The organism is Chitinibacter sp. FCG-7 (genome assembly GCF_040047665.1).
GTDB classification, from domain to species: domain Bacteria; phylum Pseudomonadota; class Gammaproteobacteria; order Burkholderiales; family Chitinibacteraceae; genus Chitinibacter; species Chitinibacter mangrovi.
Map to the genome: position 1 here is coordinate 3,203,838 of NZ_CP157355.1, position 115,343 is coordinate 3,319,180.

The window sequence follows — 115,343 nt, forward strand, 5'->3', positions numbered from 1 at the left end:
AATCCCATGCAACTCTGCGGGATGTAATAAAAAATCGCCGAGGAAATTGCCCTTGTTTTTCAAGCTCAAAAATTGTTCTGGCCGAGAGTGGTCTTAGCCTAAGTAACTGTTTTTTATCAATTAAAATTGGCTGTTTTTGTATCAGTTCGGCAATGTTGATGTTGCGCTGAGGGTCTGTTTGCGTGGCCATTTTTATCCCTTTTGACAAGATGATCACATCATCGTCGTTCGTTCAAAAAAAAGCATGTCAAAATTTCGGTGAATTTTTTTGCTGTGTGGTCAGCAGAGTTTTCATTGGGTTGACTGTTTTTTAATCAAGAGTCCGTGCCCTTTATTGTTGTTTTATATAGTTGTAAAGATTTAACTACTTGGTACTCGGTAGATTTGTTGATTTTTCTTATATAAATCATGTGGTTGTAGTCTATTTCTCGATCTTAAATCTGAGCGTTTATGCGTGAATAACTTTTTGTGATTTTAATTTTATATTTGAAATCAAACAGATAGTCTGTGTGTAATTTAATTCTTTCTTTTTTTGTAAAAATGCCAGATTTTGGCTTTTTATACACAGGATATTAACAGCTTATGCACAGGTTGCTCTTTTGTGGTTCTGGTGTGATTTTTTGATGTTGTTATCTTTTTGATAACCATGGACATCGGTTCACGATTCGCATAAACTGGCATCATTCACCTTTCAAAGAATGAAATGCACACGCCCGAACGCCTTCTTACCTTTTCCCAAACCCAGCGAGATCGCCTCGCTTTTATTGAGCTGCGACTGCAGTTCATGGGGGAGTTGCGTCGGCAGGATTTAGTGTCACGTTTCGGTATTCAGACGGCTGCCGCGTCTCGGGATTTCGCCCTGTATAAAGAGCTTGCGGCGAGCAACATTGACTACGACACCAAAGCCAAAGCCTATGTTTTGCTCGATAGTTTTGTGCCACTGTTTGAAAATTATCCTGAACGTGTGCTGGCGTGCCTCACTCAAGGTTTCGGCGATGGTGAGCCATCTGCGCTGAATGCTTGGATTCCTGCAGATTTCCCGGTGAATATTAGCCAGCCTCAGCTCGCCATACTGGCAGCAGTAACACGGGCAATTCATTCAAAGTCACCTCTTTCAATTGAATACCACTCCATATCCAGCGGGCGTAGTCGTCGTGAAATCGTGCCATTTGCGCTGATTGATAATGGCTTGCGCTGGCATGTTCGTGCTTTTGATCGCAAGAGTTCGGAGTTTCGTGATTTTGTGATTACACGCATTACCCGTGCGCAAGTGATGAAAGGTGCGCCAGTTGCTTCGCATGAACTCAATACGCAAGACATCCAATGGACTCGTATCGTTGAGCTTGAACTAATCCCTCATCCTGACCAACCGCGCCCTGAAATAACGGCGCTGGACTATGGCTTGACGGCGGGTGTGTTGCGGATGAATTTGCGAGCAGCAACGGCGGGTTATACATTGCGCCGCTGGAGTGTGGATTGCTCGCCAGATCATTCTTTGCGTGGCCCTGAGTATCGTTTATGGCTCAAAGATCACCTTGTTCTGTACGGCGTTGAAAGCGCCAGTCTGGCCCCTGGCTATGTTGCGAAGGCGGGGTCATGAGTATGTACAACGCCCAACTCACCGCTGGTTCTGTTGATGATCAACGAAAGCCGCCGCATAGCCGAGTTGCTACTGCAAAAACCAGATGACGCAGCTTGGAGTCAAGCCATCAAGCTTGACAATATTTTGCAAAAAAATAACCCAGCGACCGCTATTCGCCAAGCGCGTTTAATTCGGTCGCGCTTAGAGTTGCTGGATGGCGAGGGGATTGAGCTCTGTTGCCAATGAAGGTCTTGAAGTCTGCACGCAAATATTGCTACTCGCGACAATTCGACAAAGTCGGCTCTTGGGCGATTTTTTAATTGATGTATATCGAGGCCAGCTGCGCCGTCTTGAGAGCACACTCAACATTCGTGATTGGGATGTATTTCTGCATGAATGTGAACAGCGCGACCCAACAGTGCAAAATTGGACGGCAAACACCCGCGCCAAAATGTTGCAGGTGATCTTACGCATTCTCACCGAAGCGGCCTATTTAGAATCTGGCCGCTCGCTCAAAATGACGCCTCCATTATTGCACCCGCGAGTGCGCGCCTACCTCGCCAATCACAAAGATCACTACGCCCGTGAAGCTATGGAACACAAACAATGATTGAAAGTAAATACATGACGCTTCATGAGCGATTAAACCTGATTGTGCCGCGCATTACCTCGCCTGAGTTTTTGAATAACAAGGGCCTCGGTAATGAAATCGGCTTTCATGTTTTTGACTATCCGGCAGATCAAGAAGAGATCGTTCGCGACTTTATCAAAACAGCAATCGAGCCCGCGCTGGCCAAACCGCCACATGGATTGCGTACGCATACGGTGAATCTGTTCGAGCTCGTCATCGAGCTACTGAAAGATCGCAATCTGCATGACAAAGTAATCGAGATGCAGGCGAGCAAAGGCAACAATGCCGCGCTACCAGGGCTACGCTCGGTCTTAAAAGAAGACAAGCTCGCCAAGTATCTCACCGACAAAATCGATGTCAGTCAGCTCGATGTGCTGCTGATGACGGGCGTTGGTGCAGCCTATCCAATGGTGCGCGTGCATACACTGCTCAATGGTTTGCATGCCTATATGAAAGACACGCCGCTGGTGGTGTTTTACCCCGGTAAATACGACGGTGCTTCGTTGCGATTGTTTGGTCTGTCTACGGATAGAAATGATGCCAATGCCCCGTATTACCGTGCATTCCAATTGCTGAAATAAGCATACCTACAAATTTAGGCAGGAGCCTTGCTGTGAATATTCGTCAACTGTTCAAAAAAGACATTGCTCGCCCTATCAATGGGGTCATTAAAGCGGATCAGCGTGATCTCGATAGCATCTGGCAAGAGCTCGATGAGTACGTGGTCACCAATCAGTTAAACGAATATTTCCGGCGTTTTTTTGATACCTACCTTGCGGGCTATGATCGCCCGAATGATGCGGTGATTGCCTCACGGATGGGCGCATGGGTGTCTGGATTTTTTGGCTCAGGTAAATCCCACTTCATCAAAATTTTGTCCTACTTGCTGGAAAACATCGAAGCACAGGACTCAAGCACTGGCCAGCGTAAACGCGCCGTTGATTTCTTTGATGAGCATAAAGTGCCCGATTCGATGCTGCGGGCGGATTTCCAGCGTGCTGCGCAGTTTTCGACAGACGTCATTCTATTCAACATCGATGCTAAAGCTGATAGCAAATCAGATCGTGATGTGATCTTGCAGGTCTTCCTGCGCGTCTTTAACGAAAAACTCGGGCTTTCAGGCGATGCACCACACATCGCGCACATGGAGCGTTACCTGACTGGCAAGGGCGCATACGAGGCCTTTAAAACAGCATTTGCGGCCAGCAATGGCAGCAGCTGGGAAAACGAGCGCGATGCGGTCGACTTTCTGCGTGATGACGTGGTGAACGCGCTTTCAGTTGCCTTGGGGATGAGTGAAGACTCTGCAGCCGCTTGGTTTGATAATGCGCGCGAGACCTACCGCATCAACATCGAAAGTTTTGCCGAGTTGGTGAATGAATACCTCAAAACCAAGCCTAAAAACCATCGAGTGGTCTTCTTGGTCGACGAAGTGGGGCAGTTTATTGGCGACAACACGCAGTTGATGCTCAATTTACAAACGATTACCGAGCAACTTGGCACGCTATGCAATGGTCAATCTTGGGTCGTCGTGACCAGTCAGGAAGACATTGATGCGGCGCTAGGCGAAGCCAATAAAGCCAAATCACAAGACTTCTCCAAAATTCAGGGGCGCTTTCATACGCGTTTGTCACTGGCTAGCTCCAATACCGATGACGTCATCGGTGCGCGTCTATTGGCCAAGACTGAAGAAGCACACAACGAGCTGCGCGATGTGTTTGCCGCCAAAGGCGACATCATCAACAATCAGCTCGCCTTTAGCTCCGAAGGGATTACGCTGCGCAGCTACAAAGATGCCGCTGAATACGTCAAATACTACCCATTCGCGCCGTATCAGTTCACTTTACTCTCGAAAATCTTTGAAGCGATTCGTCGTCACGGCGCAACGGGCAAGCACCTATCCAAAGGTGAACGCTCTTTGCTCGATGCCTTCCAAACGGCAGCAACATCCAAAGATGTAATCGACGAAAGCATCGATTGCATGGTGCCCTTATACGAATTTTATCCTTCAATTGAAAGCTTCCTCGACACCACCATCAAGCACTCGATGGACAAAGCAGAAGCCGAGATTGGGGGCTTGTTCCAAGCCTTCGATATTAAGCTGCTCAAAACGCTGTTCCTGATTAAGTACATCCCCGAAATCGTCAAAGGCACGGTCGATAATCTAGCGACCTTGTGCGTTGATGAGATCGATGCCGATAAGCTCGCGCTCAAGCGCCAAATTCAGGAAAGCCTTGCTCGCCTCGAAAAAGAAAATCTGGTGAATCGTAACGGCGACGATTGGATGTTCCTCACCCACGAAGAGCAAGATATCGCGCGCGAGATCGGCCACGAAACCATTTCAGCCGATGAACAAACGCGCAAATTGGCGAGCCTAGTGTTTGAAGACGTATTCAAATCTGCCAGCAAAGTGCGCCACCGTGATAGCAAAGGCGATTACGAATTCAACCGTCTGCTCGACGGCAAGCCCTATAAGCAATCCAGCCATGAGCTCAGCCTTGAAATCATCACCGAGCTACACGACGAATTTGGCGCTTACACCGATCAGAAATGCAGCATGGTCACCGCCAGCTCGCCACGCGCGATTTTGAAACTCGATGCGGGTGAGCGTTTGTATGAAGAATTGCTCGCCTATTTGAAAGTCGATCAGTACATCGCCAGCAAATACGACAACGCCAGCCAAGCCGGTAAAAAAATCCTCACCTTTATCAAGGATGAAAACCGCGAGCGCGAAGATCGCTTGCGCCTGCAAATGAGCAATCTGCTTGCTGCCGCCAAACTGTACGTGGTGGGCGAATTGGTCGAACTGAAAGTCAGCTCGGCCTCATCGGTACTCGACGAAGCGATCAATTACTTGGTGTCCAACACCTATAACAAGCTGAGTTACCTCAAACCCAGCGGCAATCCATTTGAAGAAATCCGCGCCGTATTAACTGCTGCTAGCACGCTGCAAACTAGCTTCCTGACTGGCGATGACGTGCCAAACGCACTAGCGCTCAAAGAAGTAGGAGACTTCTTGCACCTCAAAACCGGCATGGGCGGCGTTACGCTGGAAGACACCGTTGCCTATTTCAGCCGTATTCCCTTTGGCTGGAAGCCCGATTGGGAAATCGTTCACCTGGTGGCGCGCTTGTTTATGGCCGGAGAAATCACGCTGATGATGAATGGCGGCGCATTGAGCGCCAGCGATGCTTTAGATCCGTTGACCAAAGCCGCACGCTTCAAACAAGTCACCATTCTGAAACGCAAAAAAACCGGCGCAGTCGAGCTGAAAAAAGCGCGTGATCTTTTCAAAGACCTGTTTGCTGGCCTAGGTAATGAAGACGAAGATAAATTGGTTGTCGAATATCGCCAGCAATGGCGTGGCTGGCAAGAGCAACTAGCGGGCTATCACTCGTTAGCCAATCAAGCCAATTACCCCGGCAAAGCTGACATCGAAACTATTCAGGCACTGATCAAAAAACAAACCGCTATCAGCGATAGCGCCGCGTTTATTGAGTCCTTACTCAAATCCAGTGATGACTGGCTCGATGCCGAAGAAGATCGCCAAGATTTGGCTGGCTTTTACGACACCAGCAAAGGCCAGATCATCACTTGGCGCCGTATGCTGAGCAGCTTGCAAGCCCTCAAAGACAATCGCGACAAGCTGTTGGACGACACAAAAGCTGCGCCCGCCTTACGTGAACTAGAAGGTTTGCAGAGCAACCCGCGCCCGTACAAACAAATCAGCAAAATTGAAACACTGCTTGGCATCGTCGAGCAAGTCAACGAAGCGCTGGCTGCCGAAAAACGTAGCCATGCGCTGCAGCAGATCGACAAGAAAATCGCCGAAGTCACCAGCGGCCTCGATCAGCTTGCCGCGCCGCCAGAGCTGAGCAACAAAGCACTGAGCAAGCTGCAGCAGCTTCGCCAAACTGTCGAGAATGAAACCAGCATTCCGCAAATTTTTTACCTGCAAAATCAAGCGGGCAATCTTCTTGATATCGCAATGGATGTATTGGCCGAATATCAAGCCAAGCTAGCAGCAATCAAACCTGCGCCAGCGCAGACACCCAAGCCAGCACCGCAACCTGTATTGGTTGACGGTGGGAAGCCAACACCAGTTGCTGCTGTAGTTCAAACGGTGGCCGACTCAGCTGCGCCAGTTTATGCCCTGATTAAACCGAGCAAAACCGTCAAAGCAGCAAACTTTGCTGGTAGCAAACTCTATCTGGAAAGCGAAGCCGATGTGGAAGCCTATCTCGCCAAATTGCGTAGCGAGTTGCTTGGCATCGTGAATGCAGGTCAACGGGCGCGGATCGAATAATGAAAGGCGGCCTTTGCAACTCAGTTCGTGCAATAAATGCACGAACTGCCCAATGGGGGTTCTCGGCTATAACCGATCAGAGCAATGTGCAAGTTTTGCACATTGCTGTTTGGTCTGAAAGTGGCGTTGTACTAAAGGAAATTGGGAGTGCATTCGATGTCTGAACAGCCATCAAAGCAGCTTGTCGTCGTTGGTGGCCCCAATGGTAGTGGTAAATCGACTTTTGCCGATGAATATGTCGCTTTGTACCAGCTGCGTTATCTAGGTGCCGATGCCATCGCCGCCGAGTTAGCCCCGAACGACCCATTTAGCGTGCGGGTCGAAGCGGGAAAGCAATTCGTTCGCCGCTTAAAAGCGGCGTTGCAGGCGGGTGAATCCTTGGTGATTGAGTCCACACTCGCGGGTAAAGGCTTGGATAAACACCTATTGCAAGCGAAAACGTTTGGCTATCAAATCAGTCTTGTTTTTGTCACGCTGGATTCGCCAGATTTATCGATTGCCCGTATCCGCGAACGAGTAGCCAATGGTGGGCATCATGTGCCCGATGAAGATGTCATTCGCCGTTTTGACCGTGCGCGCAACCAGTTCTGGCATACCTTCCGCCATTTGGCGGATGACTGGCAGCTCTTTAGCAATACCGGCGAAGGCTTTACTTTGATTGCGCTCGGTCAGAGCGACGATTACGAAGTAACGGATATCACAGAACTTAACGAATTCACTGCCAGTTTGGAGCAAACCCATGAGCACTAAATCTAACCTCAAGCCCAGCGCCTACCAGCGCGCGCTGGAAATGCAGCGCATTGGCAATGCCGCCACCCATAAAGCACAGGCCAATAATCGTGCTAAAGGCATCCCTAATTTCTATTCTGTGGGCGTACCGGATTGTCAGCGATGTCGCGGGTGCAGAAAGTGTAGTTCCGTCTTCGGTAAACCAGCCAATTCGCCAGCGTAAACCTAAGTAGCCTGATGCGTTCGGCGGTCATTCGTCCTTGCAGAAGAACGAATTGAATCCTGTGAATTTTATTTGATGGGTATGTTCATAAATGCCTTTTTTTATCAATGCCTACACGCAGATACATGACACATCTATGATGAGGCGATGAAACCTAAGGCAACTTGTGCAAAAAATTCACAAGTTTAAATCAAAGGTCGTGACCGTTGAATTTACTTTCTGAATCGCCGAATGCCTATTTTTTCGAAAGTATTTCACAAAAGGTGATGAATGACTAAACCAACTCCAGAGCCCTTTCTTGTCGATCCACTGAGTGATAGCGCTAAAAGCGAACGAAAGAATCTACTGATTTCATCTTTTTTTGGGTTGGTTGTTGCGCTCACTGGTTTGGTGCCAACGAAAATATCTTCGCTTGGCATTGAGTTCAGTCTGGTTGATCAGGCGAATTTCTTGAAAATCATGGCCGTTCTAGTCGCTTACTTCCTCATTGGTTTTGTGGTCGTTGCAACTGCAGACGCATTCATTCTTCGGAAAAAATATCAAGATTATTTAGAGCATGTGCAGTCGTATCTGGACAGTTGGACTGAGGATGATCAAGTTGCACACGACAATTTTTACCATTCATTGCCGACAATAAGTTGGTTTTATCAGAAATCAAAATGGGTGCTTTTAGCGAGGTTTGTCTTTGATTTCATCTTGCCTATCGCATTGGGTGTGACTTCCTGCGCTTATTTGCTCAATAAAGTCGCCTGAGTTTCCTGAAAAATATCGAGTCTAATAAATGAACAAATCCAAACTCAAATCCTACGCCCCCGAGGCGCGCAAAGACTTTATCGCCATGGTGCAAAGCCGTGCCGCGCAGTTGGGTATTGCTGAATCTAAAGGCCAGCTCCAAGTCGAGCCGTGCGAGGTGCAGGGCCAAGTAGCCATTATCGCTGGCCAAGCCTTCCCTGCCAAAATCGCCAATCAGCGCAATGTGCTCATCGCCCGCATGCAGCGCGATGGCTTTGCCGCTACCATCGAGGCCATTGCCTACACCTGGTTCAACCGTTTTGCCGCTCTGCGCTTTATGGAGTTGAAAAACTACCTCAGCCACGGCCAGCGGGTGCTCTCAAGCGTGACTGAAGGCGGCTTGCCGGACATCCTTACTCACGCGCTCGAACTCGTCGAAAGCGGCGATCTGCCCGGCATCAGCGTCGCGGACGTCTCTGAGCTCAAGCTCGCCAGCAAAGATGGCGAGCTGTACAAACGCCTGCTCGTCGCCCAGTGCAACCAGCTCGCCGCGCACATGGGTTTTCTGTTTGAACGCATCGACGACGACAGCGAGCTGCTGCTGCCCGACAACCTGCTGCGCACCGACTCGGTCATCCGCAAGCTGGTCGACAGCATCGACGAGGCCGACTGGGATCAGGTCGAAATCATCGGCTGGCTCTACCAGTTCTACATCAGCGAGAAAAAAGACCAGGTCATCGGCAAGGTGGTGAAGTCCGAAGACATCCCCGCCGCCACGCAATTGTTCACGCCCAACTGGATCGTCAAATACCTGGTGCAAAACAGCGTTGGCCGCCTCTGGTTGCAAGCCAACCCCAGCTCCACGCTCGCCAGCCAGATGCAGTATTACATCGCCCCCGCCGAGCAAACGCCGGAAGTCAACGCCCAGCTCGACGCGCTGATCAGCGCCCGCATTAGCGAGGACGGCGACACGCTCAACCCCGAATCGATCACCGTGCTCGACCTCGCCTGCGGCTCAGGCCACATTCTGGTCGAAGCCTACGATCTGTTAAAAGCCATCTATCAAGAGCGCGGCTACCGCGAGCGCGACATTCCGCGCCTGATTCTGGAAAAGAACCTCTACGGCCTCGACATCGACGACCGTGCCGCCCAGCTCGCCGCCTTTGCTTTATTGATGCGCGCCCGCGCCGACGACCGCCGCCTGTTTAGCGACCCGGTCCAGCTCAACGTCTTGTCACTACAGGAAAGCGCCGGGCTCGACGCTGCGCAACTGGCGCAAGATCTGGGGTTGAATGATGCGGCGGAACGCAACGCGCTCAATACCCTGCTTAGTATCTTTACGCAGGCCAAGACCTTCGGGAGCTTGTTGCAGATACCCCATGCGCTCGCGCAAACCTTGCCGCAACTCGCCAACCGCATCGCCGCCGCGCAAAACAGCGGCGATCTCTACGCCCAATCCGCCGCCGCCACGCTGCAACCTTTGCTGCAACAAGCGCAAGTGCTGGCGCGGCAGTACGATGCGGTGGTCGCTAACCCGCCGTATATGGGCGACAAAGGGCAGTCACCTGAATTAAAAGGGTTCATAAAAAAATATTATCCAATTTGTCGTGCGGATCTATTTGCACCCTTTATGATGCAAAGTTCTTTCTTGACTAGGAAGGAAGGTTTTTTCGCTCTCGTAACAATGCAATCCTGGATGTTTTTGACTTCATTTGGCGATTTGCGCGCTCAATTGCTTGAATTAAAAACAATATCCAGTATGGTTCACATAGGTTTTAATAGCTTTCCAGAGCTAAATTCCAAGGTGGCTTTGGCTTGTGCTTCAGTTTTTAGGAATACTCATCTTTCTGGGTTTGATGGTGTCTATGTTGATTTAAATAATGCGCCGCATGCAGCTGACAAAGAGTTGTTGTTTAATGTCGAGCATGAACGTAGGCGCTATATGGCAAAGCATGAGGATTTTTATTTGATTCCGTCAAGCCCAATCGCATACTGGGTTTCTTCCTCTATTCGAGAGTTGTTCAAGAAAAACCCAAGGATGGCGACTTGCGCTGATGCACGGCAAGGCATGGCGACAACAGATAATAAAACCTTCCTAAGGTTTTGGTTTGAGATATCAAGCAAAGAAATTGAACAAGGCGGTGAGAATTATCATGGGAAATGGTTTCCCTATAACAAAGGTGGCGAGTACAGGAAGTGGGCTGGTAACAATTTAAATGTTGTTAGGTATGAGAGAAATGGTGAGGTCTTGCTGGATTTGGTTAAAGGGAAGTATCCAAAAATTAGCGATCCTGAGTTTGTAATTAAGAATAGGCGATATTATTTTAGGTCAGGAATTACTTGGACTGATATTTCTCTCGATATTTCGGCGAGACTGGTGCCAGTAGGGTATATATTTGACACTGCCGGCCCTATGGCTTTCTTTGAGGCGGAGGATGATCAAATGTGTTGCATGGCTTTGTTGAATAGCAAGCTATGTGGTTTGTTGTCGAGTATTTTGAATCCTACGCTGCATTTTACTTTGGGAGACTTTCAAAATCTGCCGTTTCTTAAGGTTAATAATCTGGCAGAGCTAAGAGCGCTGATAGATCATGCTGTGGACGTAGCCCAAGCCGACTGGGATGCAAGTGAAATATCTCCTGATTTTCAGAAATTAGAATTTATCTTTAAAGGAGCATTAGTTAAAGAATCATGGTCTAACTGGGAGGCGGATTCTTTGGGGCGAGCTTCACGCTTGGCTGAAATTGAAACTTCTATTAATCAAATATTCAGAACTGAATTCCATTTGGAGCACGAGTTCGATCCATTTGTGTCCCAGCAAGAGGTGACCTGCTTACGAGCCGACCGCGAAAAAGACATGCAACGGCTGGTGTCCTACGCCATCGGCTGCATGATGGGGCGCTACAGTCTCGATGAGCCGGGGCTGGTGTATGCGCACGCAGGCAATGTAGGCTTTGACCCACAGCGCTATACCCGCTTTGCCGCTGATGCCGACGGTATCGTGCCGGTGAACGATCTGCCGTGGTTTGCCGATGATGCCACCAACCGCGTCAAAGAATTCCTCGTCGCCGTATGGGGGCAGGACACGCTGGCGGAAAACCTCGCCTGGCTGGCCGATAGCCTTGGCCGCAAGGCGGACGAAACGGCGGAAGACGCGCTGCGCCGCTATATCTCCGGCAGCTTTTTCAAAGATCACTGCCAAACCTACAAAAAGCGCCCGATCTACTGGCTGTTCTCCAGCGGCAAGCAAAAAGCCTTCGAAGCGCTGGTCTACCTGCACCGCTACAACGACAGCACGCTCGCCCGCATGCGCGCCGAATACGTCGTCCCGCTCACCTAGCTGCATGGCAGAACGCATCAAACTGCTGGAAGACGACTCCCTCAAAGCCAGCACCGGCGCAACCAAAAAAGCCATCGACAAACAGATCGACAAGCTGAAAAAGAAACTAGAAGAACTGCGCCTCTACGACGAAAAACTCCGCCACTTCGCCGACCAACGCATCACGCTGGATCTGGATGACGGCGTGAAAGTCAATTATGGTAAATTCGGTGATCTGCTGGCGGATGTGAAAGCGATTTCCGGCGGATCAGACGATTAAGTACGGCCAATCAAGGAAAAACCATGCATTTAAAATCACTGCATATCAAAAATTTTCGCGCGCTGGAAGACTTCCAAGTCAGCAAGCTGGGCCGTGTCAATTTGATCGTCGGCAAGAATAATTCCGGCAAAAGCTCGGTACTGGAAGCGCTGCGGATTTATGCGGGGAATGCGCATCCACATTTATTGGAAGATCTTGCCATAAGTCACAATGAGAAATGGCGACTTAATACTAAAGAGTTTGAGTTACAGGATGATTTGCCTTTTAGATCTTTCTTTGCAAACCGGAGTTTTCCTAAAACTGATGGCGTTGGAATTGATATCGGAGATGGTACCGGTGAAAATTCCGTGAAGATTGAACATGTTTTTTATTTTGAGGAAGAATACGCTGAATCTGATGCCGAAGGTGAAGGTAGAACACGTCTTCGAAGAATGCAAGTTTTAAAAAGTGAGTTGGCTAAATTTGAAGGTGAGGATATTAATGAATCACTTGCGATTCAAATCGACGATAGTAACCTTGTGATCCTGCGTTTTAGTGGCCCTAATGGCAGACTTAGGCCTCTCCTGAGAATGCATAAAAGGATGCCATGCTCTTATATTTCTACCCAGTTCACTTCTGAAGATGATTTAGCTGATATGTGGGATAGAGTCGGTCTCACGGAAGCACAGGAATTTGTTAAAAGTGCACTTCGTATTGTTAGTCCTGATTTCGAAGAAATTCTATTTGTTCGAGATGATGAAAGTGATGAGAGTGATTCTGGTTCATTGTCTAGAAGTGCAATCGTTAAGTTGAAGAATGTGAATATACCAGTACCTTTGAATAGTATGGGCGATGGTATTTTTCGGATTCTTCAACTATTTCTTAAGCTGTTTGCTGCCAAGGGCGGTTTTTTGCTAATTGATGAATTCGAAAATGGCCTGCATTACTCAGTTCAAGAGGAAGTCTGGCGACTTATTTTTGATCTGGCTGACGTGCTTGATATTCAGGTCTTTGCAACGACTCACAGCTGGGACTGCATCGAGAGCTTTGCCAAAGTCGCCGTTGAAAAAACGGCAACAGAAGGCGTGCTATTCCGCGTTGGCCGCAGTGTGAGAACCAGCGATCAGGGCCGAGTGATTGCAACGGTGTTTGACGAGCAGAAGCTATTCAATATCACCCAATCAGATGTTGAGGTGCGCTGATGGCTGATCGTTTATTACTGGTTGAGGGTGAGGCAGATCGTGCTTTTTTTGAGCTGCTTTGCAGGTCACAAACCATTCTGGCTGGCATTAATGTCGCGCCGCCTGTTGAGGTCGGAGGGCGTAAAAATACCAAGCAGGGTGTTTTAAATCTGCTGGCTACGCTGATTGGTGATTTAAACGATGGTCGATTGCAGGCTCTGGCGATTGTAGTGGATGCGGATTGGGTGGCTAATGGTGGTGGTTTTGCCAATACAGTTAGTCAAGTCACTCGTGAGGTAGCTGCACAGGGTTATGACACGCTGCCCATAGCCCTTGCTGCTGGTGGTTTGATCTACAAACACAACGATGGTTTGCCCGATCTTGGCGTTTGGGTAATGCCAGATAATGCATCCGAGGGCATGCTGGAAGACTGGATCAAGCAATCGGTATTGCCCGCTGAACGCGGCATTTTGGCGCAAGCCGAAATGACCGTGGCCTGTCTAGTTGTCCCAAAATTCAATGCAAATCGCTTGAGTAAAGCTGAAGTGGCAACTTGGCTGGCTTGGCAAAAGAGGCCTGGTGAAGGTCTTTATTATGCAGTCGAAGGCAATCTGCTTGACTCCACTGCGGCATTACATATTGGTTTGGTTCAGTGGTTGAAAACTGTGTTTCCGTAATGGTTTGTGCCTTTTTCAATCCTCTCATTTAGCCATCCAATTGGTCTGCACACATGAATTTCCCAAGTGAAGCCGTCGATACCGCTACGGCAAATTCAGTATCAAACCCTAGCTTTCAGCTCAAAAAACTCATCCTGATTGATTCGCTCAGTATCGGCCGGATTATTGAGTTTCCGGTGGATGGCGGGGCGGTTTTGACTGGGCGTAATGGCCGTGGCAAAACGTCGATGCTGCAATTGTTGCTGCTGTTTTACGGTGAAAGCCCCAATCGGATTGTGACCACCGAAGCGGGGAAACACACCTTTACTGGCTACTATCTACCGCGTACTACTTCCTATATTGCTTTCGAATATCAGCGCCCCGATGGTGGGCTGCGGATGGTGGTGGCATATGCCGATAAGCATGGCGAGAAAGTGTGTTTCCGCTTGCTGCGAGAAGGCTTTGATCCCAGGCAGTTCGTGACCGCTGATGGGGCTTTCGTGCCTGCGCCACAGTTTGTGCGCCATTTAAAGCTGGCTGGCTTTCGCTGCCATGAACAGCAAATTGAATCTTTGGCTGAATACCGCGCCATCATGCTGGCAACGCACAGCACTAGTGGTGATCGCAAACGCTTGCGCGAGATTCGTGAGCTTTCGTCAGATTACGGTTTTACGCTGCCCAATAAACCACTGCATCAGATTGAAAAAATCATCACCGGTATGTTCCGCCGCAAGACTAATTTTGAAGACTTGCAGAGCATGGTGGTGGAATGTACCAGCGATACGCAGCAAACGCTGAGTATGACGGCAGATCGTAAAAAGCTGGAAGATTGGCCGCGCCACTATGCCGCCTACACGTCGGTGATGACGCTTGAGCCGGTGATGGAGCAAGCCGATCAAGCGGCACAGCGGCTGGAAGCGACGCGTGCCAGCTTGGGCGAAGTCAAAGGCAAGCTCGCGTCCTTGCTTTTGCATTTAGAAGACCAATGGCATGGCTTCGCTGAGCAAAAATCTAAGCTCGACACCGAGCATCAGCAGGCACGTAATCGATATACCGATGCGCGTGGGCAGTTACAAAGCAAAAAAATTGAAGCAGAAAAAAATGCGCAGTATGCCGAGGGCAAAGCCACCGAGCTTCAGCAGGCGTGGGATCGCTACGAGCAGCAAGGGATTCGGTCAAGCGATGAGCTGGTGAAGCGAGCCCCTGATTTGCGCGATGAAAAACAGCAGCTTGAGAAACGGCAGGAAACGCTGCTGGGTGAGCAAAGCGAAATTGCACAACGTTATGAAACCTTAAAGCAAAAGCAGCAAGCACGGTTTTATTCCGAGAAAGAAGATCTTGACCAACAGGCGGATCAGGAACGGCAGCGATTTGAAACACTCGAACACCAGCTAGAGCAGAAAATTGCAGGGGAGCGACTTGATTTAGATGCCACGCAAAAAACGCAGCGCGAGCCTTATGCCTTGTCCTTAGCACAAGCGCAGGAAGCTGTTGGTTCTTGGCGTACTCAGCTTAATAACCCTCAAGTACCTCCAGAAAGTCAGGCCCTGGTCGATGCCAAGCAGCAAGCGTTGACCGACGCGCTAGAAAAGAAAAATCAGCGTTCTAACGTCCAGCAAGAAAAAACGACTGCATTTAGTACAGCAAAAATCAATTTCGAACGGCAAGAGCGCAAAGTTGAAGAAAAGAAAAAAGAGCTAGCCAAATTTGAGTCTGCACTGCTAGAGAAGCAGCGCTTTGCCATGCCCGAGCCGGGCTCCTTGCTGCATTTTTTGCGTTCTGAATGCCCTGACTGGACGCAAGATATTGCACGCGTAATTGATGGCGAACTGTTAACGCGCACTGATTTAAGCCCGCAGTTTATTGAGCGACTAGATTCGCTGTATGGGCTCAATCTTGATTTATCTAAGCTGGCTCCGCATGCGCTGGCCGACGAATCAACGGCACAATTTGAAATTACGCAGCAGCAACGCCAAGTCGCCCTGTCTCGTACAGAGTTGGAGGCTGAGCAAGCGACACTCGGCCAATGCAGCAGTGTCTGTGCGCAAACTGAAACGGCCATGCGGCAACATGAGCAAGTATTGTTGCAAGCCATGGCTCACGTGGAAACTGCCAAGGCTGAATTGGCATCAGCGAAACAGCAGCTAAACGAGCAACGAAATCTCGCCAAAGCGAATGCGGAAGCGGGCTTGGCCAAGGCCAAACTGGTATTGGAGCATTGTCAGCGCGAGATCGACCAACTTGATCGTGCTGGTCGAGATGCTCGCGATGAGCTGGAGCAAAAGGCACTGCAGGAGAAAAAAGCTTTAACCGAGCAGAAACGCGGAGCGATTGATGCACTGAATACCAAAGAAAAAGCAGCGAGAGCCGAGCTAGCACAAACGCTGCTGCAATTGGATGTCGAATGTCGTTCTGCGCTGCAGGCGAAGGGTATTGATACTGAACGTTTGCAAGAAATTGCTGATCGTTTGCGGCTTATTGATCGTGATCTTGGTCAAATCAAATTGGTCATTGAATCGGTGCAGAGTTGGCGTCTCTGGCTGCGCGATGAATGGCCTAAGCGTGAAAATTGGCTACAAGATGCTCGCCAACATCGCGCGCAGGAAGAGGCATTCAACCAGAAGCTCAAAACGCTAGATCGTGAGTGGAAAGAGGGTGACGTCCGATATCAAACTCAGTTTGAACAACTCAAGCAACAGCTCGAAAAACTCGACCAACAGCAAAAATTGACGCGTACTCGACTTGAAAAGATGGTGGCATACACCGCGATCGAGGTCCGTACGTTTGATCCTAGCTGGACTTTAGATCTGCTCGTTGGCTTAGCCAATAAAGCGTATGACGATGAGCAGCAGAGTAAAGCCGAAGTGCGTCGCTTAGTGAACGAACTTCGGCGGGGCTTCGCGAAAACGCAGGGGGCGAAACCGAGTGAATTTATCGAGTTAAATCACCTTGCCCTGATTGATGCACCCGATGAAGCATGGGTGCCGCTATTTAGAAGCTGGTTTACCGAAGAGCATCGTACTGTGCAGCGCATTTTGCTGATGGACGCGCGTTTGATCGCGGGTACGGTGATTCAATTTCATCGCACCATGGATGAGTTCCATAAAAAAGTGCTGCAATTTAATCGCGAATTGCAAAATCATCTGGATCAAAATATTTCATTTGAAAGCATTAGCCAGGTGAAGGTTGAGGTGGTTTCGACGATCCGTGAATTGGCGTATTGGCAGTCGATTTGCGAGATGGCCGAGGCGAATCATCATTGGGTTAATGGCATGAGCAATGAATTACCGCCTGCGCCGTTTGCAAAAACGCTGGATGATTTGCTGAGCCATTGGGAAACCAAGTCTGGGATTCAGGCTGATTTAAAGCAGCTGATCCGGATTCAGGGTGAAGTGGTTGAAAATGGTAATACGCGCCAATTCAGGAAAGCTTCGGATTTGGAAGCGGTGTCATCCAATGGCTTGTCCTACCTAGTGTTGGTCAGTATTTTTGTGGCCTTTATTAACCGGATTCGCCGAGATGCCAATGTGAATATTGTCTGGGCTTTGGATGAGCTTAAAGATCTCGATAGCGGCAATGTGGTGCATCTGATCGAGCTATTAAAGTGCAATCACATCACGCTGGTGTCGGCGTTTCCAGATCCAGACCCAGAGACTTTGGCGTTATTTAATCATTGCTTCACGGTGGAACCAGACCGACGCTTGATGCAAGTGAGAGTCGCTGACCCATATTTGCTGGAGGAGGAGGCCGCTCATGTTTGAACGTACGGTTCGGCTCTTACTGGAAGGTACATTTGTTTGCGAGATTACGCATCGTGAAGCGTTTTCCTTTTTGAATAACCCAGCCAATCAGCAGAGCGTGAATGATTATTTGGGCAAAATTGGTCTGAAACTATCCAGAACTCAGCATGGTGGAGCATTTTTTGCTGCGCATATCGAAACGGGTGGGCCAGAGAAAAAAGCCGCGAAAGAAGTATTCATCAAGATCAAACATGAGTTGCGCCCCTTGGTGGCTTTCCTTGAATTGGTAATGCGTGTCTCGCAAAAGGATGATGTGATTTGCGCTGGCTTTGTGATTGAGACGGCAAGCTTGATGTTATCGATTGATAGTAATCCAACGCTGCGCAACGATTTGCAGTCGCTAGCTAACTTGGTGAAAGGGCAAGCTGCCGATAGCTCGGATCGTGCCCGATTTAATAAAGTGCTGAATCGCTTTAAGGACGAAGGTTATTTGTTTCTCGCCAATAGTGAGCGCGAAATTTATCAAGTGACTGGCAAGATCGAATTCATTATGGAGGCCATTGCTTTCTTGTCCGAACATGAAAAGATCGGGCTTGATGACGAAGAAACCGAAGTCACCAGCCAAGGATCATTGCTGTGACCACGGGCGTTGCACATATTGCAGCCTATCTTGAGGTGCTGCATAAACATCGTGATCTAGTTGCCGATGCCTATATCAATGGCGGTATCACGCTGACTGATGAAACTCAGCGCGCCTTGTATTTGCTCAAGCAGCACCGTGCGCTGGTGCCTGCGGTGCAGGATGAGTTTCGCCTCAATTCAAGTTTAAGCCGTCACTTGGATGAAGTTTTTCTTCGGCAGCGCAATTACGCCGTCAGTGCCAACTTTGCCGAGCAAATTGATCGTTTGCCACAATTGATTGATGAGTATCTGAAGGCATGCCTTGATAACCGTGCTGAAGATCGAGATACCTACTCGGATGACTTTAAATCGGGTGTGTTTGAGTTGGCCGAAGGACTCGATTCATTCTTAGCCCTGATGCGCTCCTTGGCGGATAACCGTTTTGCCAATGTCAGCACCCTAGAGCAGAAAAAACGCCAGAATGAGTTTTATCTGGGCAAGTGCGAACAAATTGGCATTGCTTTAGGTGCATTACAAGATGCGGCATTATTGGAGCAATTAAGTGGTTCATCGTTATTACAGCCCTTGCAGCAAATCTACCAGAGTCAAATTTTAGAGCGCTTGCCGCAATGGCGTGCCTCGTTGATGGATATTTCAACGGTCTTAAAAGAATATCTATACCGCCTGCGCCAGGTCGAGCCACAAGCTCAGCGTTTACGTGCATTTGCCCAGTTTCTACGAAAGAATCCAGATTACATCCCGCCTGATGTGGATGAACTCAATCATTTGCCTGATTGGTGCTCAACGTTCGAAGGTTTCAAAATCTCAGCCCATGCTGATTTATCGGATAATCTGACTCGCGATGCTTTAGTTGAAGTCGCGCAATCCATACCTGCTCCAACATTGCGCTTTGCGGTAGAGCGCCAAGCTGGCCAGATGATTACGGATGACGCGCAAGGCCGAGTCAACATTATCGCCGCATCACCAGTTCAGCGGGCATTTGCATTGTATTTGAAGGCAGTAAGACAATCTCAAGAACCGATTTCAGCCATTGAGTGGCTACGAAAAATGCCCGACTATCAGTCCATTGATGAGGCTGCATGGCTGGTTTATTTACTGCATGCTTGGCAGATTCTAGAAGCCAAGAAAAAGATATCTGGGTTAGCGATGCGCCGTGTGGAAAACACTGTCGCCTACCCGGGTCTGAGTGAAGCGATGTCTGGCAACCTGATTGTGAGCGATGTGGAAATATGGAAAAAAGCTTAATCAAAACCTTGCTGCGTATTGTTCAGAATGATGACGAGAAAACTTCGTCTTCGCGTGGATTAGAACAATTTGCCAATATGCATCAAATCGGTCACTTGCAGGGTAGAAGCTATGTATTTAATGCTGCCGATAAGCAAATCATTAAAGACCTACTCAAGGTTGAAGCGGGGATTGATGCTGATTCAACACGCCCCGAGGCATGGGATGGATTAAGTCGTACGGAAAGCTTGGCATTAGCTAGTAATGAAAAACTCAGTCAAAGTAATGTGAGATTGAACCGCGTTGCAGTTAAAGCTTTAGCCGGAAGCGTGGTTTGCCTTGGTGATGAGGCGCTGAAACTTCCTGATGGAAGCCATTTGGAACTGGATTGGCAGCAAGTTGCAATACTAAATCGGCACGATGGCGTGATGTTGGTTGAAAACTGGGAGGCATTTGAAAATATCCATCAGTTGCAGTTTGAGCCCAACATGGCATCTCGCAATCCACTCGTCGTGTTTCGGGGTATGCCGCAGGTGTATCGTCAAGACTATGTAGTCGCGCTTTTGGATTCTCTCAAACTTCCGGTTTATGCATTTGTCGACTTTGATCCTTCCGGTCTCGTGATCGCGCTGAGTACACCTTATTTCGTGAGTTTAATTGCACCACCCAATGACATGCTGCAAGCGGCCTTTAAAGCGTGCACCAACGGCGCAAGATTTCAAAGCCAACTGCCAGAAACGCAAGCTGTACTAGAACAGTGTAATCATTCTGAAATTAGTCAATATTGGCAATTGTTTAAAAATGCTGGAGTAGCCTTACCTCAAGAATATTTCTTGTCAGGCATTTCATTAGAAATAACAAACGAATTAACTCAATACTAAATTGGCCATGACAAAAATCCAGCAATCTCTTTTTTCTCAATTTGAGCAACATCGTTTTGTCTTTTGGCACGACATCGAAGCCAATTTTGCCTCTGAACTAACGGGCTTAGGCGATATCACCATTGTTCAGCTTGATAGCACCCCAGCATTAGCCGTGAAGCTAGATATTGAACGCGCACCTGCAGATAGCAAATGGCTGTTTTATAGCCAGCAAGCGCAGCCTGCGCCTGAGGATGATTGGCTGCTGGATGTGCGTATGCGCGCCAAGCCTTTTCATGCGGATGAAGCATCGATTCAGTTAGAAGATCTGGGCTTGCACACGGTTTCTGTGCGTGCGCATTTGAAAGAGAGAAGTGCATTTTTACGCGCCAAAGAGCGTTTTGAGAAACTCAAGCGACTAACCTTGTCGACCGATCAGGCGGCGGATCTGGATCGAAAAATGATTGCGGTGCTGATTCGGGCTGAGCAAGCCGATTTGTTCAGTATGCTGACCAAGCTGTTTACGGCTATGGATGCAGAAGGCGAGGTTAATTTGGCGGTCGAGCCTAAGGGCTGGGCTGAGTTATTGACCTACGGTTTACGCGCTGCATTTTGGGATTTGGTCGAGGCGGAGTTGGGTTATCGTGATACGAACCCGTCTTTGCGTGATTTGTTGTTCCATTTGATGGTGACCGATTTAGCGCAAGGTTTGGTCGGCGATTTGCCAAGCCAGTTATCCCATTTCCAAATTCATGATCGTGCTAAGGCGGCATCGGCTTCGGTGTTTTTGTCGCAGTGGCGTGGCAGTATCACGCATTACGGTAGCTATGATGCAGTCTCTGCTGCCGTTGCTGAAGCATTGCAACTGACGACGATCATTGCCACGTTGCCAGCCGAGAAAATGCTGGATGCGATGACGTTTGCCGAGGTTGAAAAGTGGATTATCAAAGATCTGCGTGATCGGATATTGAGCAGCGCAGTTGCATCGGCTGACGCGGTACATGCCATTTTTGAGCGCCGCCGTGACGGACATTGGGCGAACCCCAAATTGGCTGCCACGAGTGATGTCACTCGCGCATTGCTCAATTGCTATGAGGCACTGGAAGCCGCAGCCGATTTCTTGTGTTTGTGTGAGCAATACAAAGCTGGCTTTAGTTTTGATAGCGCTATGTCGGGCATCGAAGCGTATCAAAAAACGCTTTACCACTTTGATCAGCATTATCGCCATTTCCATCGTGCCGCCGAGCAAGTCGATATGATGGGCTGGCAATTATTGCAATTGCTGCGCGAGCGCGTTGAAGAGGCCTATACCGGTTGGTTTGTGCCGCAACTGGGTATTGCATGGAGCAAGTTGCTAGAGGGCGATAGCGGGTTACTCAAAAACTGGTCTGTACCTGGCGTGATTAATCAGCAAGACTTTTATCGCCGCGAAGTAAAAGCCACGCTGGATAACACCAGCGTGAAGCGCATCTTTGTGATTATCTCGGATGCTTTCCGCTATGAAGCCGCTGAAGAGTTGAGTCGACAAATTCTCACACGCAATAAATACAAAACCGAGCTACGGGCAATGCTGGGTGTTTTGCCAAGCTATACCAGTTTAGGCATGGCCGCATTATTACCGCACGATACTTTGAGTTATAAAGTCGGCGCTAATATTAGCGTTTTGGTTGATGGTAAATCGACCGCATCTTTAGAAGATCGTAATGCTATCTTGGCGAAACACGGCGGCATTGCCATTAATTGGGAAGAGTTGGTTAGCCTAGGAAAAGATAAAGCACGTGATCGAGTTCGCGATGCGTCCGTCGTGTACATCTACCATGACCAGATCGATATGCTGGGTGATAAGGCAGCATCGGAGAATAAAACGTTTGAGGCGGTCGAAAACACCCTCGAAGAGCTCAATCGCTTGGTGGGTTTTGTGGTTGGCAATTTGGCGGCATCAACCGTGCTAGTGACCGCCGACCATGGCTTCTTGTATCAGGAATCTCCGCTGGATAACGCAGATCGTTCTACCTTGAATATCAAAGCCATCGGCGCATTGAAAGCCAAGAAGCGTTATGTATTGGGGAACGATCTAGGGCAAACCGACAAAGCTTGGTTTGGTTCTACTGAGCAAACGGCAGGCACCGAAGCCGATGCGAGCCTTCATTTCTGGGTACCCAAAGGCGCAACGCGTTTTCATTTCTCGGGGGGCGCAAAATTTGTTCATGGTAGCGCCATGCCGCAGGAAATAGTCGTGCCCTTGCTGACTATCAAGCTGAGTGAAACCGACAAGGCCAAGGTTGAGCATGTCGGCATTGCGCCGATGCTACTGTCCAACAAGATTGTTTCGAATATTTCTCGGTTTGAATTTGTCCAGACAGCCCCTGTTTCAGCCAAGGTATTGCCGCGCACGGTGAATATTTCGGTGCGTGATGGTGATACCGTGATTAGTAATGAGCAGGTCGTGACTTTTGATAGCTCGTACCGATAAGCTCGACGACCTCAAAAAATCAGTGATTTTGACGCTGCAAGCAGGTAGTTATGATGCCAAAAAGGATTATTTCCTGATCTTGCGCGATGTTGATTCCAAAGTTGAGATCTTGCGCCATGCCTTAAAAATTGATTTGGCACTGGCTAACGACTTTTAAGGCTCAAAATGAATACAGAAACCATGCCCATCGAAAACACCAACGCGCAGTCTAACCTTGAACTCGACGACCTACTCACGCGCCATTTTGCTGGGAAGGTGGTTCGCAAAGACCTGACCAAGCTAATCAAGGAAGGAGCAAACGTTCCCGTTTATGTGCTGGAATATTTATTGGGCATGTACTGCGCATCTGATGATGCGCAAGTCATTGAAACTGGGCTACAGAACGTTAAGCGGATTCTGGCTGAGAACTATGTTCGCCCCGATGAAGCCGAGAAGATCAAATCCAAGATCCGTGAATCTGGCAGCTATAAGGTAATCGACAAGGTTACCGTCAAACTCAATGAAAAGCGCGATGTGTATGAAGCGCTGCTGTCCAACTTGAATGTTAAAAACGCTGAAATTGGCGACGCGCACGTTCGCGAGTTTGAAAAACTGCTGGTTGGAGGGATCTGGTGTATTGTTTCACTGCGCTATCAATATGAAGAAGGCCAGAAAGGTTCTCCATTCTTTGTGACCGATCTAAAGCCAATTCAAATGCCCAATACCGATATGGAAGGGCTGTTTGCGGGGCGTCGTGAATTCAATAATGAGCAGTGGATCGATGCATTAATTCGCTCTACCGGCATGGAGCCGACTTGTTTCAAATCGCGAGTGAAGTGGCACTTGCTGGCACGCATGATTCCGCTGGTTGAAAACAACTACAATTATTGCGAACTGGGCCCACGGGGCACAGGTAAAAGCCATATTTACAAAGAAATCAGCCCGAACAGTATTCTGGTATCTGGTGGTCAAACCACCGTCGCCAATCTGTTTTACAACATGTCGGCGCGCAAAGTGGGCTTGGTGGGCTTGTGGGATGTGGTTGCATTTGACGAAGTTGCGGGGATTAACTTCAAAGATCATGACGGTATTCAGATCATGAAGGATTACATGGCTTCTGGTTCATTCAGCCGTGGCCGTGAATCGATTAATGCAAATGCGTCGATGGTGTTTGTCGGCAATATTAACCAAAGTGTCGAAACGATGGTAAAAACAAGCCATTTATTGGCCCCATTTCCAGAGGCGATGATTGATTCAGCATTTTTTGATCGTTTCCATGCCTACGTGCCAGGCTGGGAAATCCCTAAAATGCGGCCTGAATTTTTCACCAACCAATATGGCATGATTGTCGATTATTTGGCTGAGTTCGCACGGGAAATGCGTAAGCGTAGCTTTGCTGATGCCATCGATAAATGGTTTCGCCTTGGCAATAACCTCAATCAGCGCGACACCATCGCCGTCCGCCGCACAACCTCTGGCCTGTTAAAACTCATTGCGCCACACGGCGAGTACGACAAAGAACTGGTTCGCCAGTGTCTTGAATACGCATTAGAAACACGCCGCCGTGTCAAAGAGCAGCTGAAAAAGATTGGTGGCATGGAGTTTTACGATGTTCACTTCAGCTATATCGATCTAGAAGACAACCAAGAGCGCTTTGTAACTGTCCCCGAGCAGGGCGGTGGCAGTTTGATTCCAGAGGGGCGATCGAACCCCGGCACCTTGTACACCATCGCCATGGGCGGTGCAGAAGTACCGTCTTTGTATCGCATTGAGATTCAAAGCATGAGCGGTAGCGGTAAATTGTCCATTTCCGGTTCAATGGCGCGCGAGCAAGTCAAAGTGGCATTTGATTACTTCAAAGCTAACTCTGGCCGTATTAGTGCCGCAATTCATACCAACGAAAAAGACTTCCATCTGCATTTGGTCGAGATGCAAAACAGCGGTCAACCTGAAGCAACCACCCTAGCCAGTTTTATTGCGCTGTGCTCAGCCGCGTTAGCCAAACCGATGCAAGGCCAAATGGTTGTGATGGGCGATATGAGTCTTGGTGGCACGATTACGCCCGCACGAAATTTGGCCGAGACATTGCAGGTGGCATTTGATGCCGGTGCGAAACGCATCCTATTACCCATGTCGAGTGTAGTCGACATTCCATCAGTGCCTGGTGAGCTGTTTGCCAAGTTCCAGACGAGTTTCTTTTCTGATCCGGTTGATGCTGTTTTTAAGGCGCTGGGCGTGGATTAACTTGCTTTGACTAGCTAACCGTATCTGCCGACCAAATGTGTGTATTTCGAGGAGTACACAACTGCGAGTACACCGGCTTTGTACGCCCTTTTTCGAAATAAAAGGGTGTTTTTGCCTCAAATCTAGCAGAAATTATGATTTTATTAGATATCGAAGCCGAAATAGCTATCGACACATAGTACGGCACATATCCAGCACATAATACGGCACATAACGGGGTTATCGACACATAGTACGGCACATAACATGGCACATAGTACGGCACATAACAATGTTTCGCACTTAAATGACCACTCACACGCACGCTGTTTTGATCTCACAAAATGGACTTATACCGTACTCAATTTCACAAAAAACTGGGAACAACCACGCAACCCCCCTGTTAGTCCCATTTGAGCCCCCTAACACATAGCATTTTGTTGTGGTCAACAATTCTCGGACAGTAAATTAAGTTGTCTTTCCTTAATGGCAGGGGCTAGCCCGCCATTGGCGGTGTGTGGCCGCTGCCAGTTGTAATACGCCATCAGGTAAACGCCAATATCCAGCCTGGCTTCTTCTGCAGATTCATACCCAGGCTTTGGTATCCATTCTGTTTTAAGACTGCGAAATAACCGCTCCATCGGCGCATTATCCCAACAGCACCCGCGCCGGCTCATGCTTTGCTGCATCCGGTAGCGCCATATCCGTTGCCTAAACAACCGACTGCCATATTGGCTACCCTGATCCGAGTGAAACATCACCCCCAGTGGCTGGCCACGCTGTTGCCAGGCATGATCTAACGCACGGCTGACTAGCTCGGCATCCGGGTGCTCACTGAGCGCCCAGCCCACCACGCAACGGGCAAACAAATCCAGCACCACGGCCAGATAAATCCAACGATTGCCCGCCCAAATATAGGTGACATCGCCACACCAGACCTGATTCGGTTGCTCCGGATTAAACGCCCTCTGCAATAAGTGCGGAATGTCTGGACGTTCATCTTTGTGGACTTTGTAGCGATGTGCGCCTGGCTGTTTGCACTGCAAATCGGCTTCTCGCATGAGCTGGCGCACTTTATATCGGCCAGCCGTAATGCCTTCTACCGCCAGCATCCAGACTAGACTGCGGCTGCCTACCGCATTTCGGCTTTGCTTAAACAGATTGCGTACTTTGGCGCGCAACTCGATTCGTTCACGATCAATATGCTGGCGTCGATGCCGGTAATGGTAATAACTGGAACGGCAAATACCGAAGGTGCTGCAGACCATTTCTACGGGTTCATGCTCACTTAATTGGTCTACCAGCGCGTACGATTGAGTTCGTCCGCCATTAAGAGAGCTGTGGCTTTTTTTAACAGGGCTTTCTCCCATTCCAGCCGATCAATGCGCGCTTCGAGCTCCTGAATGCGACGCTGGTCTGGCGTGAGTGCTCTGGCCTGCGGCGTGATGCCCTGTCTTTCCTGTTTCAGCTGCTTAATCCAGCGACGCAGTATGTTCTCGCCGACGTTCATCGCCTTACTGGCTTGTGACACCGTGTGGCCTTGATCGACGACCAGACTGGCGGCTTCGGCTTTAAATTCCGGGGTAAATGTCCTGCGAACTTTGCTCATGAAACACCTCGTTAATGGTGGCGAGATTACCACCTAAGTTGGTGTCCGAAATCATTGAACCACAACAACCGCGTTTTCAGTGGATGAGGCTGCGAGGCATGAATTGGTCATCCGCATTCAGTCTGGGGAAGTATTGGATAGCCTCTTAATGACTTGCCTGCGTACTAACATTCCTTTTAGTGAAAAAAACGTCCAATCAATAGCGGAACTTCTCGAATCTGAACGTCCGCAGACTCGCTATACTGCAACTGGAGTACTTAGCCTCCAGTACATGTCGCCTGATGAGATCAGAAAATGGGCTCAAAAACTTATAGGCGATTCCTATCAACGTATCCGAGACAGAGGACATGAGCGACTTTCAGCACTGCAGCGCACCTCCGGGTAAATGATTTCAATCTTCGCCCATGAGGCAATTCAAAAGTATCAAGGTTTAGCGACCGCTTTTGGCCGAATTTAGGCAATCTCTGGTGATCAGGCAATCAGTAGCCTCTGGATGAGTTAACAGGCAGGTAATCACGAGATAAAAATAGTTATCAATTGGAGCTTTTAATAAAAATATTTATGGCAGATGGTTTATGGGTGGTAGGCTTTGTCCCCTTGCTTGTGCTCTGGTGAGCTAGTGGTGAGTACAACACTATGATCTGGTCATGGTATTTTTAATGGCTTTAGTTTTTATATTTCATATTTATGATGAAAATAATGTGGTTATGCAGCCTGTTAATGATTGAGTGGGAGTGAGTTTTTCTGTTCGCAGAAATGAAAAATGCCCTTTGCAGGGCTTTTTTCATTTGGAGCGTTAATTGTCGGGTTCCTAGTAATAAAATATACATTCGCATTGAAATTTTAAAAAATATATAGGTAACTATGTCTGACTACGACTTCAAAGCGCTTAATGATAAAGAGTTTGAAATATTATGCGCAGATCTACTCGGTGATGCTGAAGGTCAACGCTTCGAACGATTTAAACCGGGTAAAGATGCAGGTATTGACGGTCGATTTTTTACGAGCAATAGCTGTGAGGTAATCCTTCAGTGCAAACATTGGTGCGGTACACCTACTAAACAGTTAATCAACACATTAAGTACTACTGAAAAAATAAAGATAGAGAAAATAAAGCCATAGCGATATATATTAGCAATTTCAAATTCTCTTTCGCGCGCGGACAAAAAGAAAATCAAAGAAGCGCTCTCTCCTTACCTACTGTTGGAAAGCGATATTTATGGGAAAGAAGATCTAAATGATTTGCTGAAAATAAAGCCTGATATAGAAAAACGACATTATAAGCTCTGGCTTCAAAGTGCCAGTGTGCTCAGTCATGTTTTAAATCATGCAGTTTTTGGGCGAAGTGAGTTTTCATTGCAAGAGACATTACAGTCTTCTTCAAAATATGCGGTGACAGAAAATCATCGATTAGCTCTCGAGCTATTAGAAAAATTGCATGTGGTTATTATCACGGGCGAACCCGGGGTAGGAAAAACCACTCTTGCTGACCATCTATGTTTGCACTACGTAGCACAAGAATTTAGTTTTGTTAAAATAACTAATGAAGTGCGAGAAGCGGAGTCTATTTTTGAGAATGACAGTAAGCAGGTGTTCTATTTTGATGATTTTTTGGGGAGAAATTATTTGGATGCTCTCAAAGGACACGAAGGAAATCAAATAACTCAATTTATTCGACGAGTGTCCAGCAATAAAAACAAAAGATTCATTTTGACATCAAGAAGTACAATTTTAAATCAAGGCAAGCTACTTATAGATTGTTTTGAGCACAATAACTTGCAAAGAAATGAGTTTGAACTAAAGATCAAATCGCTATCTGAGTTAGATAAAGCTCACATTCTGTATAACCACATTTGGCATTCAGGGCTTGAGGAAGATTACATCAACCAGCTTTATGTTGATAAGCGATGCAAATTAATTATCACTCATAAAAACTTTAATCCTCGGTTGATTGGCTATATCACAGATGCCAATAGAATTGAGAGCTATGGCACAACCGAATATTGGTCATATATTAATCAGTCTTTAGATAATCCATCCTTGATGTGGGAGAATCCTTTTATTGCGCAACAGGATGATTTTGGGCGTGCAATCATATTTCTAGTAGTGCTAAATGGCAAAGAGATTGCAGAGAAAAAATCAACGGGGGCATACCATTCGTTTACAGCACTACCCAGTAATTAAAATTTTCAAGGTCGGCGTGATTTTCAGTCAAATATTCGACAGTTGACTGGTTCTTTTTTGAATAGAAGAGTATTTGATAGAGCTGCAACTCTAGATTTGTTTAATCCTTCAATTGGTGATTATGTTTTACAGAGATATAAAGATGATGTGAGTATGTTGCGTAATGGCATGCAAAGCCTTAGATCGGAATCATCTTTAACTACATTATTAAGTTTGCAACGTAATGGGGATTTGTCAAAAGTTGACTTTAATGATATTTGTAACTTTATGATGGGTGAACTTGTAGCTTGTGGGTTTGAAGGTGTAAGCACTTCGTATGTTTCGCTGTTATGTTTGTACCGAATTATTGAAATTAATGATGGTGAAATAATATTTCAAGGTGATTGGAGTTGCGCTATTGATTTTATACTTTTAAATGCCGATGGTTGTGCAACCTACGATTCATTTGTCGTTATTGAATGGGCGCTATCCGAAGGCGAGATAAGCAATAAGCAAGTGCTGGATTTTGTAGAAAAGAATGTTTGTTCTATTGGGTCGGATGATGAAATTCGAGCTGCATCATCTCTAATTTCGAGTGTGCCTACAACGATAGAAGCCTACCAGGAAAATGTGGAGCTGTTGAAAGAACATGTTATTAATTTAATGTGTGATAATTTTTGTGAATTTATTGAGGTTAGTGATGCCTTCTCTAAGGTTGGTTATGGAGAGTATGATGAAGCAGAAAAAGAAATAAAAAACCTCATTAAATATAAACTTAGTGAATTGAATGTAAATTTTTTAGAAAGTGATATTGAGATCGTAGCAGGGTCATATAGTATCTCATATGAGCTTGATCGATACTATGAAGATCATGGCGATGATTATAGCTACGACAATGATAGAAGTTCAAAAGTATTTTCCATTAATGAAGTTGATGAGTTATTTGATCGGAGCTAGTTTATCAGTCCGTGCTGATAACCATGTTTATTCAATCAGCAAAAGCCTGCTTCACCATATCAACAACCCGTTCACCAATTGCTGGGTTTTCGGCAAGGATTGGGTAGCGTTTGCAAAGCTGATTAGATAGCTCGTTGCCATTTTGCCGGATGCTGCGGATGATGCTATCTAGCTCATTGTCCGGTGCTTCTAAAAATTGCTTGATTGCGTTGCGGGCCTGATCGTTGGCTTTTAAGAAACGGGCTTCTTTGCGCATTTCTTGTGTTAGCGTTGTGTCGATGATTTTGGCGAGATATTCGGCGTGTGCCGTGAGGTCGGGGTAGCGCCATGCGGGTAGTGCATCGTCGTAAGCACTGAAATAAAGATTGTATTCAACGCCATCCTCGGCGATGACAGGCTCGCCAAACGCATATTGATCGGCATATTTGCGCATCAGGCGGCGCGAAAAACGCTCAAGCACTTTGTCATAAGCGGCGCGCGCTTGCGTGCTGTCGGCGATGGTCGCTGAAACTGGCAGAATAATCGGCGCGGGCACGAGGCCATCGCGGCGTAAGATGTCGTTGATTAAAAAGCGCGATATTCTGCCATTGCCATCCGCCATTGGATGAATATAAACAAAGCCGAAAGACGCGACTGCGGCGCGCACGATGGATGACGCGCCTTGGCTGCGTTTGAGAAAATGCGCAAGTCCTGAGAGAAGGGCGTTTGTTTGTTCCCAATGTGGGGCGATGTAATCAACGACCGCTTGATAATGATCTGAAGGAGCTGAAGGCCCAACGTAAACGGGTGAACGGCGCAGTCCATAGCGCAGTGCCATATCGCCCAAAATACCGCGCTGTAATAGGCTCAGGGTTTCGGGCGTGAATGGATTTTCGTGTTGCCCGCATTCGTTTTTCATGACGGCGGCAAAGCGGCGGATGCGGTCTTCTTTATCCTGCTCACGCTCAATCAGAAAACTGGCGCGGCTCTCTTTGACGGTTAGCCAAACTGTACTGCGCAAAATCAGATCAACGCCGAAGTCTGATTCCAGCTCGGCCAGCTTGGCGGGTAAATCGTAGGTTTCAGTCGCCTGTATTGCCGCGGTTCGACGAACGATAGGACAGTAATCGCGATTACCTGGCAGATTGTCACGCACCCGCCAGCGCGGGCAATTGATCGGAGTTCCGACTAGATACAGTTCGGCATCAAGTGCATTAATGTAGTTGCCTCGCGTTAGATTGGGCGCAGCCAGCGTGTCATCCAATAACCATTCATACAAGAAGCAGGCGCGGCGGGCATAACTTCCTGTTGGTTCTCGCGCAATCCATTGTTCTAGCTCTTGCTTGATCAAAGTTTGAGAAAAAAGCCGAGCCAGAAATTCCAGATGGATGCCTTCATACTTGAATGCAAAAGCCAGTTGTTCACTAAAACTGTCAAGAGGGCGGTAGCTTTCTGGGTAAACTTCAAAACGTATGTCACCGTCACTCGACGTGGAGCGGTTACGCCCAATTTCACTCTGTACGGCCAGAGGGTGTACCGGATGCACGTTGTAGGTCAGCGATAGCCATTGATACCCGATCTCATCCATAAAATCGATTACTCCGCCATAAAAACAGTTATAAATTGATTTTTTCTAATGAAAATGATTGTAGCAGGCGGATTTGGGGGTTGGCAGGCTAAGTTGCTTGGCTTGAACTGAGGTGTGCTAGAGGGATGGAAACGCTATGAACTGATCGTGGTATTTTTCATGTTCTTATTTTTTTGCTTGGAATATTTCCTTAATAAGTCAGTAGTTTATGCGGCTGCTAATTATGGAGTGGCTTAAATGGCAAATACCCATCAAATCGGGTGCTTTCGCCCTCTAACGTGAAATCGGGTTTGATCCCCGCCAGATGTGGCGCGTGGCGGGGACGTTTGACGGTGACGCGTTTGAGCGCGATTTGCCGTGCCGGGGTGAGCAGCGCATCGGCGTCTTCGTCGCCGCCGATCAGCGTTTGAAATGCCGCCATGTCTTTTTTGGATTTGGCTCGTTTGCCCGGCTCGGGAAACATCGGGTCAAGATAGACGACATCAAATGCTTGTTCAGCCAGGGGGCCGATGCCCGTAGCGCGCTCGGTCAGCCATTGGCGGCCATCGCCAAAATGCAGCGTCATGCGTTGGGCAATTTCTGTGGTGTGGGTATCTTGCTGTGCGCGTTGTAGGCCGTCTTTCAGCAGCAGATACGCTACCGGGGTACGTTCGATCAAGGTCACGTCACAACCCAAGCTGGCCAAGACAAAGCCATCTCGCCCTAGCCCGGCGGTGGCATCAAGTACGCGTGGCAGGTAGCCACTTTTGATGCCGACGGCTTTGGCTACCGGCTGGCCACGTCCGCCACCAAACTGGCGTCGATGCGCAGCTGCGCCGCCGACAAAATCAACAAACACCGGTGCTTTTTCGGTGAGCGAGTGCAGCTCAAGATGTTCATCAACCCAGCACAAATAGTGGGTCGCATCGCTAGGGGGGGTATCCCATACTGGCAAGCCTAGCGATTGGGCTTCAGCGCAAAGCTCGGGGGGGGTATTGGTATGGATCAGGCCTATCATCTTAGTGCACTACGGCTTCGGCAAAATAAGGGCGATAGCCTACACGAGGCAGACGGCTTTGGGGGTCTTGCCGATAAAAGAGTTTGAGCTGTTCGTACACCGCCGGATAGGTGTCGAGTAGCGTGTGTGGGTCTTCAAAAAATACTTCGGAGCAGACTGCAAAGCATTCGGCGGCATTGCTCGCGGCGTAGAGATCAATCGGGCTGTATTCGCCACGGTCTGCTTTTTGCTGCAAATCGATAAAGGCATGGCTAAATGCGGCCTGCCAGTGTTTCTGGTTCATACCGTGATGCAGCGGCGGGTTGCCATTGGGAAAACCATTGCGCATATCGAGTTTGTGCGCCAGCTCGTGAATGACGACATTAAAGCCATCTTGCCATGGCGCTTCCATCACATCGTGCCATGACAGTAATACCGGCCCGTCGCTGCGCGCTTGTCCAGCCAGCACTTGCTCGCCTTCATGCACAAAGCCGTGGTGATCGCGCTCGCGAGTGGGCGTCACAAACTGGCTGGGATAAATAATGATTTCCTGCCAGTCATCGTAGGCGTCAAAGCCCAAATTCAAAATCGGCAACACCGCTTGCACGGCCAGCACCAGCCGCATGGGGTCGCTAAATTCAATGTCTTTAGCGGGGGAAATTGATTTGGTATGCAAGAACCACGCCGCTAGTGCTTTGAGGCGTTGTAATTCGTCGCTGCTGAGCCCGCGCAGTATCGGCATTGTGGTCAGCGGCTGCCAGAGTTCATCGTTAATCGGGTGGCGCTTGAGCCACCATTGGCGGTAGGCATTCTGGAAAAATTGCAACATGGATGTGCTCGGGCTATGGATATACCGTGCAGATTGTTATCTCAGGCTTTATTTTCAATCGTGATGGTCAATAATGAAGCTCGATTGCAGCGTGAATGTGTACACAAATCCACAAAATCAAGCTTTCGTAAGTTTACAGAGTAAGAGTTGGTTTATGCTGATAGGGTCTTGCCTATTGGGTGTATTGCCAATTGCGCCCTGTGCCGGATGTAATTTTCTTTTTATCGTGGTGACATTATGTCGATTCGAGCTCGTCTTCTTCTGATCGCTGGTGCGGTGTATGGCGCAAGCATGATTGCACTGATCATTTTTCTGAGCAGTGACTCGCAGGGAAGCATCTTGCTGGTCGGAGTGGTCGGCCTGCTGGTGCTACTGGCAGCGCTGTTCTGGGCCATGAACGATTCTCTGGGTCAACTAGGCAAACTCAGTGATGCGATTCGCACCCAGGCGGCCGAACATGGTGATTTGACCCTGCGTTTACCGGTCTCGGCTGGCGAAGTTGGCGAGCTGGCGCAGGCGTATAACCAGTTTGTCAGCAAATTCCAAAACGTGTTGCGCGATGTGCAGCGTGAAATGGAAGGGTTGGCGATCAGCTTGCATGAATTGAGTTCAGTAACCGCCCAGATGGCCAAAGACACGCGCAGCCAGTCGGATTTTGCCGCCTCATCGGCTGCAACGGTCGAAGAAATTACGGTGAGTATCAATCACATTGCCGATAGCGCGCGTGATATGGACTCGGTGGTGAGCGAAACGCAGCGTATTTCCGGCGATAGCGCCGATGCCGTACAACGGGTATCCGAGGAAGTTGGCCAGGTCTCGAATGCCATGGTTTCGTTGGGTAAAACCATGGATGGTCTGGGCGAGCGCTCGGTAGAAATCAGCGGGATTATCGGCGTGATCAAGGATATTGCCGATCAGACCAATTTGCTGGCGCTCAATGCGGCGATCGAAGCTGCGCGTGCTGGTGAGCAAGGGCGTGGTTTTGCGGTGGTTGCCGATGAAGTGCGCAAGCTGGCCGAACGCACCGCACAGGCCACTGTAGAAATTGCCCGCAAAATCGAATCGGTTGGGCTTGAAACCGATCGCGCAGTAAATAATATGTCAACCACGTCCGAGCGGGTAGGCCAGAGTGTGACGCTGGCTGATGATGCCCGTACCCATATGCTGGATATTCGTGAACGCATGGATCACGTGGTTAGTCTGGTACGTCAGATTGCCGATTCGACGACCGAGCAATCTTCCGCAGCAATGTCCATGGCCACTTCGTCCGAGCAAATCAATGTGATGACGATGGCGACTGATTCGGCCTTGCAACAAGCGAGCAAAACCATTGTTTCGCTCGATGATAGAGCCAAACGTCTGCTGCAAATCGTCGGCAGCTATAAACTGGCCGATATTGAAGTATTGCACTGGTGGCAAGCGTCCAGCGAAGCCAAAGCGGTTTCTGAAATCAAGGCTTTGCTTAATCAGCGTGATCACCACTGGGTTGATGCCCAGATTGGTGGCGATAATCCAATGGGCTCGCTCAAACAGCGGGTTATCGCTGGTCATCCGCCTACGGCAGCCGCAATTGGCGGTGTTAAAATCCAGAACTGGGCCAAAGACGGCGTGCTGGCCGATCTGACCGACATTGCCCAGCGCGAAAACTGGCCCAGCATTCTGCCTGCTGTACTCGACAAAATGATGCAGGCCGACGGCAAGTATGTGGCTGTGCCTCTGGGCGTCGCACGCGTCAACATGATGTGGATTAATGCTGCAATGTTCAAGCGTACCGGCCAGAATGTGCCCAAAACCTGGGACGAGTTTTTTGCCGTGGGCGAGCGTTTCAAGCAAGCCGGTATTCCGATGATTGCGCTCGGTGAGCAACACTGGCAAATCGCCACCATTTTTGAAGCGCTGGCCTTGGGGCAGGGGGGCGCTGATTTTTATGTCAAAGCCTTCAGTCAGCTTGATCCTTCCGCTCTGACTGGCCCAGCGATGATTCGCGCTCTGGAAACATTGCGCCGCATGAAGCCTTATTGCACGCCCGATTCAGCCGGACGCGACTGGAATCTGGCCACCGCCGATGTGGTCAATGGCCGCGCTGCGTTGCAGATCATGGGCGACTGGTCCAAAGGTGAATTTGTGCAAGCGGGTAAAGAGCAAGGCGTTGATTACCTCTGTGTGCCATCACCTACCCTGAATGGCGAATACAGCTTTGCCGCCGATACCTTGACGATGTTCAAGTTGAGCGAGCCTAAAGCCATTACGGCACAGCGCGACTTTGTCAGCTTGCTGATGAGCCAGGAGGGGCAGGAAGTCTTCAATCTGTTTAAAGGTAATATCCCGGCGCGTACCGATGTGAATCTGAGCCGCTACGATGATTACGCCAAACAGTCGGCACGCGACTTTACCGGTGCCGCCAGCAAAGGTGTACTGGTGCCATCATGGGCGCATAATATGGCGGTGCAGGATGAAGTGCGTATGGCTTGGTTCGATATTATCGAAGCCTTCTGGCGCAACGCCAATATGAGCCCGCAAGACGCAGCCAAGCGCTTTGTTGATGCGTGCAGAATAGTGCGTTAATACTGACTGTACAGATTTAATTGTCACAAGTTGAAAGCTTTGAAATTTAAAGGGTATATCTCTGTAGCCTATAAATTAAAATGGCTATGGAGATATACCCTTATTATTTACTCCTCGCTTGGTGTCGTGCTCTTTGCTGAGCTCTCTTTGTAGCGATGCCATATCCAGCTTAGGGAAATGATTGCGGCAATGAGCAGTAGTGGCCACAGATGGCTCAGGGCAATGATCACTTCCAGCGTACCTTTCCAGCCTGCTTGCAGGGCAGCAAGAACTCTTTCGCCAAAAGCGGGCTCGGCTGCAAGTAACTCGGCGGATATGTCTTCATGCTCGCTGCGGCTGATCTGGCGATCCTGATATAAATTCAGGCGGATGGTGCTAAATGCGACCTGATCGGCGATCAGTTTGCTCTGGATAAGTGCTTCATCCTGTCTGGCCTGTAGCTGGTTTTGAGCCAGGATGCGCTCGGTAGCTGATGCGGCTGTGGTGCTGTCGGTATTGCCGAGCGCCTGGGCGCTGGATTGGTTGCGTGCCTGTGCCAGCTGTTGCTGCAGCAACTCCAGTGCGACGTCCTGCGCTGTGAAATCTCGCTCGTCCAGAAACAGAACCAGCGGCGCCAGTGCATGTAGCAGGTTCTGAGTCTCGGCGCTGGGCACGCGCAAGGTGATATTGCCGTTCAGTGTATATTCGGTCAGTCGCAAAATCCGGCCATTGGCCTGCTTGCGCTCATGCTGGGCATATTGTTGCGACTCGATGTGGTTCTGGGTGATAAACCCACCGAGTTTGGCAACGATATTTTCAATTTGCATACTGCTCTGATACACATCCTTGACCCGAAAGCGCGCTTGAGCCTGCCGGATTAACTGACGGTTTTCCGGTGTCTGACTATTAGTGCTGGAGCTAAGTTGCTCTACTGCGCTTGTTTGGGTTGATTCGGTTTTGGCCGAATCAGTTCTGGCGGCATGCGAGGGGGCTGATTCGGCGACATCGGCAGGCATTCCGCCAGACATTTCTGCTTTTTTCCCGCAAGCAAAGAGCAGGCTTGTGCATAGCAAAACAGGCAAGGCAAGTTGGCGCATGATGGTGTCCTAGTGAAAGTGTTGTCGCAGTTTAGTGCGGCATCGCCCGGGCTTGCTGTAACCATCTAGCGTGATGTTTTTACCAAAGTAAGTAATTTGTACGAATTTTGTAATAACCTGGGCGCGGATGCACAGCAGGGGCGTGCTATTGATCACTTAGTAATCGGGTAGCGTATTGCTCAGCGCTTGCAAGATGGCAAACATCGTCTGCAATTGCTTTGGAATGCTGTCACGGCCTTTGATTTCGGCTGCTTCGGCAATCTCCAGCGCCATCCCGGGTTTGCTGTGGTAGCGCAGCGCACGGGCGATGATTTCCTCATCGCTGTAATGCACCGGCGTTTGCAGCGCCAGCGCTGCGGCGTGTTGCGCTGACATTGGCGTTTTCAGATTGCTGGCGGCCTGGCGATACACCGCGTCAAAACCTTGCTCCCATAAATAGTGCTCAATATCGCGACTCGGCAAAACGGTGATATGGCGATCTTGCTCACGCTCTCGCAGCAGCTTTTGCGCGCGCTGCAGATATTTTTGTCCCGCCTCGTCGCCGTCACAAATCACATGCCAATGGATGCCCAGATGATCGGCAAATTTGATCAGGGGGGCCAGTCCGGCTTGGGCAAACTCAACACAGCGAATGCCTTCCAGCGGGAAATTAAGGCCACAAATGCGCGCTAATTCAGGCAATAGCCAGAATTCGGTTTCACCCTCGACCAGCAGCCAGACGCGCGCAAACATGCTGCTGGCGCGGTTGCTGCGGATATGAAACGCCACTTTGCGCGCATCGGTAATTGACAAAGCATTGGCTGCCAATTGATACACATGCACATGATTGGGCCAGCGCACCAGACGGCGCAGCGCGTGTTGCGCAAAGCTGGCCAGCAAATCGCCATGATTGGTGGTGATGATTTTTTGCAGCGGCAATTGTTCGATCAAACCCCAGATCATCGCCAGCTGGATCGGGTGTAAATGCGTTTCCGGGTCTTCCATCACCAGAATAGGGCTGGCTCCAGCACTAAGCGCGTATTCACCGCGCGCATGCAGCAGCGCGCCAAGTAGCATCAGTAGTGCCACACGACGCAAATTCGATCCCGAACGATTTGCGATTTCAAGCAGACTGTCTTCATCGCGAAAATTAAGCGGCGCATTGGCGATTTGCTCGGCTAGTCTTTGTGCTGGCGCATCGGTTTTGACCAGCGCCATATTTTCGCTGAGTAATCGCTGCATCGCCGCTAAGCCTTGACGTAATTCTTGCGGATGAAGCTGATGCGGCACCGTCAGAATCCGCTCAAACACCGTGCGGACGGCATCGCTGGCCGGCAATTGCGGGTCTTCCGGTTGGGGCTGATTGGATAGCCGCGGGTGCTCCAGCCAGTCGGTCAGCTGCATATCGCGAAAGCGCAGCACTGGATGCAGCTTGATCAGCAAGTCGGCGAGCTGATCACTGGCGGCGTGCTCGATTTCCGCGCCTTCGCCATCGATAAAAAACCGGCGGGCCCGGATGTCGCGATGGCCAAAACGCTCGGCAACAAAGCGCAGTGCCAGCGTGGGCAGCTCTGGTGCGTCAGTGTTATTGCGATTGGAATAAAAGCACAGTGGCTCAAATTCAGCAGAGGGGGTATTGCCCTGAAAGTACAGTGTGATATTGAGTCGCCGGGCAATACTGGCCCTGGTATTGGCGATACGATGAAAATCTTCCTGCGTAAACAGTGTTTCAACTGCCGCCGGCGCAGTCAGGCAGCGGCACAGCGCCACAATCAAGCTGGTTTTGCCCCAGTTGTTTTCGCCAAACAGCGCCGTCGCGATTTCATCCAGCGTTAAATCAATCTGGCTGATGCCGCGAAAATTGGTCACTTGCAATCGAATCAGTTGCATCGGGCGCTCGATAGGGCGTGCGTGGCGATGCTGCGAGTCTAGCAAAGATTGCCGCTGTTGGGCTTTTGTGCCTCGTTAGGGGGCCTGTGCATCAGCTGCAATACGCAGCGTTTAGCCTTGTTCAGCGGCTTGCCGCGTCTGCAAGATGCTGTGATTAGCCAAAAAAGGATGAAAACGAGCCATTGCAGCATGTTCGGTGGGTGAAGAAATCGAGAATAAGCACTGTGTAGTGCCCTGGACATCGCTACATGACACTGAGTAGCACGACATCAAACCCGGAAAGACCCTGGAGGAAAGAATGAAAAAGCACCCTGTTTCTCTGTACTGCCTGCCTTTGGCTGCGGCCTTGATGGCTGGTAGCGCGTTTGCACAAAAAACCACGGTCGAATTTTGGACCTTCAATCTGTCACCGTTTGCGCCGTATTTTGAAGAGTCGGTCAAAAAATTCAATGCCGCCAATCCAACACTGGAAGCCAAATGGGTGGACATGAACTGGGATCAGATTCAGCCCAAGCTGATTACCGCCATGGCGGCGGGCAAAGCGCCTGCGCTGGTCAATTTCAACGTGCCTTGGACGCATGAATTCGCCCGCAAAGGCCATTTGCAAGCGATTGATACGCTGAGTAATGGCAGCAACCGTGCGGTGTATCTGCCTGTAGCCCTGGACGATCTGGCGGTAAACAATAAAGTTTATGGCTTTCCGTTTTACAACTCGGTGTCGGTGATTGCCTACAACAAGGATTTGTTCAGCAAGGCCGGCATCAAGGCGCAGCCGACGACATTCAATGAATTTATCGCCCAGGCTCGTCAAATCAAGGAAAAAACCGGTGTGCCAGCCTTTTCTCCCAAGCTGGCCACCAAAAGTGGCGATGGCGGTATGGTGCGCTGGTTTATGTATCTCGGCCTGCCCGTCGTGCAAAACGGTAAGGCCGCTTTCAATACGCCTGAGCATGTAAAAGTGGTCGAATCCTTTGCTGATCTGTACCGCAGTGGCGTGATTCCAAAAGACAGCTTCCGGCTGGAATACGAGCAGGAAGTGGCGTCGTACTCATCTGGCAAGCTGGCCATGATGACCACATCATCCACTGCGCTAAAACGCGTTGAAGTGGATAACAAGGCCATGTACCAGAAAACCGAGGTGATGCCGTTCCCTATTGCCGAGGGCAAAATGGCCTTGGGTGCCTGGCTGATGAGCTATGTGATTCCAAAAGGCTACGCCAATACCGAAGCGGCGACCAAGCTGGGCTTGTTCCTGACCAGTGATGAGCGCCAGCTGGCAATTGCCCGCTTTACCGAAACCATGCTGCCATCGTCGAAAAAAGCCACCGAAGATTCATATTTCATGGCCGGCAAAAACAGCAACGAGCCGATTGAGCGTGCCCGCGCTGCGGCAGCGCAATCGATGAAATACGCGCGTACGCCGATGCTGCCACCCAATGCACTGCCCGACGAAGCCACCATGATGAAGCTGTTTAACGATCAAATGCAGATGGCGATCGAAGGGCGCAAACCAGCGCAAAAAGCGCTGGCCGATGCCGCTGCTGATTGGAATCGCCGGATGGCCAAAAAATAAGCCACAGGCATCCGCTATCGGTCGGTTGCGGATGCCTTGCTGCTGATGTGCTGTGTGAATTAATGAATTGCGCGTGAAATAAGCTGCTGATCATCAATGATGGTTAGCGCTGGTATATCCCATTCCCGATTTGGCTTTTGCAAGCAGGTGTTTGAATGAAACCCCGTCATACCTATATTCTCGTGGCCTATCTTTTTCTGGGCCCGGCATTAATCCTGTTGGCTCTGTTTACTTTTCTGCCGGTTGGTTTTAATACCTATCTTGCATTTCATGAATACAATATTTCCGATGGTTCGGCCACCTGGCTGGGGCTGGAGAATTTTGAATACATTTATCATGAAGAGCTATTTCATAGTGCACTGAAAAACTCGCTGATTTATTTGCTGATTGTGCCCATTGTGCAAATCATGGCGCTGGTGAGCGCCAAGCTGGTTAATAATCAGCTGCCCGGTATGACGCTGGTGCGGGCCACCATTTATATCCCGGTGATTACCGCCATTTCAATTGCCGGCGTGGTGTGGGGCTTTGTTTATAAATACGACGGCATGCTCAATGGATTTTTTAGCTGGCTGGGGCAGCACACCTGGTTGCTTGAAGCGGGCGAGTTGATCGAAATCGACTGGCTGGGGGATCCGGATATTGCCCTGTATGCCACCATGGCCTTTACCTGCTGGAAAGGCGTTGGCTATTACATGGTGCTGTATCTGGCTGGCCTGCAGGCTATTCCGCGCGAAGTGGAGGAGGCCGCCGAGCTTGATGGTGCCAATGCCTGGCAGCGTTTCTGGAAAATCACCGTCCCCATGGTCAAGCCGACCATTTTGCTGTGCACGCTGCTATCGACCATTGCAGCCTTAAAAGCTTTTCAGGAGGTGATCGTACTCTCCAAAGGGCAGGCCGATACCTATACCGCGCTGTATTACGTTTACGATCAGGCATTTAAAAATTTTGTCTTTGGCCGCTCGGCAGCGGCTGGGCTGGTGGTGACTTTCTTTTGCGTTTTATTGGCGATTGCGCAATTCAGAATGTTCCGGGAAAAAGATTAGGGTTGATTGAATTTGGTTTACCGTCGCGGCGGCTAAATAGGAAAAAGAGCATGCAATTGACAAAAAGAACGGTTAAAAAAACCTTATCGTATTTCTGGCATTATTCAGCGCTATTGCTGATGGTCGCTTTTACCGCATTTCCACTGGTCTGGGCGCTGGCTTTTGGCCTGTCGAGTGACGCATCAATGGCGTATTTATTCCCGGATGGCTTTTTTCCGCATCAGGATAGCAGCGCGTGCACGCTCAAGGCCGGCAGTTATTGTTTATTTGCCAGCGATCAGCCCGGCCAGCATATTGGCTTTAGTCTGGATTGGTTTCAGCGCGTCTTTCAGGAAATGCCTTTTCTGACTTATCTGAAAAACTCGCTGATTATGTCGGTGATGAGTATTGTCGGTGTACTGCTGGTTTCGGTGCTGGCCGCTTACCCTTTGGCCAGAATGGATTTTCCGGGACGCAAAGTGATTTTTATCGCCATTGTGACGACGATGATGCTGCCCTCCGAAGTGGGCATCGTACCTAATTTTATTATCATCAAAAAGTTCGGCGACTGGGCCAATGCTCTGCAAGCCTTGCTGTATGGCGGCGACTGGCTGGCCTGGCTGTGTGTACTGGTGTTTGCTGCCACTTTGCTGCTAGCCGCCATACTGGTTTATCGCCAGAAAGCTACGGCCAAATCCTTGCTCTTGCTGGCTGCGCTGGCCTTTGTCGCTCAGGCCTTGCTGATTGCCAAAGTGACGGCCTGGCAGCCGGATGCGATAGCAGGCGGCGATTTCTGGCGCGCTATCCAGCCGAGCTGGGCGGCTATCGCACACACTGTATTTGGCTCGACCCAAAGCCCGGCTAGTTGGTCTGGCTGGGTAGGGCTTGATAGTCACTTTGCGGCCGTGGTGCCCAATTTTGCTACCGCGTTTGGTATTTTCCTGATGAAGCAGGCATTTGAGGCCATTCCGCAAGATCTGATCGACGCCGCCCGGGTCGATGGTGCCAGCGAGATGCAGATTCTGTGGCTGGTGATGGTGCCAGTGACCGCGCCAGCGATTGCTGCGCTCAGTATTTTTACGCTGGTAAGCGCGTGGAACGACTATTTATGGCCATCGATTGTCATCAATACCAAGGAAAAACTGCCGGTTGCCGTGGGGGTATTTAATGATCTAACCGGCCCGTTTGCCACCTCGGACAATCTGCTGATGGCCGCGATTATCCTCACAGTGCTGCCGGTGCTGGTGTTCTTTGCCTTTACGCAGCGCTTTTTTATTTCCGGCATGGATGGTGCCGTCAAGTAAGACTTGCTTGTGCCGCAACCTCGCTGCGTGACGGCGCACGTAGACGGCGAAATGCATGCGGGGTCAGTTGGGTGTAGGCCTGAAAAATGCGATGGAAATTGCTCAGGCTGGGAAAACCGCTCTGGCTGGCGATATTTTCGATTTTCATCGAGCTGCTCAGCAGCAGATTGCAGGCATGAATCACGCGCAATTCGGCCAGTATTTCGCTAAAGCTTTTGCCCAGCTGCTGATTGAACAGACGCTTAAGATTGGCCTCGCTGGTCAGGGCCACTTTGGCCACTTCGGATAAATAAACCGGCCGGGCAAAGTGCTGGGATAGATAAGCCAGCGCCTGCTCGACTCGCTGATCGGGCAAGCTAATCTCGCGCCCGCTGTTAATACTGGCCGCATCGGGCGCTTTGTAGAGTATCGCCAGCAGCTCCAGAATCAGGCTGATCCGCTCCAGCCCGCGGCTTTCATGCAGCCGGTCAAACAGCGGCGCCAGCTGCTCGGCCAGTGTGGCGCTAAACTGAATGGCATGCCGGATATTGCCCAGCCAGTTGCACACGCCGCGCAACTCGGGCAAGCCCGACTCAGCCAGCTGGCGAAGCCAGCTTTCACGAAAAAACAAAACCTGCAAAGTTTGCGGGCTGCCATCGGGATTGGGCGCCGCCTCCCAGCTGTGCGGCTGATTGGGCGCAACCAGCACCAGATCAAAGCGCGGAAAAGCCTCGGCTTTGCCGCTGATATAGCGTAAACCCGATGCATTGCGGGTGTAGGTTAGCTCGAATTCGGGATGGTAATGCAGGTGAAACTGGATTTTGGGCACCACATACTGCTGGTAATGCCAGGGTTGGCAGTGCGAATTGGTAATCCATTCTCTGATTAACATAGACACCTGTGGGCAGGTATAGCCTGCTGCAGATTGAGTGCCATGATTACATTACACCGCTGAGGCACTTACAGCTGGGTTTTGATTTTAACTATGCCCGCAAGTGAAGAACAAGAGCGCCATCACATGCAGGCCAGACTTGACTGCTGGTGAGCCAGGCATTCATCGACGCTGTATGAGATGGATTTTGTGTCCTAATTATGGGGTATATTTCTGTAGATGATGCATAGATTGATGTGTATAGATATACCTAGTGACGTATTTTGGCATTTTGAGTCTGTTCTTGGTCTGAATGCTGACTGATATGTCTTTTTTCTTTCGAAGTACTGCCATTGGTATTGGGTTTTTATGAGGTAGGAACTGATTTGTATTTACACACAGCTTTAATCGCTTGCCTTGACGGGCATTTTTTGCAAACCCTATGATCTGCTGCCTTATGACATTTGCAATATAAAAATAATCCGGGAGATTAGTGATGAAACTGTCACACCTTGCAATCAGCATGCTGGCCTTTGCGGCGTGCACCAATACCGCGCTAGCGGCCAATGCGCTCAGCGAGCAAGCGGCGCAATATCAGGCCGCCTGCGCTCAGGCAAAAGGCTATTTCCAGTATGGCACGATCAATTCACCGCCCAATAGCGACTACCCGGCGGTGACTAACTTCAAACCAGGTAACAAACTGCACGGCGTTCCCCTGTCGCATACGCACATTGAAATCACCTCGGCTTTGGATGGCAAAGTTTACGATGTCGCGATTGATAATGTCTTTGCCAAAGACTTCAACCGCTATCGCCGTGAAGTGCCAGCCAGCTACCGGCGCAATCTGAAAGCAGGGCGCACCGTTTATTTCTGCGGCGGCAATCCCGGCAGCGAGCCCTATACATTATCGGGCCAGAAATTTGCGCAGCACGGTTTTGACTGGGTGCATACCAACTGCGAATCACCCAATTCACAATTTGCCGATGGCTGGATGATCACTGAAAACGGCAGCAAGCTGACCAATAGCCACAAGTATTGCTATCTGTGGAATGAATAGGCAACTGGCCATGCCAGATTGCCAATTATCATCACTTAAAGGCGACGCAGCGCTCGCCTTTTTCACTGGAAAACCCATGATCAAATCAACACCACGGCTAAACACCTTGCTGGCCAGTGCATTGCTGGCCATCGGTCTGAGTGCTCAACCGCTACAGGCCAAACCGGTCGCCAGCGATGAGGCGCAAACGGCCCGCTTCTTTGCACATTTACTCTCCGGCACGCCCAAGACTTCGATTCTGAACCTGTTTGTGACGCAGCTGCCCAAAGGCGGTGATCTGCACCATCATTTTTCCGGGGCAATTTATGCGGAAAACTATCTCACCTGGCTGGCAGCGCAGGATGGCAAAATTGATAGCTGTACCCTGCGCGTCGTTCAGGCAGGCAGCAGCCCGGCCACAGGTTGCCAGGCGCTGAGCGTGGCGCAGTTACAGCAGGATAATGCCAAATATCGCCAGCTACTCACACTGTGGTCGGATGCTGATTACGGCAACCATTTTCATCTGCAAGTCCCGCCCGACAGCAATTTCTTCAATACATTTTCCTATTTTGGCGCACTAGCCATGCCCAATGCGGCGCAAGGCCTAGCCTCGCTCAAGCAACGCGCGATTGATGAAAACGTTAGCTACATCGAGACGATGTTCTCCGCAGTCGGCTTCAAACAGAATGCGCTGTATGAGCAGCAAGCCAGAATCGACGAAGTCAACCGCGCACTGCGCCTGGCCAGCTCGCAGGCCGAAGTCAATGCAGTTCTAGAAGCAGTTGTTGGCGATGTGCAGCAATCGGCTGCCTTTGCGCCTGTGTTGCAAAGCTACATCGGCAAGCTTGAGCAAGCACATCAGGGTATTGATGACGAGCGCTTTATGATGCGCTACCAGACCTATGCCGCCCGCACGCAAGACCCATTGCAAGTCTTCCTTGATCTGTACGCAGGCTACCGAGTGGCTGCGCAAAGCCCGCTGGTGGTGGGGGTAAATATTGTTGCGCCGGAAAACAACTATGTCTCGCTGCGCGACTATACCTTGCATATGCGGATGTTCAATTTTCTGAATGAGCGCATCAAAGTCAGTAACGGAAACACCAGCCGCGCAATGAATCTGGCCTTGCATGCCGGTGAGCTGACCCTAGGGATGGTGCCGCCGGAAGATTTGCAGTTTCATATTACCGAGGCAGTGGATATTGCCAATGCGCGGCGAATTGGCCATGGCGTGGACATTAGCTACGAGAAAGAACCGCTCAAATTGATGAACACGATGAAATCGCGTGATGTCGCGATCGAGATCAATCTGACCAGCAATGAATTTATCTTGGGCGTCAAAGGCAATGATCATCCTTATCTGCTCTACGCGGCCTACGATGTACCGATGATTATCTCCACCGACGATGCAGGCGTCTCGCGCAATAATCTGTCAAACCAGTATTTGCTGCTCGCCACCCGTTACTCACCCAGCTACAAAACGCTCAAAACTTATGTGTATAACAGCATCCGCTACTCATTTCTCAACGAAGCTGACAAGCGCCTAGCCTACCGCCGGCTGGATAAATCGTTTGTGCAATTTGAAGAAAAGATGGCCAAGCTGTATCAGAAGGTGAAGCATAAACCTCATCATTCACGCTAAAACCTCAGTAGACTCCAGTGGCATTGAAAAATGGCAAAGCTGCTTGGCTTTGCCATTTTTGCACATGCGGCATACCGGATGGAACGTCTACACCGTGGCGTAGACCTTGGCTTCGCGTGGGATCAGGTAGACGGTTTCGGCCACTTGCCAGGCTCCTTCCTGCTGGCGCTCGCGGGTTAATTCCACTTCCACAACGTCATGTTCGGGCACTTCAACTTCCAGCCTTACCGTGGCACCGAGCAGGCGGATATGCGTAATCGTGCCGCTAATTGCGCCGGGTGTAGCAATCCGGCTTAGGTCGATTTCATGCGGGCGGACGTACACTGTGGCGTGCTCGCTGGTTTCGCTGGCGGCAAATTTCGCGCTACCCACTTGTGCCCAGCCTTCGTGTACGCGGGACTGGAATAGATTCACATCGCCGAGGAACTGATAAACAAACGGGCTGGCTGGCGTGTCGTAGACTTCGCTAGGCGAGCCGATTTGTTCGATCTGGCCTTTGTTCATTACGACCACGCGGTCGGCGACCTCCAGGGCTTCTTCCTGATCGTGCGTCACGAACACCGAAGTCACATGAATTTCATCATGCAGGCGGCGCAGCCAGCGGCGCAACTCTTTGCGCACCTTGGTGTCGAGTGCGCCAAATGGCTCGTCGAGCAGCAAGACTTTGGGCTCAACGGCTAGTGCACGCGCCAAGGCAATGCGCTGACGCTGGCCGCCCGATAGTTGCGCCGGGTAGCGATCAGCCAGCCAGTCAAGTTGCACCAGTTGTAGCAAGTCATGCACTTTACGTTTGATTTCGGCATCGGATGGGCGAGTTGATTTAGGGCGCACGCGCAGGCCGAAAGCGACATTTTCAAATACCGTCATATGGCGGAACAGGGCATAGTGCTGAAACACAAAGCCTACTTGGCGTTCACGCACATGCCTGTCGGTGGTATCTTCGCCGTGGAACAGAATCTGCCCCGAATCGGGTGTTTCCAAACCCGCAATGACGCGCAGCAAGGATGTTTTGCCGCAACCCGAAGGGCCGAGCAAGGCGACCAATTCGCCCGATTCAACATTCAGGCTTAAATCATTCAGTGCTTTAAATTCGCCAAAGGTTTTGACGATATTACGAATCTCGATACTCATGGTTTATTCCTCAGTCGCATGTTTGCGATCTTCAATCGCTTGTTGCTCGGTGCGCCATTCCACATAGCTCTTCAGTGCCAGCGTCAACAAGGCCAGCAGGGCCAGAATCGAGGCGCAGGCAAAAGCGGCGACAAAGTTGTATTCGTTGTACAAAATCTCGACGTGCAGCGGGATTGTGTTGGTCATGCCACGAATATGGCCCGACACCACCGATACCGCGCCAAATTCGCCCATCGCGCGGGCATTGGCCAGAATCACGCCATACAACAAGCCCCATTTAATGTTCGGCAAGGTCACGTGCCAGAACGTCTGCCAGCCTGAAGCGCCCAGCACCAGTGCAGCCTGTTCTTCGTCGCTGCCTTGCGCTTCCATCAATGGAATCAGCTCGCGTGCCACAAAGGGAAAGGTGACAAACACCGTGGCCAGCACAATGCCGGGGACGGCAAAAATGATCTTGATGTCGTTCTCGATCAGCCACGCGCCCCACCAGCCATGCGCGCCAAACAGCAGCACGTAGATCAGACCAGCGACTACCGGTGAGACGGCAAACGGCAAATCGATCAGCGTGACCAGAATGCTTTTGCCCTTGAAGTCAAACTTGGCAATCGCCCACGCCGCAGCCACGCCAAACACCAGATTCAGTGGCAGTGAAATGGCAGCGACAATCAGCGTCAGTTTAATCGCCGAGACCGCATCGCTTTCGATTAGTGCGTCTTGATACAAACCCCAGCCCTGATGCAGCGCCTCGTAAAACACTGACAGTAGTGGAACGATCAGCAGGATCGTAATCAACAACAAGGCAAGACCGGTCAGCAGATAACGCACCCACGCTGACTCAGTGGTCACGACTTTATGATTGAGATTGTTGATAGCGGTACTCATTACTTGCGTCTCCCTAGGCGTTTGGCCATCCACCACTGCAGGCCGTTAATCAGCAGCAGCAGGGCAAACGACACCAGCAACATCACCACGGCAATCGCCGTCGCGCCCATATAATCGTATTGCTCCAGTTTGGAAATAATCATCAGCGGGGTGATTTCCGACTTAAACGGCATATTGCCGGCGATGAAAATCACCGAGCCAAATTCACCAATCGCTCGGGCAAAAGCCAGTGTGAATCCGGTCAGCAGCGCGGGGAAAATCGTTGGCAAAATCACTTTGCTGAAAATCTGCCAGCGCGTTGCGCCCAGACTCGACGCCGCTTCTTCCAGCTCGCGCTCCATATCTTCGAGCACGGGTTGGACGGTGCGCACGACAAAGGGCAGCGTGATAAAGGTCAGCGCCAGCACAATGCCCAGCGGGGTAAACGCCACCTTGATGCCAAGCTTGTCCAACGGCTCTCCGAGCAAACCGTTTGGCGCGTACAAGGTGGCCAGCGCAATCCCGGCCACGGCCGTCGGCAGCGCAAATGGCAAATCGACCAGCGCATCAATAAAACGCTTGCCCGGAAACGGGTAGCGCACCAGCACCCAGGCGATCAGCATGCCGACAAATAAATTGATCAGCGCGGCAATCAGCGAGGCACCAAAAGTGACTTTATACGTCGCCACTACGCGCGCCTCGGTGACAATCGCCCAGAAGCTGCTCCAATCGAGCCCCATGGTTTTGGCAAACAGCGCGGAAAGCGGTAGCAGTACAATCAGCGAGAGATAGAGCAGGCTGTAGCCTAGGGCCAGATTAAAGCCCGGCAGAACACTGCTTTGTTTGAGTTTCATTGCGGATACCTTATTTTTATACTAGGGTATTGCCCTGTAGATCAATTGCAGATTGCTCTGCAGGGCAATACCTCGATGTTTATTTCTTCTTGGCAATGTCAGCGGCGATCTGGTCGTAAATCGCGCCGTCATCAAAGAACTTCTTCTGCGCAGCTTTCAGCCCGCCAAACTCAGCGACGCCAAACAGTTTGACGTTGGGGAATTGCTTGGCGTATTTCGCCGCCACGGCGGCGTTACGCGGGCGCAGATAGTTTTGCGCGGCGATTTCCTGGCCTTGCTCGCTCCATAGGAAGCTCAGGTATTCGATTGCCGCTTTGCGGCTGCCTTTCTTGTCGACCACTTTATCAACCACGGCAACGGGCAAATCGGCATCGATTGAAGCGCTTGGATAAATCACCTCGAAATTGCCACGGCCAAATTCGCGCGCGATCATTTCGGCTTCGTTTTCAAACGTCACCAACACGTCGCCAATCTGGCGCTGCATAAACGTGGTCGTTGCTGCGCGCCCACCCGCGTCCAGCACCGGCACGTTATTAAAGATCGCTTGCGTGAATTCGCGCGCCTTGGCTTCATTGCCGCCGTTTTGTTTTAGTGCTGCGCCCCAGGCCGCCAGGAAGGTATATCGACCATTACCGCTGGTTTTCGGGTTGGGCACTACCACTTGCACGCCAGCCTTGGTCAGGTCATTCCAATCCTTGATGCCTTTTGGATTGCCTTTGCGCACAATTAGCACTTGCAAACTAGAAAATGGCGCAGCCTCGTTCGGGAATTTCTTGTCCCAACCCGCGTTGATCTGCTTGCCTTTTTCGACAATTGCGTCGATGTCGGTCGCCATATTCATCGTCACCACATCGGCCTCCAGCCCGTCGATCACTGAGCGCGCCTGCTTGGACGAGCCGCCGTGCGATTGCTGGATCGTCACTTTGTCCTTGAATTTGGCCTCAAAGTGTTTAGCAAAAGCCGGGTTATAGTCTTTATAAAAATCGCGCATGACGTCGTACGAGACATTGAGCAAGGTGGTGTCCGCCAGCGACAGGGCAGAGATGCTGCTTAGTGCGATGGCCAGAGTAAGTTTGCGCAGCGGTAGCATGGGGTTTTCCTTCCGGTTTTGAATGACACCACTCTAACAAGCTCTAAATAGCACCACAAAGAATATAAAATTATTTCTATATGCATAAATGGTTTTAAAGGCAAAAAAAGACCCTTCGCTGGCCATTGAGCTGCAATTGGCCGGCGAAGGGTCTGAGAATATTTAGTGTCGGTGCAATTAGAAATAATTAGAAATTGATCACGCTGCCGACACGCACGCGCCAGTCGTTGGTCAACACCTTGTCCTTGATGAGCGCATCAGGCAGATAGCCGATTTCAGCGTAAGGGCGGAAGGTTTTGTTCAGCTTGTAGCTCGCACCAATATTGTGCTCGAAAATATTTTTGCTGGCGTCCGGGTAGGCGTAGTTGGCCAGCTTGTGATCCCAGCGCAAATTGTAATAAGCGTCGATGTCGCTATTCACGCTCTTGCGCAGCCATACTTCGGTGCGCGTCGTGTCATCATTGTCGAGCTGCTTGTTCAGATTGCGGGTGTCGCGTGTTTTGTGTTCATAGCGAATGCGGCCATCCAGACGCCAGCCGGGGGCAAAAGCCCAATTGGCGCGTACGCCCACTTTGGCAATATCACCGGCGCTTTTGCTGTCCTGAAACAGCACGCTAGGCAGTAGCGTTAGCGTATCGCTGACTTTGTATTTGTAATACAGCTCGAATTCGGTTTCTTTCCAGCGCGACTGATCAATGCCTTCGCCGCTTTTGCTGGTATGGTCAACCACATACTCAACGCCGCCACCAATGCCGTTGCTCAGTTCATGGCTGAGCAGGTAGCGCGTTTCATATTTTTCCTGCTCGGTACGGTATTGCCCGCGTACGTCTAGGCTCGCAGCTTGTGCATTCAGTGCCAGTGCGGCCAACACGGTGGCCCATAGATATTTCTTGTTCATATTCAATCCCCTGTAGATGTCCAACTATCGCCCCAAGCGCGGCTGTGCTTGGCATGGGAAGAACTATATTGCAGTTTTGTTATGCCATTTAATACTTTAATATTATTTTAATATTCCATTTTGCATTGATTGTGGCTTTGCTCTATTTTATTATTTTGGTTATATAAAAATAGTTAAATGTAATTAAATAGAATATTGTGCCTGTGTTAGGGTTTGCTTACCGATCAAGGAAGATTTGGCACAAAGGAGAGGTGGCATGCAGGCATTGATTGTTGGCGCGGACCATCTGGGCAATATTCCGCAGACCCTGGCGCAGTTCGGCATTACGGTGGGGCACCATGTCAGTGGGCGCAACCCGTCACATCAGCGCAGCCCAAGCCATATCAATGGCATGGATGTGGTGATTCTGTTTACCGATTTTTTAAACCACAATGCCATGCGCAACTATCGCGATATTGCGCAAAAACGCAATGTCCGCTTTGTCGCCTGCCGCCGTTCAAGCTGCGATCTGACGCGCTCGCTGGAAAAAATCGGGGCAGTCAAAAGCCTGTCTGCCGTGCATTGACGCAGCAGGAGATGGCAAGAGCCCGGTTGTATGGCGGCCTGTCATGATGGCGGGCAGGCCATAGCGCTTGATTGGATCAAGGCTTTGGTCTGCAAGCATCACAAACCCAGCTCGCTCAAGCCCGGATGATCATCGGGGCGGCGGCCTTGGGGCCAGCGAAATAGCCGCTCATCCTCGCGAATCGGCAGATCGTTAATGCTGGCAAAGCGGCGCTGCATCAAGCCGTCCTCGTCAAACTCCCAGTTTTCATTGCCGTAGGAGCGAAACCATTCCCCGGCGGCATCGTGCCATTCGTAGGCAAAGCGCACGGCGATACGATTGCCCTCAAAGGCCCACAGCTCTTTGATCAGCCGGTATTGGTGTTCGCGCTGCCATTTGCGGGTGAGAAACTCAACAATCTGTGCGCGACCACGAGGAAATTCGTGGCGATTGCGCCAGATGCTATCGGCGGTGTAGGCCAGCGCCACCCGTTCGGGGTCGCGCGAATTCCAGCCGTCTTCGGCCAGCCGAACTTTTAAGCTGGCCGATTCAAGATCAAACGGTGGCAGGGGTGGGCGGGTAGACATTTTTTCTCCAATCAATCAGACATGCACTTGCGACTCAATGCCCGGCATCGCAATATAGCCGGGCAGTGTCTCGATGCGCGCTAGCCATTGGCAAACTGCGGGGTATTGCGTTAGCGCTACTTTCCCTTCAACGCTGAGCGCGATATACGGGTAGAGGGCAATGTCGGCGATGGTACAGTGCGGCGCGGCCAGCCAGGGCTGTTTCGTTAAGCTTGTTTCCAGCACCGCCATTAATTGTGCGGTGATGCTTTCAGCCTCGGCCAGCGCCACGGCTCGCCCCCATTTATGAAACAGCCGCAGCGCATTCGGCCCACGCGTGACTTCATTGGCCGCAGTGGCGAGCCACGCTTGAACTTGGGCTTGCCCGACTGGATCGCTCGGTAGCCAGAAATCAGCTTGCGCCACACCGTATTGCCGCGCCAGATACACCAGAATGGCCTGACTATCGCGTAGCACCACGTTGCCATCGACCAGCACCGGCACCTGGCCAAGCGGGTTTTTGGCCAGAAACTCGGCCGATTTATGCTCGCGATCTGCGCCATTCACGGCAATACTCTGGTAGGGTATATCCAGCAAAGACAGCATGAGTCTGACTTTGTGGCAATTACCGGAGAGGGCGAATTCATAGAGCTGGATCATTATTTTTTCCCTTCTTCAATAAGGATTCAATAAGCATTACAAATCAAGTTCAAGCCGCGCCGATTTTGCGCGCGAGACACAAATGCACATCAGCCCGGCGCGTTCGCGCTCGTTGGCGTTCAGCGCGTGATCGCGATGCTCGACCTCACCAGCCAGCACTTTCACCGCACAGGTACCGCAATTGCCCACACCACAATCCGACAGCGTATCCACGCCCGCCGCTTGCACCGCCGCCAGTACGGTTTGATCGGCCGCAATCGGAATCACCCGTTGCGAGCGGCGCAGCAGCACTTCAAATGGCCGGTTTTCACCGTGCGCCGCAGCGGCAAAACGCTCGAAATGAATCCGCTCGGTTGCAATCTGCAATTGCGCGGCAGTATTGGCTACAGCATCAATTAATCCGCTAGGTCCACACACATACACCTCGGTAGTATCCCCGGCCTGGCTGAGGACATGCCTCAGATCAAGGCGTGTACCTTCCGCGCTAAAATACGGCGTGATTTGCCCGGCCAGATCGCGCAGCAGCCGATCACCGTAGGCCATCTCGCGGCGGCTGCGGGCGGCATAGTGCAAATGAAAGTTGCGGCCTTGCGCTTTGAGCGCCTGCGCCATGGCTTTAATCGGCGTAATGCCAATGCCACCGGCAATCAGCAGCACCGGCGCAGCGTTGGTGCGCAGCGCAAAATCGTTCTGCGGCAGGCCGCAATGCAGCGTCATGCCCAGCTGATAATGCTGATGCACAAAGGCCGAGCCGCCTTCGCCTTCGTCTTGCCGCAGCACGGCGATTTCGTAAATATCTCGCCGCGCGGGGTTGGATGCGATAGAGTAATTGCGCACGCTATCCTGACCATTTTTCAGTTTCACCGGCACTTTCAAATGCGCCCCTGCCGTCACCGGCGGCAAGTCTTCGCCGTTTGGAAGGCGCAATTCATAGGCGCGCACCTGTGGCGTTAGCTGGCGCACGCCGCTGATGACTAATTCCAATTCGCCGCTGCCTAAGTGATTAAGCGGCTCGGCGGCCTGCGGTTTCGCGCGCAGCGCGGCGAGTTCAGCTTGCAATGGCGCAATCAGTTGCTCAATATCGGCGTCGGTGTAACGCGGCGTAATGTGCTGCGGGCAATTCCAATCCCAGGCCTCGACGGTAATCACCATCGCGCGCTCGATGCGGGCGCGGTAAGCCGGGCTTTCCAGCGCGGCGATCAGCGCCGGATCGTCGATTTCATGCACGATGCGCACCCGGCCCCAGATTTTCAGCCGACGGCGATTGGGGTAATCCATCAGAATGATCGAAATTTTGTCGTTGGCATTCAGATTACCCACCGATAAATACTGCACATTGCCGCGAAAATCGGCAAAGCCCAGCGTGTGCTCGTCCAACACTTTTAAAAACCCGGCCGGGCCGCCGCGGTGCTGCACATAAGGCCAGCCGTTTTCGTTCACGGTGGCCATATAAAAGCTATCGCGCTCGGCGATAAAGTCGGCCTCGCGGGCGGTGATCTCGCTGCGGCTATCTGCAGCCAGCTCAAAGCCCAGATTGCCATCGCGGCTGTGATAGCGGGTTTGCGCCGCTTTAACGCTATCGGTAAAGGTAATGGCAGCAAAGGCGCGCGGCATGGTGAGACTCCTCGGGACGGGTTTTTGACTCTGTAGCGCTTAGTATGTCGCCTACCCGCAGGCGAGAGAATCACCATTGGCGTGAATTGATTATTGCTGCAAGTGGAATAAACAGTCGCTGCGTGCAGAAAACCCAGTGTGAAATAGCTTGGGTATCTTCAGATCGTGTGTTGTTCACACGCAGGGGGTTAGGCCATCACTAACTTGCTTAAAGCAAAAATAGCTTTTCGGCCGTAAGCCATCGTGGCACTTTTTAATGGGTATATAGTTACGGAGTATGTTGATAGCTACTTGTAGCTATATACCCGTGTATGCTTAAAAGGTGCAGCTTGCCGCTTCTGCCTGCATCTGCGCACTGAGCACCGAATTGCGCTGGCTCAGAAATTCATTTAAGCGCCGAGGATAGTCGGCCACAACGGCTTGTTGCACCGATGGCCGCTGCGCCAGCGCGCGCCGCCAGGCCTGCACTTGCGGCCATGCTGCCAGCGACACCAGCTCGCGAATCGGCTCAATCGTCTCAAAGGCATCGTAATAGCGAAATACCGGGGCAAATACGGCGTCGACCAGCGTGAATTGCTCGCCAGCAAAATACGGGCCACTACCCAGCGCCGCCTCAACTTGCGCCCATTTCTGCTGCAGCTGCTGCGCTTTAAGCTGCAAAGTGGCTTCGTCTTTAGCCGAATAAAATCCGGCAATATCAGTCAAAATGGCCGAGCCCAACTCCATCCAGCCACGATGCCGGGCGCGCAAGAGTGGATCGGCCGGGTGCAGCTGCGGTGCCTGCGTTTCATCCAGATATTCACAAATCACCGCCGATTCAAAAATCGCCGCCTCGCCTACTTGCAATACCGGTACTTTGCCCAGCGGCGAAATGGCCAGAAACCAATCCGGCTTATTGGCCAGATCAATATTTTTGCGCGTAAATGGCACGCCTTTTTCCAACAGCACAATGGCGGCGCGTTGCACAAAGGGGCAGAGCAGGTGGCTTACCAGCGTGAGTGGCTGCGACATATTGATTTCCTTATTGGGTGTAATTTGCGTTAGTCTAAGCTTGCTCTATTGCAATCAACATAAGCAGGAATGCAGATTATGCATGCAAAAACGCAATACCATCTGGCGAGCCAAGACCTAGAGTTTTTGCTGGCGGTGACACGGGGCGGCACACTGGCCGCTGCTGCCGAACGGCTGGGCGTTGATGCCTCAACGGTTTTTCGCAGCATCCAGCGCATTGAAAAAGGGTTGGGGCAGCGCCTGTTCGAGCGCAGCAAGGCGGGGTATTTCCCGACTGAAATGGCGCAGATCCTAGCTGGCCACGCCGAGCAAATGGAAATTGCGCTTGAGTCGGCGCGCTCGGCGGCGCAATTGCAGCCCGAAGATGTGGCTGGCAGCGTGCGCATCACTACCACCGATTCCATCCTGCATGGCCTCATCGCCCCCGAGCTTGATGTGCTCTCCACGCAGCATCCGCAGCTGAGCTTTGATTTGCACACCGGCAATGAGCTGGCCAATCTCAGCCGCCGCGACGCTGATATTGCGATCCGCGCCACCCGCAAGCCGCCGCAACATCTGGTGGGCAAACACCTAGGCAGCATCAAAGTGGCGTTGTTTGCGGCGCAAAACAGCCCCTATGCCGATTTGCCTGCGGTGATCGAGCAACATGCGCCGTGGATTGCACCTGATGACGCGCTGCCTGATCATCCGACGGTGATCTGGCGCAAAAAGCATTATCCCAAAATCATGCCGCGCTACCGGGTGAACAGCATTTTAACGTTGGTGGAGTTGATCGAACGCGGCATGGGAGTGGGCATGGTGCCGACATTTCTAGCCGCCACGCGGCCAAATCTGCGCGCCTTGACGCCCGAGCTGGACGAATGTGCCACCGATCTGTGGCTGCTCACCCACCCCGAATCCCGCCACCTGCGCCGTGTGGCTACGGTGTTTAGTCATCTGGCGCAGCATATCCAATTGCGCTAAGCGCCGCCGCTTGCTTAGTGGCCGTTCACAGGCCAGGCCTTCATGGCAAGGTCTGCCATGTTGAGCAAATCCACCGTACTTGCCCCATCAATCGCTTGTACTGACATCCCCTGAATCACCCCAGCATAAAATCCGGCTAGCGCGTGGATATCCAGATCGGCTGGTAAATCACCATCCTGCTGACCTTGTTGCAGCCGCGCCAGCATCATCGCCCGTGTGTTACGGCGATGATCGGCAGTGAGTTCGCCAATCGCCGCATTGGCCTCGGCGCAGCGCAACACCCCGCTGGCAATTGGGCAACCGGGGGGATGATTGGGCGCGGTAAATTGCTCGGCAGCGCCACGCAGCATCGCGTTCAGGCCAATGCGCGCGGTCGGCGCTTGCGAGAGCAATGCGCTAATTCGCTCGTATTGCTGCGCCAGATATTGATTGATCGATTCACGATACAAGGCGGGCTTGGATTCAAAGGCGGCATACAGGCTGGGCGCATTGATACCGAGCGTGCTGGTCAGGTCGCTCAGCGACGTGCCCTCATAGCCTTTGGCCCAGAACAATTGCAATGCTAATTCAAGCGCTTGCGTGCGATCGAACGCCCTTGGCCGGCCTCGCGATTTTTTTATTTCCATATCGATCACTACAAAATGTGTTGACGACGTCATCTTAGCCTGATTATATTATGTATCGATCACTATATAAACAGGATTAAACACGATGCAAGGCGTTCAAACCCAGCACAGTAGCCACTATCAGTTGCAACGCAACGACGATACTTTTCAATTACAGCAGGTGCCAAGCCAGCTACCGGCCTTGGCGGCCGATCAGGTTTTGATTCGGGTCGGCGCGGTGAGCCTGAATTACCGCGATTTGCTGATTTTGCGTAATGCCGGTCAAGATACCGTCGATGGCCAGATTCCCTTATCCGATGCGGCAGGAACGGTGATTGCAATCGGCAGCAAAGTGCAACGCTGGCAAGTCGGCGATCGGGTTGCGCCCAATTTTTTCCCTCAATGGCACGATGGCAAATATCAGACCCAACATTATTCACACGGCGCGCTGGGCGGCGCGAATCTGGCTGGCGTGCTTGCCGAGCATATCGTCGCCAGCGAAGACGACATTGTGGCGATTCCAGCGCATTTGAGTTTGCAAGAAGCCGCTACTTTGCCGTGCGCCGCGGTGACGGCTTGGCATGCGCTGTTTGAACGCGGGCAATTGCAAGCGGGTGAAACGGTATTGATTCAGGGTACGGGCGGTGTGGCGTTGTTTGCGCTGCAACTGGCGGTGGCACAAGGCGCCAAGGTGATTATCACCTCGTCATCGAATGCCAAACTGGCGCGCGCCAAAGCACTGGGCGCATGGCAAACGATCAACTACCGCGAGCAGCCAGCTTGGGACGAAGTCGCTCTCACCCTAACCGATGGCGTGGGTGTCGATCATATTCTGGAGCTGGGCGGCCCTGATACCTATGCGCGCTCGATCAACGCGCTGGCCGCAGGCGGGCATATTCATCAAATCGGCGTGCTCACCGGCTTTGGCCCAACGCCCAATTTGTGGCCGCTGCAATTTAAAAACGCCAATATCAACGGCATTCTGGTCGGCTCGGTCGCACACTTTAACGCGCTCAATGCCTTCCTCAGCCAGCACCAAATCACGCCCGTGATCGATCAGGAATTTACCTATGCGCAAGCCAGCGAGGCCTTCGACTACCTCGCCAGCGCACAGCACTTCGGCAAAATCGTGATCAACGTTCAATCTTAAAGCCACAGGAATATTCAAAATGACCCGCTTTCAAACTCACACCATTGAAACCGCGCCTGAAGAAAGCCGTGCATTACTGAGTAATGCCAAAGCGAACTATGGCTTTGTTCCCAATCTTTTTGCCAATATGGCCGAATCACCCGCACTACTGGAAGGCTATCTGACGTTGACGCAGATTTTTAATAAAACCAATCTGAGCGAAACCGAAAAACAAATCATTATGATGACGGCCAATCGGCTCAATCGCTGCGACTATTGCATGGCCGCGCACACCACGATCGCTAAAGCCGCAGTGCCCGCCGAGGTCATTGCCGCGCTGCGCGACAACACGCCAATTGCAAATGCCAAGCTCGAAGCATTGCGCCAATTTACCATCCAAGTTGTTGAAAACCGTGGCTGGCCTACGCAGCAAGAAATCGCCAAATTCATCAGCGCAGGTTATGGCCAGCAAACGGTGTTGGACGTCATTTTGGGGATTAGCTTAAAAATCCTCTCGAATTACACCACCAGCATGGCCGATACCAAGCTGGACGACGTGTTTAAAGCCGATCTCTGGCAGGCGGCATAAAGAAAAAGGATAGCCATGCGACATGCAGTGTGGCTATCCTTTATTGAGAGCTGCCCAATCACGGGCTGACCGGAGGCACATTGGAAACGGTTGATCAACTCAAAGGCCTAGGGCCCAAAAGCCGCGAAATGCTGGCACAAATCGGCATCACCACCGCTGCACAACTGCGCGCGGCGGATGCGTTCGATGTGTATGCGCAGCTGCAGCAAGTCATGCCGAATGTCTCGCTCAATATGCTGTACGCGCTGATTGGCGCGCAGGAAGATTTGCCGTGGCAGCAAATCAAACAAGAGCGCAAAACCGAAATCTTGCTGCGGCTGGATGATATGGGTTTGGCACCAAGACGAAAATAGTGATAGGTATATCGCCAAAAAATAATCGTTTAAAGCTCTATAGCAATATACCCATGAAATTATCCTTCATCACCACGAAAACTGCGATGCCACGCCCAGCCCGATTGTACGTCGCAGCTTAAGCTGTTTTCGTTTCGTGCGCTTGCTCATACCCCTGCGGCAAATGGCCGAGCAAATTTTCATATTGATTGATTAATTGGCGATTTTTACGCCCTAGCTCGCCCTCCCCCAATACCGGTGCGCGGCTGGCATCAACTTCGTAATTATTGGCACGGAAAATCTGCTCGAACTGCACATCGGCCAGATCATGGGCGTAGGCGCGCGTTTGTAGCGATAAATGGGCAACAGCCTGAATTTGATTGCTGCGGCTAAAGCGCGCAAAGCCGCGAAAACGGAAAGTCTCATCCACATGGCGATCACTATGCGCAATCAGCGCATCCATCAGCGCATAGGGCAACTCGTGCAAGCGTGCGACAGACAGCAATACACTAAGTTGCAGCTTTTCAAATTCGGGAAAATCGCCCTCCAGCTGACGCGCTAGCGGCGCAGCGCCCAATTGTAGATCGATCAGTACGCGCTCTCCCGCCAGCTCGTGCAGCTGCACCAGCTCGATCGCCCGTTGCGCAAAGCGCAGCGGGGACAGCTCAGCCCGAACTGCGCTCGCCAAATCCAATGGAGTGATTGGGCGAGCCGAGGCCTGCAAAGCATTCCGCTGCTGCGCCAGTAAAGGCAAATCATGATGATTACTGAACGCTGCGCTGGTTTTGCCATCGCCGCTGCGCACCGTTAGCAATTCGCGCACTTCGTGTTCCCGCGCTTTTTTGATCGCCAGAAAAGCGGTTTGGATAATTTCTGATGTTGGGGTATCGGCGTCAATCCGCCATTTTCTGCCGTACACCAGCTTATGCGGACGCAGGGCATTGCTGCGATCATAATTCTCGCGGCCGATCAGGCCCACTTGCAAATACATGCCGTTCGCATCTTGCCCAGCAAACAGCGGCGTATGCGCGTCAAAATCGATCTGCGCGAGCAGTATCGACACGCTCTGAACCGTGTGCTGATAGCACAAATAATGTTGCGCAATCCAGCGCTGGCCATTGGGTAAAGTCAGCGTAGGCGCCAAAGGCATCACGCGCTCACCAAGGCCGTGCGGGGTAAGATTTAAAGTATGTAGCGTCATCACAATAGCCATTCAGATCAATGACGCTATTGTGCTTGCGCACACCAAAAAGAAGAATCGCCACAAAATACAATTGATTATTGCATTTAATGCAATTGAGTGTGCCCGTACCTGATCTCTAGCTACTCGACCTCGGGACAAAAACGGCAATGTTCTGAATCCGTATTGATCCCAACCTCGTCGGTGAATTTAGGGCTTGAGTCCCCGTCGCGGATTTCGACCGTAAAACACCGCACCGAAGGCGCTAAAACCTATCAATACGCATTGAGAATATTGCCATAGAAGCATAGGTATATTGATTTAAGTATTAAATTGCTTGGCTTATAGCTATATACCTAACTATGTATCAGTGCTAAACAATCACTTCAGATTGCCACTTCACACTGTATTTCGGCAAACACCGCCAGCGCCGCGCGCAAGTCGGCGCATAGCTGTGGATTTCGCAAAATCGCCTCGGTCGTCGTCGTAGCGCCAACGATCGGCACAGTAATCGACGCCGCCTCAATCCACTGCGCCGACATCATCGTTAGCGTTTCTTTCAAAGCATCAAAAGCATGGTGCGCACGGGGCGAGGCATTGAGTGTTGCGACGGGTTTATTCACAAACGCGGGGGTATTAACCAACCAATCGAGCAGATTTTTCATCACCCCACTAACGCCATGCGCGTACTCGGGGCTGGCGATCAGCACACCATCGGCAGCGATAATCTGGTCGCGTAAGTCCGCCAACAGCGGCACGGTTTCGAGGTCGAGATCGGGATTAAACGGCGACACTTGGGCAAGGTGCTCAAACAGCGTGACCTGAATCTCGTGCGGTGCTAACGCCTGCACCGCGCGCAGCAAAGCCGTATTACACGACGCAGCGCGCAAGCTGCCGGAGATGGCGATCAGGTGTAGGGCTTGTGACATGGCGAACTCGGTGGGAGTTGAAAGATGGGAGCGGTATATGGCCCAATGCAGAAAGCTGTCGTAGGGTTTGAAACGCGAAGCGATGCGCACCATTATGCGGTCCCGCGTACGCTCGGCACACCCTACAAGGCTGACCCTGCCGCCAACTCTAACCGATTAGTCCGAATGCTGCTTAGCCCACTCTACAATCTGGGGTAAAAACTCCGGGGCGAAGGCATCTTCGGCGGCGATGAAATAGCGCAGCGTCATCCACCAAGTCCACTCGCTGGGTAATTGCATGCTGTAGGTGGCCGAATCCAGCATGGTGTGATCGGCCTGCGGTATGATGGCGACTCGATGCTGTGGATGGGCTTTGGTATTGAGTAGGGCGGCAAAGGCCTGCGCGTTTGCTTTGGCATCCACATTCAAATCGTCTTGACCCCAAATCGCGAGTAATGGCGTTTGCAGGCTGGCCAACTGCTGGCTGCTGTTGGCATTGATATTGAGCGCGATGAAATGATAGCGCGCGGCGCTCAGTGGCTCGGTATTTGCCCCAACAGGAGCGGGGTGTTGGGCGAGGTAGGCCTGATATTGCTGGCGATAGTCGGCAAAGCTGAGCGAGAGCGAGGGTTGGGGCGCGGCGTGTTGCCATTGCAGCGCTTGCGCCATGGCCGGCGCGCTAAGGCCCGCGCGGCGCAGGCGTTGCTGGGTGAAATACGCCCCCTGCGCCTGCCAGTCGAGCGCCGCGCCAACGGTGATCAGATAGGCGGGGGCAGGTTGCTGCGTGCCGACGATGGGCAAGACCCAGCCGGCTTGGGAAAACCCCAGCACGCCAATGTGGTGCGGCTGAATGTCTTTGCGCTGGGCCAACATCTGCATGGCGGCCTGCGTTTCTTGCGCTCGATCGGCCATCGATTGCTGTAGCCAATCGCCAGTGGATTGGCCGGTGCCTGGTTTATCCCAGCTAAAACACGCGATTCCCGCCGCCAAAAACGCGTTGATGATCTGCGTGTAGCGGTCTAGCCCGCGGGTTTGCGGCCCATCGCCATGCACCAGCAGCACCACCGGAAAAGGCCCGCTGCCTGCTGGCAATAATAATGTGCCAGCGAGCTGGTTTTGCTGGTGGCGAAAGCTGAGCTCGACTTGCTGCTGCGCTTTGAGCTCATGGCGCTGCGCCAAGAGCAGTAACGCTAGTATTAGTAAAACTGCGCAGGCGCAGGCCAGCCATAGTCGACGACGTAATTTGCTATGCAAGCGGATGTGCTCCCAATTCAGAGGATAAGGCCGAGCGCGCGTGGGCGCAGACATCAGATCCGGAAATACTCAAATCATCCGACTCACGCAGCCGCATTGCGCTGCGATGGCAGATGGAATGCGTTTTGAATAAAACACCAATCATACAGCTTGAGAAAGATCAGCGTCATTTCAGTTGGATTGCACAGGCGATCCTGCGTTTTGCTAATTTATTACCCTAGGGGTATAGCAGCCTAGCTGTTATTCAGTAATGACTTTAGCCATATACCCCATATGGCTGTTGCCAGTGATCATGCCCCAAACCATTACATCGCAATTGCGCAAGATTCGGGTCGGCGCAGCGAGTGCTGCGCCGTAGGATGAAGCCAGCTTGGGCATGAGCCCGAGCATCATCTGATCAGGGGAAGCACAATGGGGCGTTTAGCAAATAAAGTGGCGATCATCACCGGGGCGAGTAGCGGCATTGGCTATGCCACGGTACGAGCTGTTTGCCCACGAAGGGGCGGCGGTAGTGGTGGCGGCGCGGCGGGGTGCGGCCTTGCAAGATTTGGTGGCGCAGATTCAGGCGGCAGGTGGCCGGGCGAGCGCGCTGACGGGCGATGTGGGGGATGAAGCTTTTGCGCAGGCGCTGGTGGCGCGCGCGGTGGATGAATATGGCGGGCTGGATATTGCTTTTAACAATGCCGGTATCTTGGGTGAAATGGGCCCGGTATCGCAGCTAAGCCTGGCCGATTGGAATCAGGTGCTGACCACCAATCTCACCAGCGCCTTTCTGGCCGCCAAACATCAGCTGCCAGCGATGGCGGCGCGGCAGGGCGGTTCGCTGATTTTTACTTCCACTTTTGTTGGCCACACCGCCGGTATGCCGGGCATGGCCGCCTATGCTGCCAGCAAAGCCGGGCTGATTGGCCTGACGCAAGTCTTGGCCAGCGAATATGGCGCGCAGCAGATTCGGGTGAATGCGCTACTCCCCGGCGGCACCGATACGCCGGCTGGGCGCGAATTTGCCAATACGCCTGAAGCCATCGCGCTGGTGCAGCAGCTGCATGCGCTCAAACGCATGGCTACGCCGGTACCGAAATTGCCCGTTCGGCTTTGTATTTGGCCTCGGATGAGGCAAGCTTTACCACCGGCACGGCCATGCTGGTGGATGGTGGTGTGTCGATTCAGCGGGTGTAAGGGGGAGCAAATGTCGGATTTCCAGCGCGTGGCGCAGGCCATGCAGTATTTAGCCGCGCATGCGCACGAGCAGCCTAGCCTCGCCGCCGTAGCTAGCGCGGTGCACCTGAGCCCGTTTCATTTTCAGCGCTTGTTTTGCCGCTGGGCCGGCACCACGCCCAAGCGGTTTTTACAGGCGCTGACGCTGGAGCGGGGCAAAGCGCTGCTCGATCAATCGGCCTCGGTGCTGGAGACGGCGCATGCGCTGGGGCTCAGTGGCGGCTCGCGCCTGCATGATCATTTTGTGCAGCTGGCCGCGGTGACGCCCGGCGAATACAAAAGCCGCGGCGCGGGGCTGATGATCGAATATGGCCTGCACCCCACGCCGGTGGGGCCGCTGTGGCTGGCGCAAACCCCGCGCGGGGTGTGCCGTGCCGAGCTGCTGGATTTTCATTCCCCCGCCACTTTGCTGGCCGAGCTGCAGCAAGCTTGGCCGCTGAGCAGCATACGCGAAAACCCGGCCGCCACAGCGCCCGCAGTGGCCGCAATGTTTGGCTCGGCAGACGCCGCCGCGGCGGGACCGGTGTCGCTGCATGTGGCTGGCACTAATTTTCAGCTGGCGGTGTGGCGTGCTTTACTCAATATCCCGCCCGCGGCGTTGACGAGCTACGGGCAGATCGCAGCGGTACGTGGGGCGGCCCAGCGCGGCGCGGGCGGTGGGCAATGCCATTGGTGCCAATCCGGTGGCACTGCTGATTCCCTGTCATCGGGTGATCCAGCAAAGCGGGGCGCTGGGTGGGTATCGCTGGGGCTTGGGGAAAAAGCTGATGATCCAGACTTGGGAGCAACTGCAAGCCGCGCCCGTGCTCTAGTCGCACGGCAAGTGCATCAGTACCCCCGCTGCTTAGCTGCTTTTGACTATGTCGCAAATGCCCTAGGTAGTATTGCCGTGTAATGCAATATGGCATTGGCTTTTGCGTATATACCCATGCCAATTATGCTGCTGGCTAGAATTGCCGCTCGCCCATTCACTGCATTGCCATTGTGCCTATTGATTTTGCAGTGCCGTCCAGATGTCGTCCCAGTCGGCATCCTGGATTATGCCTTCGCGTTTGAGGGTGATTTCGCCGGTTTTGCCGATCACGAATACAGTGGAATCGCTATTCATCTCGCCAAAGTTATCCTGCTGTGCGCCGTCAAACCGCCACAGTAGTGGAAATTGCTCATCCTTGGGTGTGGTGGCGCGCACCAGCTCGGCATAGCTGCGAAATAGCTCGGGTTTACTATCGAGCCCGACGCCAATCACATTAAAGCGGCTGGTTTTATTGGCTTTGTAAAACTCGCGGATCAGCTTGAAGTTGTACACGCAGGTATTGCAGCCAGCTTTAAAAAACACCAGCAGCACGGTTTGATCTTTGCCGCGCAGCTGCGCCAGATTGATGCTTTTGGCACTGATGACGTCGCGTCCCTGTAGCGTCGGGGCGGCAATGGCACTGGTACAGAGCAAAACACTATACAAAAAAGCCTGCCAGAAATTTTTCATTACCGCTCCTTTTAAATCTGTTTAGTTAGTTTGAGATGGGCGAAACCACAGACGATCCAGCGCCCAGCGCTGCACAGGGATGGCAATCAGCACCAGCAACATCAAGCCCCATTCCAGATGGTCCTGCAGTGCGGGCGGAATATCTTTGAGCACATGGTAGTAGGAAGCCACTGCAACCAGATTAAGTACAAACAGCCCAAGTGCCGAGAAGCGGGTGAACACGCCCAATACCAGCAACACCGGCAAGACCAGCTCGCCCACCGTACCGCCGAAGGCGGCAAGCTGGGGCGAGAGCAGCGGCACTCGGTATTCGTCGGTAAACAGCATCACCGTGGTTTCCCAATCGGCGAATTTGGTGAGGCCCGACATAAAAAAGATTTTCGCGATGTATAGGCGCAGCAAGAGATCGGTCAGTGGTGCGATCGGGTTGAACAGATTGGCCGCCGCAAGGCGGGATAAGAGTGACTTAGCTAACATGGTGGTTTCCTAATGGCGTTTTACAGATTAGTCGGTCATCGACCAATATTCTGACTAACCGGACAAAAAAATCCCCTTCGGGTCAGCAAAGGGGCAAGAACGGAGATGAAGATCAATAGCAATTGGAAAAACTAGCGTGGGCTAAGTGAGCCTTGCAAATTCAGGCAAGTACCCTTGGCGACCAGTTTCCACTCTTTGCCATCGCGGTCGGCTTTGGCCATGCCCGCGCACGAATGCCCGTTGGCCGCGCAGTCGTTACCACCCGCTTTGGCCACACCAAAGCACTTTTCTTTGCTTGGATCGGCTGCCAAGCTCGGTTGGGCTGCCAGTGCGAGTACGGCGGTCATCGCGCTGGCAAGAATCAGATGTTTGCTATCCATGGTGTACTCCTAGGGTTTAAATCGCGTTAATGCTGTCGGCCAGTGCCTGCTGCAGCGCCTGCACTGGGACGAGCAATTCCGCTGCCAAGCCATGCCGCAATTGCAGATAATCGGGCTGATTAAAGTAGACCCAGACCTGATCATCACACGCTTGCGTCACCAATACTTTCAGCGGTAAATCCAGGCCGGTGCTGATGGCTGAATTCATCAGCACGGTGCCTAGTTTGGGATGACCAAAAATCAGCAATTGCGTTGGCGGTAATTCCAATTGCTGGCTGTGCGCCAGCGCTTGGTGATCAATCTGGGTAAATAGCGTTACCCCTTTACTGATGATCGCAGCGCGTAAACGCTCGACCGTTTCGGCCATTGCATACGCCGAAATCAATTTATGAATGCCAAAGGCCGTCGGCTGCTCGCACATGCTTTAATCCTCCGCATCAGCCAGCCACTGTGGCAACTGGCCGGCTTGCTCCAGCGCGAGCAAATCGGTAAAACCGCCTACATGACGCTCGCCAATAAAAATCTGCGGCACCGAGCGGCGCGCGCTGCGCGCGATCATCGTGGCAAATTCATCCGGGTTTTGATCGACCAGAATCTTGTTCACCGCCAGACCTTTGCGCGCCAGCAGGTTTTCGGCTTGCACGCAAAATGGGCAAGTGCGGGTGCTGTACATGGTAATGGTTGCCATTGTTGCTTCCTTGATCGTGGCCAAGCACGCTCTGCTACGGCACGGCCCAATACATTAAAATTTGATGGGTATATCGCTCTACAACAATTAGTATCGAATCACTAGCGATATACCCAAGAGGCTATTACAAATCTTTCGGCGCTTTATCTTTGATGCTTGGCCATTCCATATTGGCTTTCTTCAGATTGCCCGCTACGTCTTCCAGCCATTTTTTCTGAACTTCTTTATTCACGTTCAGGTACAGCTTGCCATCGACTACTTTCCACGCTTGCGGATCACCATCGAGCTTTTTATCCAGCGCCACACCCATTGCGCAGAAGCCACCGAATTGCGGCGCAAAACGAGCTGGGTTAGCAGTAAATTTGTCGCGGTTGGCTTTCGAAGCAAAGTGGTAAGTCACACCGTCATAGCTGGCGCTGTAGGCCGCATTACCCAAAGTCGGCGCTTTTACGGTGAAGTACGCTACCGGGTCAAAACCTTTTAAGCCAACGCCTTGTTCATCGACATTGATCGCGGCGGTTGAGTTTTCGTCGTAGGCCATGGCGGTGCTTGGCACGGCGGCAAGGAAGGCGAAGCCCGACATCAAAGTAGCGGCGATCAGGGTTTTGCGAAGGTTCAACATGGGATATTCCTTTTCAATATGAAGTAGTGAGTGTGGGTACCACGGGGTGCAGCAAACTTTTAAGCCAAAGTCACTTTCGGGAAGTCGATTTCCACGCGGCTGGCTTTGCCCAGGATATTGGTCAGCAAATTCATGCCGACATGCGTGATGATCTCGACGATGTCGGCATCGCTAAAACCGGCGTTGCGCGCTTCGATTAGCTCGGCGGTGGTGATTTCGCCTTTGTGTTCGGCCAGCGAGCGCGCCAGTTTTACGGCGATGGCGGCTTTGGCGTCTTGGCTGCTACCGGCGCGGTTGGCGGCGATTTCATCGCCATTCAGGCCTGCGCCTTTACCAATCGCGGTATGCGCCGACAAGCAGTATTCGCAGGAGTTTTGCTGCGCCAGCGCTAGGGCGATGCGCTCGCGGGTTTGCAGATCCAAGCTGCCTTCTTTGGCAATACCGTGCAGGCCGAGGAAGGCGCGCAGTGCGGCGGGCGAGTTGGCAAACACTTTCAAGAAATTCGGTACGATACCGAGCTGGGCGTGGATCGCGTCAAACAAGGCTTGTTGTTCGGCGGTGGCAGTTTCAGTAGTGATGACGTTAATGCGGCTCATGGTGTTTTCCTTCGTTGGGTTAAGTTGTTTCGCTCGGTATTGAGCGAATGAGTGCATTGTGCCGATCTCCACTTGAAAGAAGAATCTATATGCCAGACAATAGATTGTTGCTAAAAATGGAATAAACTATGGATCGATTTCATCAGATGAGCGTGTATGTGGCGGTAGCGGAAACGGAGAGCTTTGCCGCTGCGGCGCGCAAGCTGGCGATGTCGCCGCCAGCGGTGACGCGCGCCGTGGCCGCGCTGGAAGAAGCATTGGGCGTGAAGTTACTGAACCGTACCACGCGCTATGTGCGCGTGACTGATGCAGGGCAGCGCTATCTGGACGATGCACGGCGCATTCTGGCCGAGGTACAGGAAGCCGACGAAGTGGCCGCCGGGATTAACGCCGAGCCGCGCGGGCATCTCACCATCACCGCGCCGGTGTTATTTGGCCAGCTGTATGTCATGCCGCAGGTGGTGAAATTTTTGCAACGCTACCCGGATGTCGATGTATCGGCGATGTTTCTCGACCGGGTGGTGAATATGCTGGAAGAAGGCGTGGACGTGGGTATCCGCATCGGCGCCTTGCCCGATAGCACCATGCGGGCAATACGGGTAGGGCAGGTGCGCCGCGTGCTGTGCGCCTCGCCCGACTATCTGGCGCAATATGGCATCCCGCAAACGCCGCAAGATTTGCTCAAGCACCAGATCGTTGCCGCCAGCGGCATTAGTCCGACGATTGAGTGGAAGTTTGGCGACGATGAGCACAGCAAAGCCGTGCGCATCAAACCCCGCATTACCGTGACCAGCAATGATGGTGCAATTTCGGCGGTGCGCCATGGTGCGGGGATTACGCGGCTGATGTCGTATCAGGTGGCGGAGTATTTGCAGCGTGGCGAATTAAAGACGGTGCTGGGTGAGTTTGAAGCCAAACCATTGCCGATTCACATCGTTCATCGCGAAGGACGGCATGGTTCGGCCAAAATCCGCGCCTTCGTCGATTTTATGGCGCAAGCACTCAAAGAAAACAGCGCGCTCAACTAGCCCTCATGCAAACCCTGCCATGGGGCTATCAGCGCGCTGGTGCTGGCTCGGTTGCTTATTGGCTGCGCACGTTCAGCCAGTTTTGCCGCCCGAAGGGATTGACGATATAGCCTGTGACTTTGGGCGTGGTAATCACCGAAATCAGCGGGTGCGCCAGCGGTATCCATAATGCTTGCTGCGCGATGATTTTTTGCGCGGCCTGATATTGCTTGCTGCGCTCGCTGATATTGGCTGTGGTGCGGCCTTTCTTGATCAGAGCATCGAGCTGCGGCTGGCAGTAACGGGCGAAATTGAGTCCCGATTCAAGCGAAGCGCAGGCAAATTGCGGCGTCAGGAAATTATCCGGGTCGCCATTGTCACCGCTCCAGCCCATAAACAAAATATCATGCTCGCCCGCTTTGGCGCGTTTGATCAGCTCGCCCCATTCTATGGTTTTCAGCTCAGCACGAACGCCGATTTTGGCTAGATCGGCTTGCAGCAATTCGCCACCCAGCCGTGGATTCGGGTTCAGTGTGCTGCCAGCCGGACGAATCCAGATTGTGGTGTCAAAGCCATTGGGAAAGCCTGCTTTGGCCAGCAGCGCTTTGGCTTTGCCCGGGTTGTAGCTGGTGTCCTTGTCGCCCAGATAGCTCCACGTTGCAGGTGGCAGCGGGCTATTGGCCGCGGTAGCGGTACCCTGGAAAACTTGATTTAGATAGGTTTTCTGGTCGAAAGCGAGTTTGAGCGCTTGCCGCACTTCGACTTGATCGAGCGGTTTGTGCTGCGTATTGAGTGCGACAAAAGCGGTGGCAAACATCGGTGTGCTCAGTACTTTGAGGTTTTTATCCTGCTGTGCGGCGGTGATTTCCTGTGGTTTGGGGCCGAGCGCAATCTGGCATTCGCCTGCTTTGACTTTTTGCACCCGCACCACTGGATCCGGGGTGATGGCGTAGATTAATTTATCCGATTTGGGCTTGCCGCCAAAATACTGTGGGTGGGCATCAAAGCGGATTACGGCGTCTTTCTGAAAGCTGCGCAATGCAAATGGGCCGGTGCCAATCGGTTTGCTGGTGAATGCATTTTGCTGATTTGTGGCCAGTAGCTGGGCGGCGTATTGCGCTGAGTAAATCGATGCAAACCCCATGCTCAGCAATGGCAAGAAAGTGGCGTCGGCCTGCTGCAAAGTAAATTGCACGGTTAAATCGTCGATTCTGCGGATGTCTTTAACCAGCTTGCCTAGCCCAAATGATTGGGCGTGCGGGTAGCCGTTGGGGGCGCTGGCATGCCAGGGGTGATTGGGGTCGAGCATGCGCTGGAAGCTGAAAATAACATCGTCGGCATTCAGCGCCCGGGTAGGCTGGAAATAATCGGTGCGTTGAAACGCCACCTTTGCTCGCAGCTTGAAAGTGTATTGCAGGCCATCTGCGCTCACTTGCCATTGTTGCGCCAAGCTGGGTACCAGCTTGCCGCTGCTGGCATCGTATTCAAGCAGCCGGTTGAAAATGGTGTCGGCCGCCGCGTTGGTATTGGTCAGTGAATTGTATTGCACCACGTCAAAACCATCGGGGCTGGCTTCAGTGCACACGGTCAAAGCTTTGCCGTGTGATATACCGCTAAGTAGTATGCCGATCAAGGCAAGAGTTAGATTGATTTTCATAGATATACCTCTGGTTTTAAAATCGGCTAAGGCAGTGTTGTTGTTCTTGTTATCGCCCTGTTTGTTGCTAGTGATGCTGCTGTTCTTCCGGCGCCAGCAGCGCGTATCCGTATTTATTTAGTATTTCTTTGGCTTTTGCCAGCTGTTTATCGCTGCGCGAGATTTTGTGCTCTTTGCTGGCGGGGATATGTACATCCAGGCCGTATTGTTGCAGCCAGCTGCGGATCAATTGCAGGCTTTTTTCTCCCAGACCCGGGATATGCAGCAGATGCCGGTAGCTGATTGCCGCTACATCTTGCGGGGTAAAGGACTCGCGATCCAAGTGATTTTTTAATGCGTTGATCTGCCGATTGGTCAGTGGGGCATAACAGCCATCAAAGTCAGTGGCTGCCGGACCTTGTTGCATGCTCATCTTCATGCTCCATGAAAAACGCCCTCCGCTGGCGCGGAGGACGTGATTTTAGAGTGCGTTTTTGCCGCTTTTGATTTTCAAAATCGCTGCGGCCAGCGCATCCAGATCGCTGCAAGTGTTGTAAAACGCCAGCGATGGACGCACGGTCGCTTCCAATCCGAAACGGCGCAAGATCGGTTGCGCGCAATGATGGCCCGAGCGCACCGCAATGCCTTCCTTGTTCAGCAATGCGCCAACCTTGATCGTCTCAAAGCCATCGAGCACAAACGACAACACACCCGCTTTTTCAGCCGCCGTACCAATCAAACGCAAGCCCGGAATATCTTTGAGCAAGCGCGTGCCATAGACCAAGAGCTGATGCTCGTAGGCTTCGATATTGGCTATGCCGATGCGCTGCACGTAATCGAGCGCAGCACCCAGACCGACCGCATCGGCAATATTGCCGGTGCCTGCTTCAAAGCGGAACGGCGCAGCATGAAAACGCGTGTTCTCAAACGTCACGTCTTCAATCATGTTGCCGCCGCCTTGCCATGGTGGCGTTTCGTTCAGCAAGGCTTCTTTGCCGTAGAGCACGCCAATGCCGGTCGGCCCGAAAACTTTGTGACCCGAAAACACAAACCAGTCGCAATCAAGTGCCTGTACATCAGCACGCAGATGTGACACTGATTGCGCGCCATCGAGCAACACTTTCGCGCCAACGCTATGTGCCAGCTCGATAATCCGCTTGGCGGGTGTAATCGTGCCCAAGGCATTCGATACCTGGGTAAATGACACCAGCTTAGTGCGAGGGCTGAGCAGTTTGGCGTATTCGTCGAGCAACAATTCACCGTTGTCATTGACCGGAATCACCCGCAATACCGCCCCAGTTTTAGCAACGAGTTGCTGCCATGGCACGATATTGGCGTGATGCTCTAGCCAGCTGATGATGATCTCATCGCCCTTGCCGATATTGGCTTCGCCCCACGATTTGGCGACCAGATTAATCGCTTCGGTCGTGCCACGCACAAACACGATTTCATTCGTCGAACGGGCATTTAAAAAGCTGCGCGCAGATTCGCGCGCGCCTTCATACGCATCGGTCGAGCGCGCAGCCAGCTCGTGCGCTGCGCGGTGAATGTTTGAGTTTTCGTGCTCGTAGAAGTAGCTAATCCGATCAATGACTGCCTGCGGCTTTTGCGTTGTCGCCGCGTTATCGAGCCAGATCAGTTGCTTGCCGCCGCTCACCCGCTCACGCAAGATTGGAAAATCCTTGCGCAATAGATGCGGGTCAAACGGTGGGCGAGCAATACTGGATAAGCCTTGCTGCGACTGGCCGTGACCCGCTTGAAACGGATCCGCATGCAAACCGGGCACTTGAATGCCCGCTGGGCTGGTAGGCTGGGCGTAATCGAGGAAGTAAAAACTCGAGCCGAAGCTGCTCGGCACCGCAGCTTGCGGCTGGGCCTGCAATGTTGAATCAATCGGGCTCGTGCTTAAACGCGGTGCCAATAATTGGCGCAGCTGGGCTTCATCGGGCAAGCCGAAATCAGCTGGATTAACGCCACTGCTGTGCAAGCTCGATTGTTTTGCGTGCAAATTCAAGGCATCACTGCTGTACGGGCTATCGAGCCGTTGCTCAGGCACACTCAGTGGTGGTGGCGTCGGAATCGCTGGCGTGGCCGAGGCGATGGCTGGATTAAAGCCTGCGCGATCACCCTGTGGCAGACTGCCCAGTTGATTGATCCCCACGCTTTGCCCCGGCACAGCGCTGAACAGCTCATTGGCCAGTTGCTCCAGCCAAGGCGTCAGATTGCCGACATCACTGAGATCGCCCACGCTGGGTGGAAGAAGCTCACTTGTACTCATGGTATTTACCGATTTCTACGTCTTCGAGCACCGCAATCGCGTCGTCGGTCAGCACGGCCAATGAGCAATATAGCGATACCAGGTATGAGGCGATGGCTTTGTGGTTAATGCCCATAAAGCGCACCGACAAGCCCGGGCTTTGCTGACCTGGCAGATCCGGCTGATACAGACCCACGACGCCCTGACGGCTTTCACCGGTGCGAATCAGCAAGATCTTCGATTTGCCGTTTTCGATTGGCAGTTTGTCTGAAGGGAACAGGGGTATACCGCGCCAAGTCAGGAACTGTGAGCCAAACAGCGATACAGTGGGTGGGGGTACCCCACGGCGCGTGCATTCACGGCCAAAGGCGGCGATTGCCAATGGGTGCAAGAGGAAGAAGCCCGGTTCTTTCCACACTTTGGAAATTAGCTCGTCCAGATCATCTGGCGTTGGCGCGCCGGTGCGCGTTTTGATGCGCTGGCTCGGCGCGATGCTGTGCAACAGGCCATATTCTTTATTATTGATCAGCTCGCTTTCTTGACGCTCTTTGACTGTTTCGATGGTCAGGCGCAACTGCTCGCTAATCTGGTTGTACGGCTTGCTATACAAATCAGATACGCGGGTATGCACATCGAGCACGGTATTGACGGCCGATAACAGATATTCACGTGGGTTTTCGATGTAATCCACAAAAGTATTGGGCAATACGCGCTCGTCGCGTGCAGAACAATCGACTTCAACGCTGCTGGCGTCTTTCACTTTATTGACGCGGTAAATACCGGCCTCAACGGGCACCCAGTTGAGTAAATGCGTCAACCAGCGCGGTGTGATCGAGGTGAGCTGCGGTACGGTGCGGGTCGCAATGGCTAGCTGCCGTGCGGCTACGTCGCCTAATGCCGTTTGTTGTTCGGTGGTCATGGCTTAGTGCTCCTTTGAGCAAGTGAGAAATGAATAGAGAAATGAATAAAATGCATCTGTGTGTTGGTCAGCATGGCGCTAGCTATTTCGATTGCTGGCTTGCGAGATATGGCTGTTGGCCGGTACCGATTGCGTGAGCCAAACATTGCCGCCAATCACCGAGCCTTTGCCAATCGTGATACGGCCCAAAATCGTCGCGCCGGCATAAATCACCACATCGTCTTCCACAATCGGGTGGCGAGCATTGCCTTTGACCAGATTGCCGTTTTCATCGGTGGGAAAGCTTTTTGAGCCTAGCGTGACGGCCTGATAAATCCGCACGCGCTCGCCGATAATGCTGGTTTCACCAATCACAACGCCGCTGCCATGGTCGATAAAGAACTCGGCACCAATCCGCGCGCCGGGGTGAATATCAATGCCGGTGCTGGCGTAGGCCAGATTGGAAATAATCCGCGCCAGAAAGGGCGCGCCGAGCAAATACAGCGTGTGCGCCAGCCGATAGCTCAATACTGCGCGAAAGCCCGGATAGCACAGCAGGATTTCGGAAATGCTGTTGGCAGCCGGATCGCCCTGCTGCGCGGCGTTGAGATCGCCCACCAGAAAAGCGCGAATATCCGGTAACTGGCTGGCAAAGCTGCGCGTGACTTCATCGGCGATCTGTTTCAGATTGTGATCAAACGCGGCGCTGCGCTCGGCGCTAAATAGCAGGCTGCGGCGGACTTGTTCGGCCAGCTGCGTCAGGCAGGCGTGCAGCGTGCTGCCGACAAAATGATCGATACTTTCATCGTTCAAATCCGGTCGGCCGTAATGGGTGGGAAAAAGCGCAGCGGCAAGGCCATCCAGAATCTGCTGCATGATTTCGCGTGAGGGCAGTTCGCGCACGCGGCCCTGATAGCGGATCTTTTTGGTGTGCTCGCGCGATTGGCGCAAGCCGTTGACGACCTCGCTCAAGCCCCAGTGTTTGTCGTGGCTGCCATCGGCGTTGGCTGCCGGTGTGAGGCGTGATTCGGCCGTCAAGGCATCAGGCATATTCAGCAGTGCGTTCACGGTGCTCCCCCTTGGTCGATGTCGTTCTGGTCTGGATCGGCGTGCTGGCTTCGTGTCGCAGAAGCCGCAGCTGAACCGCAGCGCAATCTTTTGTAAGTGCTGCGTTTAAATCTGCCGCGATTATGCGCGGCCAATTTAAATAAACAAAAGAACTTATGTTTATATTCAAAATAATAAAAAAGAATATGCAAAGGATGGCAAGGCTTGGTTCTGCGCTCGATTGAGGCTATCGCGCGCGATGCTGTCGGCGTGTGGGAGTATGGTCGTGCGGGCAGTTTGAATGTGCCAGCCACCCGGCCGGGATGGCTGTGCACAGATGAGTCAAGCCGCGTGTGCCACTAGGCAAGCTGCGGTTTTAGTGGGCGAAATCGAGATTGATCAGCAGTTCCTGCTCATGGATTTTGCTGATCAGCTGCGCCAGCAGCTGCAAGCCCTCAGGCCATTCGCCGTGCCCTGATTCGACATTGATGTGGCCGCCGTTTTCTATCCAGTGCAGCTTGCTGCGCCAGATCTGGCTCAATTGCACGGCGCGATCCACGCTGCAGCTCGGGTCGTTATCGCTGGCGATCACCCAGCTGGTAAACGGCAGGGCAATCGACGGTAGCGGCATAAAGCCTTGAAATTCGTCGGGCGCTTCGGGTCGCATTACATCGGCAGGGGCAACGAGCAAAACGCCTTGTACGGCTCTGTTGCGGCCAAATAGTGCCGCCCAGTGAGCCAGCGTGGCGCAAGCCAGGCTGTGCGCGACAATGATCGTCGGTGCGTCGCCCTCAGAAATTTTCTGCTCAAAGCTGCGCACCCAGTCGGCGGCTTTAGGATGCTGCCAGTCGTTTTGCTCAATGCGCTCGATTTGCGGGTATTGCTGCTGCCAGATGGATTGCCAGTGGTCTGCGGGCGAATTATTCCAGCCCGGGGCAATCAGGATGCGTTTTCCGGCGCTCAGCCAGCTTTCAATGGTCGCCATAAGGTGTTCTCTATCTAAAGCCTGTTGTGTTTAGAGTGGGCGGTAATTAGGTCGGGCCAGGAAAAAGCCTTGCAGGCCGTCCACGCCACTATCCAGTGCAATGTTTTTCTCGGTTTGCGTTTCGACGCCTTCGGCAATCACCTGGCTGCCTGCGTCGTGCAACAGCGACACCAGCTTGGCGTAGCCTTGCCGGGCTTTGTCCTGCTGGGCGGCCAGCGCCAGAATATGGCGGTCAAGCTTGACGAAATCGGGCTCAAGCAGCCAGAGCCGGTCCAGATTGGCCATGCCGTGACCAAAATCATCCAGCGCAATCCGGTAGCCTTTGGCGCGATAGTTTTTGACTGCGCGGCTGATCGCGCTGGCATCGACGGCGACGGCTTCGTTTTCCAGTAACTCAAGCACCACCTGATTGGGGCCAAAGCCCAGACTACTTAAAATATGCTCGAAATACGCGCCATGATCGCTGATCTCGACCAGCAATTCAGGGTGAACATTTAAAAACAGCAGCCGGTTCGATTGGGCATAGCTGCTGTAATTCATCACATGCAGGGTGCGGCATAGGCGGTCAAATGCGACCAGCTTGTTGCCTTGTCGTGCCGAGGCAAAAGCTTGTGGCGGCGAAATGGCTTTATCGCGCACTGAGGCGCGCAGCAAGGCTTCATCGGCAAAGTGGTGATTGTGGCGGTCAAAAATCGGCTGAAACGCTGACGCTAGCGTCGAGCCCAGTGCCTTGACCAGAATGCCGCGCAGCGAATCGACCTGAAACAGGCTTTCTGGCCAGTCGCGGGCAATTTCGGGCGGCACCGGCAAGCGCTCGCTTGCTTGTATTTGTGGCCAGTTCATGGCGCAATCCTTCGCATGGAATGTATTTCTGTCCCGGGCATGGCCTGCGATGGCGTGGTTTGCCAACAGGCCTACACAGAATTACCTATGGGGTATATGTCTGTAGCTATTTTGAAATATTGGCTGCAGACATATACCCGGTGGTGTGTGCCCGGCTGCTGCCGGGCGGGCGCGGTGGCCTTATTTGCCTGCGCTGTAGATCTGGTCGAACACGCCGCCGTCGCTAAAGTGAGTTTTCTGCGCCTTGGCCCAGCCACCGAACACATCGTCGATGTCGAACAGTTTCACGTTCGGAAACTGCTTGGCGTACTTGGCCAGCACGGCTTTATCCTGCGGACGGTAGTAGTTTTGTGCGGCAATTTCCTGACCTTCTTTGGAGTACAGATAGTTCAGGTATTCGGTCGCCACTTTGCGCGTGCCTTTTTTGTCGACTACTTTATCGACAATCGCCACCGGTGGCTCGGCCAGAATCGACAAGCTAGGCGCCACAATGTCGAATTTATCCGGGCCCAGCTCCTTGATCGCCAGCACGGCTTCATTTTCCCACGACAGGAACACATCACCCTGGCCGCGCTGTGTGAATGTCACCAGCGAGCCGCGTGCACCGGTGTCCAGAATCGGTACGTTTTTAAACAGCTTTTGCACAAAATCACGCGCTTTGGCGTCGTTGCCGCCTGGCTGCTTGAGGGCGTAGGCCCAGGCCGCCAGATAGTTCCAGCGCGCACCGCCCGAGGTTTTCGGATTAGGGGTGATCACCTTGATGTCGTCGCGAATCAGGTCATTCCAGTCTTTAACCTTTTTCGGGTTGCCTTTGCGAACCAAAAAAACAATGGTCGAGGTGTAAGGGCTGGCATTGTTTGGCAATTTTTTCTGCCAGTCCGGGCCGAGCAATTTGCCTTTTTCAGCCAGCTCGTCAATGTCGTAGGCGAGGGCAAGGGTCACTACATCGGCTTCCAGTCCGTCGATGACCGCGCGGCCTTGCTTGCCCGAGCCGCCGTGAGACTGGCGAATCGTTACATCGTCACCCGTTTTGGCTTTCCAGTGTTTGGCAAAAGCTTTGTTATATTCCTGATACAGCTCACGCGTTGGATCGTAAGACACATTCAGTAGCTCGATGCTGGCGGCCAGACTGGTGCCGCTGGCGATGGCGAGGGTGATTGCTGTAAGGGTGTGCTTGAGTTTCATGATTCCCTGTCCTTGTGTTTGGGTTGGCGAGGTGAATCATGTCATGGAATTTATATTTCATTTAATACTAATAAATTTTAACTTTATAACTTTAATTTTATTTTTGTCGTGCTGATCGGCATGCTCCGCAATCCCTTGCAGTGTCTTTGCTCTGGCCGCGCATTCAATTTATCCACAGAGAATGTGAATAAACCCGCGTTTGAAACGCAGTATTTCCTTTTACATCAAGCATTTTGTGGTCTGATTATTCTTTTGGCGAACAAACGTTCAGCGCTTTGCGCTGCTGTCTATGCGCTTGTTGATGGCCGCAAGCTGGTGGTTTTTCACCCACTGCGCGGGCGGATCAATGTATTTGCTCTCTGATCACGCTACACTGAACAGGCTGTTCATCAACACGTCATACTAGGGGTTGCGATGCTTTGGTTGCTGGCAATGTCTGTCGCCGTTTGTGCCTTGCTGCTGATTTATGCCTGGCGCGCACGGCGTTTGCGCCAGCGCTATCAGGCGCTGGTCGATAGCATTCCTGATCTGGCCTGGGCCAAAGACGCTGATGGCCGTTTTGTGGTGGTCAATCGAGCCTTTTGTGACATCTGGCAAATCAAAGACCCCGCCACCTTGCTCGGCAAGGACGACTATTTTCTGTCGCCGCCGCATCTGGCGGCGCAATACAAGGCTGACGATCTCAAGGTACTGCAGTCAGGGCAGGCAATACGCGAAGAACACCCTTTTGATCATGTGATCGACGGCAAACGCTGGATGGAGCTGATCAAGGTGCCGGTACGCGAGGGGCGACGAGTGATCGGCACGGCAGGCATAGCCCGTGACATTAGCGAGCGCAAGCAGGCGCAGGAACAGCTGCAATGGCTGGCTTGGCACGACCCTTTAACTCAGCTGTATAACCGTACCTATCTGGAATTGCAGCTGGCCGCGTGGATTGAGGCCGGGGCTGGCTTTGGCCTGTGGCTGATTGATCTGGATCATTTCAAGCGGATTAATGATGCACTGGGCCATGCCGCTGGCGATGCCGCGTTGGTGCAGGTGGCCCAGCGTCTGCAAAGCCTGAATCAGCTGGTGTTCCGTCTGGGTGGGGATGAATTTGTTTTACTGGCGCCCACCGAAGAAGCGAGCCGGGTCGATGATCAGTTGCTGGGCTTTTTAAGTGGCCATATCCAGATTGAAGAGCTTGATTTCCAGCTGAGCTTTACTGCTGGCCGTGTACTGTTTCCTGCCGATGGTCAGAGCGCAGGGCAGCTGCTAAAGCACGCCGATATTGCGCTCTATCAGGGCAAGGCCGACGGGCGAGGGCAGATCAGCGTGTTTGAGCGAGCCATGGCCAAGTACGCCGTTCTGCAACTGGAGCTGGAGCGCGAATTGCGCCAGGCGCTGGCGCGGCAGGAATTCAGGCTGGTTTACCAGCCGCAGATCTGTTTGAGCGATACCAGCCTGATCGGTTTTGAAGCGCTGATCCGCTGGCATCAGCCGCAACGTGGTGAAGTTAGCCCGGTTGATTTTATTCCGTTTGCCGAGCAAACCGGCATTATTGCAGCCATCGGCGATTGGGCGCTGGATGAGGCGATTGCACAAGTGCAGGCCTGGGCTAGCGCGGGTTTGGCTGTCGTGCCTGTGGCGGTGAATGTGTCGGCCTTGCAGCTGGCCAGCGTGGATTTTGCCGATACGGTGATTCGCCGCATACACCGGCTACCGCTTTTTTTGCAGGACAAAATTGTACTGGAGCTGACCGAATCAACGCTGATGCAGGTTCCTTCCTTGCAGTCGCTGCGCACGCTGACGCAGGCGGGGATCGAGGTGCATATGGATGATTTTGGTACCGGTTACTCCAATCTGGCGCAGCTCTCGCGCATGTCCTTGTCCAAGCTGAAGTTTGATCGCAGCCTGATCCACAATATCGCCGGCAATCAGGCCGCCCAACAGGTTTGTCGCGCACTGGTCGATCTGGCCTACGCTTTGCGGCTGGAAATCGTCGCCGAAGGCGTGGAAACCGAAGCTGAAGCACAATGGCTGCACGCGCAAGGCGTACAGCATGCCCAAGGCTACTGGTTTAGCCGCCCGCTGGAAAAAGATGCTGCGGCAGAATATCTAAGCTCGTAAGGTATTGCGGCAAAACCGGTGTGGCTGAGTTATTCAATATTGCCATTAATGAGGTTTGGTTTGCAGATCGGCAAATCAAACGTCAACATACCCTGACCACATCAAGCCGCACGGGTGCACATCAGGCCGCTACTCCGCACTAGTCACGGCGCGCGCAAGCAGGTTATCTTGTTGTGGTTCAATGATTTCGGACACCAACTTAGGTGGTAATCTCGCCACCATTAACGAGGTGTTTCATGAGCAAAGTTCGCAGGACATTTACCCCGGAATTTAAAGCCGAAGCCGCCAGTCTGGTCGTCGATCAAGGCCACACGGTGTCACAAGCCAGTAAGGCGATGAACGTCGGCGAGAACATACTGCGTCGCTGGATTAAGCAGCTGAAACAGGAAAGACAGGGCATCACGCCGCAGGCCAGAGCACTCACGCCAGACCAGCGTCGCATTCAGGAGCTCGAAGCGCGCATTGATCGGCTGGAACGGGAGAAAGCCCTGTTAAAAAAAGCCACAGCTCTCTTAATGGCGGACGAACTCAATCGTACGCGCTGGTAGACCAATTAAGTGAGCATGAACCCGTAGAAATGGTCTGCAGCACCTTCGGTATTTGCCGTTCCAGTTATTACCATTACCGGCATCGACGCCAGCATATTGATCGTGAACGGATCGAGTTGCGCGCCAAAGTACGCAATCTGTTTAAGCAAAGTCGAAATGCGGCAGGTAGCCGCAGTCTAGTCTGGATGCTGGCGGTCGAAGGCATTACGGCTGGCCGATATAAAGTGCGCCAGCTCATGCGAGAAGCCGATTTGCAGTGCAAACAGCCAGGCGCGCATCGCTACAAAGTCCACAAAGATGAACGTCCAGACATTCCGCACTTATTGCAGAGGGCGTTTAATCCGGAGCAACCGAATCAGGTCTGGTGTGGCGATATCACCTATATTTGGGCGGGTAATCGCTGGATTTATCTGGCTGTGGTGCTGGATTTGTTTGCCCGTTGCGTGGTGGGCTGGGCGCTTAGTGAGCACCCGGATGCCGAGCTAGTCAGCCGTGCGTTAGATCATGCCTGGCAACAGCGTGGCCAGCCACTGGGAGTGATATTTCACTCGGATCAGGGTAGCCAATATGGCAGCCGGTTGTTTAGGCAACGGATATGGCGCTACCAGATGCAGCAAAGCATGAGTCGGCGCGGGTGCTGTTGGGATAATGCGCCGATGGAGCGGTTATTTCGCAGTCTTAAAACAGAATGGATACCAAAGCCTGGGTATGAATCTGCAGAAGAAGCCAGGCTGGATATTGGCGTTTACCTGATGGCGTATTACAACTGGCAGCGGCCACACACCGCCAATGGCGGGCTAGCCCCTACCATTAAGGAAAGACAACTTAATTTACTGTCCGAGAATTGTTGACCACAACATCTGTCGACTTCGATTCAGTCGGCAACTTGAACTGCTCTTCAACTTCGTGGTTGACCACTTTTTTAAACTCCAGCATTTGCTTGATGATTTCGGAGCGGGTGGCTAATTCGATATAACTTACGCCATTTTGCGTGGTTGCGATTGTGAAGTCCGTCTTTACATTGCTTCTGTCATTGATCTGGGTGATGTCGTAGTTTCCTGTTTTTTGATAGGGTCCACCATCGCGGCATTTAATAATCGTCGCACTCAGTACACTAGCCACTTCTTGTGATGCGCTTAATTTGTTTCCCCGGCCAACAAGAGTGGTTTTTTGACTAATCTGATAATCCAATTTTCCGGTGGTTTTGTCGTTATCTATGGCACCACTCGAAAACTCTCCTCCCATATGAGCCTGAAAATCAGCCAAGCCACTCAGCCACTGATCACGTGCAATATTAAATGCCGCTGAACGAGACGTTGCAGTATTGATCTCGGCAGCAGGGTAATTGGATTGAAGCTGGGCAAATGCACTTTTAAATTGGCCTATGAGTTGCTCCTGGCCTTGTGCGCGTGCGTTTGCCTGATCAAATTGGGTTAAATAACGGTCAATTGCAGCCTTTTGCTGCTCTGGAGTGCCGCGAATGCTGGCATTGGATAGATCGACATCAATCGAGAGCTCGCCATCAATGCCCTGCATCGTCAATGAGCGGCGGCTTGTATCGGCATGGAGTGTGAGCGCCTGCAGGCCGACGAATTGATTCGATGCGTCTACTTTGAGATCAATGCCAGAGAGCACCTGTGGGTCAAAATCGAGCAAGCCTGCTACATCAATCGTTGACAGACGGGAGGGGCGATCAGTCGTTAAGTTTTGCCCTATGCTTTGCAATGTGGACTCGAAGCCTTTTGACAAGGCAGCCAGCGCTTTGCACTCTTGCGACGACAGTTCAGCTGAGGTCTTGATCTGTACTGACAGGCGATTGCCGCTGTCCTGGTTTTGATTATCGAAGGCGATCAAGATCTCGATTTGCTTTTTTGATACGGTCGTCAGCGTAAGCCCTATCGTATTTTCTGTTGCGCTAAGCTCAGTGGCCGCATCAACCCCTTCCAGATTGGCGCTTTCGCTTACGTCAGAAGACCAGGATTCAGCAAGGGTCTGCTGGTATGCATCTTGCGTCACGCTAAAGCGCTCAAGTAAAGCTCCTCCAAGCCCTTTAAACAAATCTGAAACCCCGGAGTAGGGCGTACTCGACCAGATATTGTTAAGCATGACTTGGCTGATATTGTCATTCGCAGAGCTGGCAAAAGTGAGGGTTTTTCTGGGGACAAAATAGGTCAAATCTGCTGAGGAGTCGCCTGCTTGTCCTGATTGAAGCGTGACCTTGGTGGCATTACTGGGCGTGGCATTACCCGGCAACACATTGAGCGCAGGGTCTTTGTTCGGTGTGGCTGATTTATTTAAAGCAGGAGTGGTGCCTGTAGTCAGGGCAGGAGAAATAAGCATGGTATGTCATTATTTTCGGCAGAATTAACTACATATCGGCCTAGGTTTGATTTCTTGAATTTATATTGATGATTTCATTTAAATTTCATCTTGTAATCTCAAGTTGTTATTTTTTGCCAAGTAAGGTGGCAACAGTCAGGTTTCTGGTGATCCGAGGGTGTCAATCAATGGCTTGTGGCCAGCCATGATTTTTGCCAGCCGGGTATCTGGCTGGAGGGCATGGGTTTGGCGATGCCGTAGCCTTGTGCGTAGCGGCAGCCAATCTGGCGCAGGGCGTGGCCGTGTTCTTTGGTTTCTACGCCTTCGGCGATTACCTCCAGATTAAAAACGGTGGCCAGCTTGATTACGCTCTCGACAATCCCAAGGTCATCGCTATCGATCAGCATGTCACGAACAAAGCTCTGATCGATTTTCAGCGTATCAATCGGTAATTTGCGCAGATAGGTCAGTGACGAGTAGCCGGTGCCAAAATCATCGAGCGCAATTTTCACGCCCAGCTCGCGACAACGCTCCAGAATATCCACAGCCTGCGTCATGTCCTCAATCGCTGCCGACTCCAGAATTTCCAGCTCAAGCAATGATCTGGGTAGCTCAGGGTAGGGAGTAAAGCTCTGAGCGAGTTGCTCGTAAAAATACGGTTTAAGCAGGTGGTTGGCGCTGATATTGACGCTAATTTTGAGTGCGCAGCCTTGCTCTTGCCAGTGCCAGGCCTGCGCCAGCGCAGTCTCGATAACCCAAAGCCCAAAGGCCGCCTCCAGCTCGTTGCCGTGCAAATAGGGTAAAAATTCTGCTGGTGAGAGCAGGCCCTGTGCCGGATGTTGCCAGCGGATCAGCGCCTCGACGCCGATAACGGTATTGTCGAGCAAGTCCACCTTGGGTTGATAAAACAGTTCAAACTGACCCTCTTGCAGTGCGTATTGCAATTGCTCCAGCCGATGCCGGTGTAGTTGGGCCTTGCGATCACTTTCCGGGTCGAACAGCTGATAGCGGTTTTTGCCCGATTCTTTGGCCAGATACATGGCCTGATCAGCATGGCGCAGTAGCGTATCCGGGTCGGCATTGTCGTCGGGAAACAGGCTCACGCCAATGCTGGCCGAAATATGGAGCACCAGGCCATCGAGCTTGACCGGATGACAAATTGCTTCAAGTACCCGGTCCAGAATCTGGGTGCATTCTTCTGTGTTGTGTATTTCAGAGAAAACCAGTGCAAACTCATCGCCACCCAGTCGGGCAATGGTGTCTTCTGCCCGCAAGGTTTCCTGTAGCCGCTCGGTGATGGTGATCAGCAGGCGATCGCCGATCTGATGGCCATGCCTATCATTAATCGTTTTAAAACCGTCCAGATCAAGCAGGCACACTGCACAGGCCTGATTGTTGCGGCTGGAACGCAGGATGGCTTGCCGCAGCCGGTCTGAAAACAGCAGGCGGTTGGCAATACCGGTGAGCTTGTCGTAGTGAGCCACGCGATCGAGCTCGGCTTCGTGTGATTTGATCATGCTGATGTCGGAAAATAGGCCGACATAGTGTTGAATCTGGCCGGAGGCATCACGAACGGCCGAAATGGACAGCAGCTCGGGGTAGATTTCGCCATTTTTGCGCCGGTTCCAGATTTCGCCACGCCAGAAGTCGTGTTCATTGAGTGAGGCCCACAGATCGCGGTAAAGCTGCGGATCATTTCTGTTCGATGACAGAATCCTGGGCGTTTGGCCAATCACTTCCTCAGCCGCATAACCGGTGATCTGAGTAAAGGCCGAGTTGACTTTGACGATCTTGTTATCAGGGTCAACCAGCATAATGCCTTCATAGCTGCTATCAAAGACGATGGCCGCTTCGTTTTGCGCGCGCTCCAGCAGCTTGCGCTCGGTAATGTCGGTGTGTGTTCCCGACATGATCAGCGGCTGTCCGTGTTGATCCCATTCAACAACACGCCCGCGCGACAATACCCAGCGCCAATCGCCATTTTTGGTTTTGCAGCGCATTTCCACTTCGTGCAAAGGCGCATGAGCCATCAGATGGCTCTGCACTGAAATCATGGCCAGCTTAAAGTCCTCCGGATGGACCAGCTCCGGCCAGTTTTCAATCCGGACGTCAATTTCTCCGGCCTCGTAACCCAGCATGGTTTCATAGCGATCACTGACCTGAAAATCATTCGTTTGCAGATTCCAGTCCCAGTAACCTTGATCAGCGCCTTCAATAACACGCTCAAGCTGGCGTTCACGCTGTTTGAGCGATAGCTCGGTTTGTTTTTTATCGCTAATATTTGAGAGCGTGCCAACGATGCGCAGCGGCTTGTCGTTTTCATCGCGCTGCACGATCTGACCGCGCACCTGCACCCACTGGGCGGGTTCGGCTGAGGTATTGAGGCGGCAATCGAACTCGATTCTGGCTGCATTGCCGCTCAGGTGTTGTTCAAACATGGCGCGGGCGTAATCTCTGTCATCGGCGTGGATATTTGCGAGGAAAAACGCCAGATTATGCGTGTCCAGTGCGGCATTCTGACCGATCAGCTCATCGTATTTCTTCGAGTGGAAAATATAGCCACTGCGGTAATCCCAATCCCAAAAGCCATCGCTGGTGGCGTCAATGACCAGCTGCAATTGCTGCTGGCTTTTTTGCAGACGGATTTCCAGTAGCTTGTGCTCGGTAATGTCCTGCACCGTACCACTCAGCCGGATGATTTTTCCTGTGCTGTCGCGCTGCGCTTCGCCACGGGCAGTAATCCAGCATGCCGTTTTATCTAGCCGCACCAGCTCGGCGGAGCATTCGTAGGCCCGCCCGTCCTGCAAGCATTGCGTGACTGCTGCAGCCAGCCTCTGCCAGCTGTCCCGCGTAAAGTAATACGCGACTTCCGGGTAGATCAGCGGGGCCAGCTGCCGGGGACGGCCATAAATCCGGTAAATTTCATCCGACCAGATGTGTTCATCGGTCTGCAGATTCCAGCTCCAGTTGCCGATGCCAGCCAACTGCTGGGCCAGCTTGAGCGCGGCTTCCCGCTCTTGCAGCAGGGCATGGTTTTTATGTTGTTCGCTCACATCGCGCGCAATGCCGAATATCCCGTTGATACGCCCTTCCTGATCAAAGGTCGGGCCTTTGGTGGTCAGAAAGTACAGCGATTCCGCACCCTGAAGCTGCACATGCTCCTGCGCGGTTTCGACCTTGCCTGCCTGCATAACCGCCTGATCGCGATCGATAATCATCCGAGCTGATTCAGACGTAAACAGCTCAAAATCAGTATGGCCCAGCAATTGCTGTGGCGTTTTTCCGGCATAGGCTGCTGCGGCGCGATTAACCAGCAGATATTGTCCCTGTCGGTTTTTAACAAAAATGGCGTCAGATGTGCCCGTAACGACCGATTCAAGCAGATGTTGATTGATCTGCACGCGTTTGATGGAGTGCCGGAGCAAGGCGCTGAGCAGGCTGACCATCAAGCCATTGACGATCAGAAACGCCCAGCGAATCAATAGCGCCGATGTGCTGAAAAAACTTGCTACATCCGGTGGTGTGCTGATGGCGACTGCTGCTGCAGAAATCAGCGTGGCAGTCAGTCCCGGCCCCAATCCGCCCAGCAGGGCGCTCAAGACGATGGGCAAAATGAAAAATATCATCCGTGGGTCATGGTGATGCGTTTGCACCACCTGCTGATGAAAAGCAAACATCGCGCTGGTCATCGCAATCGCAAACAGATAATTGATCCAGGCCGGATAGCGCGGCCTGATCGGTGAAATATCCACCACCGAGTCCAGAAACGAGACGCCTGCCAGCACTGGCCGATTGCCTGGGGTATTTTTCAGTGCAACAAAGAAAAGTGCCGCAGTCGCCAGTACAAAAAATACCCCCTTGATGGTTGATACATAGGCCATCATGCTGGCATCGACCATCAGCACCAGCAATTGATCGGACAGAAAGATCCACGCCAGCGCGAGCAGCAGGTAGCTGCTGACAGCGGTAAGGATGTAGCGTTTGCGCTGATTGTGTACGATCATTACTGGCGTTTCCTGTGCTGCAAGTCAGATCTGGCTAGGTGCAGAAACTGGCCATATTCAGAAAAAGTGGTGCTCAAGCAAATATAGGCTTATTTCAGTGCGTCAATCTGATGGCCTCTAATAATGGTAGGGTATATTGGTATCGAGCATAGTGAATATGCCTTACATGAATATACCCTTGTTTTTTTGGAATATTTACAGCGATTGCTCAAAATGCTTTACCAGCGCGTTGAGCGCGCTGGCGGTGTTGGCCATTTGCGTGCTGGCGGCGCCGATAATGTGCACGCTCTCGTTGTTCTGATCGGTCAGCGCGCTCATTTTTTCCATACTGACCGCCACTTCGCTCGCAGCCTGTTTTTGCTGCTCCAGCATGCGGGCAATGTCACCTGCCGAGCTGGCCACGCCTTGCGCCGACTGGTTGATATTGGCCAGATCCTGATGGTTGCTCTCGATCAGGCGATTATTGTCCAGCATCTGCACCATGACCTGATTCATCACCTCGTACGCCGTATGCGATTGTGCCAGCACCCGCTCGCTGAGTGCTTCAATGCCTTGTGTGCTGCTGGTGGTGCGCTCGGCCAGCTGGCGCACTTCGTCGGCCACCACGGCAAAGCCGCGCCCTTGCTCGCCAGCCCGGGCCGCTTCGATGGCGGCGTTCAGCGCCAGCAGATTGGTTTGCGCTGCCACCTCCTTGATGGTCTGGCTCATTTGCTGGATTGAATTGATTTCACTGGTCAGCTGGGCAATTTCTTTTTGCGCCTGCCGCATTTCAGTTTCAAATTGCTGGCTGGTGGCCAGCGTGTGTTTCATGCTTTGCATGCCGTGATTGGCCAGCTCAAGTGTGCTGGCCGCGTATTCGGAGCTGCGCTCGGTGGCGTCGGCAATCTCGCTCACCGACACGGTGAGCTCCTCCAGCGAGGCGGCCACGCTGGCAATGCCGTCGCTATTTTGCTGAAAACGGCCCACCACCCGGTCGACTTCCAGTTTCAGCTCGTCGGTTTCACGATCCACCGTGGCGGAGGAGGACACCACATCGGCCATAATCGCTCTGAGATTGACCTTGGTCGAGTGCATGGCCATCAGCAGTCGGTGAAATTCCTGCGCGGCATGGTTATTGAGTTCGAATTTGAAATCACCTTCGCCGAGTTTTTCCAGCGCGCTTTCCAGCTGGGCAATCGGTGCCTTGATCGCGGTAAAAATCCACCAGAGCAGCGCGCACAAAGTCAGCAGCGCAGCGGCCAGCCCCCAGTATGGCATATTGAGCAGGTGCCCGCCCAAAGCCAGCAGGAGGGGAAGGATGGCTGCCGCAATCAGGCGCAACGATAGCGCGCTTTGATGCGTGTAGCGCGTGGTCGGAAAGTCCTGCTGGCCAGATTTGACCGACTGGTAAAGTTGCTCGGCGGCGCGGATTTGCGCGGCGCTGGGTTTGCTGCGAACCGACATATAGCCGACTTTGCGGCCATTTTCGGTTAGCGGGGTGACATAGGCGTCAACCCAGTAAAAGCCGCCATCTTTCGAACGGTTTTTCACCAGCCCGCGCCACGGTAGCCCCGCCTTGATCGTGTGCCACAGATCGGCAAAGGCCTGAACCGGCATGTCGGGATGGCGAACAATATTGTGCGGCTGCCCGATCAGCTCTTCTTTGCGATAGCCGCTGATTTTGATAAACGCCGGATTGGCGTAGGTGATATTGCCGCTTAAATCGGTCTTGGTCACGATGGGCTGTTTTTCGTCCAGATGGTATTCGGTGTGCGTGACGGGCTGATTGTTTCGCATGGTGTGTTGAGCTCGAAAATGGAGTTGGTTCGGCAGGTGTTGCAGAGCAGCATGACTGGCAGCAGTTTCAATTTTTGCCGATCATCGGTGAAAAGCAAGCTTTGCCTACTGCAGTTTTTAGTTTTACGTGTATAGAGGCGCTTTTTGCGCTGCGGCCCAGAGGTGGTAGACATTGGGTGGCAGGATGGCAAACCCCTTGCTGTATTTCATTTTATGCCAGTGCCGGGTAATACAGCATCAGGATAAACGACGACAAGCGCGGCGAAAGGCCAGCATTCTGCATGCGAGGGACTACCTCTTTATAGTGTGTTTGCTGGCGGGCTTTTCTGATCTGGAACAAGAATGATCCTCATTGCTCTGCTTAAGATGGGTTTATCTTTCCTATCCGGTGGCCTGTCATGTTCCGATTCAGTTTACGCAGCCCCTTGTTGCAAGCACCACATCGCCTGGGTTTTCTGGCCGGTGGCATTTTGCTATTAGCCAGCCTCTTGGTGTGGGCGCTGGAAATGCTCAGTCGCAGCGCCGGCTTGGATCTGGGGCCGGCTTACGAGAACGGCATCCCGGCGATGCTCTGGCACGGCTATTTGATGATTTACGGTTTTTTCCCGCTGTTTATGCTCGGTTTTATTTATACCGCTGGACCGCGCTGGCTGAATGTGCCCAGCCCTAGCCAGTGGCAATACGCGCCGGTGATGCTGCTGTTTGCCATGGGAGGCGTGCTCGGTATTTTGGGGCGCTGGGTCTCGGCGGGCATGTTGGTCGGTGTTGCGTGCCATGCGCTAGCCTGGCTGGCCGCCGTGCTGATCTGGTGTCGCGCCGTGTGGCGCAGCCCGGTGCCGGATAAAACGCACGCGCTGATGATTGCGATGGCCTTTGTGCTGGGTGGTGCGGGCATGCTGGCGGCCTGGGCCGGTTTTGCGCTGGGGCAGGTGACTGGCTGGCGCTTGAGCATGACGCTGGGCGTGTGGGGCTTCCTGTTGCCGGTGTTTCTGGTGGTGAGCCACCGGATGATTCCCTTCTTTTCTGCTAATGTCCTACAGCCCTATACCACTTGGCGTCCACTGATTTTGCTATATACCCTGGGTGGGTTATTGCTGTTGCGGATTACTCTGGAATGCCTGCAGATCAATACCCTGCTGGCTGATTGGCCGCTGGCGGCGGGTTTGCTCTACACCAGCTGGCGCTGGCAATTGTGCCGCTCTTTTCAGGTCAAGCTGCTGGCCATGTTGCACGCGGCATTTGCCTGGGCGGGGCTGGCCATGGGTTTGTTTGTGATCAGCGATGTATTGCAACTGCTGGGTCAGCCCGGATTGGGTTTTGCGCCGCTGCATGCGCTGACGCTGGGTTTTTTCTGCACGATGTTGCTGGCCTTTGTTACGCGGGTCACGCTGGGGCATTCGGGGCGGCCCTTGCTCGCGGGCGGCGTGGCGTGGGTGGCTTACTGGGCCATGCATGGCGTGGCGCTGGCGCGCGTGCTGGGTGAAATCATCCCGGCCTGGCAAAGCGTGCTGTATCTGTTGGCCGTACTGGGTGCTGGGGTTGCGATTGCGGCCTGGTCGCGGGTTTACCTGCCGATGTACTGGCAGGCGCGGGCTGACGGACAGCAAGGCTAAAAAGTGCTGTTGAGGCAGCACAGCGACGCGGGTGTACCTCGAACGGGGTAGTCGTTAATCCCCAAATCGGGGCGGCGCGGGCGAGGTAAACTCGCAGCAAATGAGTGATAGCCGGGGTTAAAAGGAACACTATGTTGCAGGTGCAGAATCTCGCGGCTGCGCGGGGCGGGCGGGTGCTGTTTTCCGGCTTGAGCTTTGCGCTGCTCGCCGGGCAGTGCCTGCATGTGCAGGGCGCAAATGGTGTTGGCAAAACGTCCTTGCTCAAAATACTGGCGGGCTTATCTTCATCGTCATCGTCATCGCCCGCAGGTCACATGAGCTGGCAAGGCAAAAGTTACGCCGAGTGGGGCGATGATTTTGGCGCGCAACTGCATTATCTGGGCCATCGTGACGCGCTCAAAGACACGCTGAGCCCGCTGGAAAACCTGCTAATCGACGCGCGTCTGCATGGCGTTCGGCTGGCGGAAAACACTGTGCTGCAGGTTTTGCAGCAGGTCGGGTTGGCCAGCTACGCCGATTTGCCGGTGCGCCAGCTCTCGCAAGGGCAAAAACGCCGCGCCACGCTAGCCCGCTTTCTGGCTCTGCCACGCCCGATCTGGGTAATGGACGAACCGTGGGTGGGGCTTGATCTGGCTGGGCAGGCCGAGCTGGGTGCATGGATTGCTGATCATTTGAATAGTGGAGGTATTGCCATACTGACCTCGCATCAATTGCTCCCCGAGCAAATACCCGGTGTGAGTATTCTGACGTTGCAGGCCCCCAACGCCGCAAGCTCCGTGCCGGAGGCTGCATGGGCGTGCTGAGTTTTTTTGCCAGCATGCTTGCCCGCGATGTGCTGCTGGCGTGGCGGCAGCGCGGGGATGTGCTGCTGGGGCTGATGTTTTTTATGCTGGTGGCCACGCTGTTTCCGCTGGCCGTGGGGCCCGAGCCGAACGGCTTGCTACGCATCGGCCCGGGCGTGTTGTGGGTTGCCGCCTTGCTCGCCAATTTGCTGGCGCTGCCCAGGCTGTTTCATGGCGACTGGATTGACGGCTCGCTGGAGCAATTACTGCTCGCACCGTATCCGCCCAGCATGATGGTTGCCGCCAAGTTTGCTGCGCACTGGCTGGTGACGAGTTTACCGCTGGCGCTGGCCGCGCCCTTGCTGGCGATTCAATATGGCTTACCGCCTGAGCAGTGCCTGATGCTAGTGGCCAGTTTGCTGCTGGGCACGCCGATTATTACTGCGCTCGGCGGCATTGGCGCAGCGTTGACGCTGGGTTTGCGTCAGGGCGAGGTGCTATTGGCACTGCTGGTGTTGCCGCTGCTCGCGCCGGTACTGATTTTTGGCAGTGGCGCGGTGAGCGCTGTTGCGGCAGGGCAAAGCGGAATGGCCGAATTATCCTTGCTGGCGGCGATGGCGTGTGCCAGCGTTTTTTTCGCCCCATGGCTGGCAGCCAAGGCTTTGCGCCTGGCGATTGAATAAGGCAAAGATGACCATGGATACTCCAAAAAACAAATCTGGCTGGCATTTATTCCACTACGCCGCACCGAGCACGTTTTACCCGCTGGCGGGCAAGGCGATCCCGTGGCTGATGGCGCTGGCGCTGGCGCTGGCAGTAATCGGGCTGTGGATCGGCATGGGCGTTGCGCCAACGGACGCGCAGCAGGGCGATGGCTACCGGATTATTTACCTGCATGTGCCGACGAGCTGGATGGCGATGTTTATTTATATCGTGATGGCGTTCTGGTCGGTGATTCATCTGGTGTGGAAAACGCGGCTCTCGGCCTTGATGGCGCAGGCACTCGCACCGACCGGCGCGTGGATGGCGCTGATGTCGTTGATTACCGGTGCGCTATGGGGCAAGCCGATGTGGGGAACGTGGTGGGTGTGGGACGCGCGGCTGACGTCGATGTTGCTGCTGTTTTTTCTGTATCTGGGTTTTATTGCGCTGACGCGCAGCATTGATGACCCCGATCGCGCCGATCAGGCCGGATCGCTGCTGGCGATTGTGGGGGTTTTCAATGTGCCGGTGATTTATTTCTCGGTCTACTGGTGGAACACGCTGCATCAGGGGGCTTCGGTTTCGAGCCGTGGCAGCAGCATGGCGTCGATTATGCTGCTGGCGATGCTGCTGATGAGTCTGGCGGCGTGGATGTATTCAATTGCGATGACGCTCAAACGGGTGCGGGTGCTGATTTTGCAGCGCGAAGCGGGTACACGCTGGGTACAAGAATTGATGCGCTAGGGTGTCGTCTCGCCAAAGGGATTACGCCGCAGGTCTTAAGCAACTGCTGCTGTTGGCGTACTGCGCTTCGTCAACGAAGCTTCGAGTACGCCCTACGAGGGATAAAAAGGAATTGCTATGTACTGGAATAGCTGGAGCGAATTTATTGCCATGGGTGGCTATGGGGTATATGTCTGGGGATCATTTATGGTCTGTGCTGTAGCGATATGCCTGGAGGGTGTATTGCTAGGGTATGCCCGCAGGCAAACGCTGCGACAAATGGCGCGTGCCAGTATGCTGGCTAATTTGGCGCGCAGTCAGGTGGCGGATCAACACAAGGTCAGTCAACAGGAGGGCGCGCAATGAGCCCACGCCGCAAACGCATGCTCTGGGTCGCGGGTGCGCTGCTGACCTTGTCGCTGGTGGCCTTCTTTGTGGTGAATGCCTTTCGCGAAAACCTGGTGTTTTTCTATAGCCCGACGCAGATTGTCGCTGGCGAAGCCCCCGAGGGGCGCGCTTTCCGTATTGGCGGCATGGTGGCCGAGCATTCGCTGCAGCGCCAGCGCGATGGTGTGACGCTGCAATTTGCCGTCACCGATACCGACCAAACGATTGAGGTGCACTACAAAGGCCTGCTGCCCGATTTGTTCAAGGAAGGCAAAGGTGTCGTGGCGCAAGGCAGCTGGGACGGCAAAGTGTTTACTGCGACCGAAGTGCTGGCCAAACACGATGAAAACTATATGCCACCCGAAGCGCAAGAGGCCGTGAACAAGGCGCATCAGAAGGCAATCGAGAAAAAGGCAGCTCAATGATTGGTGAACTGGGATTATTCACGCTGATACTGTCGACCTTGGTCGCGCTGGTGCTGGCGGTGTGTGGCATCGCTGGCGGGCAGACGGGCAATGTGGCGCTGATGCGCATCACGCGACCGGCGGCGGTGTGGCAATTGCTATTGCTGGCGACGTCGTTTGCCTTGCTGGCGGTGGCCTTTTTGCAAGATGATTTTTCGCTGATTTATGTGGCCAAGCAATCGAACCGGCTCTTGCCCGAGCTGTATAAATTCGCGGCAGTCTGGGGCGGGCATGAGGGCTCGCTGCTGCTGTGGATTTTAATGCTGGCAGGCTGGACTGCAGCCGTGGCCTTGCTGGCGCGCAGTATTCCGCTGCAGGTGCGTGCGCTGGTGCTCGGTGTGCTCGGGTTTGTTGCAGTGGGCCTGCACCTGTTTATTTTGCTCACTTCCAGCCCCTTTGCCCGCCTGCTGCCTGCCGCGCCCGAGGGCAATGACCTCAATCCATTATTGCAAGACCCCGGTCTGGTTTTTCATCCGCCGTTGCTGTACATGGGCTATGTCGGTTTTGCCGTGGCGTTTGCTTTTGCCATTGCGGCCTTGCTCACCGGGCGGCTCGATGCCGCGTGGGCGCGCTGGAGCCGCCCGTGGACTGCGGCAGCGTGGGTGTCGCTCACACTGGGGATTATGCTCGGCAGTGCCTGGGCTTATTACGAGCTGGGCTGGGGCGGTTGGTGGTTCTGGGACCCGGTTGAGAATGCGTCGTTTATGCCGTGGCTAGCGGGAACGGCGCTGATTCACTCGCTGGCGGTGGCCGAAAAGCGCAATGCCTTTAAGCACTGGACGGTGCTGCTGGCGATTGCCACTTTTTCCTTATCTTTATTAGGTACGTTTCTGGTGCGCTCGGGTGTGCTCACTTCGGTGCATGCCTTTGCCACCGACCCGACTCGCGGCATGTTTATCCTGATTTTTCTGTGCGTGGTGATTGGCTCGTCGCTGTTGCTATATGCCTGGCGCGCGTATCAGATGGAAGGGGGGGGCGACTTTGCCTGGTGCTCGCGTGAAACGCTGCTGCTGCTCAATAATGTGCTGCTCACCGTGGCGTGTGCGACGGTCATGCTGGGCACGCTGTATCCGCTGCTGATCGACGCGCTGGGCATGGGCAAGCTCTCGGTCGGGCCGCCGTATTTCAATGCGGTGTTTGTACCGCTGATGCTGCCGATGCTGCTGCTGGTCGGTATGGTGGGGACGATGCGCTGGAAACGTCACGAGCCGGGCGAGCTGGCGACGGCTTTGCGCCTGCCTGCGCTGATTGCGATTGTGGGGGGCTTGTTGCTGCCATTGCTCTGGAGTAGCACCTGGCGCTGGGGCGTGGCGCTGGCTTTGGGGCTCTCGCTATGGGTGGCGATCACGGCTGCGCTCGACTGGCTTGGGCGTTTAAAGCTCAATTATGCAAAACAGGCCTCGTTCTGGCGCGCCATCCGGGCGCTGCCCGCTTCGTTTAACGGCATGCATCTGGCGCATCTGGGCGTGGCGGTGTTTGTTGCTGGCGTCACGGTGGTGTCGAGCTACGAGCGTGAGGACGATGTCAAAATGCAGCACGGCGACACGCTGGCTGTGGGCGGCTATTTGCTGCGCTTTGACGGCGTCGGTGCCGAGCGCGCCAGCAATTATGCGGCCTTGCGCGGTACGCTGACGCTGCTCAACGATGGGCAGAGCGCGACAGTATTGCACCCGGAAAAGCGCCAGTATTTTTCCAGCAACATGCCGATGACCGAGGCCGCCATCCATTCCACGCCGTTTTACGATGTATATGTCTCACTGGGCGAGCCGCTGACTGCTAATCCGTTTACCGGCGCGTGGGTGATCCGTGCGCATTACAAGCCGCTGGTGGGCTGGATTTGGGGTGGCTGCGTACTGATGGCGCTGGGCGGAGTGCTGGCCATGAGCGATCGGCGCTATCGTCTGAAAAAGAAAGCGGAGGCCGCCGCATGAAGCGCTCTTCGGCAATGATCCCGCTATTCATTTTTATTGCGCTCGCGCTGCTGCTGGCGGTTGGCCTGCGGCTCAATCCGCGTGATATTCCGTCGCCGCTGATTGGCAAACCAGCGCCCGTGTTTACGCTCGACAGACTGAATCAGGCGGATCAAACGGATCTGAAGGAGACATTTGCCAGTGCCAGCCTTAAAGGCCAGCCGTGGGTGCTCAACGTCTGGGCATCGTGGTGTAGCGCCTGTATTGCCGAGCATCCGGTGCTTAATGCCTGGAAAGACAAGCTGGGCGCACCGATGATCGGGCTGGCGTACAAGGATCAGGACGTTGACGCGAAAAAATGGCTGCTGGATCGCGGCAACCCGTATAGCCAGGTGATTGCCGACCGCGACGGCCGGGTCGGGATTGACTTTGGCGTGTACGGCGTGCCGGAAACTTTTGTGATTGATGGCAAAGGGATTATTGTGCTTAAACACACAGGCCCGGTCACTGATGCGGTGATGAGCGAGAAAATTATTCCGGCTTTGCAAGCCGCACGCGTGGCGGGGGCTCAATAAATGTTGCTGAACTTTGCCATGCGTCTTGCCGCGGTATTGCTGTTGAGTGCTTCGCTGATTTGGCCGAGCCTGGCTGGAACATCCCCTGATACCCGCGTAGCTTCTAACTCCATCTCCAGCGCCGCGTCTAGCGCCATCTCCAGTGACGTGCTGGTCGAAGAGCGCCTAGTCGCACTGTCTAGCGAATTGCGCTGTCTGGTGTGCCAGAACGAAAGTCTGGCCAGCTCGCGTGCGCCGCTGGCTGAAGACTTGCGCCGCGAAGTGCGCGAGCAAATCCGTGCCGGGAATAGCGATGCGCAGATTATCGACTATCTGACTGCGCGCTACGGCGATTTTGTCACCTATCGGCCGCCGTGGCGTGGCCGCACCTTGCTGCTCTGGCTGGGGCCTTTTTGCTTGTTGATACTGGCGCTGGGTATGTTTATGTACGGCATATCTAGAAAGAGACAGCAGCAGATACCTGCTGATCTATCATCGCCCGATCGAGTGTCTGATCGCCTGTCTGACCGGGAAGCGCTAGATCGCTTGCAGCGCGAATTTGCCGAGAAAAACCATGAATGAATTTGCCCTGATCTGCGCCGCGCTGGTGGTGCTCACCCTGCTGGTGCTGCTGTATCCACTCTTGCGTCAGGATAAAAACGCCAGTACCCACACCGATACTGATACAGATGCCTTGCGCCGTGCGCGCTATCAGCTGCACGCCAGTGTTGTGGCCGAATTGCAGGCCGATGTAGCCACCGGCCGCCTCAATCAGGCCGAATACGCCGCTAGTCTGGCCGAGGCCGAAGCGCGGCTGATTGCCGAAGTCGGATCAAGCGAAGCGGCTGGTGTGGCTAAGGTGGGTGCAGGGTCTGGCGCGGCGGCTTCTTCCACTGTCTCTTCTACTATCTCTTCCATCGTAAAGTCTCGCCCCGCCTGGCTGGGACTCATCGGCATTGGTTTGCCGCTGCTGGCCGCGCTGCTGTATGTTCAGCTGGGCAATCCGGCCGCGCTAAACCCGCTTAATCGTCAGCCGGCACCTGAAAACGGCATGGATGCCATGATGGGGGCGGCCAAAATTGAAGGCATGGTGAAAAGTCTGGAGGCCAAAATGGTGCTCGAGCCCGACAACGTCAAAGGCTGGCTGATGTTGGCGCGCAGCTACCGCACGCTGGCGCGCTACGACGAGGCGGTGAAAGCCTATGAAAAAGCCTGGCCTGCAGTGCAAAAGGATGCCGGTGAAATGGCCCGCTTTGCTGGTTCGCTCGCGGTGCGCGATAACAGCTTTGCTGGCCGCCCAACCCAGCTACTGGCACGCGCGCTGGAAATGAACGCGAGCGAACCGGACGCGCTGATGCTCGCCGGTAGCGCCGCACTGCAACGCGGCGATCACGCGGCGGCTATTCAGTGGTGGGAAAAACTGCTCGCGCTGCTCGAGCCCGAATCGGAAGACGCCCAATGGCTGCGTGAAGAAATCCGGCTGGTAAAGGAGGACGCACAAAAAGCCGCGTCCCAACCTGCCAGCGCACATGCCCAAAAGCCTTGAGTAATATTCGCTACACCCAAGGACAAGGGGCAAGGTCATTAAAGTTGTGGTCGGGATTCGTGTCAGAATCTGCTATATCAACGACACGACCAAGAAAAAATCCTTCATCGTGGCCATTTCATCAAGCAAAACCATGCTGGCATTGCCGCAGAAAAATACCGTGATGCACACTGTACTGATCACGGTTGCCATCTGTTTTGCCTATGTGCTGACTGGCAAGCTTAGCTTGTTGCTGGCTATTCCTCCCGGTTATGCATCTGCAATTTTCCCTCCTGCGGGTATCGCGGTTACAGCGGCATTCATTGCCGGCAGGCGCTCGATCCCCGGTGTTCTGTTAGGGTCTTTTCTGCTCAATGTGTGGATAGGGTATGAAAGTACCCATTCGATTAGCTTGCTTGGCTGTACTGCGGCGCTGTGGATTGCCTGCTCTTCGGTGATTCAGGCGTGTGCGGGCGGCTGGCTCCTGCGCAAGATAGTGAATTACCCAGCCGCTTTTGACAATTTGCGTGACGTGGTGGCCTTTCAGCTGCTATCGCCAGTGATCTGCCTGATTAGCGCCACCTTATCAGTGAGCGCCTTGGTCTTTCTTGGCATGGTGCAGCAGAGCAGTTTTATGCTCAGCTGGTTGATGTGGTGGGTCGGCGATACATTGGGTTTACTGATTTTGCTGCCATTAACGATGGTCGCCGCCGGTCGGCCTCGTGCCCTGTGGCGGAAACGGGCCACGACCGTTGCCGTTCCCATGTTGTTTGCATTTTCCGTCTTGGTTGTCCTGTATGTGAATGTGAGTCGCTGGGAGCAGGCGGAGTCTTTGGTCGAGTTTCGTTTGTTATCACAGCGGATTGCAGACAGTATCCAGGCGCGGCTGGATGAGCAGGAATCTTTACTTGAACAAACACACGGTTTTTTTGCCGGTACTGATGACATAACGGCCGAGGAATTTCAGCACTTCTCCAAACAAGCACTCAAGCGTTTTTCGATGATACGCGCCATTGAATGGGCTCCCCGCGTCGAATCATCCCGGCGGATTCAATTTGAGGCGCAGCAGCAAGCGCGTATTCCCGGGTTTCAGATCAGGGACAGAAATAACGGCAATCAATTGCAGCCAGCACAGCCAAGTGCGGAGTATTACCCGATTACCTATATCGAGCCTTATCCGGGAAATGAAGCCGCGATGGGCTTTAACATCCTTTCAACCCCCAATCGGGCTGAAGCACTGAGCAAAGCAATCCGGACGGGGCGCAGTGTGGCTACTCCGCCACTGCATTTGTTGCAAGCGCCTAATAGTCCTTTTGGCTTTTTATTGCTGCATGCCATTAAGGGCTCCCGCTCTGGTGACGGTATCGTGCTTACCATTATCCGGGCCGACCAGTTTATGGAAAAGCTGCTGCCGTCTGATAAAGAGCAGCTTTATATCCGTTTAATTGATGTAGGAACCCAGCAGGTCGTTTACAGCACCTTCCCAGATACGGGCAAGTCTGCAATTTGGCAGCAAAAACTGATTTATGGTCAGCGCGAATTTTTGCTGGCAACCTCACCCAGCGCCAGCTATCTGGCGCAGCATCGTGGTTGGCAAAGCGCTGCCGTTCTTGCCGCCAGCATTCTTGCTACCAGTTTGCTCGGCGCTTTTTTAATGCTGGGCACTGGTTATGCCGCACGCGTTGAGGCTCTGGTTGAGGAAAAAATTGCCGAGTTGACAGAAAGTACCGAAAAATTGACCGGACTGTATGAGCTCTCGCCTTTGGGTATTGCGCTGGCGGATATGGATGGCCGTTATCTGGAGTTTAACGAATCGTTTCAACGGATTACCGGGTATAGCGAACAGGAGTTGAAACAACTGAATCATTCGGAGCTAACACCAGAAAAATATCGCCAAAGCGATCAGCTCCAGCTTGAGCAACTGCGAATGCATGGACGGTATGGTCCGTATGAAAAAGAATATGTTGGCAAAGATGGGCAATGGGTGCCTGTCAGCCTCAATGGTTTGCTGATTCATGGCAAAAATGGCGAACAGTATATCTGGTCAATTGTGGAGGATATTTCCGAACGGAAAAGTGTTGAAGAAGCTTTACGGGCGAGTGAAGAGCGCTGGAAGTTCGCACTTGAAGGCGCGGGTGACGGTGTTTGGGACTGGAATCTGCAAACAGGTGAAATCTTGTTTTCCCGTCAGGAAATGACAGTGATTGGGTATCCGGGAGAGGATGCCCAGTCGATTACGCTGGCGCAGTGGATATTGCATCAGCACCCTCAGGATCAGGCTTTGCGACAGGCTGCCGTGGAAGCTCATCTGTGTGGGCAAGCACCTGTCTATCAGTGTGAATATCGGGTTCGCACCCGCGATGGACGCTGGAAATGGATCTTGGCGCGCGGGATGCTTGTTAGTCGTACGGATGATGGCCTGCCTTTGCGCATGATAGGAACGCATGCCGATATTGATGAACGCCAGCGCATGCAGCGCAAAGAGGTGATGCGCAGCAATGTGATGGAAATGCTGGCTCGTGGAGCACGGCTCAAGGAAATACTTGATGTATTGATTGCAATGCTTGAAGCAGAAGACGATGGGTTGATTTACGCCACTTTTAATCATGATGAAGAAGGTAAATATGCACTGGCAGGAACCTGTCTGCCTTTGCTCTGGTATCCAAAACAACCCGAAGTGGCCATGCCTGCGCAAAATAGAGCGGATCAGGATGACGCGAGCGCAACGCCAGTTGAGGGGGTAGAGCTTTGCCGTTCCGAGCTGATTGTTTCGGATCGAAATACCGTAGAGGGCATTCTGGTTTCTTTTCATAAACAATCGGGAGGGCGCGCGAGTGCTGATGCTCAATTGCAGCAACAGGCCGCCAAGCTGATTGGCGTTGCGATTCAGCATAAACGCATCGAAGAGCAATTGCTGCTGGCCAATTCGGTCTATATGGCCAGTAGTGAAGCGATTATGGTGGTTGATGCTGCAAACCGGATTGTTGCGGTTAATCCGGCATTTGAAACGATCACAGGATATGCAGCGACAGACGTACTGGGGCGCGACCCCAAGTTGATGAGGTCGCCGCAGCAAACGCTGGGTTTTTATCGTGAAGTGTGGCAGGCCATTCTGGAGACTGGCGTTTGGCATGGCGAATTGTGGAATCAGCGCAAAGATGGCCGCAGTTACCCGGCCAATATGCACATCAGCAGCATTAATGATGAGGATGGATTGGTGTTGCGGCGGATTGCAATCTTTACCGACATTACCGACAAAAAAATTGCTGAAGAGCAGATCAATCATTTGGCTCATTACGATTTGCTCACTAATCTGCCCAATCGTGTTTTATACGCTGATCGCTTATCGCTTTCGCTGGCCGTCGCACGGCGTAATAGCGCTCTGGTCGGATTACTGTATGTCGATCTGGATGAATTCAAACCAGTAAATGACAGTTTTGGCCATGCAGTGGGCGATATGCTGCTTAAGCAGGCTTCGCAGCGAATGCTGGCCTGTGTCAGGGAGTCCGATACGGTAGCCCGGATTGGGGGTGATGAATTTGTGGTGATTCTGCCTGCGGTGCAGTCTGTGCAGGATGTGCAACAGGTCGGTGAGAAGCTGCGCCTTGCACTCGTGAATCCGTTTCTGATTGATGAGCATCGCCTGAATATTTCAGCCAGTATTGGCGGTGCTATTTATCCGGAGCACGGGGAAGATGAAGAGCATTTGATGCAGCATGCTGATCATGCCATGTATATTGCCAAGAAGGCCGGGCGCAATAGAGTGCATATTTTTAGGCAGCCCGAGTCTGACGTATGACCATGCTAATTAGTAGCGGTGTTTTTTTAGCTGTCAGTTATGGCGAATCCGGATTTTGAAGTCTGGGTTCGCCATACCTGAAATTAACGAATGTACCGTTAAGGCTTGCTTCCTTGTCCGCTCCAGCTCCAGCCGGGGTAAAGAACTGAATTCACGGTGGCGTTGTTGCCACTAAATATGGCGTATGGCTTTGATGGTGTGACCCAATTGCTTGCGGTTGAGTGCTCCAGCTCAAAGACCACGTTGCCATAAAGCCCATATGGGCCTGTAACCGACGATTTGCGGTAGGCAGCGAACAGGGTTTGTCCGCCCATATCAATTTTGCCGACTTCGCTTTCACGATTTATTTCTACAGCTGCTTTTCCCCAGATGCCCAGTGCTGCAATACGGGCTTTGTTGTCAGCCAGGAAATAAGCGTTGGCCGATGCTTGAACTTGCTTGAATGTATTGGCTTCTCCACTTGATTTGGCTGCCGAGGTGTCGCGTACATCCAGCGTAATTTGTCTATTCTCGGCACCAAAATTGGCAGATGAAGCGCCGATCACGAGCACTTCGGCTTCGGTCAGGCGGCTGAGGAACAGGCTGCTACTATCGGTGGCAATATATTGTCCTCGCGGTACTTCCCAATCACTTTTGGCATTGGTGCTCATGCCGTCAATATCCACGCTTGCATTGGCTTGGGCTTTGATTGCCGCCATGCCTGTGGGCACATTGATATCAAAACCCTCAAGGCGAACGCTGGCCGATTGCACGAGGATTGCTGCTTGTTCGGCGTTGGCCTGCGTGACAAGCAGCGAACCGCTTCGCCGGGCGTCGTTCACGATTTCAAGATTGCCTTGCTCGATGGAGAGCGGCCCATGGCATTCACCCGAGATCACCAGACGCGTCTTTTCACGTGACGACACTTTACGTTCAAGAGCATTTTTAAGAGCTTTAGGATGGCTGTCGCAATTAACCTTGATTTGCGTTGTATTGCTGTCAAAGGTATTCGCTGCCGTTAATTCATATGCTGATGAGACTGCACTCAAACTCGCCAAGGCTGTGGCAATACTGATCAACAGTGCTTGATGTGTCATTTTGACTCCTCCAAAATCATTATTTGCATGACAAGCTCTGGGCTAACGCGTAGACGCAGTAATGATTGAATCCTGTCGTCAGCCTGCTTGTGCGCTGATTTTAATGAGTAATGAGCACCAATTTGAATGTTCGGTTTTTCGTATTTATTTGTCTGATTATGCGGTTAAATCAACCCGGTTTCAGGGCGCTGTCGCCGCTTGCTGCGCCAGCAGCAGATAGTGTGCCAGCTGTTTTTCCTTGATCTGCTCAAGCGAGTGCAGCTTGAGATGCCGACGACCTTTACCTTTACCTTCAAGCCAGTCGTAGGGGTCAATGATTTTAGCGCCGCTGCCAAATTCGACCGAAACATGCGCCTGATAGGCAAAAACACCAGCAAACTGCACGCCAGCCGTAAACAGGATGCCGCCGTATTTCACCTCTTCGGCATCAAGCGCCAAGCTCTCGCGCACCAGCGTGCGCACGGCTTCGACAATTTCATAGTTTTGCGGGTTCACAAAACGGATATCGTCCAGCAGCGCCTGGACGGATTGCTTCGCTGATTGATGCGTTGATCGATTGCTCATGGCTACCTCGCTGGCTGGTATTGAATTGCGTGAGCATCAAATAGACCCGCTTGTCATCAGGGGGGCTTAGCTCAATTGATCCGCTGTTTACTTGATTCCGTTTTCCACCGCCCACACCGCAGCTTCCAGCCGCGAGCGGAAATTGAGTTTGCGCAGCAGGCTTTTCACATGCACTTTCACCGTGCCTTCAGCAATGCCCAGCTCGCGCCCGACCAGTTTGTTGGATAGCCCTTGTGCCAGGCATTGCAGAATTTCCTGTTCGCGCTCGGTCAGGTGCGAGATTTGCTGATTGCGATCGGTGGTGTCGTCTTCGCGCAAGGCCAGCGCCAGTGCGCGCCCCAGCCTTTCGGGGATGGCCATTTGCCCGTCCAGCGCTTCCTGCAGGCGGGCAATAATGTCTTCGGGCTCCATGTCCTTGAGCAGGTAGCCATCGGCACCCGCGCGCACGGCGTTGACCAGATCGCGGCTTTCATCCGAGACCGTCAGCATGACCACTTTGCTGTCCAGATCTAGCAGCTTGATTTCGCGCAGCGTGGCAATGCCGTCCATGTCTTTCATATTCAGATCCAGAATCACCAGATCGGGCTGCAGCTGGGCAACGGTCTTGACGCCTTCAACACCGCCAGCGGCTTCGCCAACGACTTGAAATTGCGGGTTGAGGGCGAGTAACTGCACCACGCCTTTGCGAAAAAGCGGGTGATCGTCGATGACGACGATGCGGTAAAGCGTTGAATTCATGCTGAATGATCCTGATTGGAATGGCGGTTGAAAGACGGCTGATCCGGCCGGTCGCTCTCTGGCTGGCTAGCCGGGGAGGGCGTGTGCGTGTCGTGGTGCGATTCCCGGTTTGAAAAAGGCGTGCTGGGGATAAAGCGCAACATGACCTGCGTGCCTTGCACCAAGCCGGGCTGGATGCTCAGGCTGCCGCCCAGGCTGTGGGCGCGGTCGCGCATGATCGAGAGGCCATAGTGCTGCGCCCGTTCCGGGCTGGGGTTGATGCCCCGGCCATCGTCGTTGATTTGCACGACAATTTCATTGCCTATCCAGGCCAGATGCACCTGGGCGCTGTGTGCCATGGCATGGTGATGCACATTGGCCAGCGCTTCGCGGATAATTTGTAGCACGTGGATTTCTTCTTCGGCGGCCAGCTCGATGCCGAGCAGATGGTTGGCCAGCTCGATCTGGATGCCCGTGCGTTCGGAAAACTCCTTGATCGTGGCTTGCAAGGCGGCATTGAGCCCGCCCTGATTGATTTGCAGGCGGAAGGTCGTCAGCAGCTCGCGCAGCTGGCGGTAGGCGGCATTGAGCCCCTCGCGTAACTCTTGTAGCGTGGCCTGTGCGTCATCGGGTTTGTCGTTGAGCTGGCTTTGTAGGCGCACAACCTGGATTTTCAGGTAGGAAAGCGCTTGCGCCAGCGAATCGTGCAGCTCGCGGGCAATGACCGAGCGCTCTTCAAACAGCGCCAGCCGGTGCAGTGATTGCTTACGGCGCGATCCGGCCAGTGCCGCGCCCAGATTGTGGCTCACATCTTCCAGCACCTGCATTTGCCAGCCGCTCAACGTAATACCGTCTTGCAGCGTCAGCGGCATGATGCCGTAGGTGATGCCGCTGTCGAGCAGCGGAAATACCAGCTCCTTGCGCGGGTGACTACCCTGTTTCTGTTGGCTGTGTTCAAGGCAGCCGGCGCAATCTTGCTCCAGGCAGCCCAGACGGATGCCTTCCTGCTGGTTGTTGGCCAGCTTGAACGCGCTTTTAAGCGGGATATCGCGCGGATTGGTTTCGGTCAGGCAGATGGCGGCGTTTTGCAGCGGGATAAATTCGCCCAGCGCTTTGAGTACAGAGTCGAAAATGGCCTGATCGGGTTCGTGATCAGCCAGTAGCGCTTTGATCCGGTAGCGCAATTGCAGCGCGGTCTGGTTCTGCTCTAGCTCGGCGGTTTTTTCGGCGACGCGCGATTCAAGCTGGCTGTAGCTGTTTTCCAGCTCGTTGAACATGCGGTTCAGTGCGGTTTTCAGTGTACCAATTTCGCCACTGGCTGGTGTGCTAATACGGGCGGCATAGTGTCCCGACTCAACCAGATTGGCTACTTTAGCCATACTGCTAAGGGGGTATGTGATTGCACGATAAGCCCAGATTAGTATCCAGACAAATACCCCGAATACTGTAAGCAGCGAAATCCATTGTAGCTGGGCTAGCAGCTTCAGGCGCTCTTCGTGGGCCTGCTCCAGCGCATCAACAAATTGGTCAATTTCGTGCACGTACTGGTGCGTACTGGGCAAGAGGATGCTGGCGTACAACGCATCGTCGCGCTCAAGGCCGGGGCGGATTTCATTGCGCCAGCGGCTTTCAATCTCGTTAAAGCGGATGCGAACGGCATCCTTATCGTCTTGTGGCAGCGCCTTGCGAATGCTGTCGTGGTAAAGGCGGCGCTCGAATTCGGCAATGACTTCGCGCAAATTGGGGTGCGAGCCGGGGATGGGGTCGGCAGGAGCCAGCGCGGTGGCGGCAATCAGATAGGACTGCTTGCGCAAGGAGCCGGCCATATTGATCGCCTCGCCGCCACCCGAGGACAGATTGGTCATCCAGCCGCTGATCAGCAAGCTCAGTACGCCGGGCAAGATCAGAATCAGCAGCGCCAGCGACAGGCGGGCAATCAGCGACAGTTGGCTGAGTTTGGGGGGGCGAATCAACACGGTTACTCCAGAAGTCTCAAGGCGTATTTTCCTGCTCTGGCTAACAGCACTATATACCTACGAGTGGGTAGGGATCGCAGATGCTACCCCTTCGGTGTAATTGTGGCACAGCAGGCACAGGCCTAGTCTGTAGGACAACAAAGAGAGCCATCATGTCCGTTGACCCGTCCCGCCGCAGTTTGCTGTTTGGCCGCAAGCCCGCAGCGCAAAGCCCAGTGGTGTTTCGCCCGCCATGGGCGATTGCGCAGTTTATCGAGCATTGCACCCGCTGCAATGCCTGTGTTGAGGCGTGCCCGACGCAGATTATTGTGCGCGGTGATGGTGGTTTTCCCGAGCTTGATTTTACGCGGGGCGAGTGCAGCTTCTGCGGCGAATGTCGCACTGCCTGCCAGAGCCCGGCTTTGAGCGCCGCGCAAACCTGGCAGCAAACCATCCGCATTTCCGAGCGTTGTCTGGCCGGTCAGGGCGTCGAGTGCCGTGTCTGTGGCGAGAGCTGCGATGCGCGCGCCATCCGCTTTATTTTACAGCCCGGCAGGGTGGCGCAGCCGCAGCTCGATTCGGAGGCCTGCACCGGCTGCGGTGCGTGCATTGCGCCTTGCCCCAGCCAGGCCATCGCCATGATCCAAACAGGAAAAACAGCATGAATATGTACAGTCTGGTCGTTCGCGCCTTGCCGGACAAAATGGCGCTGGTGCGCCAGCAATTGCTCACCGTGCCGGGGCTGGAGCTGCATCAGGAGCATGAAGGCCGCCTGATTGTGACGGTGGAAGACGTGCCGGGCTATCGAACCAGCGAAGCGCTGACGGCCATTCAGTCGTTTGACGGCATTATTTCCACCACGCTGGCGTATGAGTACTGCGACGACGAGCAGTAAGCCCGCGTGTTGCGCAATCACAGATCAGTACCGATCCGGCATTGAACACAGCCGGACACCGTTGGATAAAAAATCAGCAGCAAAGCCATAGACCCGATGGTCAGGCCTGGCTGCAACTTGGCAAGTTTGAGGAGGGGAAAGCAATGAGTTTAGATCGTCGCGAGTTTATCAAGGCGACTGCAGTGAGTGCAGCCGCCGCCAGTGTGGGCATCCCGCTGGTAGAAGCTGCGCCCAAAAAGGCCGCCGCACCAACGAGCACCGCAGCCAGTGACACAGTGCGCTGGGACAAAGCACCTTGCCGTTTCTGTGGTACCGGCTGTGCGGTGCTGGTGGGGACGCAAAATGGCCGCGTCGTCGCCACACAGGGCGATCCTGATGCACCGGTCAACCGCGGTCTGAACTGCATCAAAGGCTATTTCCTGTCCAAAATCATGTACGGCGAAGATCGGTTGACCCAGCCTTTGCTGCGCAAGAAAAACGGCAAATATGATAAAAACGGCGAATTTACGCCGGTGAGCTGGGATGAAGCTTTTGCCATCATGGAGCAAAAGTGGAAAGAAGCGCTCAAAACCACGGGCCCCAATTCGATTGCGATGTTCGGCTCGGGGCAGTGGACGATTCACGAAGGCTACGCGGCCAGCAAGCTGATGAAGGCGGGTTTCCGTAGCAATAACCTTGACCCCAATGCCCGCCACTGTATGGCCTCGGCGGTGACCGGCTTTATGCGCACTTTCGGCATGGACGAGCCTATGGGTTGTTACGACGATATCGAAGCGGCCGACGCCTTTGTGTTGTGGGGCTCGAATATGGCCGAAATGCACCCGATTCTATGGAGCCGCATTACCGACCGTCGCCTGTCGAACAAGCACGTCAAAGTGGCGGTGTTGTCGACGTTCGAGCATCGCTCTTTCGAGCTGGCCGATCTGGGCGCGGTGTTTACGCCGCAAACCGATCTGGCGATGATGAATTTTATCTGTCATCACATCATCAGCACGGGCCGCGTCAATAAAGACTTCGTCAAAAAACACGTTAATTTCAAACTCGGTGAAACCGACATTGGCTATGGCTTGCGGCCAAACAACCCGCTGGAAGCCAATGCCAAAGCCAATGGCTATCCGGGCAAAGATGGCAAACCCAAAACGAATCCGACCGAAGCGAAAGCCATCACTTTTGATGAATTTGCCAAATATGTGTCGGAATACACCGCTGAAAAGGTCAGCAAACTCTCTGGCGTATCGGTTGAAAAGCTCAAACAGCTGGCTGAAATGTACGCCGATCCGAAAGTGAAAGTGACCTCGTTCTGGACCATGGGCTTTAACCAGCACACCCGTGGCACCTGGGCGAACAATATGATTTACAACATCCACCTGCTGGTTGGCAAAATCGCCGAGCCGGGCAATAGCCCGTTCTCGCTGACCGGTCAGCCATCGGCCTGCGGTACTGCCCGTGAAGTGGGTACGTTTGCGCATCGCTTGCCTGCCGATATGGTCGTGACCAATCCCGAGCATCGTCATCACGCCGAAGAAATCTGGCAACTGCCGGACGGCACGATCCCGGACAAAATCGGTCTGCACGCGGTTGCAATGGCGCGTGCGATCAAGGATGGCAAGGTCAAAGTCTATTGGCAGATGGCCAATAACAATATGCAGGCCGGGCCCAATATCAATCAGGAGCTGTACGCTGGCTGGCGTCGCCCTGATGTGTTTGTCGTGGTGTCTGATCCGTATCCGACTGTTTCTACGCTGGCGGCAGACTTGGTGCTGCCGACCGCGATGTGGGTCGAAAAAGAAGGGGGCTTTGGTAATGCCGAGCGTCGCACCCAGGTTTGGCGTCAGCAGGTGAATGCGCCGGGCGAAGCCAAGTCAGATTTGTGGCAGATCGTCGAGTTTGCAAAACGCTTCAAGATGGAAGAAGTGTGGCCGGCTGATCTGCTGGCCAAAAAACCGGCTTACAAGGGTAAAACGCTGTTTGACGTGCTGTATGCCAATGGCAAGGTCAACAAATTCAAAAATAATGAATTGCAAAAAGGTTTTGAAAACCTCGAAGCCAAAGCCTTCGGTTTTTATATCCAGAAAGGTCTGTTTGAGGAGTACGCAGAATTCGGCCGCGGCCATGGCCACGATCTGGCACCGTATGATTTGTACCATCAGGTACGCGGCCTGCGCTGGCCGGTGGTGAATGGTAAGGAAACCAAATGGCGTTACCGCGAAGGCTACGATACCTACGTCAAAAAAGGCGAGGGCGTGCGTTTTTATGGCAATAAAGACGGCAAGGCCAATATTTTCGCCCTGCCTTATCAGCCCGCCCCCGAAGTGCCGGATAAAGAATACGACCTGTGGCTATGTACCGGCCGCGTGCTGGAGCACTGGCATACCGGCACGATGACACGCCGCGTGCCCGAGCTGCATAAGGCCGTGCCCGAGGCGATGGTGTTTATGCACCCGGACGAGGCCAAACAGCGCGGCTTGCAACGCGGCATGGTCGTCAAGGTTAAATCGCGCCGTGGCGAGATCACCGCCAGACTGGAAACCCGTGGCCGCAACAAGCCGCCTAAAGGCCTGATCTTTGTGCCGTTTTTTGACGAAGGCCGCTTGGTCAACAAACTGACACTCGATGCAACGTGCCCGATTTCCAAGCAAACCGACTTTAAAAAATGCGCAGTTAAAGTAACTAAGGTTTAGCGTTGAAGGGTATTGCTCTGTAGCTATTTGCAGATCTTAATCACAGAGCAATACCCTCATTAAAGCGGATGGGTGAGCGGTAGATAAAACGGGATTGATGAGGATAAGAAAATGAAAAAGTGGGCATGTTTTTTAGGATTAATACTGACGCTGAGTTTGGGGGCGATCAGTGCTGGCACAATGGCCGAAGGGCTGCGCTCCTTGCGCGGCACCGAGGCGGTGAAAGGCGATGTGCCTTCGGAAAATTACCGCTATGAGCGTGACAAAACCGCGCAGCAGCGGCAGTTTGTTCAGCAGCCGCCGCTGATTCCGCATACCACCAAGGGCTATCTGATCAGCAAGGAATTCAATAAATGCCTCGATTGCCACAGCTGGGACAGGGCAGCCGATTCCGGTGCGCCGCGCGTATCGGTGACGCACTTTAAAACCCGCGAAGGCAAAGAGCTGACCAATATGTCACCGCGCCGTTATTTCTGTACGCAATGCCATGTACCGCAAACCGATGCAAAACCGTTGGTGGGCAATAGCTTCAAGCCCGCCGATGGTTTGGTCAAATAAAGGATGCGCGCCATGATCAACTGGGTAAAAACAAAGTGGAGCCAGATCCGGGCGGTGCGGCTGGGGTTTTGGGGACTGGTGGGGATGTTTGTGCTCGGTATCATTTTCTGGGGTGGTTTTAATACCGCGCTGGAGATGACCAATACCGAGAAATTCTGCCTTAGCTGTCATGAGATGGCCGATAACGTCTTCCCCGAATATCAGGAAACGGTGCATTACACCAATCGTTCCGGCGTGCGGGCGACCTGCCCGGACTGTCATGTACCGCACGAATGGGGCCCTAAAATGATCCGCAAGATTCAGGCTTCCAAAGAAGTCTGGGGCAAGCTGACGGGCTCGATCAATACCCGCGAGAAATTTCTGGAAAACCGCGGGCGGCTGGCGCAAAACGAATGGCGTCGCATGAAGGCTAATAATTCGCAAGAATGCCGCAATTGCCATAATTACGAGTATTTCGACTATATGGAGCAAAATCGCCGCTCGGCCAACGCGCACCAGAAAGGCTTGAGCTCGGGGATGACGTGTATTGATTGCCACAAGGGCATTGCCCACCATCTGCCCAATGTCCAGCAGCATATTGGCGTTGAAGAAGACAGCGCAGTGGCGCCGAATGTGATGCATCCGGCTCGCCCTGATGCCAGCGCAGCCTCGGCGGTGTCTGACGAAATGGCCGGAATCGAGTAACTCAGCGTCATCAGTAGGCAATGGGCGAGGCCGAAATAATGTTCGGCCTCGCTGCTTCTATGGCGATGGCGGGTTTATTGCGGATTCAGCGCCTGCAGGAGTTCGTTCTCGATCTGTAAACGGCTTCGTTCGTCGCCCAGCACGCTGCCACTAATCAGGAAATTGTCTTCTGCCCGCTCGCCCAGCGTCATGATTTTGGCCGACTGGATTTCAATCCGGTTGCTGGCCAGAATGCGGGCGATGGTCGAAAGCAGGCCGGGCCTGTCGCCCGCCACCACCGATAGCACATAGAATTTGCCTTTTTCATCGGCCCGCATCTGCACATGCGTTTGCACTGGAAAGTGCTTTTGCTGACGCGACAGGCGGGTGCTTGGCGCAGCTTGCAGCGGGAGTTTTTTGATAATGCGCTGCGCCAGCTCGTATTCGACGTAATTGATCAGGTCGCGATACGAGGTGCTGAGCGCGTCCGGGATATACACATAGAAAGTATCCAGCGCATAGCCGTGCGTGGTGGTGTGGATATGCGCGTCAAAAATGCTGTAGCCCGCGCGCTCGAAAAAGCTGCAAATCTGCGCAAACAGATCGGGCTGATCCGGGGTATAGACGACCACCTGCAACCCTTCACCCGACTCGGATAATTTGGCCTTCACCGTGGCTTGGCTGGCGTCCATATGCGCGAGCAATACCCGTGTATGCCAGGCAATATCGCGCGCATCGTGGCGCAGGAAATACACGGTATCGAGTTTGCTCCAGAAGGGCTGATGCGCGTCGGTCCGAAAGCCATACAGCCGCAGCAGGCGCAATGCTTCATCCTGGCGCTCGTTCAGCCATGAATGCGCAGTGATATTCTGGCTATTCAGATAGCGTGCCGTGCCTTTGAACAGATCTTCCAGCAGCTTGGCTTTCCATGCGTTCCACACTTTCGGGCTGGTGCCACGAATATCGGCGACGGTGAGCAAATACAGCGCGTTCAGGTGGCGCTGATCTTTGACCAGTGCGGCAAATTCAGCGATCACGTCTGGGTCGTACACGTCCTGCTTTTGCGCAATCGACGACATGGTTAAATGATGCGTTACCAGCCAGACGATCAGATCACGGTCATCTGCTGGCAGCGGGTGAGCGTCAACCCAAGTGCGGGTAATCGCCGCGCCCAGCTGCGAATGATCGCCGCCGCGCCCTTTGCCAATATCGTGAAACAGCGCCGCCAGATACAGCACTTCGGGGCGCGCAAATTCTTCCAGCAGGCGCGAGCACAGCGGGTATTCGTGGGTAAACGCTGGCACGGCAAAGCGGCGCACATTGCGCAAGACCATCAGCGTGTGCTCGTCCACCGTATAAACGTGAAACAAATCATGCTGCATGCGGCCAACAATATCGCCAAATTCTGGGATATAACGACCTAAGACACCGTATTGATTCATCCGGCGCAAAATGCGCGTTAAGCCGCGTGGCTCGCGAAAAAGTGCGATAAACAGCTGGCGATTGTGCGGGTTTTGCAAAAACTCATCGTCGATTTTATTGCGTGCATGCCACAGCGCGCGCAGCGTTTCCGGCGCAATATCGCGCGCTTCGCGGCGCTGCTCAAAATGCAGAAATAGCGCCAATATGCTGGCCGGTTTGCGCTCGAACAGCGCCGGATCGGTGATTTCCAGCAAGTCGTCACGGATTTGAAAGTCTTCACAAATCTGAATGGTTTGCCGACCGATAAACGAGAAAATCCGCGCGCGCAGCGCTTGCACCAAGACCGGCACCAGCTGCGTCACAATCCGCGCCGCCAGATAATATTCGGCCATCAGCGCTTCGGAGGCGCGCTGCGTGATTCGGCCTGCCGCCGACAGATCATCAAAGCCAAATTCCTTGGCCAATGGATGCTGATAATCAAACAAAATCCGGTCCTCGCGGCGTTTGGCGCGCCAGTGCAGCGCAATGCGATAGGTGCGCAGCACGCGCTCGGCTTCGCACAGCTTCTGGTTTTCTTCATGCGTGAGCATGCCCAGCGCAGCCAGTGCATGCCAGTCGCGGCCGAGACGCTGGCTGGCGGCGATCCAGCCGATCAAATGCAGATCGCGCAAGCCACCCGGCGCTTCCTTGATATTGGGTTCGAGCTTGTAAGTGGCATTCTGGAATTTGCCATAGCGCGCCTGCTGCTCGATCAGCTTGGCGTCGAAAAACTCTTTCGGGTCGATATGGCGATGCACTGTATCCATAAATTCGGCAAAACGCGCGCTGTCGCCAACGAGCACCCGCGTTTCCAGCAGTGCGGTCTGCACCGTGATGTCGCGTTCGGCTTCGTTCAAACAGTCGGCAATTGTGCGCACCGAATGGCCAACTTCCAGCCCGATATCCCACAACTCACCGACGAATATCTCCAGCTTTTCCAGCAAGGCCGGGCTGGGCTGGTCGGGCAGTAAAATCAGTAAATCAATATCGGAAGAGGGGTATAGCTCGCCACGCCCGTAGCCACCTACCGCAGCGAGCAATACCTCGCTGGTGAATTCATGTCGGTCCCACAGCTCGACCAGGGTTGTGTCGGTGAGCTGGGCCAAGGCATTAAGCAGCGGTGCCGCTTTGGACGGGACATTAAATCGTTCGCGCAATGCGGCTTTGGCGGTGGCGTAGGATTCACGAATGGCGGTGACTGAACGCATGGTTTTCCTGATTGCGAAGCATAAAAAAGGGTATTGCCACGCAATACCCTGATTTATTGAATTACAGACGATTACCCAAGGAGGTATTTTTCTGGTTTGGCTGGCGAGCCTGCCGACAGCGTCAACACTTCATAGCCAGTTTCAGTGACCAGAATGGTGTGTTCCCATTGTGCCGACAAGCTGCGATCTTTGGTGACTATCGTCCAGCCGTCGTTCATTTGCTTGATCTCGCGTTTGCCGGCGTTGATCATTGGCTCGATCGTGAAGATCATGCCCGCCTTCATTTCCGGGCCAGTACCGGCTTTGCCGTAATGCAGTACTTGTGGCTCTTCGTGAAACACCGACCCAATGCCGTGGCCGCAGAATTCACGCACGACTGAATAGCCCGCTTTTTCAGCGTATTTCTGGATCGCCGCGCCAATATCGCCAAAATGCGCGCCGGGTTTAACCTGCTCAATGCCGATCCACATGCAGTCGTAGGTAATTTGTGACAGCCGTTTAGCGTGACTTGGCACATTATCGCCGACCATAAACATGCGGCTATTGTCGCCATGGTAGCCATCTTTGATCACGGTAATATCCAGATTGACCACGTCGCCATTTTTCAGCGGTTTGTCATTTGGAATACCGTGACAAATCACATTATTCACCGAGGTACAAATTGATTTGGGGTAGGGTATATAGCCAGGCGGGCAGTAATTCAAGGGTGCTGGAATGGTACCCTGCACATTGATCATGTACTCATGGCACAGGCGATCAATCTCGGCGGTGGTGACGCCGGGCACGATAAATGGCGTGATGTAGTCCAGCACTTCGCTGCCCAGGCGGCCAGCGATGCGCATTTTTTCGATTTCTTCAGCGGTTTTGATGCTAATGGTCATCGTGTCTCTCGCATCGCTTGGATGCTTTGCTTTATATAATTAACTTGATTATATCACCGCCGTTCTGTGAGGCTGCAATGTAAAAAAAGGGGCTTTCGCCCCTTTTGTCGCATCAGACTGCGGTTTTCCGATGTTCCGGCAGCACAATATTGACTTCAAGCACTTCAAAATCGTCCTTGCGCTCCAGCTGCACCTTGATGTCTTCCGGATCGATCGAGACATATTTGGAAATCACTTCCACCAGCTCGCGCTGCAGCTGCGGCAGATAATCGGGCGCTTCGCGGCCACCGCGCTCGTGCGCCAGAATGATTTGTAAACGCTCGCGGGCGACGCTGGCGGTTTTTTTCTTTTCGCCAAAAAAATAACTCAGAATCGACATCGCTTAACCTCCGAACAACCGTTTCCAGAACGGCTGTTTTGGCACTTCAATAAAGCGCATGGGTTTTTCTTCGCCAAGGAAACGGGCAATGACGTCTTTGTAGGCTTCCGAAACATCGGTGCCGGCGTTATGAATGGCCGGTGTACCCGAGTTGGACGCCTGCAGTACGGTTTCGGATTCCGGAATAATCCCGATCAAGGAAATGCGCAGCAGATGTTGCACATCATCAAGCGAGAGCATTTCGCCCGACTCAACGCGCGCCGGGCTGTAGCGCGTGATCAAAAGGTGAGTTTTAACCGAGCCGCCTTCTTCGGCGCGTTTGGACTTGGCGTCCAGAATACCGATAATGCGGTCCGAATCGCGCACTGACGAGACTTCCGGGTTGGTGACCACAATCGCTTCGTCGGCAAAATACAGCGCCAGAAATGCACCGGTTTCGATACCCGCCGGGCTGTCGCACACAATGTAATCAAAGCCATCGTGTTTAAGCTCGTTCAATACGCGCTCAACACCTTCTTTTGACAGCGCGTCTTTATCACGGGTTTGTGAGGCGGGCAGCACAAACAGGTTGTCGCAGTTTTTATCCTTGATCAGCGCCTGGCGCAAGCTGGCTTCGCCTTGGACCACATTGACAAAGTCATACACCACGCGGCGCTCGCAGCCCATGATCAGATCCAGATTCCGCAGGCCCACGTCAAAGTCGATGACGGCGGTTTTAAAGCCGCGCAAGGCAAGGCCGGATGCGAAGCTGGCGCTGGTGGTGGTTTTGCCCACGCCGCCTTTGCCCGAGGTAACAACTACGATTTTTGCCACAATAGGTCCCCTAAACAGTCACTTAATATCAAATCTTCAAGTTTTTATTCAATTGGCGTTTCGCCCTTACTGCCAATGTCGCGGCCGGACATCAAACTCCGGCTTGGTGGTTTAATTCAAATTATTTAACGCTTCAATCATGATCTTGTCTTGCTCCAGCGAGATTTGAGCTGGTTTTGAGCTGATTGATGCGGGCAAATCCTGATCCAGGCTGCGATAGATGCCGGCAATCGAGACCAGCTCGGCTTCCATGCAGGTGGTAAAAATCCGCGCCTTGCTATCGCCACGCGCGCCAGCCAGCGCTCGGCCACGCAATGGGGCGTAGACATGGATATTGCCATCGGCAATCACTTCTGCGCCATTCGAGACCAGGGCCAGCACAATCAGGTCGCCCCCTTTGGCATACACTTGTTGTCCGGTGCGTACAGGGCGGGTAATGATCGTAGCGCCTTGTGGTGCAAGCACTTCAGGCTGATACTGGGGCTGGGTATTTTGCGATGCAGCACTGCTTGCTGCAAGATCACTGTCACTGAGTATCACCAGACCCGCTTCTTTGGCGGCAACTTGCTGATCGCGATTGCCACCTTGTGCGGCAATCGGTGCTAGCGCAAATTGCCGTAACAGGCTAATCATGGCCACGATTTCGACCGCGCTCGGGATTTGCGGCAGGCTGTTAAAATCAATGACGATCTGCTCACCCGCCAGAAAATGGTCGACGCCACCGAGCTGGCTTTGCAAGGCGCTCTGTAGTTGATCGCAATCGGTCGTGACGGGAATAAAGGCAGTCAAGCGCGCGGTGGTACTTTTAAATTCGAACAGGCTGGCCGTTTGCTGCGGATAGGTAAAACTCGTCATGGCGGGCGATCAGATGATGATGGGCGTAAAGCCAGCAGTTTACCTTTTCGGCCCCGCACTAGGAAGCTGTAAACACGCGTCAGACTCGCAAAACAACTTTAGCTACGCAAATTTCCG

At 52.9% G+C, this 115,343-nt stretch carries 101 protein-coding genes and 1 pseudogene (1 of these 102 only partly in view); 53 read left to right on the plus strand and 49 right to left on the minus strand.

Features of this window, described 5'->3' with window-relative positions; genetic code table 11:
* Nucleotides 1–190 carry the 5' portion of a helix-turn-helix transcriptional regulator gene (locus ABHF33_RS15125; RefSeq protein WP_348944724.1) on the minus strand. Its footprint begins 65 nt before the window's first position, so only the first 190 of its 255 coding nucleotides appear in the window; its start codon is at nucleotides 188–190; the stop codon falls past the left edge of the window.
* 594 nt (nucleotides 191–784) lie between these two features.
* Between ABHF33_RS15125 and ABHF33_RS17045 the strand changes: the two are divergent.
* The 18 genes and pseudogenes from ABHF33_RS17045 to brxL form a co-directional block, all read left to right on the plus strand.
* Nucleotides 785–1,219 (plus strand): annotated as a pseudogene (locus ABHF33_RS17045) (WYL domain-containing protein); the annotation flags it as partial.
* A gap of 417 nt (nucleotides 1,220–1,636) precedes the next feature.
* Nucleotides 1,637–1,828, plus strand: coding sequence for a BrxA family protein (locus ABHF33_RS15135; protein WP_348944726.1), 192 nt, complete (start codon nucleotides 1,637–1,639; stop codon nucleotides 1,826–1,828).
* A complete protein-coding gene (locus ABHF33_RS15140; protein WP_348944727.1) occupies nucleotides 1,809–2,192 on the plus strand; it encodes a DUF1819 family protein in 384 nt (127 codons plus the stop codon). Before ABHF33_RS15135 ends, ABHF33_RS15140 begins: the two co-directional genes overlap by 20 nt.
* Entirely contained in the window at nucleotides 2,189–2,794 is a 606-nt protein-coding gene (locus ABHF33_RS15145; RefSeq protein WP_348944728.1) for a DUF1788 domain-containing protein, read from the plus strand. The genes ABHF33_RS15140 and ABHF33_RS15145 overlap by 4 nt, the downstream gene beginning before the upstream one ends.
* Before the next feature lie 32 nt (nucleotides 2,795–2,826).
* Nucleotides 2,827–6,519 (plus strand): BREX system P-loop protein BrxC, encoded by a 3,693-nt coding sequence (brxC, locus tag ABHF33_RS15150; protein WP_348944729.1) that lies wholly within the window; start codon nucleotides 2,827–2,829, stop codon nucleotides 6,517–6,519.
* Nucleotides 6,520–6,675: 156 nt separating this feature from the next.
* Complete coding sequence (locus tag ABHF33_RS15155) at nucleotides 6,676–7,269, plus strand: AAA family ATPase (protein ID WP_348944730.1); 594 nt, start codon at nucleotides 6,676–6,678, stop codon at nucleotides 7,267–7,269.
* A 472-nt stretch (nucleotides 7,270–7,741) separates the two neighbouring features.
* Nucleotides 7,742–8,224 (plus strand): hypothetical protein, encoded by a 483-nt coding sequence (locus tag ABHF33_RS15160; RefSeq protein ID WP_348944731.1) that lies wholly within the window; start codon nucleotides 7,742–7,744, stop codon nucleotides 8,222–8,224.
* A 28-nt stretch (nucleotides 8,225–8,252) separates the two neighbouring features.
* The gene (pglX, locus tag ABHF33_RS15165; protein ID WP_348944732.1) at nucleotides 8,253–11,543 is read left to right on the plus strand and encodes a BREX-1 system adenine-specific DNA-methyltransferase PglX; all 3,291 of its coding nucleotides are present in this window, start codon (nucleotides 8,253–8,255) and stop codon (nucleotides 11,541–11,543) included.
* 4 nt (nucleotides 11,544–11,547) lie between these two features.
* On the plus strand, nucleotides 11,548–11,802 hold the full coding sequence (locus ABHF33_RS15170; protein WP_348944733.1) for a hypothetical protein: 255 nt from the start codon (nucleotides 11,548–11,550) through the stop codon (nucleotides 11,800–11,802).
* Between the two features lie 23 nt (nucleotides 11,803–11,825).
* Complete coding sequence (locus tag ABHF33_RS15175) at nucleotides 11,826–12,983, plus strand: AAA family ATPase (RefSeq protein ID WP_348944734.1); 1,158 nt, start codon at nucleotides 11,826–11,828, stop codon at nucleotides 12,981–12,983.
* Nucleotides 12,983–13,639, plus strand: coding sequence for a DUF3226 domain-containing protein (locus tag ABHF33_RS15180; RefSeq protein WP_348944735.1), 657 nt, complete (start codon nucleotides 12,983–12,985; stop codon nucleotides 13,637–13,639). The genes ABHF33_RS15175 and ABHF33_RS15180 overlap by 1 nt, the downstream gene beginning before the upstream one ends.
* 53 nt (nucleotides 13,640–13,692) lie before the next feature.
* The gene (locus tag ABHF33_RS15185) at nucleotides 13,693–17,379 is read left to right on the plus strand and encodes an ATP-binding protein (RefSeq protein WP_348944736.1); all 3,687 of its coding nucleotides are present in this window, start codon (nucleotides 13,693–13,695) and stop codon (nucleotides 17,377–17,379) included.
* Nucleotides 17,372–17,998 carry a condensin complex protein MksE gene (locus ABHF33_RS15190; RefSeq protein WP_348944737.1) on the plus strand — a complete coding sequence of 209 codons (627 nt, stop codon included), beginning with the start codon at nucleotides 17,372–17,374 and terminating at the stop codon, nucleotides 17,996–17,998. Before ABHF33_RS15185 ends, ABHF33_RS15190 begins: the two co-directional genes overlap by 8 nt.
* Complete coding sequence (locus tag ABHF33_RS15195) at nucleotides 17,995–19,245, plus strand: hypothetical protein (protein ID WP_348944738.1); 1,251 nt, start codon at nucleotides 17,995–17,997, stop codon at nucleotides 19,243–19,245. Before ABHF33_RS15190 ends, ABHF33_RS15195 begins: the two co-directional genes overlap by 4 nt.
* Nucleotides 19,230–20,105, plus strand: a complete 876-nt coding sequence (locus ABHF33_RS15200) for a DUF7281 domain-containing protein (RefSeq protein ID WP_348944739.1) — start codon at nucleotides 19,230–19,232, stop codon at nucleotides 20,103–20,105. Before ABHF33_RS15195 ends, ABHF33_RS15200 begins: the two co-directional genes overlap by 16 nt.
* 7 nt (nucleotides 20,106–20,112) lie before the next feature.
* Nucleotides 20,113–22,557 (plus strand): BREX-1 system phosphatase PglZ type A, encoded by a 2,445-nt coding sequence (gene pglZ, locus ABHF33_RS15205; RefSeq protein ID WP_348944740.1) that lies wholly within the window; start codon nucleotides 20,113–20,115, stop codon nucleotides 22,555–22,557.
* Nucleotides 22,538–22,714 carry a hypothetical protein gene (locus ABHF33_RS15210; RefSeq protein ID WP_348944741.1) on the plus strand — a complete coding sequence of 59 codons (177 nt, stop codon included), beginning with the start codon at nucleotides 22,538–22,540 and terminating at the stop codon, nucleotides 22,712–22,714. The genes pglZ and ABHF33_RS15210 overlap by 20 nt, the downstream gene beginning before the upstream one ends.
* An 8-nt stretch (nucleotides 22,715–22,722) precedes the next feature.
* A complete protein-coding gene (gene brxL / locus ABHF33_RS15215) occupies nucleotides 22,723–24,780 on the plus strand; it encodes a protease Lon-related BREX system protein BrxL (RefSeq protein WP_348944742.1) in 2,058 nt (685 codons plus the stop codon).
* Nucleotides 24,781–25,205: 425 nt separating this feature from the next.
* Here brxL and ABHF33_RS15220 read toward each other — a convergent pair.
* Nucleotides 25,206–26,368 (minus strand): IS3 family transposase gene (locus ABHF33_RS15220; RefSeq protein ID WP_348944743.1). Its coding sequence is split into 2 segments (ribosomal slippage): nucleotides 25,206–26,104 and nucleotides 26,104–26,368, totalling 1,164 coding nucleotides; the frame shifts between segments, so codons are not numbered across the junction.
* A gap of 864 nt (nucleotides 26,369–27,232) precedes the next feature.
* Between ABHF33_RS15220 and ABHF33_RS15225 the strand changes: the two genes are divergently transcribed.
* From ABHF33_RS15225 to ABHF33_RS15235, 3 genes are all read left to right on the plus strand, one after another.
* Nucleotides 27,233–27,490 carry a restriction endonuclease gene (locus ABHF33_RS15225; protein ID WP_348944744.1) on the plus strand — a complete coding sequence of 86 codons (258 nt, stop codon included), beginning with the start codon at nucleotides 27,233–27,235 and terminating at the stop codon, nucleotides 27,488–27,490.
* A gap of 81 nt (nucleotides 27,491–27,571) precedes the next feature.
* A complete protein-coding gene (locus ABHF33_RS15230; protein ID WP_348944745.1) occupies nucleotides 27,572–28,552 on the plus strand; it encodes a hypothetical protein in 981 nt (326 codons plus the stop codon).
* Nucleotides 28,553–28,609: 57 nt separating this feature from the next.
* Nucleotides 28,610–29,488 carry a hypothetical protein gene (locus tag ABHF33_RS15235; RefSeq protein ID WP_348944746.1) on the plus strand — a complete coding sequence of 293 codons (879 nt, stop codon included), beginning with the start codon at nucleotides 28,610–28,612 and terminating at the stop codon, nucleotides 29,486–29,488.
* A 31-nt stretch (nucleotides 29,489–29,519) separates the two neighbouring features.
* On the opposite strand, the gene ABHF33_RS15240 is transcribed toward ABHF33_RS15235, so the two are convergent.
* From ABHF33_RS15240 to ABHF33_RS15250, 3 genes are all read right to left on the minus strand, one after another.
* Nucleotides 29,520–31,055, minus strand: coding sequence for a Fic family protein (locus ABHF33_RS15240; protein ID WP_348944747.1), 1,536 nt, complete (start codon nucleotides 31,053–31,055; stop codon nucleotides 29,520–29,522).
* A gap of 217 nt (nucleotides 31,056–31,272) precedes the next feature.
* Complete coding sequence (locus tag ABHF33_RS15245) at nucleotides 31,273–32,052, minus strand: class I SAM-dependent methyltransferase (protein ID WP_348944748.1); 780 nt, start codon at nucleotides 32,050–32,052, stop codon at nucleotides 31,273–31,275.
* Nucleotide 32,053: 1 nt separating this feature from the next.
* Entirely contained in the window at nucleotides 32,054–32,860 is an 807-nt protein-coding gene (locus tag ABHF33_RS15250) for a zinc-dependent peptidase (RefSeq protein WP_348944749.1), read from the minus strand.
* Nucleotides 32,861–33,097: 237 nt separating this feature from the next.
* Between ABHF33_RS15250 and ABHF33_RS15255 the strand changes: the two genes are divergently transcribed.
* Entirely contained in the window at nucleotides 33,098–35,425 is a 2,328-nt protein-coding gene (locus ABHF33_RS15255; protein ID WP_348944750.1) for an extracellular solute-binding protein, read from the plus strand.
* 107 nt (nucleotides 35,426–35,532) lie between these two features.
* Here ABHF33_RS15255 and ABHF33_RS15260 read toward each other — a convergent pair whose 3' ends face one another.
* Entirely contained in the window at nucleotides 35,533–36,501 is a 969-nt protein-coding gene (locus tag ABHF33_RS15260; RefSeq protein ID WP_348944751.1) for a DUF4349 domain-containing protein, read from the minus strand.
* A gap of 156 nt (nucleotides 36,502–36,657) precedes the next feature.
* The gene (locus ABHF33_RS15265; RefSeq protein WP_348944752.1) at nucleotides 36,658–38,370 is read right to left on the minus strand and encodes a DUF2813 domain-containing protein; all 1,713 of its coding nucleotides are present in this window, start codon (nucleotides 38,368–38,370) and stop codon (nucleotides 36,658–36,660) included.
* Nucleotides 38,371–38,668: 298 nt separating this feature from the next.
* Here ABHF33_RS15265 and ABHF33_RS15270 point away from each other — a divergent pair, with 298 nt between their 5' ends.
* From ABHF33_RS15270 to ABHF33_RS15280, 3 genes are all read left to right on the plus strand, one after another.
* Nucleotides 38,669–39,943: an ABC transporter substrate-binding protein gene (locus tag ABHF33_RS15270; protein WP_348944753.1), complete on the plus strand. Its 1,275-nt coding sequence runs from the start codon at nucleotides 38,669–38,671 to the stop codon at nucleotides 39,941–39,943.
* A gap of 155 nt (nucleotides 39,944–40,098) precedes the next feature.
* Nucleotides 40,099–40,986 (plus strand): carbohydrate ABC transporter permease, encoded by an 888-nt coding sequence (locus ABHF33_RS15275; RefSeq protein ID WP_232522565.1) that lies wholly within the window; start codon nucleotides 40,099–40,101, stop codon nucleotides 40,984–40,986.
* Nucleotides 40,987–41,036: 50 nt separating this feature from the next.
* On the plus strand, nucleotides 41,037–42,269 hold the full coding sequence (locus ABHF33_RS15280; RefSeq protein ID WP_348944754.1) for a carbohydrate ABC transporter permease: 1,233 nt from the start codon (nucleotides 41,037–41,039) through the stop codon (nucleotides 42,267–42,269).
* On the opposite strand, the gene ABHF33_RS15285 is transcribed toward ABHF33_RS15280, so the two are convergent.
* Nucleotides 42,262–43,140, minus strand: a complete 879-nt coding sequence (locus ABHF33_RS15285; protein WP_348944755.1) for an AraC family transcriptional regulator — start codon at nucleotides 43,138–43,140, stop codon at nucleotides 42,262–42,264. The two genes, ABHF33_RS15280 and ABHF33_RS15285, sit on opposite strands and share 8 nt — an antisense overlap.
* 475 nt (nucleotides 43,141–43,615) lie before the next feature.
* Here ABHF33_RS15285 and ABHF33_RS15290 point away from each other — a divergent pair, with 475 nt between their 5' ends.
* Together ABHF33_RS15290 and ABHF33_RS15295 are read left to right on the plus strand one after the other, a co-directional pair.
* Nucleotides 43,616–44,176 (plus strand): hypothetical protein, encoded by a 561-nt coding sequence (locus ABHF33_RS15290; RefSeq protein ID WP_348944756.1) that lies wholly within the window; start codon nucleotides 43,616–43,618, stop codon nucleotides 44,174–44,176.
* A gap of 76 nt (nucleotides 44,177–44,252) precedes the next feature.
* Nucleotides 44,253–45,794, plus strand: coding sequence for a hypothetical protein (locus ABHF33_RS15295; protein WP_348944757.1), 1,542 nt, complete (start codon nucleotides 44,253–44,255; stop codon nucleotides 45,792–45,794).
* An 87-nt stretch (nucleotides 45,795–45,881) separates the two neighbouring features.
* On the opposite strand, the gene ABHF33_RS15300 is transcribed toward ABHF33_RS15295, so the two are convergent.
* The 5 genes from ABHF33_RS15300 to ABHF33_RS15320 all read right to left on the minus strand — a co-directional run bounded on the left by ABHF33_RS15300 (nucleotide 45,882) and on the right by ABHF33_RS15320 (nucleotide 50,628).
* Nucleotides 45,882–46,925 (minus strand): sulfate/molybdate ABC transporter ATP-binding protein, encoded by a 1,044-nt coding sequence (locus ABHF33_RS15300; RefSeq protein WP_348944758.1) that lies wholly within the window; start codon nucleotides 46,923–46,925, stop codon nucleotides 45,882–45,884.
* A 3-nt stretch (nucleotides 46,926–46,928) separates the two neighbouring features.
* Nucleotides 46,929–47,807, minus strand: coding sequence for a sulfate ABC transporter permease subunit CysW (gene cysW / locus ABHF33_RS15305; protein ID WP_348944759.1), 879 nt, complete (start codon nucleotides 47,805–47,807; stop codon nucleotides 46,929–46,931).
* Nucleotides 47,807–48,640 carry a sulfate ABC transporter permease subunit CysT gene (gene cysT / locus ABHF33_RS15310; protein ID WP_348944760.1) on the minus strand — a complete coding sequence of 278 codons (834 nt, stop codon included), beginning with the start codon at nucleotides 48,638–48,640 and terminating at the stop codon, nucleotides 47,807–47,809. The genes cysW and cysT overlap by 1 nt, the downstream gene beginning before the upstream one ends.
* 79 nt (nucleotides 48,641–48,719) lie before the next feature.
* Nucleotides 48,720–49,730: a sulfate ABC transporter substrate-binding protein gene (locus tag ABHF33_RS15315; RefSeq protein WP_348944761.1), complete on the minus strand. Its 1,011-nt coding sequence runs from the start codon at nucleotides 49,728–49,730 to the stop codon at nucleotides 48,720–48,722.
* Between the two features lie 187 nt (nucleotides 49,731–49,917).
* Nucleotides 49,918–50,628, minus strand: a complete 711-nt coding sequence (locus tag ABHF33_RS15320; protein WP_348944762.1) for an oligogalacturonate-specific porin KdgM family protein — start codon at nucleotides 50,626–50,628, stop codon at nucleotides 49,918–49,920.
* Nucleotides 50,629–50,884: 256 nt separating this feature from the next.
* On the opposite strand from ABHF33_RS15320, the gene ABHF33_RS15325 reads away from it, so the two are divergent.
* Nucleotides 50,885–51,193, plus strand: a complete 309-nt coding sequence (locus ABHF33_RS15325) for a DUF2325 domain-containing protein (RefSeq protein ID WP_348944763.1) — start codon at nucleotides 50,885–50,887, stop codon at nucleotides 51,191–51,193.
* 98 nt (nucleotides 51,194–51,291) lie between these two features.
* On the opposite strand, the gene ABHF33_RS15330 is transcribed toward ABHF33_RS15325, so the two are convergent.
* From ABHF33_RS15330 to ABHF33_RS15345, 4 genes are all read right to left on the minus strand, one after another.
* A complete protein-coding gene (locus ABHF33_RS15330) occupies nucleotides 51,292–51,759 on the minus strand; it encodes a nuclear transport factor 2 family protein (protein ID WP_348944764.1) in 468 nt (155 codons plus the stop codon).
* A 15-nt stretch (nucleotides 51,760–51,774) separates the two neighbouring features.
* Nucleotides 51,775–52,398 (minus strand): glutathione S-transferase family protein, encoded by a 624-nt coding sequence (locus ABHF33_RS15335; protein ID WP_348944765.1) that lies wholly within the window; start codon nucleotides 52,396–52,398, stop codon nucleotides 51,775–51,777.
* Nucleotides 52,399–52,434: 36 nt separating this feature from the next.
* The gene (locus ABHF33_RS15340) at nucleotides 52,435–54,012 is read right to left on the minus strand and encodes a pyridoxamine 5'-phosphate oxidase family protein (RefSeq protein WP_348944766.1); all 1,578 of its coding nucleotides are present in this window, start codon (nucleotides 54,010–54,012) and stop codon (nucleotides 52,435–52,437) included.
* 315 nt (nucleotides 54,013–54,327) lie between these two features.
* On the minus strand, nucleotides 54,328–55,023 hold the full coding sequence (locus tag ABHF33_RS15345) for a glutathione S-transferase family protein (protein WP_348944767.1): 696 nt from the start codon (nucleotides 55,021–55,023) through the stop codon (nucleotides 54,328–54,330).
* 78 nt (nucleotides 55,024–55,101) lie between these two features.
* On the opposite strand from ABHF33_RS15345, the gene ABHF33_RS15350 reads away from it, so the two are divergent.
* Nucleotides 55,102–55,986 carry a LysR family transcriptional regulator gene (locus ABHF33_RS15350; RefSeq protein WP_348944768.1) on the plus strand — a complete coding sequence of 295 codons (885 nt, stop codon included), beginning with the start codon at nucleotides 55,102–55,104 and terminating at the stop codon, nucleotides 55,984–55,986.
* A 14-nt stretch (nucleotides 55,987–56,000) separates the two neighbouring features.
* Here the strand turns inward: ABHF33_RS15350 and ABHF33_RS15355 are convergent, their stop codons facing one another.
* Nucleotides 56,001–56,612, minus strand: a complete 612-nt coding sequence (locus tag ABHF33_RS15355; RefSeq protein WP_348944769.1) for a TetR/AcrR family transcriptional regulator — start codon at nucleotides 56,610–56,612, stop codon at nucleotides 56,001–56,003.
* A gap of 85 nt (nucleotides 56,613–56,697) precedes the next feature.
* On the opposite strand from ABHF33_RS15355, the gene ABHF33_RS15360 reads away from it, so the two are divergent.
* The 3 genes from ABHF33_RS15360 to ABHF33_RS15370 all read left to right on the plus strand — a co-directional run bounded on the left by ABHF33_RS15360 (nucleotide 56,698) and on the right by ABHF33_RS15370 (nucleotide 58,662).
* A complete protein-coding gene (locus tag ABHF33_RS15360) occupies nucleotides 56,698–57,741 on the plus strand; it encodes a zinc-dependent alcohol dehydrogenase family protein (RefSeq protein ID WP_348944770.1) in 1,044 nt (347 codons plus the stop codon).
* A gap of 19 nt (nucleotides 57,742–57,760) precedes the next feature.
* Complete coding sequence (locus ABHF33_RS15365; protein ID WP_348944771.1) at nucleotides 57,761–58,309, plus strand: carboxymuconolactone decarboxylase family protein; 549 nt, start codon at nucleotides 57,761–57,763, stop codon at nucleotides 58,307–58,309.
* Between the two features lie 80 nt (nucleotides 58,310–58,389).
* Nucleotides 58,390–58,662 carry a TfoX/Sxy family DNA transformation protein gene (locus tag ABHF33_RS15370; RefSeq protein WP_348944772.1) on the plus strand — a complete coding sequence of 91 codons (273 nt, stop codon included), beginning with the start codon at nucleotides 58,390–58,392 and terminating at the stop codon, nucleotides 58,660–58,662.
* 118 nt (nucleotides 58,663–58,780) lie between these two features.
* On the opposite strand, the gene ABHF33_RS15375 is transcribed toward ABHF33_RS15370, so the two are convergent.
* From ABHF33_RS15375 to ABHF33_RS15390, 4 genes are all read right to left on the minus strand, one after another.
* A complete protein-coding gene (locus tag ABHF33_RS15375; protein ID WP_348944773.1) occupies nucleotides 58,781–59,842 on the minus strand; it encodes a hypothetical protein in 1,062 nt (353 codons plus the stop codon).
* A gap of 365 nt (nucleotides 59,843–60,207) precedes the next feature.
* A complete protein-coding gene (locus ABHF33_RS15380; RefSeq protein WP_348944774.1) occupies nucleotides 60,208–60,750 on the minus strand; it encodes an NADPH-dependent FMN reductase in 543 nt (180 codons plus the stop codon).
* A 156-nt stretch (nucleotides 60,751–60,906) separates the two neighbouring features.
* Nucleotides 60,907–61,983 carry an alpha/beta hydrolase family protein gene (locus ABHF33_RS15385; RefSeq protein WP_348944775.1) on the minus strand — a complete coding sequence of 359 codons (1,077 nt, stop codon included), beginning with the start codon at nucleotides 61,981–61,983 and terminating at the stop codon, nucleotides 60,907–60,909.
* 240 nt (nucleotides 61,984–62,223) lie between these two features.
* Nucleotides 62,224–62,376, minus strand: a complete 153-nt coding sequence (locus tag ABHF33_RS15390) for a hypothetical protein (RefSeq protein ID WP_348944776.1) — start codon at nucleotides 62,374–62,376, stop codon at nucleotides 62,224–62,226.
* A gap of 76 nt (nucleotides 62,377–62,452) precedes the next feature.
* On the opposite strand from ABHF33_RS15390, the gene ABHF33_RS17050 reads away from it, so the two are divergent.
* Nucleotides 62,453–64,096: an SDR family oxidoreductase gene (locus ABHF33_RS17050; protein ID WP_432803941.1), complete on the plus strand. Its 1,644-nt coding sequence runs from the start codon at nucleotides 62,453–62,455 to the stop codon at nucleotides 64,094–64,096.
* 93 nt (nucleotides 64,097–64,189) lie between these two features.
* Here ABHF33_RS17050 and ABHF33_RS15405 read toward each other — a convergent pair whose 3' ends face one another.
* The 7 genes from ABHF33_RS15405 to ABHF33_RS15435 form a co-directional block, all read right to left on the minus strand.
* Nucleotides 64,190–64,684, minus strand: coding sequence for a peroxiredoxin family protein (locus ABHF33_RS15405; RefSeq protein ID WP_348944777.1), 495 nt, complete (start codon nucleotides 64,682–64,684; stop codon nucleotides 64,190–64,192).
* A 21-nt stretch (nucleotides 64,685–64,705) separates the two neighbouring features.
* Entirely contained in the window at nucleotides 64,706–65,161 is a 456-nt protein-coding gene (locus tag ABHF33_RS15410; RefSeq protein ID WP_348944778.1) for a DoxX family protein, read from the minus strand.
* Between the two features lie 131 nt (nucleotides 65,162–65,292).
* Nucleotides 65,293–65,541 (minus strand): BufA1 family periplasmic bufferin-type metallophore, encoded by a 249-nt coding sequence (locus tag ABHF33_RS15415; RefSeq protein WP_348944779.1) that lies wholly within the window; start codon nucleotides 65,539–65,541, stop codon nucleotides 65,293–65,295.
* Nucleotides 65,542–65,557: 16 nt separating this feature from the next.
* Nucleotides 65,558–65,962: a DUF302 domain-containing protein gene (locus tag ABHF33_RS15420; RefSeq protein ID WP_348944780.1), complete on the minus strand. Its 405-nt coding sequence runs from the start codon at nucleotides 65,960–65,962 to the stop codon at nucleotides 65,558–65,560.
* Nucleotides 65,963–65,965: 3 nt separating this feature from the next.
* Entirely contained in the window at nucleotides 65,966–66,229 is a 264-nt protein-coding gene (gene grxC / locus ABHF33_RS15425; RefSeq protein ID WP_348944781.1) for a glutaredoxin 3, read from the minus strand.
* Nucleotides 66,230–66,353: 124 nt separating this feature from the next.
* On the minus strand, nucleotides 66,354–66,851 hold the full coding sequence (locus ABHF33_RS15430) for a YHS domain-containing (seleno)protein (protein WP_348944782.1): 498 nt from the start codon (nucleotides 66,849–66,851) through the stop codon (nucleotides 66,354–66,356).
* Nucleotides 66,852–66,910: 59 nt separating this feature from the next.
* A complete protein-coding gene (locus tag ABHF33_RS15435) occupies nucleotides 66,911–67,447 on the minus strand; it encodes a carboxymuconolactone decarboxylase family protein (protein ID WP_348944783.1) in 537 nt (178 codons plus the stop codon).
* A gap of 128 nt (nucleotides 67,448–67,575) precedes the next feature.
* Here ABHF33_RS15435 and ABHF33_RS15440 point away from each other — a divergent pair, with 128 nt between their 5' ends.
* A complete protein-coding gene (locus ABHF33_RS15440; RefSeq protein WP_348944784.1) occupies nucleotides 67,576–68,475 on the plus strand; it encodes a LysR family transcriptional regulator in 900 nt (299 codons plus the stop codon).
* Between the two features lie 55 nt (nucleotides 68,476–68,530).
* Here the strand turns inward: ABHF33_RS15440 and ABHF33_RS15445 are convergent, their stop codons facing one another.
* From ABHF33_RS15445 to ABHF33_RS15480, 8 genes are all read right to left on the minus strand, one after another.
* Complete coding sequence (locus tag ABHF33_RS15445) at nucleotides 68,531–70,111, minus strand: ABC transporter substrate-binding protein (RefSeq protein WP_348944785.1); 1,581 nt, start codon at nucleotides 70,109–70,111, stop codon at nucleotides 68,531–68,533.
* 67 nt (nucleotides 70,112–70,178) lie between these two features.
* On the minus strand, nucleotides 70,179–70,523 hold the full coding sequence (locus ABHF33_RS15450) for a hypothetical protein (RefSeq protein WP_348944786.1): 345 nt from the start codon (nucleotides 70,521–70,523) through the stop codon (nucleotides 70,179–70,181).
* 48 nt (nucleotides 70,524–70,571) lie between these two features.
* Nucleotides 70,572–72,368, minus strand: coding sequence for a family 2A encapsulin nanocompartment cargo protein cysteine desulfurase (locus tag ABHF33_RS15455; protein ID WP_348944787.1), 1,797 nt, complete (start codon nucleotides 72,366–72,368; stop codon nucleotides 70,572–70,574).
* Nucleotides 72,355–73,266, minus strand: coding sequence for a family 2A encapsulin nanocompartment shell protein (locus ABHF33_RS15460; protein ID WP_348944788.1), 912 nt, complete (start codon nucleotides 73,264–73,266; stop codon nucleotides 72,355–72,357). The genes ABHF33_RS15455 and ABHF33_RS15460 overlap by 14 nt, the downstream gene beginning before the upstream one ends.
* Nucleotides 73,267–73,344: 78 nt before the next feature.
* Nucleotides 73,345–74,313, minus strand: a complete 969-nt coding sequence (epsC, locus tag ABHF33_RS15465; protein WP_348944789.1) for a serine O-acetyltransferase EpsC — start codon at nucleotides 74,311–74,313, stop codon at nucleotides 73,345–73,347.
* Between the two features lie 355 nt (nucleotides 74,314–74,668).
* Nucleotides 74,669–75,277 (minus strand): RBBP9/YdeN family alpha/beta hydrolase, encoded by a 609-nt coding sequence (locus tag ABHF33_RS15470; protein WP_348944790.1) that lies wholly within the window; start codon nucleotides 75,275–75,277, stop codon nucleotides 74,669–74,671.
* A gap of 30 nt (nucleotides 75,278–75,307) precedes the next feature.
* Entirely contained in the window at nucleotides 75,308–76,120 is an 813-nt protein-coding gene (locus tag ABHF33_RS15475; RefSeq protein WP_348944791.1) for an EAL domain-containing protein, read from the minus strand.
* Nucleotides 76,121–76,300: 180 nt separating this feature from the next.
* Nucleotides 76,301–77,305 (minus strand): sulfate ABC transporter substrate-binding protein, encoded by a 1,005-nt coding sequence (locus ABHF33_RS15480; RefSeq protein ID WP_348944792.1) that lies wholly within the window; start codon nucleotides 77,303–77,305, stop codon nucleotides 76,301–76,303.
* Nucleotides 77,306–77,425: 120 nt separating this feature from the next.
* Here ABHF33_RS15480 and ABHF33_RS15485 point away from each other — a divergent pair, with 120 nt between their 5' ends.
* From ABHF33_RS15485 to ABHF33_RS15495, 3 genes are all read left to right on the plus strand, one after another.
* Nucleotides 77,426–77,668 (plus strand): hypothetical protein, encoded by a 243-nt coding sequence (locus ABHF33_RS15485; protein WP_348944793.1) that lies wholly within the window; start codon nucleotides 77,426–77,428, stop codon nucleotides 77,666–77,668.
* Nucleotides 77,669–77,737: 69 nt separating this feature from the next.
* On the plus strand, nucleotides 77,738–79,414 hold the full coding sequence (locus ABHF33_RS15490) for a putative bifunctional diguanylate cyclase/phosphodiesterase (protein ID WP_348944794.1): 1,677 nt from the start codon (nucleotides 77,738–77,740) through the stop codon (nucleotides 79,412–79,414).
* Between the two features lie 236 nt (nucleotides 79,415–79,650).
* A protein-coding gene (locus ABHF33_RS15495; protein WP_348944795.1) for an IS3 family transposase occupies nucleotides 79,651–80,813 on the plus strand; the annotation gives its coding sequence in 2 pieces (ribosomal slippage) (nucleotides 79,651–79,915 and nucleotides 79,915–80,813; 1,164 coding nt in all).
* Here ABHF33_RS15495 and ABHF33_RS15500 read toward each other — a convergent pair.
* The 3 genes from ABHF33_RS15500 to ABHF33_RS15510 all read right to left on the minus strand — a co-directional run bounded on the left by ABHF33_RS15500 (nucleotide 80,788) and on the right by ABHF33_RS15510 (nucleotide 88,061).
* Nucleotides 80,788–82,302: a hypothetical protein gene (locus tag ABHF33_RS15500; protein WP_348944796.1), complete on the minus strand. Its 1,515-nt coding sequence runs from the start codon at nucleotides 82,300–82,302 to the stop codon at nucleotides 80,788–80,790. The genes ABHF33_RS15495 and ABHF33_RS15500 overlap by 26 nt on opposite strands.
* A gap of 164 nt (nucleotides 82,303–82,466) precedes the next feature.
* Nucleotides 82,467–86,285, minus strand: coding sequence for a sensor domain-containing protein (locus ABHF33_RS15505; protein ID WP_348944797.1), 3,819 nt, complete (start codon nucleotides 86,283–86,285; stop codon nucleotides 82,467–82,469).
* Between the two features lie 195 nt (nucleotides 86,286–86,480).
* On the minus strand, nucleotides 86,481–88,061 hold the full coding sequence (locus ABHF33_RS15510; protein WP_348944798.1) for a methyl-accepting chemotaxis protein: 1,581 nt from the start codon (nucleotides 88,059–88,061) through the stop codon (nucleotides 86,481–86,483).
* 398 nt (nucleotides 88,062–88,459) lie between these two features.
* Between ABHF33_RS15510 and ABHF33_RS15515 the strand changes: the two genes are divergently transcribed.
* The 11 genes from ABHF33_RS15515 (at nucleotide 88,460) to ABHF33_RS15565 (ending at nucleotide 100,520) form a co-directional block, all read left to right on the plus strand.
* On the plus strand, nucleotides 88,460–89,674 hold the full coding sequence (locus tag ABHF33_RS15515) for an NnrS family protein (RefSeq protein ID WP_348944799.1): 1,215 nt from the start codon (nucleotides 88,460–88,462) through the stop codon (nucleotides 89,672–89,674).
* Between the two features lie 131 nt (nucleotides 89,675–89,805).
* A complete protein-coding gene (gene ccmA, locus ABHF33_RS15520) occupies nucleotides 89,806–90,477 on the plus strand; it encodes a cytochrome c biogenesis heme-transporting ATPase CcmA (RefSeq protein ID WP_348944800.1) in 672 nt (223 codons plus the stop codon).
* Nucleotides 90,465–91,139 (plus strand): heme exporter protein CcmB, encoded by a 675-nt coding sequence (ccmB, locus tag ABHF33_RS15525; protein ID WP_348944801.1) that lies wholly within the window; start codon nucleotides 90,465–90,467, stop codon nucleotides 91,137–91,139. The genes ccmA and ccmB overlap by 13 nt, the downstream gene beginning before the upstream one ends.
* A gap of 13 nt (nucleotides 91,140–91,152) precedes the next feature.
* Nucleotides 91,153–91,902, plus strand: coding sequence for a heme ABC transporter permease CcmC (gene ccmC, locus ABHF33_RS15530; protein WP_348944802.1), 750 nt, complete (start codon nucleotides 91,153–91,155; stop codon nucleotides 91,900–91,902).
* 117 nt (nucleotides 91,903–92,019) lie between these two features.
* Nucleotides 92,020–92,247 (plus strand): heme exporter protein CcmD, encoded by a 228-nt coding sequence (ccmD, locus tag ABHF33_RS15535; RefSeq protein ID WP_348944803.1) that lies wholly within the window; start codon nucleotides 92,020–92,022, stop codon nucleotides 92,245–92,247.
* A complete protein-coding gene (gene ccmE, locus ABHF33_RS15540; protein WP_348944804.1) occupies nucleotides 92,244–92,693 on the plus strand; it encodes a cytochrome c maturation protein CcmE in 450 nt (149 codons plus the stop codon). The genes ccmD and ccmE overlap by 4 nt, the downstream gene beginning before the upstream one ends.
* Nucleotides 92,690–94,663 carry a heme lyase CcmF/NrfE family subunit gene (locus ABHF33_RS15545; RefSeq protein WP_348944805.1) on the plus strand — a complete coding sequence of 658 codons (1,974 nt, stop codon included), beginning with the start codon at nucleotides 92,690–92,692 and terminating at the stop codon, nucleotides 94,661–94,663. The genes ccmE and ABHF33_RS15545 overlap by 4 nt, the downstream gene beginning before the upstream one ends.
* On the plus strand, nucleotides 94,660–95,217 hold the full coding sequence (locus tag ABHF33_RS15550; protein WP_348944806.1) for a DsbE family thiol:disulfide interchange protein: 558 nt from the start codon (nucleotides 94,660–94,662) through the stop codon (nucleotides 95,215–95,217). The genes ABHF33_RS15545 and ABHF33_RS15550 overlap by 4 nt, the downstream gene beginning before the upstream one ends.
* A complete protein-coding gene (locus ABHF33_RS15555) occupies nucleotides 95,218–95,778 on the plus strand; it encodes a cytochrome c-type biogenesis protein (protein ID WP_348944807.1) in 561 nt (186 codons plus the stop codon).
* Nucleotides 95,771–96,742 (plus strand): c-type cytochrome biogenesis protein CcmI, encoded by a 972-nt coding sequence (ccmI, locus tag ABHF33_RS15560; RefSeq protein WP_348944808.1) that lies wholly within the window; start codon nucleotides 95,771–95,773, stop codon nucleotides 96,740–96,742. The genes ABHF33_RS15555 and ccmI overlap by 8 nt, the downstream gene beginning before the upstream one ends.
* A gap of 46 nt (nucleotides 96,743–96,788) precedes the next feature.
* Entirely contained in the window at nucleotides 96,789–100,520 is a 3,732-nt protein-coding gene (locus ABHF33_RS15565) for a PAS domain S-box protein (RefSeq protein WP_348944809.1), read from the plus strand.
* Nucleotides 100,521–100,618: 98 nt separating this feature from the next.
* On the opposite strand, the gene ABHF33_RS15570 is transcribed toward ABHF33_RS15565, so the two are convergent.
* The 4 genes from ABHF33_RS15570 to ABHF33_RS15585 all read right to left on the minus strand — a co-directional run bounded on the left by ABHF33_RS15570 (nucleotide 100,619) and on the right by ABHF33_RS15585 (nucleotide 104,853).
* Nucleotides 100,619–101,596, minus strand: coding sequence for a hypothetical protein (locus ABHF33_RS15570; protein WP_348944810.1), 978 nt, complete (start codon nucleotides 101,594–101,596; stop codon nucleotides 100,619–100,621).
* Between the two features lie 180 nt (nucleotides 101,597–101,776).
* Nucleotides 101,777–102,160 carry a DUF1801 domain-containing protein gene (locus ABHF33_RS15575; protein WP_348944811.1) on the minus strand — a complete coding sequence of 128 codons (384 nt, stop codon included), beginning with the start codon at nucleotides 102,158–102,160 and terminating at the stop codon, nucleotides 101,777–101,779.
* 87 nt (nucleotides 102,161–102,247) lie between these two features.
* The gene (narL, locus tag ABHF33_RS15580; protein WP_348944812.1) at nucleotides 102,248–102,898 is read right to left on the minus strand and encodes a two-component system response regulator NarL; all 651 of its coding nucleotides are present in this window, start codon (nucleotides 102,896–102,898) and stop codon (nucleotides 102,248–102,250) included.
* Nucleotides 102,895–104,853: a histidine kinase gene (locus ABHF33_RS15585; protein ID WP_348944813.1), complete on the minus strand. Its 1,959-nt coding sequence runs from the start codon at nucleotides 104,851–104,853 to the stop codon at nucleotides 102,895–102,897. The genes narL and ABHF33_RS15585 overlap by 4 nt, the downstream gene beginning before the upstream one ends.
* 152 nt (nucleotides 104,854–105,005) lie before the next feature.
* Here ABHF33_RS15585 and napF point away from each other — a divergent pair, with 152 nt between their 5' ends.
* The 5 genes from napF (at nucleotide 105,006) to ABHF33_RS15610 (ending at nucleotide 109,650) form a co-directional block, all read left to right on the plus strand.
* Nucleotides 105,006–105,497 carry a ferredoxin-type protein NapF gene (gene napF / locus ABHF33_RS15590; protein WP_348944814.1) on the plus strand — a complete coding sequence of 164 codons (492 nt, stop codon included), beginning with the start codon at nucleotides 105,006–105,008 and terminating at the stop codon, nucleotides 105,495–105,497.
* The gene (locus ABHF33_RS15595) at nucleotides 105,494–105,727 is read left to right on the plus strand and encodes a chaperone NapD (protein WP_157669829.1); all 234 of its coding nucleotides are present in this window, start codon (nucleotides 105,494–105,496) and stop codon (nucleotides 105,725–105,727) included. Before napF ends, ABHF33_RS15595 begins: the two co-directional genes overlap by 4 nt.
* Nucleotides 105,728–105,870: 143 nt before the next feature.
* The gene (napA, locus tag ABHF33_RS15600; RefSeq protein WP_348944815.1) at nucleotides 105,871–108,408 is read left to right on the plus strand and encodes a nitrate reductase catalytic subunit NapA; all 2,538 of its coding nucleotides are present in this window, start codon (nucleotides 105,871–105,873) and stop codon (nucleotides 108,406–108,408) included.
* Between the two features lie 111 nt (nucleotides 108,409–108,519).
* Nucleotides 108,520–108,966: a nitrate reductase cytochrome c-type subunit gene (locus tag ABHF33_RS15605; RefSeq protein ID WP_348944816.1), complete on the plus strand. Its 447-nt coding sequence runs from the start codon at nucleotides 108,520–108,522 to the stop codon at nucleotides 108,964–108,966.
* 12 nt (nucleotides 108,967–108,978) lie between these two features.
* Nucleotides 108,979–109,650 carry a NapC/NirT family cytochrome c gene (locus ABHF33_RS15610; protein ID WP_348944817.1) on the plus strand — a complete coding sequence of 224 codons (672 nt, stop codon included), beginning with the start codon at nucleotides 108,979–108,981 and terminating at the stop codon, nucleotides 109,648–109,650.
* Nucleotides 109,651–109,724: 74 nt separating this feature from the next.
* On the opposite strand, the gene ABHF33_RS15615 is transcribed toward ABHF33_RS15610, so the two are convergent.
* The 5 genes from ABHF33_RS15615 to minC all read right to left on the minus strand — a co-directional run bounded on the left by ABHF33_RS15615 (nucleotide 109,725) and on the right by minC (nucleotide 115,226).
* Nucleotides 109,725–112,298, minus strand: a complete 2,574-nt coding sequence (locus tag ABHF33_RS15615; protein WP_348944818.1) for a [protein-PII] uridylyltransferase — start codon at nucleotides 112,296–112,298, stop codon at nucleotides 109,725–109,727.
* A 71-nt stretch (nucleotides 112,299–112,369) separates the two neighbouring features.
* Nucleotides 112,370–113,179 (minus strand): type I methionyl aminopeptidase, encoded by an 810-nt coding sequence (map, locus tag ABHF33_RS15620; RefSeq protein WP_348944819.1) that lies wholly within the window; start codon nucleotides 113,177–113,179, stop codon nucleotides 112,370–112,372.
* A 112-nt stretch (nucleotides 113,180–113,291) separates the two neighbouring features.
* Nucleotides 113,292–113,558 (minus strand): cell division topological specificity factor MinE, encoded by a 267-nt coding sequence (minE, locus tag ABHF33_RS15625; RefSeq protein WP_348944820.1) that lies wholly within the window; start codon nucleotides 113,556–113,558, stop codon nucleotides 113,292–113,294.
* A 3-nt stretch (nucleotides 113,559–113,561) separates the two neighbouring features.
* On the minus strand, nucleotides 113,562–114,371 hold the full coding sequence (gene minD, locus ABHF33_RS15630; protein ID WP_348944821.1) for a septum site-determining protein MinD: 810 nt from the start codon (nucleotides 114,369–114,371) through the stop codon (nucleotides 113,562–113,564).
* A 111-nt stretch (nucleotides 114,372–114,482) separates the two neighbouring features.
* Nucleotides 114,483–115,226 carry a septum site-determining protein MinC gene (minC, locus tag ABHF33_RS15635; RefSeq protein ID WP_348944822.1) on the minus strand — a complete coding sequence of 248 codons (744 nt, stop codon included), beginning with the start codon at nucleotides 115,224–115,226 and terminating at the stop codon, nucleotides 114,483–114,485.
* Nucleotides 115,227–115,343: the final 117 nt, after the last annotated feature.

Bases quoted from the DNA above. Each gene is read 5' to 3' on its own strand.
- ABHF33_RS15135 (WP_348944726.1), top strand. From the start codon at position 1,637: ATGATCAACGAAAGCCGCCGCATAGCCGAGTTGCTACTGCAAAAACCA.
- ABHF33_RS15145 (WP_348944728.1), top strand. From the start codon at position 2,189: ATGATTGAAAGTAAATACATGACGCTTCATGAGCGATTAAACCTGATT.
- ABHF33_RS15155 (WP_348944730.1), top strand. From the start codon at position 6,676: ATGTCTGAACAGCCATCAAAGCAGCTTGTCGTCGTTGGTGGCCCCAAT.
- ABHF33_RS15160 (WP_348944731.1), top strand. From the start codon at position 7,742: ATGACTAAACCAACTCCAGAGCCCTTTCTTGTCGATCCACTGAGTGAT.
- pglX (WP_348944732.1), top strand. From the start codon at position 8,253: ATGAACAAATCCAAACTCAAATCCTACGCCCCCGAGGCGCGCAAAGAC.
- ABHF33_RS15170 (WP_348944733.1), top strand. From the start codon at position 11,548: ATGGCAGAACGCATCAAACTGCTGGAAGACGACTCCCTCAAAGCCAGC.
- ABHF33_RS15175 (WP_348944734.1), top strand. From the start codon at position 11,826: ATGCATTTAAAATCACTGCATATCAAAAATTTTCGCGCGCTGGAAGAC.
- ABHF33_RS15180 (WP_348944735.1), top strand. From the start codon at position 12,983: ATGGCTGATCGTTTATTACTGGTTGAGGGTGAGGCAGATCGTGCTTTT.
- ABHF33_RS15185 (WP_348944736.1), top strand. From the start codon at position 13,693: ATGAATTTCCCAAGTGAAGCCGTCGATACCGCTACGGCAAATTCAGTA.
- ABHF33_RS15190 (WP_348944737.1), top strand. From the start codon at position 17,372: ATGTTTGAACGTACGGTTCGGCTCTTACTGGAAGGTACATTTGTTTGC.
- ABHF33_RS15200 (WP_348944739.1), top strand. From the start codon at position 19,230: ATGGAAAAAAGCTTAATCAAAACCTTGCTGCGTATTGTTCAGAATGAT.
- pglZ (WP_348944740.1), top strand. From the start codon at position 20,113: ATGACAAAAATCCAGCAATCTCTTTTTTCTCAATTTGAGCAACATCGT.
- brxL (WP_348944742.1), top strand. From the start codon at position 22,723: ATGAATACAGAAACCATGCCCATCGAAAACACCAACGCGCAGTCTAAC.
- ABHF33_RS15225 (WP_348944744.1), top strand. From the start codon at position 27,233: ATGTCTGACTACGACTTCAAAGCGCTTAATGATAAAGAGTTTGAAATA.
- ABHF33_RS15240 (WP_348944747.1), bottom strand. From the start codon at position 31,055: ATGGATGAGATCGGGTATCAATGGCTATCGCTGACCTACAACGTGCAT.
- ABHF33_RS15245 (WP_348944748.1), bottom strand. From the start codon at position 32,052: ATGATAGGCCTGATCCATACCAATACCCCCCCCGAGCTTTGCGCTGAA.
- ABHF33_RS15250 (WP_348944749.1), bottom strand. From the start codon at position 32,860: ATGTTGCAATTTTTCCAGAATGCCTACCGCCAATGGTGGCTCAAGCGC.
- ABHF33_RS15255 (WP_348944750.1), top strand. From the start codon at position 33,098: ATGTCGATTCGAGCTCGTCTTCTTCTGATCGCTGGTGCGGTGTATGGC.
- ABHF33_RS15260 (WP_348944751.1), bottom strand. From the start codon at position 36,501: ATGCGCCAACTTGCCTTGCCTGTTTTGCTATGCACAAGCCTGCTCTTT.
- ABHF33_RS15265 (WP_348944752.1), bottom strand. From the start codon at position 38,370: ATGCAACTGATTCGATTGCAAGTGACCAATTTTCGCGGCATCAGCCAG.
- ABHF33_RS15270 (WP_348944753.1), top strand. From the start codon at position 38,669: ATGAAAAAGCACCCTGTTTCTCTGTACTGCCTGCCTTTGGCTGCGGCC.
- ABHF33_RS15275 (WP_232522565.1), top strand. From the start codon at position 40,099: ATGAAACCCCGTCATACCTATATTCTCGTGGCCTATCTTTTTCTGGGC.
- ABHF33_RS15280 (WP_348944754.1), top strand. From the start codon at position 41,037: ATGCAATTGACAAAAAGAACGGTTAAAAAAACCTTATCGTATTTCTGG.
- ABHF33_RS15285 (WP_348944755.1), bottom strand. From the start codon at position 43,140: ATGTTAATCAGAGAATGGATTACCAATTCGCACTGCCAACCCTGGCAT.
- ABHF33_RS15290 (WP_348944756.1), top strand. From the start codon at position 43,616: ATGAAACTGTCACACCTTGCAATCAGCATGCTGGCCTTTGCGGCGTGC.
- ABHF33_RS15295 (WP_348944757.1), top strand. From the start codon at position 44,253: ATGATCAAATCAACACCACGGCTAAACACCTTGCTGGCCAGTGCATTG.
- ABHF33_RS15300 (WP_348944758.1), bottom strand. From the start codon at position 46,925: ATGAGTATCGAGATTCGTAATATCGTCAAAACCTTTGGCGAATTTAAA.
- cysW (WP_348944759.1), bottom strand. From the start codon at position 47,807: ATGAGTACCGCTATCAACAATCTCAATCATAAAGTCGTGACCACTGAG.
- cysT (WP_348944760.1), bottom strand. From the start codon at position 48,640: ATGAAACTCAAACAAAGCAGTGTTCTGCCGGGCTTTAATCTGGCCCTA.
- ABHF33_RS15315 (WP_348944761.1), bottom strand. From the start codon at position 49,730: ATGCTACCGCTGCGCAAACTTACTCTGGCCATCGCACTAAGCAGCATC.
- ABHF33_RS15320 (WP_348944762.1), bottom strand. From the start codon at position 50,628: ATGAACAAGAAATATCTATGGGCCACCGTGTTGGCCGCACTGGCACTG.
- ABHF33_RS15325 (WP_348944763.1), top strand. From the start codon at position 50,885: ATGCAGGCATTGATTGTTGGCGCGGACCATCTGGGCAATATTCCGCAG.
- ABHF33_RS15330 (WP_348944764.1), bottom strand. From the start codon at position 51,759: ATGTCTACCCGCCCACCCCTGCCACCGTTTGATCTTGAATCGGCCAGC.
- ABHF33_RS15335 (WP_348944765.1), bottom strand. From the start codon at position 52,398: ATGATCCAGCTCTATGAATTCGCCCTCTCCGGTAATTGCCACAAAGTC.
- ABHF33_RS15340 (WP_348944766.1), bottom strand. From the start codon at position 54,012: ATGCCGCGCGCCTTTGCTGCCATTACCTTTACCGATAGCGTTAAAGCG.
- ABHF33_RS15345 (WP_348944767.1), bottom strand. From the start codon at position 55,023: ATGTCGCAGCCACTCACGCTGGTAAGCCACCTGCTCTGCCCCTTTGTG.
- ABHF33_RS15350 (WP_348944768.1), top strand. From the start codon at position 55,102: ATGCATGCAAAAACGCAATACCATCTGGCGAGCCAAGACCTAGAGTTT.
- ABHF33_RS15355 (WP_348944769.1), bottom strand. From the start codon at position 56,612: ATGGAAATAAAAAAATCGCGAGGCCGGCCAAGGGCGTTCGATCGCACG.
- ABHF33_RS15360 (WP_348944770.1), top strand. From the start codon at position 56,698: ATGCAAGGCGTTCAAACCCAGCACAGTAGCCACTATCAGTTGCAACGC.
- ABHF33_RS15365 (WP_348944771.1), top strand. From the start codon at position 57,761: ATGACCCGCTTTCAAACTCACACCATTGAAACCGCGCCTGAAGAAAGC.
- ABHF33_RS15375 (WP_348944773.1), bottom strand. From the start codon at position 59,842: ATGACGCTACATACTTTAAATCTTACCCCGCACGGCCTTGGTGAGCGC.
- ABHF33_RS15380 (WP_348944774.1), bottom strand. From the start codon at position 60,750: ATGTCACAAGCCCTACACCTGATCGCCATCTCCGGCAGCTTGCGCGCT.
- ABHF33_RS15390 (WP_348944776.1), bottom strand. From the start codon at position 62,376: ATGATGCTCGGGCTCATGCCCAAGCTGGCTTCATCCTACGGCGCAGCA.
- ABHF33_RS17050 (WP_432803941.1), top strand. From the start codon at position 62,453: ATGCCACGGTACGAGCTGTTTGCCCACGAAGGGGCGGCGGTAGTGGTG.
- ABHF33_RS15405 (WP_348944777.1), bottom strand. From the start codon at position 64,684: ATGAAAAATTTCTGGCAGGCTTTTTTGTATAGTGTTTTGCTCTGTACC.
- ABHF33_RS15410 (WP_348944778.1), bottom strand. From the start codon at position 65,161: ATGTTAGCTAAGTCACTCTTATCCCGCCTTGCGGCGGCCAATCTGTTC.
- ABHF33_RS15415 (WP_348944779.1), bottom strand. From the start codon at position 65,541: ATGGATAGCAAACATCTGATTCTTGCCAGCGCGATGACCGCCGTACTC.
- ABHF33_RS15420 (WP_348944780.1), bottom strand. From the start codon at position 65,962: ATGTGCGAGCAGCCGACGGCCTTTGGCATTCATAAATTGATTTCGGCG.
- grxC (WP_348944781.1), bottom strand. From the start codon at position 66,229: ATGGCAACCATTACCATGTACAGCACCCGCACTTGCCCATTTTGCGTG.
- ABHF33_RS15430 (WP_348944782.1), bottom strand. From the start codon at position 66,851: ATGTTGAACCTTCGCAAAACCCTGATCGCCGCTACTTTGATGTCGGGC.
- ABHF33_RS15435 (WP_348944783.1), bottom strand. From the start codon at position 67,447: ATGAGCCGCATTAACGTCATCACTACTGAAACTGCCACCGCCGAACAA.
- ABHF33_RS15440 (WP_348944784.1), top strand. From the start codon at position 67,576: ATGGATCGATTTCATCAGATGAGCGTGTATGTGGCGGTAGCGGAAACG.
- ABHF33_RS15445 (WP_348944785.1), bottom strand. From the start codon at position 70,111: ATGAAAATCAATCTAACTCTTGCCTTGATCGGCATACTACTTAGCGGT.
- ABHF33_RS15450 (WP_348944786.1), bottom strand. From the start codon at position 70,523: ATGAGCATGCAACAAGGTCCGGCAGCCACTGACTTTGATGGCTGTTAT.
- ABHF33_RS15455 (WP_348944787.1), bottom strand. From the start codon at position 72,368: ATGAGTACAAGTGAGCTTCTTCCACCCAGCGTGGGCGATCTCAGTGAT.
- ABHF33_RS15460 (WP_348944788.1), bottom strand. From the start codon at position 73,266: ATGACCACCGAACAACAAACGGCATTAGGCGACGTAGCCGCACGGCAG.
- ABHF33_RS15470 (WP_348944790.1), bottom strand. From the start codon at position 75,277: ATGGCGACCATTGAAAGCTGGCTGAGCGCCGGAAAACGCATCCTGATT.
- ABHF33_RS15475 (WP_348944791.1), bottom strand. From the start codon at position 76,120: ATGAACTGGCCACAAATACAAGCAAGCGAGCGCTTGCCGGTGCCGCCC.
- ABHF33_RS15480 (WP_348944792.1), bottom strand. From the start codon at position 77,305: ATGAAACTCAAGCACACCCTTACAGCAATCACCCTCGCCATCGCCAGC.
- ABHF33_RS15485 (WP_348944793.1), top strand. From the start codon at position 77,426: ATGCTCCGCAATCCCTTGCAGTGTCTTTGCTCTGGCCGCGCATTCAAT.
- ABHF33_RS15490 (WP_348944794.1), top strand. From the start codon at position 77,738: ATGTCTGTCGCCGTTTGTGCCTTGCTGCTGATTTATGCCTGGCGCGCA.
- ABHF33_RS15500 (WP_348944796.1), bottom strand. From the start codon at position 82,302: ATGCTTATTTCTCCTGCCCTGACTACAGGCACCACTCCTGCTTTAAAT.
- ABHF33_RS15505 (WP_348944797.1), bottom strand. From the start codon at position 86,285: ATGATCGTACACAATCAGCGCAAACGCTACATCCTTACCGCTGTCAGC.
- ABHF33_RS15510 (WP_348944798.1), bottom strand. From the start codon at position 88,061: ATGCGAAACAATCAGCCCGTCACGCACACCGAATACCATCTGGACGAA.
- ABHF33_RS15515 (WP_348944799.1), top strand. From the start codon at position 88,460: ATGTTCCGATTCAGTTTACGCAGCCCCTTGTTGCAAGCACCACATCGC.
- ccmA (WP_348944800.1), top strand. From the start codon at position 89,806: ATGTTGCAGGTGCAGAATCTCGCGGCTGCGCGGGGCGGGCGGGTGCTG.
- ccmB (WP_348944801.1), top strand. From the start codon at position 90,465: ATGGGCGTGCTGAGTTTTTTTGCCAGCATGCTTGCCCGCGATGTGCTG.
- ccmC (WP_348944802.1), top strand. From the start codon at position 91,153: ATGGATACTCCAAAAAACAAATCTGGCTGGCATTTATTCCACTACGCC.
- ccmD (WP_348944803.1), top strand. From the start codon at position 92,020: ATGTACTGGAATAGCTGGAGCGAATTTATTGCCATGGGTGGCTATGGG.
- ccmE (WP_348944804.1), top strand. From the start codon at position 92,244: ATGAGCCCACGCCGCAAACGCATGCTCTGGGTCGCGGGTGCGCTGCTG.
- ABHF33_RS15545 (WP_348944805.1), top strand. From the start codon at position 92,690: ATGATTGGTGAACTGGGATTATTCACGCTGATACTGTCGACCTTGGTC.
- ABHF33_RS15550 (WP_348944806.1), top strand. From the start codon at position 94,660: ATGAAGCGCTCTTCGGCAATGATCCCGCTATTCATTTTTATTGCGCTC.
- ABHF33_RS15555 (WP_348944807.1), top strand. From the start codon at position 95,218: ATGTTGCTGAACTTTGCCATGCGTCTTGCCGCGGTATTGCTGTTGAGT.
- ccmI (WP_348944808.1), top strand. From the start codon at position 95,771: ATGAATGAATTTGCCCTGATCTGCGCCGCGCTGGTGGTGCTCACCCTG.
- ABHF33_RS15570 (WP_348944810.1), bottom strand. From the start codon at position 101,596: ATGACACATCAAGCACTGTTGATCAGTATTGCCACAGCCTTGGCGAGT.
- ABHF33_RS15575 (WP_348944811.1), bottom strand. From the start codon at position 102,160: ATGAGCAATCGATCAACGCATCAATCAGCGAAGCAATCCGTCCAGGCG.
- narL (WP_348944812.1), bottom strand. From the start codon at position 102,898: ATGAATTCAACGCTTTACCGCATCGTCGTCATCGACGATCACCCGCTT.
- napF (WP_348944814.1), top strand. From the start codon at position 105,006: ATGTCCGTTGACCCGTCCCGCCGCAGTTTGCTGTTTGGCCGCAAGCCC.
- ABHF33_RS15595 (WP_157669829.1), top strand. From the start codon at position 105,494: ATGAATATGTACAGTCTGGTCGTTCGCGCCTTGCCGGACAAAATGGCG.
- napA (WP_348944815.1), top strand. From the start codon at position 105,871: ATGAGTTTAGATCGTCGCGAGTTTATCAAGGCGACTGCAGTGAGTGCA.
- ABHF33_RS15605 (WP_348944816.1), top strand. From the start codon at position 108,520: ATGAAAAAGTGGGCATGTTTTTTAGGATTAATACTGACGCTGAGTTTG.
- ABHF33_RS15610 (WP_348944817.1), top strand. From the start codon at position 108,979: ATGATCAACTGGGTAAAAACAAAGTGGAGCCAGATCCGGGCGGTGCGG.
- ABHF33_RS15615 (WP_348944818.1), bottom strand. From the start codon at position 112,298: ATGCGTTCAGTCACCGCCATTCGTGAATCCTACGCCACCGCCAAAGCC.
- map (WP_348944819.1), bottom strand. From the start codon at position 113,179: ATGACCATTAGCATCAAAACCGCTGAAGAAATCGAAAAAATGCGCATC.
- minE (WP_348944820.1), bottom strand. From the start codon at position 113,558: ATGTCGATTCTGAGTTATTTTTTTGGCGAAAAGAAAAAAACCGCCAGC.
- minC (WP_348944822.1), bottom strand. From the start codon at position 115,226: ATGACGAGTTTTACCTATCCGCAGCAAACGGCCAGCCTGTTCGAATTT.